The 115,343-nt window shown below is 59.6% G+C and carries 99 protein-coding genes (1 of these 99 running past the window's edge); 27 read left to right on the top strand and 72 right to left on the bottom strand.

Going from position 1 to position 115,343, the window contains the following annotated elements; translation table 11 throughout:
• On the top strand, nucleotides 1-1,164 hold the 3' portion of the coding sequence (locus BLW69_RS07865) for an AsmA family protein (RefSeq protein WP_092661241.1). 720 nt of this gene lie to the left of the window's left edge; 1,164 of the gene's 1,884 nt are visible here — the last part of the coding sequence; its start codon lies off the left edge, out of view; it ends in the stop codon at nucleotides 1,162-1,164.
• Between the two features lie 16 nt (nucleotides 1,165-1,180).
• Here BLW69_RS07865 and BLW69_RS07860 read toward each other — a convergent pair whose 3' ends face one another.
• From BLW69_RS07860 to BLW69_RS07835, 7 genes are all read right to left on the bottom strand, one after another.
• On the bottom strand, nucleotides 1,181-1,999 hold the full coding sequence (locus BLW69_RS07860) for an ABC transporter permease (RefSeq protein ID WP_092661239.1): 819 nt from the start codon (nucleotides 1,997-1,999) through the stop codon (nucleotides 1,181-1,183).
• 1 nt (nucleotide 2,000) lies between these two features.
• The gene (locus tag BLW69_RS07855) at nucleotides 2,001-2,912 is read right to left on the bottom strand and encodes an ABC transporter permease subunit (protein ID WP_092661237.1); all 912 of its coding nucleotides are present in this window, start codon (nucleotides 2,910-2,912) and stop codon (nucleotides 2,001-2,003) included.
• An 11-nt stretch (nucleotides 2,913-2,923) separates the two neighbouring features.
• Nucleotides 2,924-4,081 carry an ABC transporter ATP-binding protein gene (locus BLW69_RS07850; protein ID WP_092661235.1) on the bottom strand — a complete coding sequence of 386 codons (1,158 nt, stop codon included), beginning with the start codon at nucleotides 4,079-4,081 and terminating at the stop codon, nucleotides 2,924-2,926.
• A 76-nt stretch (nucleotides 4,082-4,157) separates the two neighbouring features.
• Complete coding sequence (locus BLW69_RS07845; protein ID WP_092661233.1) at nucleotides 4,158-5,255, bottom strand: polyamine ABC transporter substrate-binding protein; 1,098 nt, start codon at nucleotides 5,253-5,255, stop codon at nucleotides 4,158-4,160.
• Between the two features lie 257 nt (nucleotides 5,256-5,512).
• Complete coding sequence (locus BLW69_RS07840) at nucleotides 5,513-7,234, bottom strand: methyl-accepting chemotaxis protein (protein WP_244508777.1); 1,722 nt, start codon at nucleotides 7,232-7,234, stop codon at nucleotides 5,513-5,515.
• Between the two features lie 296 nt (nucleotides 7,235-7,530).
• Nucleotides 7,531-7,665: a hypothetical protein gene (locus BLW69_RS23115; RefSeq protein WP_256413687.1), complete on the bottom strand. Its 135-nt coding sequence runs from the start codon at nucleotides 7,663-7,665 to the stop codon at nucleotides 7,531-7,533.
• A 144-nt stretch (nucleotides 7,666-7,809) separates the two neighbouring features.
• The gene (locus BLW69_RS07835; protein ID WP_092661229.1) at nucleotides 7,810-8,991 is read right to left on the bottom strand and encodes a BaiN/RdsA family NAD(P)/FAD-dependent oxidoreductase; all 1,182 of its coding nucleotides are present in this window, start codon (nucleotides 8,989-8,991) and stop codon (nucleotides 7,810-7,812) included.
• 184 nt (nucleotides 8,992-9,175) lie between these two features.
• Between BLW69_RS07835 and BLW69_RS07830 the strand changes: the two genes are divergently transcribed.
• The 5 genes from BLW69_RS07830 (at nucleotide 9,176) to edd (ending at nucleotide 16,111) form a co-directional block, all read left to right on the top strand.
• Nucleotides 9,176-10,615: a glutamine synthetase family protein gene (locus BLW69_RS07830; RefSeq protein WP_062453771.1), complete on the top strand. Its 1,440-nt coding sequence runs from the start codon at nucleotides 9,176-9,178 to the stop codon at nucleotides 10,613-10,615.
• Nucleotides 10,616-10,628: 13 nt separating this feature from the next.
• Complete coding sequence (locus BLW69_RS07825) at nucleotides 10,629-11,918, top strand: NAD(P)/FAD-dependent oxidoreductase (protein WP_092661227.1); 1,290 nt, start codon at nucleotides 10,629-10,631, stop codon at nucleotides 11,916-11,918.
• A gap of 96 nt (nucleotides 11,919-12,014) precedes the next feature.
• A complete protein-coding gene (gene zwf, locus BLW69_RS07820) occupies nucleotides 12,015-13,487 on the top strand; it encodes a glucose-6-phosphate dehydrogenase (RefSeq protein WP_062453773.1) in 1,473 nt (490 codons plus the stop codon).
• A 7-nt stretch (nucleotides 13,488-13,494) separates the two neighbouring features.
• A complete protein-coding gene (gene pgl / locus BLW69_RS07815; RefSeq protein WP_092661225.1) occupies nucleotides 13,495-14,193 on the top strand; it encodes a 6-phosphogluconolactonase in 699 nt (232 codons plus the stop codon).
• Between the two features lie 100 nt (nucleotides 14,194-14,293).
• On the top strand, nucleotides 14,294-16,111 hold the full coding sequence (edd, locus tag BLW69_RS07810; protein WP_092661223.1) for a phosphogluconate dehydratase: 1,818 nt from the start codon (nucleotides 14,294-14,296) through the stop codon (nucleotides 16,109-16,111).
• 71 nt (nucleotides 16,112-16,182) lie between these two features.
• Here edd and BLW69_RS07805 read toward each other — a convergent pair whose 3' ends face one another.
• From BLW69_RS07805 to BLW69_RS07665, 29 genes are all read right to left on the bottom strand, one after another.
• Complete coding sequence (locus BLW69_RS07805; protein ID WP_092661221.1) at nucleotides 16,183-16,539, bottom strand: hypothetical protein; 357 nt, start codon at nucleotides 16,537-16,539, stop codon at nucleotides 16,183-16,185.
• 183 nt (nucleotides 16,540-16,722) lie between these two features.
• Nucleotides 16,723-17,811, bottom strand: coding sequence for an ABC transporter ATP-binding protein (gene ugpC / locus BLW69_RS07800; protein ID WP_092661219.1), 1,089 nt, complete (start codon nucleotides 17,809-17,811; stop codon nucleotides 16,723-16,725).
• Between the two features lie 33 nt (nucleotides 17,812-17,844).
• Nucleotides 17,845-19,512, bottom strand: a complete 1,668-nt coding sequence (locus tag BLW69_RS07795; protein WP_092661217.1) for a beta-galactosidase BglA — start codon at nucleotides 19,510-19,512, stop codon at nucleotides 17,845-17,847.
• Between the two features lie 26 nt (nucleotides 19,513-19,538).
• Nucleotides 19,539-20,705 carry a carbohydrate ABC transporter permease gene (locus BLW69_RS07790; protein ID WP_092661216.1) on the bottom strand — a complete coding sequence of 389 codons (1,167 nt, stop codon included), beginning with the start codon at nucleotides 20,703-20,705 and terminating at the stop codon, nucleotides 19,539-19,541.
• 1 nt (nucleotide 20,706) lies between these two features.
• Nucleotides 20,707-21,720, bottom strand: coding sequence for a carbohydrate ABC transporter permease (locus BLW69_RS07785; RefSeq protein ID WP_092661214.1), 1,014 nt, complete (start codon nucleotides 21,718-21,720; stop codon nucleotides 20,707-20,709).
• A gap of 153 nt (nucleotides 21,721-21,873) precedes the next feature.
• The gene (locus BLW69_RS07780) at nucleotides 21,874-23,235 is read right to left on the bottom strand and encodes an ABC transporter substrate-binding protein (RefSeq protein WP_092661213.1); all 1,362 of its coding nucleotides are present in this window, start codon (nucleotides 23,233-23,235) and stop codon (nucleotides 21,874-21,876) included.
• Between the two features lie 112 nt (nucleotides 23,236-23,347).
• Nucleotides 23,348-24,247 carry a bifunctional methylenetetrahydrofolate dehydrogenase/methenyltetrahydrofolate cyclohydrolase FolD gene (gene folD, locus BLW69_RS07775; RefSeq protein ID WP_092661211.1) on the bottom strand — a complete coding sequence of 300 codons (900 nt, stop codon included), beginning with the start codon at nucleotides 24,245-24,247 and terminating at the stop codon, nucleotides 23,348-23,350.
• 129 nt (nucleotides 24,248-24,376) lie between these two features.
• The gene (locus tag BLW69_RS07770; RefSeq protein WP_092661209.1) at nucleotides 24,377-26,209 is read right to left on the bottom strand and encodes a GumC domain-containing protein; all 1,833 of its coding nucleotides are present in this window, start codon (nucleotides 26,207-26,209) and stop codon (nucleotides 24,377-24,379) included.
• An 83-nt stretch (nucleotides 26,210-26,292) separates the two neighbouring features.
• Entirely contained in the window at nucleotides 26,293-26,886 is a 594-nt protein-coding gene (locus BLW69_RS07765; protein WP_092661207.1) for a hypothetical protein, read from the bottom strand.
• Between the two features lie 145 nt (nucleotides 26,887-27,031).
• Complete coding sequence (locus BLW69_RS07760; protein ID WP_092661205.1) at nucleotides 27,032-27,568, bottom strand: hypothetical protein; 537 nt, start codon at nucleotides 27,566-27,568, stop codon at nucleotides 27,032-27,034.
• Nucleotides 27,568-27,933, bottom strand: coding sequence for a hypothetical protein (locus BLW69_RS07755; protein ID WP_062453786.1), 366 nt, complete (start codon nucleotides 27,931-27,933; stop codon nucleotides 27,568-27,570). Before BLW69_RS07755 ends, BLW69_RS07760 begins: the two co-directional genes overlap by 1 nt.
• A gap of 19 nt (nucleotides 27,934-27,952) precedes the next feature.
• The gene (locus BLW69_RS07750; RefSeq protein WP_092661204.1) at nucleotides 27,953-28,525 is read right to left on the bottom strand and encodes a rod-binding protein; all 573 of its coding nucleotides are present in this window, start codon (nucleotides 28,523-28,525) and stop codon (nucleotides 27,953-27,955) included.
• 30 nt (nucleotides 28,526-28,555) lie between these two features.
• Nucleotides 28,556-28,975, bottom strand: a complete 420-nt coding sequence (locus BLW69_RS07745) for a hypothetical protein (RefSeq protein ID WP_062453788.1) — start codon at nucleotides 28,973-28,975, stop codon at nucleotides 28,556-28,558.
• A 24-nt stretch (nucleotides 28,976-28,999) separates the two neighbouring features.
• Complete coding sequence (gene fliR / locus BLW69_RS07740; protein ID WP_062453789.1) at nucleotides 29,000-29,752, bottom strand: flagellar biosynthetic protein FliR; 753 nt, start codon at nucleotides 29,750-29,752, stop codon at nucleotides 29,000-29,002.
• A complete protein-coding gene (gene flhA, locus BLW69_RS07735) occupies nucleotides 29,749-31,833 on the bottom strand; it encodes a flagellar biosynthesis protein FlhA (RefSeq protein WP_062454866.1) in 2,085 nt (694 codons plus the stop codon). Before flhA ends, fliR begins: the two co-directional genes overlap by 4 nt.
• 202 nt (nucleotides 31,834-32,035) lie before the next feature.
• On the bottom strand, nucleotides 32,036-32,302 hold the full coding sequence (gene fliQ, locus BLW69_RS07730; protein ID WP_062454868.1) for a flagellar biosynthesis protein FliQ: 267 nt from the start codon (nucleotides 32,300-32,302) through the stop codon (nucleotides 32,036-32,038).
• 156 nt (nucleotides 32,303-32,458) lie between these two features.
• A complete protein-coding gene (gene flgD / locus BLW69_RS07725; RefSeq protein WP_092661202.1) occupies nucleotides 32,459-32,890 on the bottom strand; it encodes a flagellar hook assembly protein FlgD in 432 nt (143 codons plus the stop codon).
• Nucleotides 32,881-33,330 (bottom strand): flagellar biosynthesis repressor FlbT, encoded by a 450-nt coding sequence (gene flbT / locus BLW69_RS07720; protein WP_062453791.1) that lies wholly within the window; start codon nucleotides 33,328-33,330, stop codon nucleotides 32,881-32,883. The genes flgD and flbT overlap by 10 nt, the downstream gene beginning before the upstream one ends.
• A complete protein-coding gene (flaF, locus tag BLW69_RS07715; RefSeq protein WP_062453792.1) occupies nucleotides 33,327-33,674 on the bottom strand; it encodes a flagellar biosynthesis regulator FlaF in 348 nt (115 codons plus the stop codon). Before flaF ends, flbT begins: the two co-directional genes overlap by 4 nt.
• Nucleotides 33,675-33,722: 48 nt before the next feature.
• The gene (locus BLW69_RS07710; RefSeq protein ID WP_092661200.1) at nucleotides 33,723-34,751 is read right to left on the bottom strand and encodes a flagellar hook-associated family protein; all 1,029 of its coding nucleotides are present in this window, start codon (nucleotides 34,749-34,751) and stop codon (nucleotides 33,723-33,725) included.
• Nucleotides 34,752-34,754: 3 nt separating this feature from the next.
• The gene (gene flgK, locus BLW69_RS07705; protein WP_062453794.1) at nucleotides 34,755-36,194 is read right to left on the bottom strand and encodes a flagellar hook-associated protein FlgK; all 1,440 of its coding nucleotides are present in this window, start codon (nucleotides 36,192-36,194) and stop codon (nucleotides 34,755-34,757) included.
• 16 nt (nucleotides 36,195-36,210) lie between these two features.
• The gene (locus BLW69_RS07700) at nucleotides 36,211-37,479 is read right to left on the bottom strand and encodes a flagellar hook protein FlgE (RefSeq protein WP_092661198.1); all 1,269 of its coding nucleotides are present in this window, start codon (nucleotides 37,477-37,479) and stop codon (nucleotides 36,211-36,213) included.
• Nucleotides 37,480-37,658: 179 nt separating this feature from the next.
• The gene (locus BLW69_RS07695) at nucleotides 37,659-38,330 is read right to left on the bottom strand and encodes a response regulator transcription factor (RefSeq protein WP_062453796.1); all 672 of its coding nucleotides are present in this window, start codon (nucleotides 38,328-38,330) and stop codon (nucleotides 37,659-37,661) included.
• A gap of 271 nt (nucleotides 38,331-38,601) precedes the next feature.
• Nucleotides 38,602-39,117 carry a transglycosylase SLT domain-containing protein gene (locus BLW69_RS07690; protein WP_062454870.1) on the bottom strand — a complete coding sequence of 172 codons (516 nt, stop codon included), beginning with the start codon at nucleotides 39,115-39,117 and terminating at the stop codon, nucleotides 38,602-38,604.
• Between the two features lie 169 nt (nucleotides 39,118-39,286).
• A complete protein-coding gene (locus tag BLW69_RS07685) occupies nucleotides 39,287-40,861 on the bottom strand; it encodes a flagellar hook-length control protein FliK (RefSeq protein ID WP_092661196.1) in 1,575 nt (524 codons plus the stop codon).
• Nucleotides 40,858-42,138, bottom strand: coding sequence for a chemotaxis protein (locus BLW69_RS07680; protein ID WP_092661194.1), 1,281 nt, complete (start codon nucleotides 42,136-42,138; stop codon nucleotides 40,858-40,860). The genes BLW69_RS07685 and BLW69_RS07680 overlap by 4 nt, the downstream gene beginning before the upstream one ends.
• Before the next feature lie 6 nt (nucleotides 42,139-42,144).
• Complete coding sequence (locus BLW69_RS07675) at nucleotides 42,145-43,353, bottom strand: MotB family protein (protein ID WP_092661192.1); 1,209 nt, start codon at nucleotides 43,351-43,353, stop codon at nucleotides 42,145-42,147.
• Nucleotides 43,350-43,997: a hypothetical protein gene (locus BLW69_RS07670; RefSeq protein ID WP_092661190.1), complete on the bottom strand. Its 648-nt coding sequence runs from the start codon at nucleotides 43,995-43,997 to the stop codon at nucleotides 43,350-43,352. The genes BLW69_RS07675 and BLW69_RS07670 overlap by 4 nt, the downstream gene beginning before the upstream one ends.
• 303 nt (nucleotides 43,998-44,300) lie before the next feature.
• Nucleotides 44,301-45,185, bottom strand: a complete 885-nt coding sequence (locus tag BLW69_RS07665; RefSeq protein WP_092661188.1) for a flagellin N-terminal helical domain-containing protein — start codon at nucleotides 45,183-45,185, stop codon at nucleotides 44,301-44,303.
• A gap of 585 nt (nucleotides 45,186-45,770) precedes the next feature.
• Between BLW69_RS07665 and BLW69_RS07660 the strand changes: the two genes are divergently transcribed.
• Nucleotides 45,771-46,649, top strand: a complete 879-nt coding sequence (locus BLW69_RS07660; RefSeq protein WP_092661186.1) for a flagellin N-terminal helical domain-containing protein — start codon at nucleotides 45,771-45,773, stop codon at nucleotides 46,647-46,649.
• Between the two features lie 279 nt (nucleotides 46,650-46,928).
• Nucleotides 46,929-47,807: a flagellin N-terminal helical domain-containing protein gene (locus BLW69_RS07655; protein ID WP_092661184.1), complete on the top strand. Its 879-nt coding sequence runs from the start codon at nucleotides 46,929-46,931 to the stop codon at nucleotides 47,805-47,807.
• 105 nt (nucleotides 47,808-47,912) lie between these two features.
• Here the strand turns inward: BLW69_RS07655 and fliP are convergent, their stop codons facing one another.
• The 10 genes from fliP to flgB form a co-directional block, all read right to left on the bottom strand.
• Nucleotides 47,913-48,650, bottom strand: a complete 738-nt coding sequence (fliP, locus tag BLW69_RS07650; RefSeq protein WP_062453804.1) for a flagellar type III secretion system pore protein FliP — start codon at nucleotides 48,648-48,650, stop codon at nucleotides 47,913-47,915.
• Nucleotides 48,647-49,153 (bottom strand): flagellar basal body-associated FliL family protein, encoded by a 507-nt coding sequence (locus BLW69_RS07645; RefSeq protein WP_092661182.1) that lies wholly within the window; start codon nucleotides 49,151-49,153, stop codon nucleotides 48,647-48,649. Before BLW69_RS07645 ends, fliP begins: the two co-directional genes overlap by 4 nt.
• Before the next feature lie 46 nt (nucleotides 49,154-49,199).
• Complete coding sequence (gene flgH / locus BLW69_RS07640) at nucleotides 49,200-49,922, bottom strand: flagellar basal body L-ring protein FlgH (RefSeq protein WP_062453806.1); 723 nt, start codon at nucleotides 49,920-49,922, stop codon at nucleotides 49,200-49,202.
• A complete protein-coding gene (locus tag BLW69_RS07635; protein ID WP_062453807.1) occupies nucleotides 49,919-50,476 on the bottom strand; it encodes a MotE family protein in 558 nt (185 codons plus the stop codon). The genes flgH and BLW69_RS07635 overlap by 4 nt, the downstream gene beginning before the upstream one ends.
• The gene (locus tag BLW69_RS07630) at nucleotides 50,473-51,591 is read right to left on the bottom strand and encodes a flagellar basal body P-ring protein FlgI (RefSeq protein ID WP_062453808.1); all 1,119 of its coding nucleotides are present in this window, start codon (nucleotides 51,589-51,591) and stop codon (nucleotides 50,473-50,475) included. The genes BLW69_RS07635 and BLW69_RS07630 overlap by 4 nt, the downstream gene beginning before the upstream one ends.
• Nucleotides 51,588-52,040 carry a flagellar basal body P-ring formation chaperone FlgA gene (gene flgA, locus BLW69_RS07625; protein WP_244473995.1) on the bottom strand — a complete coding sequence of 151 codons (453 nt, stop codon included), beginning with the start codon at nucleotides 52,038-52,040 and terminating at the stop codon, nucleotides 51,588-51,590. The genes BLW69_RS07630 and flgA overlap by 4 nt, the downstream gene beginning before the upstream one ends.
• A gap of 84 nt (nucleotides 52,041-52,124) precedes the next feature.
• Nucleotides 52,125-52,913 carry a flagellar basal-body rod protein FlgG gene (flgG, locus tag BLW69_RS07620; RefSeq protein ID WP_062453809.1) on the bottom strand — a complete coding sequence of 263 codons (789 nt, stop codon included), beginning with the start codon at nucleotides 52,911-52,913 and terminating at the stop codon, nucleotides 52,125-52,127.
• 17 nt (nucleotides 52,914-52,930) lie between these two features.
• Entirely contained in the window at nucleotides 52,931-53,269 is a 339-nt protein-coding gene (locus BLW69_RS23110; RefSeq protein WP_062453810.1) for a flagellar hook-basal body complex protein FliE, read from the bottom strand.
• A gap of 2 nt (nucleotides 53,270-53,271) precedes the next feature.
• On the bottom strand, nucleotides 53,272-53,685 hold the full coding sequence (gene flgC / locus BLW69_RS07610) for a flagellar basal body rod protein FlgC (RefSeq protein ID WP_062453811.1): 414 nt from the start codon (nucleotides 53,683-53,685) through the stop codon (nucleotides 53,272-53,274).
• 5 nt (nucleotides 53,686-53,690) lie between these two features.
• A complete protein-coding gene (gene flgB / locus BLW69_RS07605) occupies nucleotides 53,691-54,080 on the bottom strand; it encodes a flagellar basal body rod protein FlgB (protein ID WP_062453812.1) in 390 nt (129 codons plus the stop codon).
• A gap of 297 nt (nucleotides 54,081-54,377) precedes the next feature.
• On the opposite strand from flgB, the gene BLW69_RS07600 reads away from it, so the two are divergent.
• Complete coding sequence (locus tag BLW69_RS07600) at nucleotides 54,378-55,343, top strand: flagellin N-terminal helical domain-containing protein (protein ID WP_162759501.1); 966 nt, start codon at nucleotides 54,378-54,380, stop codon at nucleotides 55,341-55,343.
• A 143-nt stretch (nucleotides 55,344-55,486) separates the two neighbouring features.
• Here the strand turns inward: BLW69_RS07600 and BLW69_RS07595 are convergent, their stop codons facing one another.
• Genes BLW69_RS07595 through flgF form a run of 3 tightly spaced genes read right to left on the bottom strand, consistent with a single transcriptional unit; the run spans nucleotide 55,487 to nucleotide 58,189 of the window.
• Entirely contained in the window at nucleotides 55,487-56,032 is a 546-nt protein-coding gene (locus tag BLW69_RS07595; protein ID WP_092661178.1) for a hypothetical protein, read from the bottom strand.
• A gap of 12 nt (nucleotides 56,033-56,044) precedes the next feature.
• On the bottom strand, nucleotides 56,045-57,436 hold the full coding sequence (gene fliI / locus BLW69_RS07590) for a flagellar protein export ATPase FliI (RefSeq protein WP_062453815.1): 1,392 nt from the start codon (nucleotides 57,434-57,436) through the stop codon (nucleotides 56,045-56,047).
• 18 nt (nucleotides 57,437-57,454) lie between these two features.
• A complete protein-coding gene (flgF, locus tag BLW69_RS07585) occupies nucleotides 57,455-58,189 on the bottom strand; it encodes a flagellar basal-body rod protein FlgF (protein WP_062453816.1) in 735 nt (244 codons plus the stop codon).
• A gap of 205 nt (nucleotides 58,190-58,394) precedes the next feature.
• On the opposite strand from flgF, the gene motA reads away from it, so the two are divergent.
• The 5 genes from motA (at nucleotide 58,395) to glf (ending at nucleotide 63,303) form a co-directional block, all read left to right on the top strand.
• Nucleotides 58,395-59,267: a flagellar motor stator protein MotA gene (motA, locus tag BLW69_RS07580; RefSeq protein ID WP_062453817.1), complete on the top strand. Its 873-nt coding sequence runs from the start codon at nucleotides 58,395-58,397 to the stop codon at nucleotides 59,265-59,267.
• A gap of 2 nt (nucleotides 59,268-59,269) precedes the next feature.
• Nucleotides 59,270-60,208, top strand: coding sequence for a FliM/FliN family flagellar motor switch protein (locus BLW69_RS07575; RefSeq protein ID WP_092661176.1), 939 nt, complete (start codon nucleotides 59,270-59,272; stop codon nucleotides 60,206-60,208).
• Between the two features lie 55 nt (nucleotides 60,209-60,263).
• A complete protein-coding gene (fliN, locus tag BLW69_RS07570) occupies nucleotides 60,264-60,860 on the top strand; it encodes a flagellar motor switch protein FliN (protein ID WP_062453819.1) in 597 nt (198 codons plus the stop codon).
• Between the two features lie 28 nt (nucleotides 60,861-60,888).
• On the top strand, nucleotides 60,889-61,926 hold the full coding sequence (gene fliG / locus BLW69_RS07565; protein ID WP_062453820.1) for a flagellar motor switch protein FliG: 1,038 nt from the start codon (nucleotides 60,889-60,891) through the stop codon (nucleotides 61,924-61,926).
• A 225-nt stretch (nucleotides 61,927-62,151) separates the two neighbouring features.
• Complete coding sequence (glf, locus tag BLW69_RS07560; protein ID WP_092661174.1) at nucleotides 62,152-63,303, top strand: UDP-galactopyranose mutase; 1,152 nt, start codon at nucleotides 62,152-62,154, stop codon at nucleotides 63,301-63,303.
• A gap of 120 nt (nucleotides 63,304-63,423) precedes the next feature.
• Here the strand turns inward: glf and BLW69_RS07555 are convergent, their stop codons facing one another.
• On the bottom strand, nucleotides 63,424-66,153 hold the full coding sequence (locus BLW69_RS07555; protein WP_092661172.1) for a beta strand repeat-containing protein: 2,730 nt from the start codon (nucleotides 66,151-66,153) through the stop codon (nucleotides 63,424-63,426).
• An 830-nt stretch (nucleotides 66,154-66,983) separates the two neighbouring features.
• Here BLW69_RS07555 and BLW69_RS07550 point away from each other — a divergent pair.
• The 5 genes from BLW69_RS07550 to BLW69_RS07530 all read left to right on the top strand — a co-directional run bounded on the left by BLW69_RS07550 (nucleotide 66,984) and on the right by BLW69_RS07530 (nucleotide 80,005).
• Nucleotides 66,984-69,035, top strand: a complete 2,052-nt coding sequence (locus BLW69_RS07550) for an O-linked N-acetylglucosamine transferase, SPINDLY family protein (protein WP_092662402.1) — start codon at nucleotides 66,984-66,986, stop codon at nucleotides 69,033-69,035.
• Between the two features lie 107 nt (nucleotides 69,036-69,142).
• Nucleotides 69,143-75,979: a beta strand repeat-containing protein gene (locus BLW69_RS07545; protein WP_092661170.1), complete on the top strand. Its 6,837-nt coding sequence runs from the start codon at nucleotides 69,143-69,145 to the stop codon at nucleotides 75,977-75,979.
• Between the two features lie 154 nt (nucleotides 75,980-76,133).
• Nucleotides 76,134-77,216, top strand: a complete 1,083-nt coding sequence (gene flhB, locus BLW69_RS07540; RefSeq protein ID WP_062453826.1) for a flagellar biosynthesis protein FlhB — start codon at nucleotides 76,134-76,136, stop codon at nucleotides 77,214-77,216.
• Between the two features lie 4 nt (nucleotides 77,217-77,220).
• Nucleotides 77,221-77,676, top strand: coding sequence for a hypothetical protein (locus BLW69_RS07535; RefSeq protein ID WP_062453827.1), 456 nt, complete (start codon nucleotides 77,221-77,223; stop codon nucleotides 77,674-77,676).
• A 130-nt stretch (nucleotides 77,677-77,806) separates the two neighbouring features.
• Nucleotides 77,807-80,005, top strand: coding sequence for a DUF1217 domain-containing protein (locus BLW69_RS07530; protein WP_092661168.1), 2,199 nt, complete (start codon nucleotides 77,807-77,809; stop codon nucleotides 80,003-80,005).
• A 5-nt stretch (nucleotides 80,006-80,010) separates the two neighbouring features.
• Here the strand turns inward: BLW69_RS07530 and BLW69_RS07525 are convergent, their stop codons facing one another.
• The 14 genes from BLW69_RS07525 to BLW69_RS07460 form a co-directional block, all read right to left on the bottom strand.
• Nucleotides 80,011-80,757: a transcriptional regulator VisR gene (locus tag BLW69_RS07525; protein WP_062453829.1), complete on the bottom strand. Its 747-nt coding sequence runs from the start codon at nucleotides 80,755-80,757 to the stop codon at nucleotides 80,011-80,013.
• A gap of 17 nt (nucleotides 80,758-80,774) precedes the next feature.
• Nucleotides 80,775-81,491, bottom strand: a complete 717-nt coding sequence (locus BLW69_RS07520; RefSeq protein ID WP_082471832.1) for a transcriptional regulator VisN — start codon at nucleotides 81,489-81,491, stop codon at nucleotides 80,775-80,777.
• 370 nt (nucleotides 81,492-81,861) lie between these two features.
• Entirely contained in the window at nucleotides 81,862-83,544 is a 1,683-nt protein-coding gene (gene fliF / locus BLW69_RS07515) for a flagellar basal-body MS-ring/collar protein FliF (RefSeq protein WP_062579079.1), read from the bottom strand.
• A gap of 151 nt (nucleotides 83,545-83,695) precedes the next feature.
• Nucleotides 83,696-84,085: a chemotaxis protein CheT gene (locus BLW69_RS07510; protein WP_062453832.1), complete on the bottom strand. Its 390-nt coding sequence runs from the start codon at nucleotides 84,083-84,085 to the stop codon at nucleotides 83,696-83,698.
• 31 nt (nucleotides 84,086-84,116) lie between these two features.
• Nucleotides 84,117-84,674, bottom strand: a complete 558-nt coding sequence (gene cheD / locus BLW69_RS07505; protein ID WP_062453833.1) for a chemoreceptor glutamine deamidase CheD — start codon at nucleotides 84,672-84,674, stop codon at nucleotides 84,117-84,119.
• Nucleotides 84,671-85,060, bottom strand: a complete 390-nt coding sequence (locus tag BLW69_RS07500; protein ID WP_062453834.1) for a response regulator — start codon at nucleotides 85,058-85,060, stop codon at nucleotides 84,671-84,673. The genes cheD and BLW69_RS07500 overlap by 4 nt, the downstream gene beginning before the upstream one ends.
• Entirely contained in the window at nucleotides 85,060-86,100 is a 1,041-nt protein-coding gene (cheB, locus tag BLW69_RS07495) for a protein-glutamate O-methylesterase CheB (RefSeq protein WP_062453835.1), read from the bottom strand. Before cheB ends, BLW69_RS07500 begins: the two co-directional genes overlap by 1 nt.
• On the bottom strand, nucleotides 86,097-87,005 hold the full coding sequence (cheR, locus tag BLW69_RS07490; RefSeq protein WP_092661166.1) for a protein-glutamate O-methyltransferase CheR: 909 nt from the start codon (nucleotides 87,003-87,005) through the stop codon (nucleotides 86,097-86,099). The genes cheB and cheR overlap by 4 nt, the downstream gene beginning before the upstream one ends.
• Nucleotides 87,002-87,481, bottom strand: a complete 480-nt coding sequence (locus BLW69_RS07485) for a chemotaxis protein CheW (RefSeq protein WP_092661164.1) — start codon at nucleotides 87,479-87,481, stop codon at nucleotides 87,002-87,004. Before BLW69_RS07485 ends, cheR begins: the two co-directional genes overlap by 4 nt.
• A 5-nt stretch (nucleotides 87,482-87,486) precedes the next feature.
• Nucleotides 87,487-89,706: a chemotaxis protein CheA gene (locus BLW69_RS07480; RefSeq protein WP_062453838.1), complete on the bottom strand. Its 2,220-nt coding sequence runs from the start codon at nucleotides 89,704-89,706 to the stop codon at nucleotides 87,487-87,489.
• A gap of 16 nt (nucleotides 89,707-89,722) precedes the next feature.
• Nucleotides 89,723-90,088 carry a chemotaxis response regulator CheY1 gene (gene cheY1 / locus BLW69_RS07475; RefSeq protein WP_062453839.1) on the bottom strand — a complete coding sequence of 122 codons (366 nt, stop codon included), beginning with the start codon at nucleotides 90,086-90,088 and terminating at the stop codon, nucleotides 89,723-89,725.
• Between the two features lie 2 nt (nucleotides 90,089-90,090).
• Complete coding sequence (locus tag BLW69_RS07470) at nucleotides 90,091-90,384, bottom strand: STAS domain-containing protein (RefSeq protein WP_062453840.1); 294 nt, start codon at nucleotides 90,382-90,384, stop codon at nucleotides 90,091-90,093.
• The gene (locus BLW69_RS07465) at nucleotides 90,384-92,006 is read right to left on the bottom strand and encodes a globin-coupled sensor protein (protein WP_092661163.1); all 1,623 of its coding nucleotides are present in this window, start codon (nucleotides 92,004-92,006) and stop codon (nucleotides 90,384-90,386) included. The genes BLW69_RS07470 and BLW69_RS07465 overlap by 1 nt, the downstream gene beginning before the upstream one ends.
• Before the next feature lie 440 nt (nucleotides 92,007-92,446).
• On the bottom strand, nucleotides 92,447-94,840 hold the full coding sequence (locus BLW69_RS07460; RefSeq protein ID WP_092661161.1) for a tetratricopeptide repeat protein: 2,394 nt from the start codon (nucleotides 94,838-94,840) through the stop codon (nucleotides 92,447-92,449).
• A 242-nt stretch (nucleotides 94,841-95,082) separates the two neighbouring features.
• Between BLW69_RS07460 and bcsN the strand changes: the two genes are divergently transcribed.
• The 3 genes from bcsN to BLW69_RS07445 all read left to right on the top strand — a co-directional run bounded on the left by bcsN (nucleotide 95,083) and on the right by BLW69_RS07445 (nucleotide 100,855).
• Entirely contained in the window at nucleotides 95,083-96,129 is a 1,047-nt protein-coding gene (gene bcsN, locus BLW69_RS07455; RefSeq protein WP_175487253.1) for a cellulose biosynthesis protein BcsN, read from the top strand.
• A gap of 74 nt (nucleotides 96,130-96,203) precedes the next feature.
• Nucleotides 96,204-98,375: a UDP-forming cellulose synthase catalytic subunit gene (gene bcsA / locus BLW69_RS07450; protein ID WP_062453845.1), complete on the top strand. Its 2,172-nt coding sequence runs from the start codon at nucleotides 96,204-96,206 to the stop codon at nucleotides 98,373-98,375.
• Between the two features lie 5 nt (nucleotides 98,376-98,380).
• On the top strand, nucleotides 98,381-100,855 hold the full coding sequence (locus tag BLW69_RS07445; protein WP_092661158.1) for a cellulose biosynthesis cyclic di-GMP-binding regulatory protein BcsB: 2,475 nt from the start codon (nucleotides 98,381-98,383) through the stop codon (nucleotides 100,853-100,855).
• 10 nt (nucleotides 100,856-100,865) lie between these two features.
• Here BLW69_RS07445 and BLW69_RS07440 read toward each other — a convergent pair whose 3' ends face one another.
• Nucleotides 100,866-101,459, bottom strand: a complete 594-nt coding sequence (locus tag BLW69_RS07440; RefSeq protein ID WP_244508776.1) for a DNA-3-methyladenine glycosylase — start codon at nucleotides 101,457-101,459, stop codon at nucleotides 100,866-100,868.
• A 123-nt stretch (nucleotides 101,460-101,582) separates the two neighbouring features.
• On the opposite strand from BLW69_RS07440, the gene BLW69_RS07435 reads away from it, so the two are divergent.
• Nucleotides 101,583-102,023: a DUF2231 domain-containing protein gene (locus BLW69_RS07435; protein ID WP_092661155.1), complete on the top strand. Its 441-nt coding sequence runs from the start codon at nucleotides 101,583-101,585 to the stop codon at nucleotides 102,021-102,023.
• A gap of 3 nt (nucleotides 102,024-102,026) precedes the next feature.
• Nucleotides 102,027-103,613 (top strand): PQQ-dependent sugar dehydrogenase, encoded by a 1,587-nt coding sequence (locus tag BLW69_RS07430; protein ID WP_092661153.1) that lies wholly within the window; start codon nucleotides 102,027-102,029, stop codon nucleotides 103,611-103,613.
• 95 nt (nucleotides 103,614-103,708) lie between these two features.
• On the opposite strand, the gene BLW69_RS07425 is transcribed toward BLW69_RS07430, so the two are convergent.
• The gene (locus BLW69_RS07425) at nucleotides 103,709-105,043 is read right to left on the bottom strand and encodes an omega-aminotransferase AptA (protein ID WP_092661151.1); all 1,335 of its coding nucleotides are present in this window, start codon (nucleotides 105,041-105,043) and stop codon (nucleotides 103,709-103,711) included.
• 212 nt (nucleotides 105,044-105,255) lie between these two features.
• Between BLW69_RS07425 and BLW69_RS22720 the strand changes: the two genes are divergently transcribed.
• Together BLW69_RS22720 and BLW69_RS07420 are read left to right on the top strand one after the other, a co-directional pair.
• Nucleotides 105,256-105,429: a hypothetical protein gene (locus BLW69_RS22720; RefSeq protein WP_162759503.1), complete on the top strand. Its 174-nt coding sequence runs from the start codon at nucleotides 105,256-105,258 to the stop codon at nucleotides 105,427-105,429.
• Entirely contained in the window at nucleotides 105,422-106,597 is a 1,176-nt protein-coding gene (locus tag BLW69_RS07420; RefSeq protein ID WP_348271841.1) for a capsular polysaccharide export protein, LipB/KpsS family, read from the top strand. The genes BLW69_RS22720 and BLW69_RS07420 overlap by 8 nt, the downstream gene beginning before the upstream one ends.
• A gap of 151 nt (nucleotides 106,598-106,748) precedes the next feature.
• Here BLW69_RS07420 and BLW69_RS22715 read toward each other — a convergent pair whose 3' ends face one another.
• From BLW69_RS22715 to BLW69_RS07395, 6 genes are all read right to left on the bottom strand, one after another.
• Nucleotides 106,749-106,922: a hypothetical protein gene (locus BLW69_RS22715; protein WP_162759504.1), complete on the bottom strand. Its 174-nt coding sequence runs from the start codon at nucleotides 106,920-106,922 to the stop codon at nucleotides 106,749-106,751.
• A 95-nt stretch (nucleotides 106,923-107,017) separates the two neighbouring features.
• A complete protein-coding gene (locus BLW69_RS07415) occupies nucleotides 107,018-109,087 on the bottom strand; it encodes an endosialidase catalytic beta-propeller domain-containing protein (RefSeq protein ID WP_139283816.1) in 2,070 nt (689 codons plus the stop codon).
• Between the two features lie 319 nt (nucleotides 109,088-109,406).
• Nucleotides 109,407-110,612 carry a DUF6716 putative glycosyltransferase gene (locus BLW69_RS07410; protein WP_092661145.1) on the bottom strand — a complete coding sequence of 402 codons (1,206 nt, stop codon included), beginning with the start codon at nucleotides 110,610-110,612 and terminating at the stop codon, nucleotides 109,407-109,409.
• 166 nt (nucleotides 110,613-110,778) lie between these two features.
• Nucleotides 110,779-111,909: a UDP-N-acetylglucosamine 2-epimerase gene (gene neuC / locus BLW69_RS07405; RefSeq protein WP_210184908.1), complete on the bottom strand. Its 1,131-nt coding sequence runs from the start codon at nucleotides 111,907-111,909 to the stop codon at nucleotides 110,779-110,781.
• A complete protein-coding gene (locus BLW69_RS07400) occupies nucleotides 111,906-112,934 on the bottom strand; it encodes an N-acetylneuraminate synthase family protein (protein ID WP_092661143.1) in 1,029 nt (342 codons plus the stop codon). Before BLW69_RS07400 ends, neuC begins: the two co-directional genes overlap by 4 nt.
• Nucleotides 112,935-112,936: 2 nt before the next feature.
• The gene (locus BLW69_RS07395) at nucleotides 112,937-113,614 is read right to left on the bottom strand and encodes an acylneuraminate cytidylyltransferase family protein (RefSeq protein ID WP_092661141.1); all 678 of its coding nucleotides are present in this window, start codon (nucleotides 113,612-113,614) and stop codon (nucleotides 112,937-112,939) included.
• Between the two features lie 237 nt (nucleotides 113,615-113,851).
• Here BLW69_RS07395 and glmS point away from each other — a divergent pair.
• Nucleotides 113,852-115,343: glutamine--fructose-6-phosphate transaminase (isomerizing) (gene glmS, locus BLW69_RS07390; protein WP_092660897.1), on the top strand; the 1,492-nt coding region annotated here is incomplete at its 3' end.

Here is a 115,343-nt window from a genome sequence, read left to right as displayed (position 1 = left end):
TCGGGCCGCAGCAGTAGCACTTCGGGCTCAATCCAGTCGGACCTGTTCAGCGCCAAGTTCAGCGGCGTCGTCAACCTCGCGAGTCACGGCTTTTTGTCCGGAGATGCCGAATTTGCAACGGCGGACGGCGCCAAAGCCATGCAGTGGATGGGGTTCGACCTGCCAGGCACGGAAAAGCTGAAGCAGCTCTCCGTGAAGGCGCGGCTGATCACTAACGACACGGCGATGCGGTTCGAAAGCCTGTCGCTCGGTATCGACGACATCACGGCAAGCGGCATTCTGGACCTGACCATGCCGGCGGATGCGCCCCCGCGGCTGACGGGGACGCTCGCCCTCAACACCCGCGACGTGTTGCCGATGCTGGCCGAGATCGCGCCGCGACTTCTCGACAAAAGCGATCCCGCCGCAAGACTGCGCGACCGGCTCGAGCTGGATTTGAGGCTTTCCGCACAAAGCGTCGAAATCGGCCCCTTCCAGCTCAGCGAAGTCGCCGTCGGCATCATGAATATCGGTGACCAGTCACGGATCGATATTCTCGACAGCGATTTCGAAAACGGACGACTGACCGGCCGCATCGCGACGATCAAGGACGGGGAAACCGGCGGCGTTGCCATAAGGCTCTCCGTGCAGGACGCCGACTTCGCCAGCGTGATCAGCCGGCTTGGCCTGACGGCCCCGCTACCCGGCGCCTCGGGCTCGCTCGAACTGGCGCTGGACGTGGCGCGACCGGTGACGGCGGAAACGCTGCGCAACGCCAAAGGATCTCTGCGCTTTCGTGCCGGCAGCGGAACTCTGCCCGGTGTGGACATGGCAGGCATAAGACGGCTGGCGACCCAAAAACCCTATTTCACGCTGAGCGAAGCAGGGACAGGAGCTTACGAATTCCAGAGTGTCGATATTAACGTCACCGTCGCTGATGGTTTAGCCGATATCCGCAACGGGCTGATCGTTGGAACCAACGAGCGTATTACGCTCAACGGCATCGTGCCCTATGCCAATAACAGCCTCGCGCTTTCTGCCGGCGTACTCACAGATTCCAGCGGGACAACCAGCGGGGACGCTGCCGCTCGCCGCCCGGATGCCACCCACTTTTTCATCGGGGGATCCTGGCAGAACCCGGTGATCTGGCCGGTCGCAAAGCCCACGCCGAAGATCACCGAATGACGCACGCCCTGAAAGTTCAGCTGCCGGTCCGCAGCGCCATATACTCGTCGCGGATGCGCCGGACCTCGGCCCGCTTGGTGCCGATCGAGGTGGCGATGACGCCGAGTGTCACCAGCGCGATCAGGATCGTGCAGATTGCGTTGATCTCCGGCGTCACACCGAGCCTCACCTGCGAATAGATCTTGATTGGCAGCGTGGTGGCACCTGGCCCAGTGTTGAAGCTTGCGATCACAAGATCGTCCAGCGACAGGGTGAAGGCGAGCATCCAGCCGGAGATGACGGCGGGCAGGATCAGCGGCAGGGTGATCTGGAAGAACGTCTTGACCGGCGGGCAGCCAAGATCGAGCGCTGCCTCTTCCAGACTGCGGTCGAAGGTGAGAAGCCGCGACTGAACGACGATCGCCACGTAGCACATGGTGAAGGTGGTATGGGCGATGATGACGGTCCAGAACCCGCGATCGACGCCGATCGCCACGAACAGAAGCAGCAGCGACAGGCCGGTGATGACCTCCGGCATGACCAGCGGCGCATAGATCATGCCTGAGAACAGCATCTTTCCCGGAAACTTCTGGTAGCGGACCAGCGTCAGCGCGGCCAGCGTGCCGAGGATGGTACCGAACGTGGCGCTCAACAGACCGACGCGGGCCGTGACCCAGGCGGCATCCATAAGACCCTGGTTCGACCACATCGAGACGTACCAGTTGAGCGAGAAGCCGCCCCAGACCGTGACGAGCCGCGAGGCGTTGAACGAGTAGACGACCAGAATGATGATGGGGATGTAGAGGAAGGCGAAGCCAAGCGTCAGGACGGTGGCATCAAGGCGGTTCTTTGTCATCTCACGCCACCTTCTTCTGCTGGTTCTGGAATATGGCGATCGGCACGACCAGCATCAGGAGCAAGACCACTGCTACGGCCGACGCAAGCGGCCAGTCGCGGTTGCTGAAGAACTCCGTCCACAGCGTCTTGCCGATCATCAGCGTATCGGCGCCGCCGAGCAGATCCGGGATGACGAATTCGCCTGTTATCGGGATGAAGCAGATCATCGAGCCTGCGATCACACCCGGCATCGAGAGCGGAAAGGTGATTTTCCAGAACGCCTTCCACGGCGGGCAGCCCAGATCGTTGGCGGCTTCGAGAAGGGTATTGTCCATCTTTTCGAGCGCTGCGTAGAGCGGCAGGACCATGAAGGGCAGATAGGAATAGACGATGCCGATGAAGACGGCCGTGTCGGTTCTGAAGATCTCCACCTGTTGGTCCGGTCCCATCAGCCCGATCGTCTGCAAGGCCAGCGTCAGCAACCCGTCCGGCTTCAGGATGCCGATCCAGGCATAGACGCGGATGAGGAACGAGGTCCAGAACGGCAGGATGACCAGCATCAGAAGGATCGGCCGGATGGAATTGGGTGCCCGCGCCATGGCAAGCGCCATCGGATAGCCGATCAGCAGAAGCAGAATCGTCGAGATCGCGGCAATCCGCAGCGACGACGTATAGGCCTGGAAGTAAAGCGGGTCCTCGGTCAGGAACAGGTAGTTCTCGATGTCGAGCTCGGAGACGAAATCGCTGAGGGCGCTCCAGCCACCGAACACCGGCGTGTAGGGCGGCATGGCAATGGCCGTATCCGACAGCGAGATCTTGAAGATGATCAGGAACGGTGCGACGAAGAACAGCAGCAGCCAGAGATAGGGCACTGCGACGACCAGCCAGCGGGCCGGGTTGGCATGCGGATTGTCGGCTGTCGTATCGGCCATGATCGCGCTCCCTATCGTGTCAGCACAAGGCCGGCATCGCGTGACCAGGTCAGCCACACCATGTCGCCGAAGGTGATCGGTCGATCGACCAGGCGCGAGACGTTGGCCTGCGCGGCGCGAACGATGCGGCCATCCTCCATCTTCACAAGAAACACCGAGAAGTCGCCGAGATAGCCGATGTCCCAGACTTCGCCATAGGCCGCATTGAGGGAGGTGTCCGTGGGCTGTTCCTGGGAAATGCGCACCTTTTCCGGGCGGACCGCGTAGGCGACCTGATCGCCCTTGACCGCTTGGCATTCCTGTTCCGCGGCAACGCTCAGACCGTCGCTGTCGATCCGCACCAGGCCGGGGGCGCCGAGCGCGCTATCGGTCTGCGTCACCGTGCCTTCGAGGATGTTGATATCGCCGATGAAGTCCGCCACGTAGCGGCTGTTCGGGGCCTCGTAGATTTCGGCCGGCGTTGCCACCTGCATTATGATGCCCTTGTCCATGACCGCGATACGGTCGGACACGGTCATCGCCTCTTCCTGGTCGTGGGTGACGATGAGGAAGGTGAGTCCCAGCGTCTGCTGGATATCCATCAGTTCGAACTGGGTTTCCTCGCGCAGCTTCTTGTCCAGCGCGCCGAGCGGTTCGTCGAGCAGCAGGACCTTCGGGCGCTTTGCGAGCGACCTTGCCAGCGCCACGCGCTGGCGCTGGCCGCCGGAAAGCTGTGCCGGCTTGCGCTTGGCGAACTGCTCCAGCTTGACGAGCTTCAGCATTTCCTCGACGCGGGTATCGATCTCGCCCTTTGGCAGATTGTCCTGCTTGAGACCGAAGGCGATGTTCTTTTCAACCGACATATGCGGGAAGAGCGCGTAGGACTGAAACATCATGTTGGTCGGGCGCTTGTAGGGCGGAACACCGGAAATGTCCTTGCCCTGCAAAAGGATGCGGCCTTCCGTCGGCTCCTCGAAGCCTGCCAGCATCCGCATCAGCGTCGTCTTTCCGCAGCCGGACGGCCCGAGCAGCGAGAAGAATTCCCTCTCGTAGATATCGAGCGTCAGATTGTCGACGGCGGTAAAATTGCCGAAGCGCTTGGTGATGTTTTCAAAGCGGATGAAGGGCACCGACGCCGGATCGGTCCACGGAGAGAATTTTCGTTTTACCGGTCCGAGTGTCTTTGCCATCGCCTGCCCCGCCTGCCCTCAAGAAATATTGCCAGAAACAGATCGGGGCAGGTTTTGCCTGCCCCGAAGCCGATGGTTACTTGCCGGTCTTGATCTGGGTCCAGAGCCGGTTCAGCACGCGCTGTTCCTTGGGTCCGTAAGGCGAGATCGTGAAGAGCTTCTTGGTGACCTCTTCGGTCGGGTAGACCGCCGGGTTTTCCAGGACTTCCTTGTCGATGAACTTCTGCGAGGCCAGGTTGCCGTTGGCATACTGAACGTAGTTCGATGCCTTGGCGATCACTTCGGGCTTCATCAAGTAATTGATGAATTCATGCGCTTCGGCCACGTTCTTTGCATCGGCCGGGATCGCAAGGTTGTCGAACCACATATAGGTTCCTTCCTTGGGGATCGAGAACTCGATGTTGACGCCGTTCTTGGCTTCCTCGGCGCGGGTCTTTGCCTGCAGAATGTCGCCCGACCAGCCGATGGTGATGCAGATGTCGCCGTTGGCGAGATCATCGATATAGGACGAGGAGTTGAACGTCTTTGCCGAGGAGCGGATGTCGGAATAGACCTTGCCGCCCGCTTCGAGATCCTTCGTTTCCTTGCTGTCGGGATCCATGCCGACATAGTTCATGCCGATCGCGAAGGTCTCGTCGGATGCATCGAGGATGTTGACGCCGCAGGACTTGAGCTTTGCAGCATTTTCAGGCTTGAACAGCACGTCCCAGCTGTCGAGGGGCGTATCGCCGAGTGCCTTCTTGACCTTATCGACATTGTAGCCGATGCCGGTCGTGCCCCACATGTAGTTGACGGCGTATTCGTTGCCGGGATCGTATTTGGCAAGACGCGCCGAGATTTCCGGCCACAGGTTGGAAAGGTTGGGGATCTTGGACTTGTCGAGCTTCTGGAAGACGCCGGCCTGGATCTGGCGGGCGAGGAACGGGGCGGTCGGCACCACGACGTCGTAACCGGAGCCGCCGGCAAGCAGCTTGGTTTCCAGGATATCGTTGCTGTCAAAGACGTCGTAGACAACCTTGATGCCGGTTTCCTTGGTGAAGTCCTGCAGGATCGATTCATCGATGTAGTCGGACCAGTTGTAGACATGCACAGTGCGTTCCTGGGCGGAAACACCAGACACGCCGAAAGCGGTCGCAGCCAAAGCGGCGGCTATGCTGAGCAAATGGGCTTTCATCAATTCTCTCCTGTTGCAGCACCTGCAGCCACCGACCCTGCGCGGCAGGACGGTTCGCGCGAATTTCCCTATAATTTTGAGGAGAGTAGAAAGGAATTCCCCAGGCCACAAGGGGGAATGTGCAATGCAGCAGCGGTTACCGGAAATCGACGCCGCCTGAATCCGTGCCCTTGTGCCAAGCCGAAATCGCAACCGGCTCATCGTTCACAAAAAAGGGCGGCCCGAAATCCGCCCCTTGTCATTTCATCTTCCCGCGCTCAGGCTGCCCGGCTATCCTGACGGGCCATTGATCTCTGGCTGTCGATCTTGAACTGCTGGACGAGGCCGAGCAGCATATCCGCCTCTTCAGCAAGACGACGGCTCGCCTCGCTGGTTTCGCCCACCATGGCACCGTTCTGCTGGGTCATCTGATCCATCTTGTTGACGGAGCTATTGATGTCCTGAAGCGCTGCGGCCTGGTCGCGGCTGGCAGTGGCGATCGTATCGACATGCTTGCTGATGATGGTGATGTCGCTGCTGATCGTGGCCAGCACTTCGCCCGCTTCCTGCACCAGCGTCGATCCGGAATGGACCTCGTGGCTGGACTGGTCGATCAGGCCCTTAATTTCCTTGGCCGCATCGGCGGAGCGCTGGGCCAGTTCACGGACTTCCTGGGCGACGACCGCAAAGCCCTTGCCGGCATCCCCTGCCCGCGCGGCTTCGATGCCGGCGTTCAAGGCGAGAAGGTTGGTCTGGAAGGCGATGTCGTCGATGACGTCGATGATCAGTTCGATTTTCTTGGACGCTTCCTCGATCTTGCCCATCGCTTCGACGGCATTGCGGACCACGGTGCCGGAACTGTCGGCGCTCTTCTTGGTCTGCGTCACGGCGTCATTGGCTTCGCGAGCGCGTTCGGCGGAGGAGCGTACGGTAACGGTGATCTCGTCCACGGCGGCTGCCGTCTCTTCGAGCGAAGCGGCCTGGCTTTCGGTGCGGCGTGACAGGTCCGTCGACGAGTGGCTGAGATCGGAGCTGCTCTTCTGGATCGAGAGCGTGCTGGCCCGGATATGCGTCATCGTTTCACGCAGCCGCAGGATCGAATTGTTGAAATCGGTCCGCAGGCCTTCAAGACGACCGGAGAACGGCGTGTCGATCGATGCGGACAGATCGCCCTGGGACAGACGCGACAAGGCCGATCCAAGCTGCGTGACGGCGTGCTCGATCTGGGCGTCGACATGCTGCTTTTCGGTATCGTTGCGATGGCGATCCGCTTCCGCCTCGGCACGCTCTGCGGCGCTGCGGCTTTCGATCAGCTGCTTTTCGCGGTCCTTATCGCGGAAAACCTCAAGGGCTCTGGCAATGTTGCCGAATTCGTTCGGCAGCTGGAGATAGGGGATCGCACTCTTGTTATCGCCCTGCGCAATGGCGCGGACGCTGCCGGTCAGCACGCCGAGCGGGCGCACGAGAGCCCGGATGGCGAAAAAGCTGAAGAAGCCGAGCACCAGAAGCGCGATCGCCGACGTGCCGATGAGGATATAAGCAGACGACGCGATATGGGCGAAATAGACTTCCATCGGAACACCGATGAAGAGGACGCCGGTGACTGCACCTGCGGCATTGGTGATCGGGAAATACCCGGTCATGTAGTCCTTGCCGAACAGAACCGCGTTTCCGAAATAGGATTCGCTCTTGTTGAGCTTCGGCTGCGCCGGATGTTCGGGAGCAAGCTTCGTGCCGATGGCGCGCTCACCCTTCTCCGTCTTCACGTTGGTGGAGATGCGGACGTAGTCTGCGCCCTGCTTTTCAAAGATCGTTGCAACGCCGCCGATGGCAGCAGCGGCACGGTCGACCACGTCATGGCCTTTCAGAGCGCCTTCGCCCTGGAGAACCTTGTTGACGACTTCGTCGCGGATCTCGGTCTTCGCACCGGGCAGTTCCAGCTCATAAAGAAGCCCCAGCGTGCGCATCGCCTTATAGGCATCGGCACGTGCACTCGACATGACGTCGTTCCGAAGATTGACATAGGCAAGCCCGGAAAGAGTAGCCGCTGCCACGGAAACGAGAAAAAGGCAGAGGAGAACAATCCGGGATACAACGGATGAGGGGAGAAGCTTCTTGGTCAAAACAGGGCTCTTTCCAAAATGTGAGAGACACTGTTGTTTTTGACGGAGATATCTGAAGATTAGATAAATAGGAAATTGACGTAACTCAAGCGACCGACGTAGATCCAGAGCTACACCGACGCCGTTACTCGTTCACACATTCCTTGCCGCAGCAAGGCTGCGGGGAGACTACGTCAGAAGTAGAAAGGAACCGAAAGAAGAGCAACAGTTGCTCCAATCGCCATCGCCAGAAATCTTACGCGGATCAACTTTGCGTTATCCTGGGTCTTGGCAATAGCAATTGCACGGGCGCTGCGGGTCTTCTGCATAGGTATCCGACTCCACGATCTTGGTGATGGCCGCCGGAAGCCGGCGGGTACGCAGCCTATAGACCAAACAAATGGGCTGGCATTAAGGCAGCATCCTCCAGGCATATTAACAACACCTGAATCGAGCACAACTGGCATTTCTACCTAGAGGCTGTCTCCGCAAGCATAGCCGGAAGACCAGGCCCACTGGAAGTTATAGCCTCCAAGCCAGCCTGTAACGTCGACGCACTCGCCGATGAAATACAAGCCTGGCACGGCCTTGGCCTGCATCGTTTTGGAATCCAGTGCGGAAGTATCGATACCACCCAGCGTGACCTCGGCCGTGCGATATCCTTCCGAACCGGCGGGGCGGATCTTCCAGTCCTGGATCGATGCTGCAAGCCCTGTCAGCATCTTGTCGGAGAGATCGGCGAGATTGCCGGTGACGCCCCGGTTTTCGACGAAGTATTGGGCAAGACGCTTGGGCAGTATTTCGCCAAGCGCCGTCTGCGCCGCCTGTCTGCCGTTCGTCTTGCGGGCCGCCTTCAGTGCATCGCTGATTGAGGCATCCGGTTCGATCGACAGCGTGATGTCGTCACCCTCCCGCCAATAGGAGGAAATCTGCAGGATGGACGGGCCACTGAGGCCGCGATGGGTAAACAGCATGGCCTCGCGAAATCCCGTCCGGCCGTGGCGCACTTCTGCAGGAACCGCGATCCCAGACAGCGGCGACAGTTTTTCGAGTGTGTTCTGATCGAAGGTCAGCGGCACGAGGCCGGGGCGCGTCTCGACCAGCTTGAGCCCGAACTGCGCCGCAATCTCGTAGGCAAAGCCCGTGGCGCCCATTTTCGGGATGGACTTGCCGCCCGTCGCCACCACCAGCGATCCGGCTTCGAACTGGCCGGCAGAGGTGGCCAGCCGATATCCGTCGGGCGATTTTTCGATGCCGTCGATCGGCGTCTGAAGCTTCAGGGACACGTTCGCGGCCGACATTTCCGACAGCAGCATCGCGATGATGTCCTTGGCGCTGTTGTCGCAGAACAGTTGACCGAGCGTCTTTTCGTGCCAGGGAATCCGATGCCGTTCCACCAAGTCGAGGAAATCGCGGGCGGTGTAGCGGGCGAGTGCCGATTTGACGAAATGCGCGTTGCCGGAGAGGTAATGCTGGGGGGCCGCACCGATATTGGTAAAGTTGCAGCGGCCGCCTCCCGAGATGCGGATCTTTTCGCCAGGCGCCTTGGCATGATCGAGCACCAGCACTGAGCGACCACGCTGGCCGGCGCGGATGGCGCACATCATGCCGGCGGCACCGGCGCCCAACACGATCACATCGAATTTCTGTGCCAATGGTCATCCTCTCGTCATCGACTTGCTGTTTTCGATTGGAGCCTCGAAGTCAAGATGGCGGGGCCACGATAGCGGATTTAGCCTGCTCCTCGCCAAGAAGTCAGCGCGCTCTCAGCCAAAGAGTGTTCCCAAACATCATTCCATGGCTATGATGGGGCTCCGATCAACATGACCCCGGTGTGTTATGCCGCGCAAGAAATCATCCCCTGTCCTGGCAACCGGAACCGTGGCGAAAGCCGCGACAGCCCAGCCGACACTGACTTCGCTTCGCGGCGTTGCAGACTGGCGCGAGGCAGCCGCTTGGCTTCGGGCACGCGGGATCGAAGACATCGAATGCATCACGCCCGATCTAGCCGGCGTGCCGCGCGGCAAGATGATGCCCTCGTCGAAGTTTACGTCCAACACCTCGCTGGCGCTGCCTTCGGCGCTCTATCGCCATACCATCTCCGGCGAGTATCCCGACGAGACGGCAAACTTCCGCTATGAGCCGCGCGACAGCGACCTCAAGCTGATGCCGGACCTTTCGACGCTTGCCGTCGTGCCCTGGGAGAGCGACCCGACGGCGCAGGTGATCTGCGACATCGTCGACACAGATGGTCAGGCGGTGTCCTATACGCCGCGCAACGTTTTGAAGAATATCGTCAAGCTCTATAACGACCGCGGGTGGAAGCCCGTCGTGGCGCCGGAGATCGAGTTCTATCTGGTCGCCAAGAACGACGACCCGGATTATCCACTGCATCCGCCGAAGGGCCGCTCCGGTCGGTCGATCCTCGGTGGACAGAGCTATTCGATTGCCGGCATCAACGAGTTCGACGAACTGATCGACGACATCTACCATTTCTCCGAAAAGCAGGGCCTCGAGATCGATACGCTGATCCACGAGGAAGGCCCGGCGCAGCTGGAAATCAATCTTCGCCATGGCGATCCGGTGGAACTGGCCGACCAGGTCTTCATGTTCAAGCGCACCATTCGCGAGGCGGCGCTGAAACACGGCATCTATGCAACCTTCATGGCAAAGCCGATGCAGGGTCAAGCGGGATCTGCGATGCATATCCACCAGTCGGTGGTGGAAATCGAGACCGGCAAGAACGTCTTTTCCAACGCCGACGGTTCGGCATCGGAGGAATTCTTCCACTTCATCGGCGGGATGCAGGCCTTCATCCCGAAGGCGCTGGTGATGATGGCGCCTTACGTGAATTCCTACCGGCGCCTGACGCCGGATATGGCGGCACCCGTCAACTCCGCCTGGGGTTACGACAACCGCACCACGGCCTTTCGCGTACCGGTTTCGGACGCGAACTCGCGGCGTGTCGAGAACCGGTTGCCGAGCTCCGATGCAAATCCGTATCTTGCGCTTGCTGCCTCTCTCGGCTGCGGCCTGCTCGGCATCAAAAACAGGCTCGATCCGACACCGCCGACGGAAGATTCCGCCAACGAAGGCGAGATCGACCTGCCGCGCGATCTCCTGAAGGCCGTCTCGCTGCTCGAGGACGAGCCGGCGCTTGCGGAAGTTTTCAGCAAGGAATTCATCGGCCTTTATGCCGGCGTGAAACGGGGAGAATTCGAGACGTTCATGCAGGTGATCAGCCCTTGGGAACGGGAATTCCTGCTCCTCAACGTGTGAGGGAAAAGGTATCTTGGACAATTGGCAGAGCCCCATCGCCTCGGGCATTTCTTGGTATCAGGCAAGCGTTGGCGACCGGGCGACCTACCCTACCCTCGACGCCTCGAAGAGCGTTGACGTTGCCATCATCGGCGGCGGCTATACCGGGCTCCAGGCCGCCTACACGCTGGCGAAAGCCGGCACGTCGGTGGTGCTGATCGAGGCCGCGCATTTCGGTGACGGCGCATCGGGGCGCAATGGCGGGCAACTGGGCACCGGCCAGCGCTCCTGGCCGGAGGAGATCGAAGAAAAGCTTGGTTTCGAGCGCTCGAAAGCGCTGTTCGACATGGCCGAGGGCGCCAAGCGCTACCTGATGGATTTCGCGTCCGCCCACGGCATCGACATGGAATACGTGCCGGGACAGCTGAACGTTGCCCACAAGCGGGGATACGAGCGATATTACCAGGCCAATGCCGCAATCGCGGCCGAGCGCTACGGCTATCCGCATGTCACGTTCATGGGCGCGAAGGAAACCGCCGAGCGGGTCGGCACGACCGATTACCATTGCGGCGTGCGCGACATGGGAACCGGCCATATCCATCCGCTGAAGCTCCTGATCGGACTGGCACGGGTGGCGCATGACGCAGGCGCTGCGATCCACGAGGAAACGCCGGCAACCAGGATCACGCAGTCCGGCGGCAAGACGCTCATCGAGACGCCGCGCGGCACGATTTCGGCCGCTCGGGTGCTGCTTGCCACCAACGCCTATATCGGCAATCTCGAACCGGTGACCGGCGCGCATATCATGCCGATCGGATCCTTTATCGCGGCAACCGAACCGCTCGACGAGTTTCCGCAGGTCATTCCCGGTGGCGAGGCCGTCTGCGACAGCCGTTTCGTGGTGCGCTACTTCCGCAAGTCGCTGGACAACCGGCTGTTGTTCGGTGGCCGCGAGGTCTACACGTCGAGCAATCCGAAGGACACGGCCGAGGCCATCCGCCGCCAGATCGTCGATACCTATCCGGCGCTGAAGGATGTCCAGATCACCCATGCCTGGGGCGGCAATGTCGGGATTACCCTGCCGCGGCATCCGTTCGTTCGCGAGGTGATGCCGGGCGTCACATCGATCGGTGGCTATTCCGGTCATGGCGTGATGCTGTCGAATTATTGCGGCAAACTCTACGCCGATATGGTCCTGGGAAATCGCACCGAGCTCGATTGTCTGCGGGACCTCGACATACCGTCCTTCCCCGGCGGGCGGCGCATGCGAAGCCCTCTTCTGTTCCTCGCGCTGACTTGGTTTGCGCTCAGAGACAGGATGTGAGACGCCTCCCCTACCGCCCAGTTGCGATTTCGGGCTAGCGTTTTTAAATCGATTAGAATATGTGTTCCACCAACTATGCGAGATGAAAGAATAGCGATGAGCAGCCAGATCATCCCAGTCGAGCCGTTTGATTGCGTCGTTTTCGGCGGCACCGGCGACCTTGCGGAGCGCAAGCTTCTGCCGGCCCTCTACCATCGTCAGATCGAAGGCCATTTCACCGAACCAACCCGAATCATCGGCGCATCGCGCAGCGCGCTTTCGCACGACGACTACCGCAAGTTCGCCCAGGACGCCCTCAAGGAGCATCTCAAGAAGGGTGAATACGACGAGGCGGAAGTCGAGAAGTTCTGCAAGCGTCTCTATTACGTGTCCGTCGATGCGAAATCGGAAGGCGGATGGGCCGAGCTGAAGAAGCTGCTCGACGAGGGCAAGGACCGCGTCCGCGTGTTCTATCTCGCCGTCGCGCCTGGAATTTTCGGTGCCATTTCCGAAAAAATCCGCGATCACAAGATGATCACCAAGCAGACCCGTATCGTCGTCGAAAAGCCGATCGGCCGCGACCTTGCGTCAGCGCTGGCGCTCAACGACCAGATCGGCAAGGTCTTCCCGGAAGAGCAGATCTTCCGCATCGACCACTACCTCGGCAAGGAAACCGTGCAGAACCTGATGGCGCTGCGGTTTGCCAACGCGCTCTATGAGCCGCTGTGGAACGCCAACCATATCGACCACGTGCAAATCACCGTTGCCGAAGCGGTGGGCCTCGAAGGTCGCGCGGGTTACTACGATACGGCGGGTGCTCTGCGCGACATGGTGCAGAACCACATCATGCAGCTCGTGTGCCTTGTGGCGATGGAAGTCCCATCGTCGATGGACCAGGAAGCCGTTCGCGACGAAAAGCTGAAAGTGCTGCGTGCGCTGAAGCCGATCAACGAATCCAACGTTCAGCAGATGACGGTGCGGGGCCAGTACCGCGCCGGCGCTTCGGCAGGCGGCGCCGTCAAAGGCTACCTGGAAGAGCTGGAAGGCGGCGTTTCCAACACCGAGACCTTCGTTGCCATCAAGGCCGAAATCGGCAACTGGCGCTGGGCCGGCGTTCCCTTCTACATCCGCACCGGCAAGCGCCTTGCCAGCCGCATGTCGGAAATCGTCATCACCTTCAAGCCGATCCCGCACAATATCTTCGATGCGAGCGCTGGCCGGATTGCAGCCAACCAGCTGATCATCCGCCTGCAGCCGGACGAAGGCGTCAAGCAGTCCCTGATGATCAAGGACCCGGGTCCGGGCGGCATGCGCCTGCGCGAAGTGTCGCTGGACATGAGCTTTGCTGCTGCCTTCAACGTGCGCAACCCGGATGCTTACGAGCGTCTGCTGATGGACACGATCCGTTCCAACCAGACGCTGTTCATGCGTCGCGACGAAGTGGAAGCCGCATGGCGCTGGGTCGACCCGATCCTCAAGGGTTGGGAAGCCGCCGGCCAGCAGGTTCAGGGCTATACGGCCGGAACCTGGGGACCGAGCCAGGCGATTGCCCTGATCGAGCGCGACGGCCGCACCTGGCACGAGACCTGAGGTAGCCATGTCCTACACGAAACACGAATATTCTGACGGTGCGGCGCTTGCAGCCGCGCTTGCCGACGAGGTGGCAAGCCGCCTCGCCGCTGCCATCTACGCACGCGATTCCGCCTGCATTGCGGTTTCGGGCGGCTCCACGCCGAAGAAGTTCTTCGAGGAGCTTTCCACCCGTGAGCTTGCCTGGGACAAGGTGAAGGTGACGCTGGTCGACGAGCGCTTCGTGCCCGCCGACAACGAGCGCTCCAACCATCTCCTGGTTGCCAAGCATCTTTTGGCGAACAATGCGGCGGCGGCAACCTTCGTGCCGCTCTATTACGAAGCGCCCTCGATCGAGGATGCGGCCGTGATTGCGACAAAGGCAACGGCTGCGCTCGACAAGCCGTTCGACGTCGTGATCCTTGGCATGGGTGGAGACGGGCACACCGCCTCGTTCTTCCCGCATGGCAACAATCTGGAACAGGCGCTCGACCTTACCGGTCTTTGCCGCGTCATGACGATGAAAGCGGAAGGGGCCGGCGAAGAGCGGTTGACCTTCTCCTTCTCCAGCCTTTCGGATGCCCGCTTTCTGGCGCTGCATATAGAGGGACAGGGCAAGAAGGACGTGCTGGAAAAGGCGATCGCCGGATCCGACGAGACCGAAATGCCAGTCCGTGCGGTTCTGAACCGTGCCGCATCGCCACTCGACATTTACTGGGCGCCGTAACACGCGCCTCACCTGGCGGCCGCTTCTTGAGGGGCCGAAGCAGTAACACCAGCGATCCCGGCACTCTCCCAGACCGGGATCGACCCAAGGAGGATGAACCATGGGCGCCCATTCCGGCATCGAGGCGATCACCGCCCGTATCGTTGAACGATCGAAACCGCATCGTGAGGCCTATATCGACCGGGTGCGCCGCGCCGCATCGCGCGGGCCGCATCGCACCACCCTGTCCTGCGGCAACCTTGCACACGGCTTTGCGGTCTGTTCCCCCGCCGAGAAGGACGCGCTCGCAGGCGACGTCGTTCCGAACCTCGGCATCATCACCTCCTATAACGACATGCTCTCGGCTCACCAGCCTTACGAGACCTTCCCCGCGATCATCCGCGAGGCGGCACGCGCAGCCGGCGGCATCGCCCAGGTGGCTGGTGGCGTTCCAGCCATGTGCGACGGCGTCACACAGGGGCAGCCCGGCATGGAGCTTTCACTGTTTTCCCGCGATGCGATCGCCATGTCGGCCGGTATCGGCCTGTCGCACAACATGTTCGACGCCGCCGTCTATCTCGGAATCTGCGACAAGATCGTGCCGGGCCTGGTGATTGCGGCCCTGTCCTTCGGGCATCTGCCGGCAGTGTTCATTCCGGCCGGACCGATGACGACGGGTCTGCCGAACGACGAGAAGTCGCGCATTCGCCAGCTTTATGCGGAAGGCAAGGTCGGCCGCGCCGAACTGCTGGAAGCGGAATCCAAGTCCTATCACGGCCCGGGCACCTGCACGTTCTACGGCACGGCCAACTCGAACCAGATGCTGATGGAGATCATGGGCTTCCATATGCCCGGCGCCTCCTTCGTCAATCCGGGCACGCCGCTTCGCGAAGCACTGACGCGCGAGGCCGTCAAGCGGGCGCTCGCCATCACCGCACTCGGCAACGAGTTCACGCCAGCGGGCGAGATGATCGACGAACGTTCGATCGTCAACGGCGTCGTCGGCCTGCATGCGACCGGCGGCTCCACGAACCACACGATGCATATCGTTGCGATGGCGCGCGCCGCCGGCATCCATCTGACGTGGGAAGATATTTCGGAGCTTTCCGACATCGTTCCACTGCTCGCCCGCGTCTATCCGAACGGACTGGCCGACGTGAACCATTTTCACGCAGCCGGCGGCATGGGTTTCCTCATCCGCGAGCTTTTGAAGACCGGCATGGTGCATGACGACGTGCGCACCGTGTTCGGCCATGGCCTTGAGGCCTATACGGTGGAAGCCAAGCTCGACGAGAAGGGCCTCGTGACCCGCCCGACGGTGCCGCAGATGAGTGGCGACCCGAAGGTTCTGGCGCAGATCGAAACCCCGTTCCAGCCGACCGGCGGCCTGAAGATGCTGACCGGCAATATCGGCAAGGGCGTCATCAAGATTTCCGCCGTCAAGCCGGAGCGCCATATCATCGAGGCGCCGGCCATCGTGTTCCACGACCAGCAGGAACTGCAGGACGCGTTCAAGCGCGGCGACCTGAACCGTGACTTCATCGCCGTCGTGCGCTTCCAGGGACCGCAGGCGAACGGCATGCCGGAGTTGCACCGTCTGACGCCGCCGCTCGGCGTGCTACAGGACCGCGGCTTCAAGGTGGCGCTTCTCACCGACGGGCGCATGTCCGGCGCATCGGGCAAGGTACCGGCCGCCATTCACATGACGCCTGAAGCCTGCGATGGCGGGGCAATCGCCAAGATCCAAAACGGCGACATGATCCGTCTCGACGCTGTTGCCGGAACGCTTGAGGTTCTGGTGGACGCCGCCGAATTCGAGGCGCGCCTGCCTGCCAAGGCGGACCTTTCCGAAAACGAATTCGGCATGGGCCGCGAACTCTTCGCCGCCTTCCGCCGCAACGTCGGCCGCGCCGAGCACGGCGCCAGCGTGTTTTCCTGAAATAACAAAGGGCGGCCTTGAGCCGCCCCTTCAATAACTCCGACAGTGCCCACGGTCCTTGGACAGGTGGCTTACCAGGCCCGGAGATCGATCGTCATGTCGCGGTGGTTCGGATGCGTCGAGAAGACGAAGATGCGGTTCATCTCCTTCTTCGTCAGCATCTTTAGAAAGCGAACCTGAATGGTGTTGTTGGTGTTGACCCGCATCAGGATGCAGCCGACCTTGGAGATGCGGGCGTCCGGGATGTCGAGATAAAATTGCTTGGGCAGGTGGTACTGGGTGATGATGCCGAGAACCGCTTCGGTTTCGGATATCTGCAGAACGTCGCAGCGGCGCTGCGCCATGTTCATCACGCCGTTCTCGGTATACTCGATGCGGGCTGCGTTCATCGTGTCATGCATCTGGAACCGCGCTTCGCGGTCATACATGAACGACTCTTCCTTATTCAGAAAATGGCTTTTTCCAATGGGGGCCGCGGTCACGACAGTGTCTCCTATTCCAATGTCAAAAGAGTAGGGCCTGAAGTTTAACAGAGCGTTGGAATTTCATATGCGGCCCGAATCGGAGCATTAGTCACAAAATTCCGGTAAATGTAAAGTTATCCCGATCCGTCAGCGGCGATAGGTCTGCCCGTCCGCATCGAAGAGATGCAGCTTCTGCCGATCGGCTGAAAAACGCATCGTGTCGCCTCTTTTCACGTCGATGATCCCAGGCAGTTTGGCGATGATCGGCTCCTTGGCCGACAAGCCTTCGATGTAGAGGAGCGTGACCTCCCCGAGCGCCTCGACGATGGAGACCTTGCCTTCGAAGAGATAATCCTCGCCGGTCGCGATGGTCAGATCTTCGGGCCGCACGCCGAAGCTTGCGCTCTTGCCGTTCGCGCCGGTTTCGGTCGCGATCGGTACGATGACCGACTTTCCGTCGACAAGCGAAACGGTGGTCACAGCGCCGGTTTCCTTGACGGTGACGGGCATGATGTTCATCGCCGGCGAGCCGATGAAGCGCGCGACGAACAGGTTTTTCGGGCGCTCATAGAGTTCGAGCGGTGGCCCGACCTGTTCAATGCGGCCGGCCGAGAGGACCACGATCCGGTCGGCGAGCGTCATCGCCTCCACCTGATCGTGGGTGACGTAGATCATCGTCGTGTCCGGCATCTGCTCCTTGAGGCGGGCAATCTCGATGCGGGTCGCGACGCGGAGAGCTGCGTCGAGGTTGGACAGTGGCTCATCGAACAGAAAGACTTTCGGGTCACGGCAGATCGCCCGGCCAATCGCCACGCGCTGGCGCTGGCCGCCCGAGAGCGCTTTCGGCAGGCGGTCGAGATAGGGCGTCAGTTGAAGGATATCGGCGGCCGCGCGGACCCGTCGGTCGATCTCCTCCTTGCTTTCCTTGGCGATCCGCATGCCGAAGGCCATGTTGTCGTAGACGGTCATATGCGGATAAAGCGCATAGGACTGGAACACCATGGCGATGCCGCGGCGCGAAGGCGGAACGTCGTTGACCACCTGACCATCGATGAGCATCTCGCCGCCGGTGATCGTCTCGAGCCCGGAGATCATCCGCAGCAGCGTGGACTTGCCGCAGCCGGACGGGCCGACAAACACCACGAACTCGCCCTGCGCAATGTCCAGGTCGATGCCGTGCAGCACCTTCACCTGGCCATAGGACTTGCGGATATCCTTCAGTACGACACCGGTCATGACGTGGTCCTCCCCGTTACCCTTTGTTGTCTCTTATGTGTGGCGAGCGAAATACGCCCCCCAAGGTGGCAGCTCGACACGATTGCCTTCGACACGGCTGTCAAAACCGTGGCCAACGAGCATGTCCCACTGACTGATCGGCAGGTCGGTCGCGACCTCGCCCGCACTCATGTTGAACAGGCAGAGCAGCGTCTCATTGCCGTATTGGCGTTTGTAGCCCAGCACCGTGTCATCGACCGGAAGAGACATGAACTGCCCCTTGCTTAAGGCCGGATGCAGTTTGCGGAAGGCGAGAAAGCGGCGGTATTGCTCCAGCACCGAAGCCGGATCGCCATACTGGGCGCCGACGGCTTTCAGCTGGTGTTCGACCGGGATCGGCAACCATGTCTTTTCGGCCGTCGAAAAGCCGGCCTGAAGCGCCTGGGCATCCCAGACCATCGGCGTGCGGCAGCCGTCGCGGCCCTTGAATTCCGGCCAGAACTGAATGCCGTAGGGATCGCGCAGGTCGGCATAGGCGATATCGGCCTCGGTCAGGCCCAGCTCCTCGCCCTGATAGATGCAGACCGAGCCGCGCTGGGTCAAAAGAATGGCCGAGAGCATTTTTGCGTAGGCTTCACGGTCGAGCACGTCCATGCCCCAGCGGCTGACATGGCGCACGACGTCGTGGTTGGAAAAGGCCCAGCATGCCCAGCCCTCAGGCGCGGCCTCGGAAAAGGCGGTCTGCACTTCGGCAACGCGGGCGGGCGTCAGAGCGTCGGGCGCCAAGAATTCGAAGGCGTAGCACATCTGCATCTTGTCATCTCCGGACGTGTATTCGCCGACGATTTCCAATCCGCGCTGACTGTCGCCCACTTCGCCGACGGCAGCGATTGCCGGGAATTCGTCGAGAACGGCGCGGAAGCGCTTCAGGAACGCGATATTTTCCGGCCGGTTCTTGTCGTAGATGTGTTCCTGGAAATTGTAGGGGTTCACGGCGGGCGCCGTCGACGCGTTGCGGCGCGAGGGATCGAGCGCCGGATTGTCGCGCAATTGCTTGTCGTGGAAGTAGAAGTTGATCGTATCGAGGCGGAAGCCATCGACGCCGCGGTTCAACCAGAAGCGCGTCATGTCCAGCAGCGCATCCTGAACCTCGGCATTGTGCAGGTTGAGATCCGGCTGCGAGGTGAGGAAGTTGTGCATGTAATATTGCATGCGGGTCGGATCCCAGTGCCAGGCCGAACCGCCAAAGATCGACAGCCAGTTGCAGGGCGGCGTGCCGTCGGGCTTCGCGTCTGCCCAGACATACCAGTCGGCCTTGGGATTGTAGCGCGAGGAACGGCTTTCGATGAACCACGAATGCTGATCCGACGAATGCGACATGACGAGATCGATCATCACCTTGAGGCCAAGGCGATGGGCTTCCGCGATCAGGCCATCGAAATCCGAAAGCGTGCCGAACATCGGATCGACATCGGAATAATTGGCGACGTCATAGCCGAAGTCCTTCATCGGCGACGGAAAGAACGGCGAGATCCAGATGGCGTCGGCACCAAGCGCTGCGATATGCGGCAGGCGCGCGGAAATGCCCTTTAAGTCACCGATGCCGTCGCCGTTGCTGTCCTGGAACGAGCGGGGATAGATCTGGTAAATGACGGCGCCACGCCACCAGTCCCGATCCTTTGCTGCGTCCGTTGCTCCGGGAACTTCCGCCGAACTTGTCATCCACTATCCCTGTTGGTTCACAGACATCATCCGCCCTTGACCGACCCGGCGAGCAGGCCGCGGACGAGGTATCGCTGCAGTGCAAAAAAGACGATAATCGGGACGATGATGGTTATGAAGGCCGAAGCGGTGAGAATTTCCCATTTACCGCCCATCGACCCCAACAGCGCGTTGAGAGAGCCGGTCAGGACCAGTTGATCCTTGCCGGTACCGAGAAATACCATGGCGACGAGAAGGTCGTTCCACGTCCACAGGAGCTGGAAGATCGAGAAGGAGGCGAGTGCCGGAAATGAAAGCGGAAGGACGATCTTGACGAAGATCTCGAAATCGCTGGCGCCATCGACACGGGCGGATTCGATGATCTCCTTGGGCAGACCTGCGATGTAGTTTCGCAGGAGATAGATCGCGAGCGGCATGCCGAAGGCCGCATGCGCAAGCCAGATGCCGACATAGGAGCGCGACGACACGCCTAACAGGTTGCCAATGTCGTTATAGAGCGTCAGCAACGGGATCAACGTCATCTGCAGCGGCACGACGATCAGCCCGACCACGAGCGCGATGATCAGCGACCGGCCGGGAAACTGCATCCAGGACAGGGCATAGGCTGCGAAGGCTGCAATCAGGATCGGGATGATGGTAGCGGGTATTGCGACCGTCAGCGAATTGATAAAGGATTGGCCGATGCCGGCGGACGTCAGTACCGTGCGGTAATTGTTGAGGGTGAAGTTCGGCGGCTGGGTGATCGAGAGATAGATGCGCTTGCCGCGCTTGTCGTCGAATGGGCCGCTCTTCACGTAGGAATAGCTGCCATCCGTGTTGACGGTGAGCTTTTCACCGTCTCCCAGATCGGCTTCCTTGCCGGCCTCGAATTCTGTCGGTGCAGCGACCCTGGTGCCGAAGGCGACCACGCTGCCGCTCTTGACGTCGCCGCCATCGAAGACGGAGCCCGAAATGATGTAGTTGGGTCCGTCCTGCCGGGCGCTTGCGGGATCGCCGAGGCGTGCTGCGCTGGTTTCGGCGGCACCGGTCAGCGCCGTCCACCAGCCCGAGGAGGTGATCTGGCCGGCATCGCGGAACGAGGTGACGAGGATGCCGAGCGTCGGGATCAGCCAGATGATACAGATCACCAGAACCGAGGCATGCAGGATCAGTCTTGGAACGCCGATGCGGCGAAGGCTTGCGACAGCGCTCATCTCAATGGTCTCCCATGTCGCGGTTCGCCTGACGGATGTTCCAGATCATGATCGGCGTCACCGCCGCCATGATGACCAGCGCGATGACGGCACTTCGACCGCTGTCGCCGCCGCCGCGGAACATCCAGTCGAACATCAGGTTGGCAAGCACCATCGTGTTCCACTGGCCATTGGTCATGGTCAGAACGATGTCGAACACCTTGAGAACGAGAATAGTGATCGTGGTCCAGACCACAGCGATCGTGCCCCAGATCTGCGGCACCATGATTTTCCAGAAGATCTGCCAGCCATTGGCGCCATCGATGACGGCTGCCTCGACGGTTTCCTCAGGAATCCCGCGTAGCGCTGCGGACAGGATGACCATCGCAAAACCGGTCTGGATCCAGATCAGGATCGCCATCAGAAAGAAGTTGTTCCAGAAGGGCAGCGAGATCCACACCTGCGGATCGCCGCCGATTGCCCGGACGATCGCGTTCAAGAGGCCGATCTGCGTTTCGTTGCCGCCACGGAATTCGTAGATGAATTTCCAGATCACCGAAGCGCCGACGAACGAGATCGCCATCGGCATGAAGATCAGGCTCTTGGCGAGATTTCCCCACCAGATACGGTCTGTGAGCACCGCGATGACCAGGCCGAGGAAGGTGCAGGCTGCCGGCACGACGGCGAGCCAGAGGATGTTGTTGAAGATCGACTGGCGGAACTGCGCGTCGAAGAAGGCCCAGCGGTAATTGGCAAAGCCGACGAAATTGCCGCCGGAACGATCGTAGAAGGACAGGATGAAGGTCGCGATGACGGGATAGACGAGATAGACCGCGAGCAGCAGGAGTGCGGGTCCGAGAAACAGCCAGGGGCGGATCGTGGCTCTACGGTTGAGATTGGCCGAAGCCTTGCGGGCATCGCCTTCCGGCACCGGAAGTGCCACTGATAGCAGCTTGTCGGAAAGCCAGTAGTAGAGCGCGCAGGCAAAAACGCCGGCAACGACGACACCCATGGCAGATGCAATCTGAGCTAACATAGGCCCTCCCCCTTTTCTGCAGTGCTAAGCAGGTCTTCCGTCGTCATATCCGGGAAATGCCAACCCTGGAAATGCCCCTCGCCCCCGCATCCACCCTTCTCCCTGTGGTCGAGGGAGAAGAGCAGTCGCGAGCACAGCCTTCGACGCGAATGACTATTTCAGGCCGTCCCAGGCCTTCTGGATATCGCCGCCCACAGCCTTTGCATCCTTGCCGCCGACATAATCGATCATGCCGGTCCAGAAGGCGCCCGCGCCGATCTTACCGGGCATCATGTCGGATGCATCGAAGCGGAAGGTGGTGTCGGTGGTCAGCAGTTCGCCCTGCTTGCGCAGTGTGTCGTTGGCATAGGCTTCCGTCTTGGCGCCCTTGAACGGCGTGAGGAAGGAGGCCTGCGCCATCCAGACTTCATGGGCGATCGGCGTCTTCAGGAATTCGATGAATGCCTTTGCCGCAGGAGAATCCTTGGTGATGGCAAACATCGTGCCGGCACCGAGGACCGGGGTGCCGAGTTCAGGCTTGGAGGCATAGGTCGGCAGGTAGAAGAAGTCCGCATCGACGCCCAGTTCCTTGTCCGCAGGGAAGAAGGATGGCACGAAGGAGGCCTGGTGATGCATGTAGCACTTCGGCGGGATGTCGAAGAGGCCCTTCGGGCTGTCGCGGAAGTCGGTCGAGGCGACCGCTGCAACGCCGCCCGCGACGTATTTGTCATTGCGGGCGAACTTGCCGAATTCCTCGATGGCACCAACCACTGCCGGATCGTCGAACTTGATCTCGTTCGACACCCACTTGTCGTAGGTTTCAGCCGACGACGTCCGCAGCATCATGTCCTCGACCCAGTCAGTCGCAGGCCAGCCAGTCGCGCCGCCCGATCCGAGACCGATGCACCACGGCACGCCGCCATCCTCGACGATCTGGTCGGAGAGCTTGATCAGGTCTTCCATCGTCTTTGGGACTTCGTAACCGGCTTCCTCGAAATTCTCCGGCACGAACCACACGAGCGATTTCAGGTCGGCCTTGAACGGGAAACCGAAATAGGCCTCTTTGCCGTCCTTGCCCTTGTAGGTCCCGTAGCGGATCCAGTCCTCGCCGGAGCCGTAGTTGGTCTTGATCCAGTCGGCATTTTCCTGGCCGAGCGGCGTCAGAAAGCCCTTGGTCGCGAGATCGGCCAGAAGACCCGGCTGCGGGATGATGGCAATGTTGGGCGGCGAGCCTGCCTGGGTATCGATGACGATCTGCTGCTCGTAGTTCTCGGACGACGAGTATTTACCGTTCGCACCCGTCGCGGCATTGAAATAGGCGAGCACGCTGTTGAACAGCACCTCGTCCTCACCACGCCAAGGACCGAACAGGGTCAGGCTCTGGCCCTTCAGGTCACCATGCGCGGATTTGAAATCCTCGTAGCTTTTCCAGTTGAACTTGGCATCTTCGCCGGGCGCGAACTTCAGTTCCTGCGCACCTGCGGCACCAGCCAGCAGTGCGACGAAAGCCGTGCCGATCCAAAACGATTTCTTCATCAAAATATCCTCCCCTTTGAAGCGTAATCTACAGGGGGATTTAAGGCAGAGCCAGAGGTTTCAAGGGCGCCAGTGCAAGCAAAGCGCCTTGAATGTGATGAATGGTCCGAAATCAGAACTTTGGCGCAGGCAGCCCGGCGGCGCGATGGGCGGCGATTACGGTGTTGGCCATCAGCATGGCGATGGTCATCGGACCGACGCCGCCTGGAACCGGTGTGATGGCTGCGGCGACCTCTGAGGCCTCGTCAAAAGCAACGTCGCCGACGAGACGGGTCTTGCCCTCGCCCTTTTCCGGTGCCGGCACCCGGTTGATGCCGACATCGATCACGGTCGCGCCGGGCTTGACCCAATCCGCCTTGACCATTTCGGGCCGACCGACGGCGGCAACCAGGATATCGGCGTTGCGGCAGACGGCGGCGAGATCCTTCGTCTTCGAATGCGCCATGGTGACGGTGGCGTTTGCGGCCAGAAGCAACAGGCCCATCGGCTTGCCGAACAGGTTGGACCGGCCAATCACCACGGCGTTCAACCCGGACAGGTCTTCGCCATGGATGCGCTTGACCAGCAGCATGGAGCCGGCCGGCGTGCAGGAGATCATGCCCGTCGTCAGGTCACCGGTGGCGATCTTGCCGGCATTGGCGATGTTGAGGCCGTCGACATCCTTTTCCGGCAGGATGGACTGGATCACCGGCTCCTGATCGAGATGTCTCGGAAGCGGCAGCTGGACGAGAATGCCATGGATCGCCGGATCGGCGTTGAGCGTATCGACGAGAGACTGAAGCGCCTCCTGCGTCGTCTCTTCCGGCAACGTGTGCTGGATCGAGTTGAAGCCGCACTGCTTCGCCATCCGGCTCTTGGAGCTGACATAGGCGTGGCTGGCCGGATCGTTGCCGACGATGACGACTGCGAGGCCGGGCTTTGCGCCGCCGGCCCGTTCGAGACCTTCCGCTGCCTCCGTGACTGCCGAAATGACCGATGCTGCCGCCTGCTTGCCGTCGATTACCGTGACCACGTGCCATCTCCCGTTGACCGAACAGATCTAAGCCGGAGGCTACTGCCCGAACTGGCTCACCTGCGCCTAATGCTGTCGGGAGCAAACAAAAGCAAGGTCAAATCTTGATCCGGGTGACCCGTGCCTGCCCTATCGTCCCGACGCGGTGCGCAGTTCGGAGTAGGTCTGCACCCGGTCGCGCAGTTCTATCATTTCCTGTCGCAGGAGCTGCAATTCCTCGATCGCCCGGCGATCCTCATGCGAGAGTTCGGAATAGGCAAGCTCTTCCTCCCGCATCGCATGCCGGTGCGGATCCGAAATTGCGACCGCGAGAAGCGGTGGAACGGCGGCCTGATCGTAAGGCTGTCTGTTTGCCATCAGCAGTTCGCGAAGCTGAGCGGACAGCGGCAGGCCATTGGCGGCCTCGCGCTCCTCCATTTCGTGTCTGTAATCCTCGGACACGGCATCGGTCTCGACGTCCTGCGCCCAGGCGTCGGAGCCTGGACCGTGGTCATATTCGTAGGCGGCTGCGATCTCTTCGGACTCATCGGTAAGATCCAGATCGGCGGCCCAACGCGCATCCATCGGCAGCGCGGCGATGTCCTCGACACCGTCCATCTCAATCGGCGCATGCTCTGCCTCGAGATGGTCGATCGCGGGCTCCGGCGACGAACGGCGTCCCATCAGCATTGCGCCGGCAGCGCCGAGAAGCAGGCCAGCCATGGCGCCAAGACCGCTCAGCGCGTACCAGGGCAAGCCGAGCCAGACGGTCGCTGGTGCTTCGTTGGGGGTGACGGTCAGAGGCTTTGATATCTGCACCCGTGGGGCGGCGACCAGCTTGGAAGAACCGGGGCTGTTGAACCGGCCGCTTGAGTAATTGTCGCGCGCTTCCGCAACGGCCGTTTCCAGCCCCGAGAGCGCTGCGATCTCGTCAGACACCGTCTTGTCTGCGGAAAGCTGTTCCAGCTTGGCGCGAAGTTCCGCGAGCTGCGCGGCGGCATGCACCTGCTGGCTGTTCAGCGACTTCACCAGTTGCTTCAACGCGTCCTGGATCGAGAGGCGCGCCTGCGCAAGCACTGCTTCGGCTGCCTGGAAACGCGGATGAAGCGGGCCGAGATCGCTGGAAAGCTGATCGACGGCAAGCTGTGCTTCCACATGCCGCTGGCGCTGATATTCGAGGCCGGTATAGTCCAGACTGTCCGGCAAAGGCTTGTTCAGAACGTCGGCGACCTTCATGGCGGAGGCCTGGCTCAGCCTGTCTTTCAGATCGACGAGATCGCTCTCGGCCAGCTCGACATCGCGGCTCAGGTCGCGCATTTCGGAGGCCCGGCTTTTCAGTTCGGCAACCTTGTCCTTGCCGGTTCGGCTGACAAACCCTGAAAGCGCCGCTTCCGCGCGGCCAAGCGTGTCGCGAAGGGCTTCGACGGCCGGGTCGCGGCCATCGAAGGCGCCGACAGACAACGCTGTCGGCACGGCATTGCCCAGCATGCCGACGATCTGGCGGGCCTCTTCAGGCTTTCCGGCCGTCGCCGCAATGCGCAGATCCGTGCTGCTGCGGTCGTATGAAATGGTGATTGCGCGGGTCAGGCGGTCGCGCAGACCCGCTTCGTCCTGCAGGGTCGTCGTCCCGGTGCCGGACAGGATTTCGTAGAGAAGGCCGGTCACGCTCTGGGGTTCGGTCGCAAAACTGCTGTCCTTGCCAAGGTTCAGGGCATGGATGAGATTGTCGATCGTGGTTCTGGCGAGAAGCTGCCCCGTCGCAGCAGATACGGTCTGATCGCTGACGGCCCCGACCTTCAGCTGCGTCTGGGCGGTAAACGTCGCCTCGCTGCTGCCGAAGAGGACGAGCGGCGCCACGCCTCCGAGGGCCGTCAGGAGACCGATCCCGAGCAGCGCGGACGGGAGTGCGCGCCGCGCCGGGAGGTTGTCCCGGGCGCTATCCTCGAGCAGGCTTTCGGGCTTTTCGATCTCAGAATTATCCATGGAAAGACCGTCTTGTTTCGCGGGCAGCACCGAAGCGCTCCGATTTTCTTAAGACAGTCTAAATTTCCATGGCAAAGAAAGCGTTAACGACGCGAAATCTGACCCGGCAGCCGGAAGAGATCATCGTTTGCGGCAATCGTCAGAGCTGCGGAGGCAATGGCCGGCAGATGGACGAGGCGATCGAGATCCTGTGGACGGCGAAGATCGGCGATCACGAGATCAAAGCCGCCTTCGAGAACCGACGACGGATCGACAGTCTCGAAACGGTGCCAGGGCGCATGGCGGGAGAACGCGGTGCGCAGTGGCTTGAGAATCGCCACGTCGTTGCCAACCAGGCCGATGCGGCGGTTCTTCTCGGAAAATGTCAGGAACGCCGGGACGAAGGCCGAGGCGGTGAAGCGGTCACGCAGGCCGGGGCCGAACAGGCGTGCCGATATGCCGGCCAGACGTACGCTGCCACGAACGGGAAGCCGCGCGCGCGCAACGCTCTCACCCGTTTCTGAAAGGGTCCGATATTCGACGAGACCGCGTGAAAACGTTATGGTCGACGATGGATGTGGATCGTTGAGCATGGCCTCCGCACGCTCGAATGCGGCAGTCCAGCTCAGCTCTTCGATGCCGTTGCCCAGACCCTGCGGGACTGCCTTGAAGGCGTTGATGTGTACCGAGGCGTTCACGTGTGCTCTCCGCTCGAAAATCCAGTCGTCCTGGAGCCTAGCGGAAAGCGCTGAACCGGCTTTGAAGCCAACCGTTAAAATGCGAGTGATGTGTCGAAAAGACATGGCCGTTGAAGCGGGATGCCTGATCTGGAACGACGGATGCTCAGTGCGCCGGAGCTGCCGCCGGTGCCTCGACCTTGACGCCCTCGACGATTTTCTGGGCCGGAATGGGGTTGCTGCCGCGTCTTGCCGTGTTCGTGTCGATCGTCTCCTTCGACATATAGTCGAGCTGTTCGATCAACACGTTGGCGACGACCGTATCGCCGAGCTTGGCGTTGATGCCGTCCTTGATCTTCATGCGAAAGGCCTCCGGATCGAAAGTGCCGACGCTTTTCAGGTCGATCATCTTTTCGCCCATCAGAAGCGAGAACAGTTGGTCCGTCAGAACGACTTCCATCGGAAGCTGAACGTGCTTGGACTTCATGCTGTCGACCGAAAGCGAGATGCGGCCAAGGAAATAACCCTGCACCGCGCCATTGTTGATGACCGGCAGGCTGACCGGGTTGCCTCGCACGATCGTGGTCACGACCGCGGCTTCCGCCTCGGTCGCCACGGGCGCCTTCGACATCTGCGCAGAGACATACACGCCACCGATCGTGGCGATGCAGACCCAGAGCCCGATCAGCAGAACCTTGATCATCAGGACGTGCCGAACCGGAACTGATGTTCCGAATAGGTGCCGTCGGCGTCCATGTCCTTGACGGCGTTCTTGAGGATGTCGGCAACGGCGCGGACGGCTTCGAGATGCGCTTCGACGCGCTGGGCGTTGAGCTTCAGCTTCTTCTTCAGGCCCTGCAACTGACCAAGATAAGGTGCCGACGTTTCCTTGACGTCCGGTCCGCGGAACAGGGTCGTCAGTTCATAGAGGCAGCGGCTCTTGTGGGCGTTCGACACTTTGAGGTCGAAGCCGGAGTCGCGGCCAATCCGATCATTCTCGTTATCGATGATCATCTCAAGACGGGAGAGCACGGTCTTGATGCGGTAGTCAGTGGAAACGACGTCCATATCAACCTTCTAATGTTAATTAATTTGATTTCTTGGCTGCGCCGGCGTTTTCCGACGGAGACAGGATCTGCCGCTGGAAATCAGTGATCATGCCCACCGCCATCTGGCGATCGCCTTCATCGGTCTTGGCATTCGGTGCCGTGCCACGTGCTTGCTGAACCGACTGCGAGAATAGTTTTTCGGCAATACCGAAACCGCCCTGCTTGGAGACGGCATCAGCAATCTGTTCCGCCATCATGCCTTTCCAGAAATCGCCGGCGGAACCCTTGCCGAAGACTTCTTCGCTCTCGGATGGAAGCATGTTCTGGATAAACGTGGAGGCAACGCTTGCCTCGAACTTCCGGTAGGTCTCCGGAATATCCTTGTGGCGCGAAACACGGACGTTTTCGACCGTGGCGTCGGACCCGGCGGACCCTGCGGACTTGGCAGTCTGGCTTACGGCCTGGGCGAAACCCACACCGTTGGAGGCCAGCATGACCGATTGCGCCGTTGCTTCGTTTGCCTTCAGCTTTTCACGTGCGGCCTGAAGCAGGCCCGGATCTGCGGCCTGGACAACATCCAGGACAAGATCGCTCGGGGGGGAAATAGCCAATTCCAGTTCCTCATTATTTAGCGAACTGGATCATCCCTTATCAAGCTTGCTGGAAGCTGGTGTGGAGACCATCAGGCCGAGATCGACGAGATCGTACATGCGCTCGTCCTCAGCAAGCCGGCCTTCCAGCTCCTTTGCGTCGCCCATGCGCTCCTCCAGCCGGTCGCCCTTGGTCTTTTCGCGCAGGACCCGCTGTTCCTGCGCCTTCTGCTGGGCAACGATCTGCTGGCTTCGCGAAAACAGGCGTGTCAGCCGGTCGGCGTAATTCTTGGAGAACTGCTGGTGTACGGGATCGGTCGAGGACAGCGCATCGACAGTCGTGTCGATGGATTGATCGATTTCCGCCTTGCGCTGCACCGTGGTGCTGAGCTCGAACTCGGCGAGCTTTTCTAGCTGGCGCTGGACATCGACCAGACGCCGCAGCTTGTCGGATTTCTTGTTGCCTGCCACGCGCGTCCTCCTTGGAAGCCTTGCCTACAGCCCGGTGAATACAAGCGGAAACCCGCGCACGAATTCCTCGATCATGGAGGCGATGCCGAGATAGAGCAGGAAGATACCACCCATCAGCGCATACGGCGTCGAGATGAAGTAGACCGGGATCTGCGGCGCCATCTTGTTGATCATTCCGACAGCGACGTTGAACATGATGCCGTAGACGAGGAAGGGGCTCATCAGCCTCAGGACGATCATGAACGTGGCCGACAACGTATCCGTCAGAGTGATCAGGATGCGCCGCGGATTGAGACCTTCGGCGAGCGGGATTGTCGTGTAGGAATCGACCAGCGACCTGATGACGATGTGATGGAAGTTCAGCATAAACAGGACAAGCAGGCCGGACAGAGTCAGAAGACTGGTCAGCTGGCTTTCCGACGAATCTTCCAGCACGTCGGATCCGGGCGGACCGCTGAAGGAGATCGACATGGCGATGGCGGCGCCGGCAAACTGCAGGCCCGACGCATAAAGGCGGGCGATCAGGCCGAACACGGCCCCGACGAGGGTTTCAGACGCAATCAGCAGGCCGAGACCCGCAGCGTCACCGGAAACCCTGGGGTAGATCGTGTCCCAGACCATCGGCAGCACCGCCATGGACAGCGCCACCGATAGAAACAGCCGGACTTCCATGGGCAATCTGGCGGACGAGAACCCGGGCATGATCATGATGCAGCCGCCGATTCGACAGAATGCAAGAAAGAGAGCGATGACCGTGCCCTGCGGGTCCGTTATCATGAGATCGATCCAAGTACCTTGATCTCGGTGCCCTTTGCCAGCTCGACATGCGACAGGACGGGAAGGGTTGCGAACAGCCGCTCGATGATCATGCGCACATAAGAGCGTGTCTCCGGCGACGTGACAAGTACGAAGGGCATGCCCTTGTCCATGTATTCACGGATGACTTTGCCCGCCTGTTCGCTGAATTCCTCGAGCGAGCGCGGATCGATGTCGAAATCGATAATGTCGCCCTTCGGATCGCGCTTGATTGCCTGGTGGAACAGAAGGTCCCATTTGGAGCCGAGACGCAGGACGCGCAGGATGCCGTTGTCGGCAAGATCGCCGCAGATCTGCTGGGCCATGCGGACGCGCACGTGCTCGACGAGCTGCTCGGTCTTGCGGACATGCGGCGCGAGTTCGGCGAGCGCTTCGAGGATGAGGTGCAGGTTGCGGATCGAGACGCGTTCGGCAAGCAGAAGCTTGAGAACCGCCTGAAGGCCGGAATAGGACATGTGCGACGAGCACATCTCGTCGGCAAGCTTCTTGTATTCCGGATCGAGACGCTCGATGAGGATCTTGACGTCCTTGTAGGACAAAAGCTGCGGCAGGTTGTTGCGGATGACTTCGCTGACATGGGTCAGAAGCACCGAGACGTTGTCGATCGGGTGGAAACCCTCCCGCTTCAGATCCTCGACGAAATGCTCCAGCACCGAGACGGCCGGCATGCCGAACGTGGGTTCGCGAACCTCGTCGCCGGGAACCGACGGCTTGCGATCCTTTCCGACGATGACGAGGACTTCGCCCAGTCGCAGCGTGCTGCTGGCGACCGTCGTTCCGTGGATGCGGATCTGGTAGGACTTTTCCGGGATCTGGATATCGTCGACGACCTTGATTTCCGGCACGACGAACCCGTATTGCGTGGCAAACCGCTTGCGCATCTTGCCGACGCGGAACCCGAGTTCCTGGTGTGCGCCGAGAAGACGCGGCGAGACCTGCTTGCCGAGCGCCAGTTCGATTTCTGCCGTCTTGAGGACGTTCTTGACCGAATCCTTTTCCGATTCGCGGTTCTCGACGACCTTCTTTTCCTCGCTTTCGCGCACCCTCTGGTTCTCGGCTTCGATCTGCCTCGGAATGACCCAGCCGGCACCGGCGAGAAGGAATGCAAGCGTCATGAACGGCATGAACGGCAGGCCGGGCACCAGTGCCAAGGTCGCCATCATGCCGGCTGCGACCCACAGCGCGCGAGGATAGCCGCTCAGCTGGCCGATAACAGCTACGTCGGTGGAACCCTGGGTACCGCCGCGGGTGACGATCAGGCCGGCTGCGAGCGAAACGATCAGCGCCGGAACCTGCGACACGATACCATCGCCGACCGACAGCTTGACGAAGACGTCGGCGGCTTCGCCGATTTCCATGCCGTGACGGAAGTAACCGATGATGATGCCGCCGAACACGTTGATCGTGGTGATCAGCAGGCCGGCGACAGCATCACCGCGTACGAATTTGGAGGCACCGTCCATGGCGCCGAAGAACGAGCTTTCCTCTTCCAGCTCGCGGCGGCGCAGCTGCGCCTCCTTCTCGTCGATGATGCCGGCTGAGAGATCGGCATCGATCGACATCTGCTTGCCGGGAATGGCGTCGAGGGTAAAGCGCGCGCCGACTTCGGCGATACGCGTCGCACCCTTGGTGATGACGATGAAGTTGACGACGATCAGGATCAGGAAGACGATCAGACCGATCACGAAATCGCCGGACATGACGAGGTTCGCAAAACCGGCGATCACGCCGCCGGCGGCGGTATGGCCTTCGTGGCCGTGCGAAAGAATGACGCGCGTGGTGGCGATATTGAGCGCCAGCCGGATCATCGTCGCGATCAGCAGGATCGTCGGGAAGGACGAGAAGTCCAGCGGCCGCTGGATCCACAGCGCCACCATCAGGATCAGAACGGAAAAGGCGATCGAAAAAGCCAACCCAATATCGATCATGAAGACCGGCACCGGCAGGAACAGGATGCACAGGATGGCCATGATACCGACGGCAAAGCCGATATCGCGGCCATTCGGCGCGGCCTTCACGGGGGTAATGGACGTCTTCGTCATTGCCATATGCGGTATCTCTTCATGAGATTAGAAAGGCGCATGCTGCGCCCATGGATCGCGCAAAAAGCAAGACATGATAATGCCCGGACCTGTTGCGACAGATCCCTTCTAGGCAGCGAAGCTTGTGTGAGGGTGTCCGCCATCATCGCAGGCGAAGCGTGCGAGCAAGCCTCGCAGCCTTGGCAGTCTTGGCAGCCGTGCGCTAGAAACCGGACTGGACGCGCGAAAAGACGAGATCGGTGAAAAGCGAGATCTGGCCTCCGATGAAGGGAGCGGCAATCCCGAGCGCCAGCATGACGGCGACGATCTTGGGCACGAATGTCAGTGTCATTTCCTGGATCTGCGTCAGCGCCTGAATGAGCGCCACGACCATGCCGACAATCATCGCGGTCAGCACTGCCGGGCTTGAGGCGATGAGAATCGTCCATATCGCCGAGTGCATCATGTCGAGAGCATCGGCTTCATTCATTGCAGGATCATCCGGGGCATTGGTGTCGTAGCCATCATCATCTGGCGCGAATCGCATGCGGATGATGACAGCCACCGACCGCCAATGCAATTGAGCGACCGGTACTGCCCCCGGCAAAACCGCAGGCTCGCCTGCAATTTCAGGAATTCAGTCGGATCAGGACTCCGAGGACTTCGTCGCAGATATCGTGATGCCGTCGCCGATCGTGATCTCCTTGCCAGCCTCGGTCGTTGCAACCAGACCGTCAGAGGTGACTTCGATCGATTCGACCACACCGCTGGTCTTGCCATCACTGCTGGTGATCGTCTTGCCGATATAGGACGAGGCGTTCGATAGCGACGACTGTGCGATCAGGCTTTCCAGGTTGGTGTTCGTCTGGATCGACTGTTCGACCTGCGAGAAGGTTGCCAGCTGCGAGATCTGTTCGCTGGCATCCAGCGGATCGGTCGGATCCTGGTTCTGCATCTGGGCGATCAGAAGCTGCAGGAAAGCGTCGTAATCGAGCGAAGCGCTTGCCGCAGCGGATGAAGCCTTCGACGAACTCGTTGCAGTCGTCGAGGTTGCGGACGATACCGTATCTACTGCCATAGCCCCATCTCCTTGCGCAGACCGGCGATAGCAGCCGGCGCGACTTCCTTGCTGTTCAGGATGCGCTCTTCGACAGGATAGAGCGCGCGGATTGCCTTCAGTGCTTCAAAAGCGCGATCGGAGGCGACAAGCGCATCGATCTGCTTGAGCTCGTCGATGATTTCCGGATTGCGGAAGCATGCGAGCAGCATCATGACCGACCGGCGGAACATGGTCACGGCCTGGTCCTTGCCTTCCGGATTGATCAGCATCATCTGTGCGATGAAGTACAGCTGACGAAGCGGGGTCGTCGTATCCTCGGGCTGGAGAACGTGGTTTTCCAGCAGGAACGTGACGTTGTTGAGGAATTCGAGAGAAACCTTGCGATCAACACGCAGGACTGCGCCGTTGATGAAGATCTTTTCGCCGGACTTCAGCGAGATACGCAGTGTGCTTTTCATCTTAGGCCATCCCTGATGATGGTAGTCACGTCGATAATGCCCTGGTAATTGTCGGACTGCTTTTTACGAATGCGTTCGCATTCCTTCAGTATCCAAAGGGCGATGGAGATCAGCTTTGCGCGCAGCTCGATGCCGAGCTCGTTGTCGGGCTGGTTGAGGTCTTCGATAAACCGGGTCCAGACCCTGCGCGTATAATGGATGGCCTCGACGGCCTCGCGTCCATAATGCGATTTGTTCGGGACTGCAGAGAGGAGCTCAATGGAGCGGGCCAGAACCTGGCGTTCTCTCTCTCTAGCGCTTGCGAGGTCATCCTTGATTACCTCGGCATACGCAAACTGGAACATGCTTGCTTCCTTCATGTTGCAAACCAAATGCCGCGGGGCAACTACCCATTATAGATAGTTGACGAGGCTCAGTCCCTGGATCTTGGAGGTGATGGTGTATGAGGTCTCTACTTGCGTCAACAACGTGTTGAGACGCACCGAAGCATCATAAGTATCCACGCCGACGAGATCTGTCAGTTGGGTGTTGATGATATCCATTTGCGCCGACATGGCGGTATTGGCCTTTTCGACGCGCTCCTGGGAAAGCCCCATGGAAGAGCGCTCAGCATCGATGCCGGACACCGATAGGCCGGCAAGATTGGTAACGGTCGCGTTGACCTTGTTCAGTGCATCGGCGGACAGGCCCGCCGTTGCCAACTGGGACGTGATCAGGCTGCCGAGAACGAGGTTCTTGAAGCCATCGGCATTCAGGCTCGTCGAAGTGGTGACGGTCTCAGACGTGCTGACACGACCGGTCATTTTGGTGTCGGACGCGTTTGTCCAGCCGGACCAGTCGAAGGACGACGTATAGTCGTCGAGGAAGGTCGCCATCTGGCTGGACGATATATCCGATGCGCTGGAGATACCGTTGGCCGACATGAAGCTCGAAAACTGCGTGTTGAAGTCGTCCGTCAGGTCGGTGATGAAGCTGTCGTCCAGAGGCGCGGCATCGGTGTTGATGCCGGAAAACAGATACTCGCCATTGACCGAGACGTTTGCGTAGCTGACGAAATTCTCGAGCACGGACGTCGCCGTATCGGCAGAAACCTGCAAGCTCGTCTTGTCGCTGCTGCCGGAGAGCGCGACCAGCGAATCCAGCAGCGTCTGGCCGGAGTCGGACATCTGCTCCATCGCAAGCTGCGAGGAATCCATTCGCTGATTGGTCAGCGAATTGGAATCGATGATTGCCTGCAGCCGTGATGACTCGCGGCCGTAATCGAGGCTTGCAGACGTCCGCGTACCGAGTTCCAGACCCGTATCCGCATAGGTACCGTTGACCGATTCCTTCTGCAGTTTGGCGATCTCGGTCTGCGAGTTCTGTACGGTCAGCTGCATTGTCTGGCTGACGGACAGGGTTGAGATGGATGTCGTCTTCATGACTTAGTTCGCAGCCTCCATCAGCGCCGCCAGCATCTCGTCGATGGTCGACAAGAGCTTTGAGGCCGCCTTGTAGGATTGTTCGACATCGAGGAGGAGGATCAGTTCCTCATCGAGATTGACGCCCGTTGCGTTGGAATAGGCCTCGGTTGAACGCGACAGCATGGCCGTCGTGGTTTCCGCAGCATTCGTGGCTCCGCTCCGGTATTCCTCGACCCAGCCGACTGAATCCGTTGAGTAATCCAGCAATGTGGCCTTGTCGCCGATCTTGGCGGCAGGATCAAATTCCATGGAAGTCTCGAAGCCCGAGACATATTCGCTGAGCAACGTGGAAAAGCCGCTCGCGCTTTCGGTGTTGACGCTGGCACCCGAAATCGAGCCGTCCCTGAGCTTGGTGGGGTCGGCGACCGCCTCGGCATTGACCGTGATGATCCCAGCCAGGCCGGTGATGATCTCAGCCGTTTCGAAATCGACTTCGTCGCCCGTGGTCGTCGTGAAAAGACCGGCGATCTGGCTTGCGCCATCTGTTTCGGAAAACAGGGAAATCAGGCCGCGGGCGATTTCGTCCAGCTGGTCCTGGTACGTTGGATAGACCTCGTCACGCAGCTGGACGAGTGCCTGAAGCGACCCTTGCGCCGTCGTGTCGCTGCTCTGGCCGGCCTTCAGCTCCACGCCGTCGATATAGACTGCGCCGCCGACTGTCGTTGCATCGTAACCCGCAGTCGAATCGAACGTTACAGGCCGTGCCGTGCTTTCGAACAGCGTGATGCCGCCATTCGTATAGATCGACATGTCGTTGTTGTCGCGCGTCGCGGTGCTGATGCCGACGATGCCGGAAATCTGCTTGAGCAGGCTTTCGCGGGTATCGAGAGCATTGTTGCCGTCGGTGCCGGCCGCAGCCGCCGTCACAACTGCCTTGTTGGCCTGCTCGAACTGCGCAAGCAGCTTATTGAGCTTGTCAACCTGGCCGGAAATCTGGGCGTCGGTGCCAGCGCGAAGCTGCTGCACTTCGGTGGTGCTGGTATTGAGAGCCGTCGCAACATCGACCGCCGAGTTGACCGCAGCCGAAGCGAGCGTCACGTCTCCGGGGGTCGCCGCGTAGGTCTGCAGCGCGTCCCGCAGTTCGGACAGTGCCGTGGACGGAGCAAGCGAATACCCGTCCCCGCCCATGATTGTGTAGACGGATTCCAGTCCGGCCAGCAATGTCTGCTGTCCCGCATCGTCGGCCGTAGACGAGAGTGTCTGCTTCAGCAGCGCGGCGTCTTCCGTCCGCGCTGTCTGAACGGTCGTGGCACCGGTATAGGCGTTCGTGACAGTCGCGGCGGAACGGCGGTTGTAATCGCTGTTCCCGACGTTTTGAACGTTTGTCGACAACACCCCCGTCTGCGTGGCGGTGTTGTTCAAGATATTCTTTGTCGTACTCAGTGCCGATGCGAGTGACATCGCTTAACTCCTGAAACTACCGGACCAGATTAATCAGTACGTCCATCAGATCGGAACCGGTCTGGAACACTTTGGAATTGGCGCTATAGCTGCGCTGCGCTTCGATCATCTCGGTCAGTTCGTTGGCCAGATCGACGTTGGAGGTTTCGAGCGCGCCCGAAACGATCTCGCCAAATCCACTGGAGCCGGCAAAGCCGAGGGTGACCACGCCGGAGCTACTCGTCGTGCGGTAGACGTTGCCGGAGGAGACTTCGAGGTTGTCGGGGCTTTCGACCGTCGCCATGGCGATCTGGTACAGCGACTTCGACGAACCGTCCGCATAGACCGCGTTGATCGTGCCGTCAGATTCGATCTTGACGCTGGAGATGGAGCTCGGCGCGCTGCCGTTGACGCTGCCGCTCGAGATGTTCGACTTGGCCGACAGCTGCGTCATGCCGGCGAGATCGAACTTGATCCCGTTGACCGTGACAGAAAGCTCCTCGGCACCGTCAACTGTTTCAAGCTTGCCGGACGAATTGAACGCGAGCGACAGGTTGGCGAGTTCGCCATCACCGCCATAAGGGAAGCTGCCGGTGCCGGTCGTGCTTGCGTCAGCTGCGTTATAGACGCTGAGCTGCCATTCGCCTGCAGCCGTCTTCGAGAAATAGAAGTCGTAGACGATCGGGTTGCCGAGGCTGTCGTAGCTGGTCAGCGACGTCTTCAGCGTGCTGTCCATGTCGACGTCGACATCTTCGGTGTTGTCGGCCGGCAGGTCGGCGGCGACGACATCGGACGCGCTGTTGAGGTTGCCGGAGAGCGACCCGGAGGTCGACGCGACCGCACTCAGTTCCGAGCCGCCGACATTGATCGGGACCAGGCCGTCATAGCTGTTGACGACGGTCGTCGGGGTTCCGGAATCGTAGGAGTAACCGAGGAGCGTATAGCCGGCAGAGTTGACCAGGTTGCCCTGCTCGTTCGGCGTAAAATCGCCGGAACGGGTCAGAAAGGTCTCGCCCGCTGAATTCTGTACGACGAAAAATCCGTCGCCCTGGATGGCAAGATCGGATCCTGACGTGGTGTATTCGAGAGCACCCTGCTCAGAAATCGAATACTTCACGCTGGTTTCGACACCACCGGAATTGTATGAGCCGGCCGTCGATGGCAGCACTAGCGACGAAAACTGCGTGGACGACTTTTTGTAGGCAGTCGTTGACGAGTTAGCAATGTTATCGCCAACGGTGCCCAAGCGGTTTGCCTGCGCATTCATGCCCGATACGGCGGTTTTCATAGTTCCGAAAAGGCTCATAGCAATCCTCGTTGCACTTAGGCTTATGACTTTAGGGGATGGGCCTTGCGTGAAGCTGTCTGCGTGCTTGCATCGAGCGCTGATCTGCGTCGAAGTCGAGGGCCCTATCTGTCTGACAAAAATGACAAATCGAGCACGCAAAAAAAATGGCACCTCATATTTGGGTGCCATTTTCAGTGTTATTTCCAGTCGATGCAGTATCCTAGGAACCGCTTCGAATCGATGGGATCGAAGCCCAGTTTCTTGCGAAGCTTCTTGCGAAGCTTGCTGATGTGGCTTTCGACCACGTTCTCTTCGACGTCCTCGTCGAACACGCCGTAGATGGCGTTGAAGATCTGCGACTTGGAAACACGACGGCCGCGATTGGCAATCAAGTATTCCAGGATGCGGCGTTCGCGCCGTGGAAGTGCAAACGCTTCGCCTTCGACTTCGGGATCGCGGCCATCGGAGAAAACCCGGATCGCGCCGATGTCGGTGTGATTGGCAACCGCGTTCAGTCGGCGGCGGATAGCCGCTGCCCGTGCCAGAATTTCCCTCGGATGAACCGGCTTGCGCACAACATCGTCGACACCGCAGTCGAAAAGCGCAAGCGTGGATTCCAGGGACGGCTGATCGCTGACAGCGATTACCGGTGCACTGCTGCGTCCACGGATTGCCCGTGGCAAATCATGGATCAGGTCGCCCTGACCAATCAAAAACGCCTCGATTGCAGCAATATCGGCTTCCGCTGCCGAATTCACCCAATCTGTAAATTCTTCCGGATCAAACCCGGTAGAAGGAACGCCTTCGCGCCCAAACAAAGACGTGTAACCGTCTTTCACTATTTCTCGTTCATCAACCACTACGATCATTCGTCCGCCTCCGAATCAATATCGCATCTCTGTGAGAGAGTGATACGAATCGTCAGGAATCTGGGCAACTAGAGGAAGTAACAGGGGCTTGCTAATAATTGATTAACCATGTTGCGCCGATTTGGTACTAGATCTAGTGGATAAAGTGTGGCCTCCGCATAATGCGCGGTGGAAAATTAATTTTTGAGAAAATGCTCACTTGAAAACGCAGTTTGAACGCATTCTCTCATCGGCAGCCGTAAACAGATATTAGATTTCACTAATTTCTATTTCAGGTTGCGCTCGGACCACAAAAATTCGTCGCGTTCCGCGTCCATTTTCCGAAGTCGGTGGCAACAAGATTGGCGATCACCCGGCACACATAGCGCTGCTGCGCCGGATTGTTGTTGGGACCGGCATGATATCTGGCGACTGCCATCGTCCATGTCTCGTGCTTGTCGTGCAGCCGTTTCAGAAATAGCGCCGCATATTCGACGTTCTTTCTCGGGTCGAGCATGTCCGGAACCGAGGCAAACTCCTCGCCATGGAAGTGGTGATTGATCTGCATGCAGCCGAGATCGATCAGCTTGGCGCCCGTGCTCTTCGCCTGGGTAAAGAGCTGCATTGCCTCCTGCACAGACGACGCGAAATAGGCCTTGCCTTCGATATTCAGCGCATAGGGACTGAGCGATCCCTTGCGTCCGGTCTCTGTCAGTCCCACCGAGTAGAGGATGCCTTCAGGGACGCCGTATTTGCGCGCTGCGGCCTGGATCTGGGCCTCGCAGATGCTGACCTGTTCCGAGGTGATCTTGCCGTTTCCAGCCTGGCCAGTCCCTGGCTGGGCGGTTCGGGCCTGATCGCGCCGCTGCGGCGCGCCGGCGCGCTTCTGCGTCCCCGGCTGCGCGGCGTTGGGCACGTCTGCCTGCTGAGGAGGCTGCTGGGTGGCGTAGAGCTGCCAGGCGCGGGTTTCGACCGCGCTACAGGTAAATGTCGCCAGTGCCAGCGCTGCCGATGTCAGTTTCAACGACAGTCTCATTGCGCTTCTCCATGTCGTTGCGATTGCCGTCGTTGGAGCGGCCACCCTGAGCCTGTCCCTGCTGGCGAGCTGCCTCGCCGTCGCGGGCGAGCTGCTGCTGTGTCTGGGCGCCGCTGCCGCCCTGCTGCTGGTCTGCAGACGAGTTCGAGCTGTCGGTCGACGGTGCCATGCTGACGGTCACCTGGTCGACGTTGAAGCCTTGGGCCCGCAAGGCATCGAGCATCGGCTTGCTGTCATCGCTGAGCTCGCGATAAGCCATGCTGCTGTGGACGGTAAGATGGATGCTCAGCTGATCTCCCACCAGCCGCATATGCGCGGTCACGGTGCCGAGATTGTCGGGCGTCAGCTGGAGCTTGAGCGTATTGACCACGCTGCCCGTGCCGGATGTGCGGGTCGGATCGGTCAGAGCGGAAGACGGCTGCATGGCCGCGGTCCATTCCCTGTTGCTGGAGGCGGCACTCAAAAGATTGCTGGCATTTTCGCCGACGCCAAAGCCGAGATAGCGTCGCGAGTCGAGAACCGTGACGGTTTCGGTGTTGGCTGTGCCTGGAAGGCTGTCCTGCAGGTCGGATCCACCGTCCGCGCCTGTGACGATCGACAGGCTGACAGCCGCAATCGCATCTCCGGCTTTCTGGAAGCGGTAGGATTTAACGTCTGTCTGGGGTTCTGCCTCGCCCGTATCGAGGAAATCGAAGGACGTGGCAGCATCCGTGTCGTCGGACGGCATGCTGGCGTCCGTCTTATCGTTCGGGATCCCCGTCTCGGTCACGGAGATCATGGCCGACAGTGCGGCTATATCCGCGGACTGGGCCGGGTTACCGGTCTCGACGCTGGCCGTCAGATTGAGCAGTGCCGCTGTTGAGAGCGCAGCCGTTGAATCTGGCACAGCGGTCGCGAGGGCCGCTCCCTCGCCTTGATCATCCGTCACGTCCCTCGACGTTGGGTCTGCGGCCTTCGCCTTGCCATTCTCGACAGTGGCCGTCGCGACGCGCTTGGTCGCAGCGGCGACAAGTTGCGTGACGTCTATCTGCCCACTAGCAGGGTCCTGGCTGCCAGTCTGGTCCTGACCGGATGGGACTTCGGGCGAGGTCTTTCCGCCAAGGTTGTCTTTGACAGCGACATCTGTGGTCGGTGCCGGAACGGGTTGGGCGGCCGGCTGCTGCAATTGCAGCTGCGGGTCCGCGATCGGCACCTCGGCTGTAGCCGGGGTCGGCGTTGCATTAGATGGTGGGGCGGTCTCCGCCGGGTCCGTCGCCTTGAAGTTTGCAGCGAGCGACGTCAGGTCGGTGAGCGACTTGAAGCGGGAGCTGCCGAGCGAGACCGTTCCGCTCTCGGATCCGTCCTCGGCGACGGGCTTGCCGTCCTCGGTCGTTTTTCCGGTATCGGCATCCGCATCGGTGAGCACCTGGGCGAACTGCCCGGCTTCACCGTTCTGCGACGATGCCTTTCCAAAGAGATTTCCGACCGGACCGTCTGATACTGTCTTAACCGAAGCATTCGCTACGTTCGTCATCATTGTGCCTCTTCGCTCAAAAGGTCGTCGATCTGCTTCAGCTTCATTCGGTTCTGGTCGACATAGGTCTGGAGGCTCGCCTCCATCTCCGGATTGGGAGTGGCTGCCGCGGGCTGTGCGGCCGACGCAGACGTGGTCGGCGCCAGCGCTTTAGGCATTGCGGCGGGCGCCGTCGGCGCCTGGCCTGCCGCTTGCGTCTGGGCGGCCACAGGCTCTGCCGATACGCTCGAGGTTTCGGGCGCCATCAAAATCTGTTCGACGACCTTTTGTGCTGCCGCGCGCAGGTTCCTGTCGCGTTCCGAGAGCGCGCCATCCGGGATCTGCGACAGACTCTTTGCCGCTTCCACAACGTTACTGGACGAAATGCTGGCAAGATCGCCATACAGCTGCCCGATCGCATTGTTCTCCGAACCGGGACTGGGGGAGAGACGTTCCGCGTTCAATGCCGCAAAGCGAGCCAGATCCTTGTTGCCCGCGAGCAAGGCGCGCCTGGATACCCGGAGGTAGAACTCGTGCGCGCGCGGATCGTCCATCAATGAGACGACGTCGGTCCAGCGGCTCCGGTCACCCTTGCCGTCATCGTCAGTGGCAAGTTGCACGAACATGTCGATAAACTGGCTGGCATAGGGAGAATAGAGAAAACGACGGACGTATTTCGCCGCCAGATCGAAGCCCCTGCCCGGCTCCGTCGGTAGGATCACGGCGAGCGACCGTCTGAGCGCTGCCTCTTCCAGATTGGTCCCGGGTGCGAGCAGCCGAACCTGATCGAAATAGCCGATCGCCTTGGCGGGGTCGGCATTCGCCGTGATGTTGCCGGCGACGAGCGCCAGATAGGGGCCAACCGGGCTTGTGCCATACTCCTTGACCAACCCCTCGAATGCAGCGACCGCCGTCAGGCCCCGCCCCTGGAAATAGCGACGGAGAACGCGCGCCAACCGGCCATCGAATTCACCGTCGACATCCCGTGCCGCAAGAAAATCCAGCGTCTGCGGATTGCCGCCACTCATGGCGAATACGAAAACCGCATCGACGTTGCGGGGATCCTTGAACACATCAGGTGATGCCGTGCGTAGCCGCTGGTCGAGTGTCTTGAGAAGGAAGCGCTGCATTTCGTTGGCGGAATGATCGCCCGCGACGATCGCGTCCTGCAGATATTGCAGGGAGCGGATCATCTTGTATGGCTCAAGATCCTCACTGGCCACGGCGTTGCCCGCAGCGGCGAGAAAAACCCCGGCGACCAGTGAGCGCAGCAAGCTATGGCAATCGCGCGAACGCATCATCTCGATTTATCCGTTGCCCAGCAGGATTTCGATACGGCGGTTGGCGCCGCTCATCGGATCTTCGACGTTTTGAAGTCGCCGGTCGGCAAATCCAGAGACCTGCTTTACCCTCTCCTCGTTCAAGCCGCCCCGCACGAGCATGTAATAGGCCGCATGCGCGCGGGACATAGACAGGCTCCAATTGTCTCCGGTGCGTCCCTTGAAAGGCCGTCCGTCCGTGTGGCCACGAATGATCACCGACCCTGGACGCGCGGCCAGGAGTTTGCCGATCTTTTCCATGGCGAGCACGAGCTCCTTGCCGGGCAATGCGGATCCAACATTGAACATCGCGGTATTTGCTTCGTCCGAGATCGTGATCAGCGTGCCGCCTTCGGCCGGCTGCACCACAATGCCCTCGGCCAGCTTGCCGGCAATCCCGGCGACCTGCGCCTGAATTTCCTTCTGAAGCTCTTCGGCCTTGTCCTGCCCGGCGGCGTCGAGTTCAGCCTTTGCCGTCTTGACCGATGCATCGGAAGCATCGGGCGCTGAGACGGCATCCGGCTTTACCGATACTGGGACAGTTTCCACGGCGGGCGGCTGGGAAAAGGCGCTCGCCTGCTCGCCCGGCAGACTCGTGTCCGAAGCGAGCTTGGCTTGCGCCGGTGTGTCGAGCTGCTTGCTCCAGAAATCCGGATCGAAAGGATCACGATAGGCTTCTCCGCCATCCGCACCGGTGGACGGACCGGAATCGCTCGCGCCGCCCTCGCCCTTCGTGCTGACATTGGCCTGTTGGCCCACTTCCTGAGCGATGCTGGCAAGCACGGAATAGGGATTCTGGAACAGAGCTGCTTCGGAAAAGGTCATGTCGTCGCCAGAGGCGGAAATGGACTCGCCATCCATGCCCGCCTTGCCGCCGCCCGTCTTGTCGTTCTCCACGGTGGACTTCTTGTCGGAATCTTCGCCCTTGGCCTGATCCGACGGCTTCTTGATGCCCTTGGATGCGGGCGTGTCGTCAGACAGCGGCACGGGATTGAAATAGCTCGCGAGCGATGCCTTCGTTTCCTCATTGGCGGCGTTGACCAGCCACATGACGAGAAAGAAGGCCATCATGGCGGTCATGAAGTCGGCGAACGCAATCTTCCACGCACCGCCGTGATGGCTGTCGTGATCGCCGCGGTGACGCTTGATGATGATGATTTCGTTTTTGCCGTGATGATGGTTCTCAGCTTCGCTCATGCCAGCACCCTCTCAAGGTCGGCGGCAAAGGCAGAAAGGCGCGTCACGAGAAGCGAATCACCGATCTCGACGCGGATGTCGGTGTCGTCTGTGTGGACGAAAGACACCGCATCGCCTTTCTCCTCTAGCTGGACTTTGAGAAGATCGCAGAGATGCACCGGTCCGAAGACCGTAATCTGCTCCAGAATTTCCTTGGCGAGCGTCGGTTTCAGCTCCTCGACAAGCTCGTTGATAGCGCCGCGCATCACCTGTTCTTTGAGCAAGGGAGACAGAACTCGGGCCGTCGCCTCGGACAGTTCGGCAGAGAGCCGCGACGCGAGATCCGGAAGAGCCTTCGAGAGATAATCGGCCAACCCGTCCTCGAACTGGAGACGCTGCTGTTCGATCTCCCGCGCATGCTGTTCCTTCAGCGCCTCGAGGTCTTCGGCATGCTTCGCCGTCAAGGATTGGGTCGCCGCAAGATGACCTTCATCATAGGCTTCGCGACGCTCGGCGTCGAGATCGACTTCTACCGTCTGCGCAAAGCTTTCCAGCGCCGGCATCTCGGCGGGCGACGCAAAGTGAGAGGGCGTTTCTATCGGGGCCGCAAGCAGCGCAGCCTCGGCGCCGAAATCTCTGAGATACCGCGCAAGTGGGGAATTCATCAACGCACTCCATCAACGTCGTTTGCGGAACAAGGCCGCAACGTCTCACGCATCGCCCGTTCTGTGATGCTCCACACCGGCCTCCGGCCCGCGCCCGATCGCCGGGGCGGCGGAGTTCGCCATGGGAATAGATCAGAAATTAGGAAGTTAAACTTGTGCGAGGATGATGCAGTCCTCGTGAACCTGAACGACAAGGTGCGACGACACCAGATACCTGACACCTACGCCGCAAGAGCCGTACCGCAAATGCAATCGGCCGCGCTCGAAAGCGCGGCCGGCATAATTTCGCTGGTATGTTCAATCTTACTGCTGGAAGAGCGTAAGAATGTTCTCGGAGCTGGAGTTTGCAATCGACAGCGACTGGACGGCCAGCTGCTGCTGCGTCTGCAGAGCAGACAGTCTGGCAGACTCTTCTTCCATGTCGGCGTCGACGAGGCGGCTGATGCCTTCCTCGATCGCATCCGTCAGAGTTCCGGCATAGCTGGTCTGAAGGTCGATACGGGTGGTCAGCGCGCCGAGGGCAGCACCAGCATCCGTGAGGCTGGAGAGAGCCAGTTCGACATTGTCGAGATATTCTGCGAGTTCTGTGTCCGTGGTGGCGGCCGTCAGGGTGATGTCCATGACATCGCCAAGGAGACCGCCCGAACCGACGCCGTCGGCATCGATGGAGCCGAACATGGCGTTGGTTGCAACGTCATAGGATGCCGTCGTGACTTCGACTGTACCGTCGTCGTTGCGGATGAAGCCGTCGACGACCGATTCCGGGTCGGCGCCGGTAGCGGCGACCATCCAGTTTTCACCGCTGAACGAAGCGCCTTGGGCGATCGAGGACAGCTGTTCCTGCAGCTTGGTGATTTCAAGCTGGATCTGTGCCTTGTCGGTCGAGTTTTCGTTCGCGGTGACGATCTTCGACTTGATTTCGTTGACGACGTCGATAGCGCTTTCCATGGCGGCGTAGGCCGTATCGACCTTTGCAGCACCAACTCCCAGAGCGTCGGTCGCAGCCACCAAAGCGTCCTTGTCGGAACCCATCGTGGTCGAGATCGACCAGTAGGCAACGTTGTCGGAGGCCTCGGATACGCGATAGCCCGAGGATACACGGCTCTGCGCCTGCTCCAGGCTATCGTTGATACCCCTCAACGTCTGAAGTGCAGAGTTTGCGGCGTTGTTGGTCAAGATGCTGGTCATTAAAACTGCCCCTTATGGCATTGGATGGGAGGGCATCCCGGGTGTTCCGGTAACGACGATCAGCTTCATGCCTGCCGCGCCCTTGCATTCGGCTCGCCGTTGCGATGGATACAGAAAATCATCTTATGGTTAATGGAGGGTTAAAGCGGGAACAAAAGTTAACGCGGGCTGGAACATTTTCAGCTTTCGCGAACGAAGATTAATGGGCGGTAGGTTTTGCGGGAGCGTGAACGAATGCCTCCACGGTCTGCTCGCAGGATAGAGGTGGAAAGGATCCCATCGTTCCACCGCAGCTGAAACGCGGCTCCAACGCCGCTGCGCGTTACACCTCCGGACAGCTTGGCGAACATACCTGCAACGGCGTGATTTTGCTGTTGTTTTGAAGTCATTAACCACGCTGGAAGCTGTTTTAGCAATGCCGCCAGATTTAAGACCTTGGCAAGGAATGGCTGCGAAATTGCAGCCTAGATGACGGGCTTGGATCCGGTAAGGAACAAGAGGCATGAAGCCGGACCGTCATTTGCCGGTGACACTACCGAACCCGGTATGTCCTCCTTTTTTGTATAGAGTCCAAGGGGACAATCCATGACTAGCATCAACTTTAATTCTTCTGCTTCGTCCGCTCTTCAGACACTGAGCACCATCAACAAGAGCCTGGAGCAGACGCAGAACAGCGTTTCGACCGGCTACAAGGTGAGCAAGGCTTCGGACAACGTTGCCTACTGGTCGATCTCGACCACGATGAATTCCGACAAGGGCGCCCTCAACGCTGCTTCCGACGCTCTGGGCGTTGGCGCTGCCAAGGTTGATACCGCCTATGCCGCCATGGAAAGCGCCATCGACGTCGTCAACGAAATCAAGGCGAAGCTTGTTACCGCTTCGGAAAGCTCGACCGACAAGGCTCAGATCCAGCTCGAAGTCGGCAAGCTGAAAGAACAGCTGTCCTCGATCGCCGAAGGCGCTTCGTTCAGCGGTGAAAACTGGATCGTCAAGGGCGACCAGGACTCTGCCAGCGTTGTCGACGGCTTCGTTCGCGACGCAGACGGCGCTGTCAAGGTCACGACGGCAACCTACGACATCGAAACCAACGCACTGTTTGACTCGGTCACAGCCGGCGTCGGCAGCGGCGGTATCCTCGGCGATCTGATGGCGACTGCCGATCTCACGGACTCGACGAGCGACACGGACATCGCAACCTACCTCACAACCGTTGAAACGGCTCTTTCGAGCATGACGATCGCTGGCGGCGCACTTGGTGCTCTGACCACCCGTATCGACCTGCAGTCGGACTATTCCGGCCAGCTGTCGGACGCGATCGAAGAAGGCGTAAGCCGCCTGGTCGACGCCGACATGGAAGAAGAATCTGCCAAGCTGTCTGCCCTCCAGACCCAGCAGCAGCTCGCCATCCAGTCGCTGTCGATTGCGAACTCCTCTTCGCAGAACGTGCTCTCGCTGTTCCAGTAAGAAGACCAGCCTTCACCTTCTGGTTTATTCAAGGAAAGCCCCGGGTCATCCCCGGGGCTTTTTTCGTCCCTTCGATCGGGTCATGGTAAAGAAAGATATTTTTTCTCGTCAAAGATCGTCAGCCTTCGGACTTCATTAACGTTAATGCTGTTATCTAAGCTCATCTAAGCGGCGGGCCGGAATGAGTGAGTATTTTCCGACTGGCATGATGCACTCAGGCCGCTTTCCGGTGCTTCCGGAATGTCCCCTCCTTTTTGTTTTGCCTAGGGGTTTAGTAACATGACGAGTATCCTTACCAACACTGCAGCGAATTCTGCACTTCAGACGCTCAGCAACATCAACAAGGGCCTGGAAGACACTCAGGACCGCGTTTCTTCCGGCTACAAGGTCAGCAAAGCATCGGACAACGTTGCTTACTGGTCGATCTCCACCACAATGAATTCCGACCAGAAGGCCCTCAACTCCGCTACCGACGCGCTTGGCGTTGGCGCTGCGAAGGTCGACACGGCCTATGCCGCGATGGAAAGCGCCATCGACGTCGTTAACGAGATCAAGGCCAAGCTGGTTACGGCAACGGAAACCTCGACCGACAAGGAACAGATCCAGCTCGAAATCGACAAGCTGCAGGAACAGCTGTCGTCGATCGCGCAGGGCGCTTCCTTCAGCGGCGAGAACTGGATGGTCACTGGCGACCAGACAGACGGCGGTACGGTCGTAGACGGCTTCATCCGCAGCGATGACGGTACAGTCAAGGTCACGTCCGCCTCCTACGACATCCCGACCTATGCTCTGTTCGATGACGTGTCCGGCGGCGTCGGCACCGGCGGCGTCCTCAACGACACCATGGACATCGATCTCGCCACGATCACTGACGAAACCGACATCGCAGCGATGCTCGACACTGTGGAAACTGCTCTTGCGAGCATGACCATCGGCGGCGCCGCTCTCGGTGCTCTGACTACACGTATCGATCTCCAGACAGACTATTCCAACCAGCTTTCGGACGCCATCGATGAGGGCATCAGCCGTCTCGTAGACGCCGACATGGAAGAAGAGTCTGCCAAGCTGTCTGCCCTGCAGACGCAGCAGCAGCTCGCTGTCCAGTCGCTGTCGATCGCGAATTCCAGCTCGGAAAACATCCTCACGCTCTTCCAGTAAGACGCGTTTGGTTCAACATACGAAAGAAAGGCCGCGCTCAATGCGCGGCCTTTTTTCGTCTCGTTGTCCGGGAATAAAACTTCGCCTTGGAGAAGGCGCCGTGCCTTACGAGAACGATCTCACCAGCGAGCCGACGAGAAGGTTCCAGCCGTCGATAAGGACGAAGAAAAGGATCTTGAACGGCAGCGAGATCGAGGTTGGCGGCAGCATCATCATGCCCATCGCCATCGTGATGCTGGCAACGATCATGTCGATGACGAGGAATGGCAGGACGATGAGAAAGCCGATTTCGAAGCCGCGGCGGATTTCCGACAGCATGAATGCCGGGATCAGCACGCGGTAATCCGTCTGCGCGCCGAGCGTGACCGTCTGGCCGCGTTCCCGGGCGATGTCGACGAACAGCGCCACATCCTTGTCGCGGACATTGGCGATCATGAATTCGCGAAACGGCTGGGCGATCCGCTGTATCGCTTCGGCCTCGTTGATCTGGTTCTGCAAAAGCGGCTGTGCGCCATCCTGCCAGGCACGGTCCATCGTCGGCGCCATGACGTAGAAGGTCATGAACAACGCCATGCTGGTCAGGATCATGTTGGACGGTGTGGTCGACAGGCCCATGCCGGACCGCAAGATCGAGAAGGCGATGATGAAGCGCGGGAAGCTCGTCACCATGATCAGGATGCCGGGCGCGATGGATAGAACCGTCAGCAGGCCGAAGGTGCGGATGATCCAGGCGGAAACCGAGCCGTCGACCGGCAGGTTCAGCATGTCCAGGGCAGACTGTTGCGCATTCGCCGCGTCGGGTAACGCAGCGAAGAGAGCAAGAACGGCTAGAAAACGAATCATTCGATGATGAAAGTCCTGAACACCAGATCAGCAACCTTGCCCTGAGACCTCAGCTTGGCGCGTTCCTTCAGGTCATCTCGGAGATAACCGAAGCCGCGTGGCCCCTGAATTTGCTGCAGCGACAAGGTCCGCATATAGGCGAGTATATCTTCCTGAATGGAAGCCGCCACCGCTTCATCGATGTTTTCACCGAATATTAACGAAACCTCGAGGCGGACCATGCTGTCCGAAGGATAGGCGAGGTTGGCAATGATCGGTTCCAGCGGCCGGACGTGGCTCGCACCGGCAGCGGCGCCGTGTTCCCCTCCCCCGGCAGGAGCCGCGGCTGCGCCATGACCGGCGGCAGGTGCCTCCTCCACGACCGGCGACGGGACGATCATCTTGCCGACAACCCAGCCTCCGCCCACGCCGACGACCGTCAGTCCCAGTACGGCCGCCGCAGTCATCACCAGGGAAGACTTTTTCTTCGCTGGTTGATCCGCCGTGAGGCTGGCGTCGGTCATGGTGGCTAAACTCCGCTAGTAGTGAGGGACATCAAATTGCGCCCGGTCAGATCGGCGAGAAGATGTCGCTGATCTGCTGGCCGACCGGCGGCTGCTGGACTTCCATCAGGCGACCGCGGCCGCCGTAGGAGATGCGTGCTTCGGCAATCTTCTCATAGGATATCGTGTTCTCGGCATTCACGTCCTGAGGGCGCACGATGCCGGCAACGTTGAGGATGCGGATCTCATGGTTGACGCGCACTTCCTGCGAGCCGCTGATGATGAGATTTCCGTTTTCGAGAACGCCGGTGACGACCGCGGCCACGAGAAGCGTCAGCTTCTCGGCGCGGCTGATGGAGCCCTTGCCGTTCGACTGGCTGTCGGAATCAAAGCCCGCCGTCGAATCTGCCTCCGGCTTCCAGCCAAGGATTTCCGCGGCGGCCTGCCAGTTGGTGGTCTTGGAATTCTTGCGGCTGCGATCCGTCTCGTTGTCAAAGCTCGCCTTGTCGTTCATCGAGATATTGACCGTCAGGATGTCGCCCACGTTCAGCGCGCGGGCATCCTTGAACAGGGCGCCCTGGCTGTCGCTCCACAGCGAGAAGCCGCTCGCCATGTGGCGCGGCTGCTTCGGATACATCGACATCTGCTGCGTCTGGCCATATTGCAGGCCGCTGCCGATCGGGCTCATGGCCGGCGCATTGCCGATTTCCTTGATGGTCGTCATCTGCCCGTTCTGACATCCGGCGATCAGCGATGTCATCGCAAGAAGAGCCGTGAGTTGCTTTTTCATGACGGGTCCTTGGAAGTATTGGGGTCTGCGGCGCTCGCCATGATCATTGCGACCATGGCAGCCTTCTGGGCGTCCATTTCGGCAAGGATCAGGCCCGATTGCCGCGGTGGCAGCTGCATGATGATGGCGGCCGCAATGTTGATGTTCATCTGGTCGAACTGCGGCGCGACTTCGTCAGCCTTTGCCGTCTTGTAGATTTCGACCAGACTGGCCTTGGCACTGGCCAGGAACGCGTTGCGTTTCTTCAGCCAGTCCTGATATTCGGCGCGCCGATTTTCGAGCTCGGTGATGCGCGTGTTGATGTCGCCCTGCAGCTTTTCCAGTTCCTGCTTCTGCAGGAGATAACGCTGGTCGCGGGCCGAATCGACGATGTTGCCGCAGAACTGCTGGACTTCCTGCTGGCTGCCACCGGCTTCCTGTGCGGCGCCGAGAAGCTGCGGCTGCTGCTGCGCGCGGGCGCCCGGTAGGAGGCAGAGCGAGAGAGCGGCGGCGATCAGATAGACCGAGCTGCGAGTGGCGAGAACCGGGAACCTGCTTGAAACTGTGTTGGTCATTGCAGAACGAGCTCCGCTTGCAGGGCTCCGGCAGACTTTATCGCCTGGAGGATCGAGATGATGCCGTCCGGCTTGACGCCGATATTGTTCAGGCCGGCGACCAGCGTCTTCAGATCAGGTCCGTCGATGACGGCAATCGGTCCGCCGGTTTTTTCGGCCATGATATCGGTCTGCGGCTGCACCGCCGTTTCGCCCCTTGAGAACGGTTCGGGCTGGATGACCTGCGGCGTCTCGGTGACCTGAACAGTCAACGTTCCGTAGCTGACCGCAACCCGGGCGACCCGGACATCGGCGCCGATGACGATCGTACCGGTGCGCTCGTTGATCACCACGCGTGCGGGGGCGTCGGTCTGGACCACGAGATTTTCGATGTCGCCCATCAGGCGGGTCAGGTCGGCTGAGCGCGGTTTCTGGACAACCACTTCCTGGCTGTCGCGCGCTTCGGCGATCGGATCGCCAAAGGTGCGGCGGGCATAGGCGTTGACGACATCGGCGATACGAACCGATGTCGAGAAATCCGGGTTGCGAAGCTGCAGCACCAGATTGACCGAATCCTTGAACTTGGACGGAAGCTCGCGCTCGATGATCGCTCCCGACGGCACACGACCGGCTGTGGTGACGCCTTCGGTCAGTGTCGCAGCCGCACCCTGTGCATTGAAGCCGGAGACGATCACCGACCCTTGCGCGACGGCATAGATCTGTCCGTCGGCGCCGGTGAGCGATGTCATGATCAGCGTGCCGCCGCGCAACGAGGTGGCGTCGCCGAGCGAGCTGACATTGACGTCGATGCGGCTGCCGGGGCTTGCAAACGAGGGAAGGTTGGCGGTGACCATGACTGCGGCGATGTTCTTGGCGCTGGACTGACCGCCCTGCGTCGAGATGCCGAGGTTCTGCAGCATGGCGCGCAGCGACTGATCGGTGAACGGAGACGAACGCAGGCTGTCGCCGGTTCCCTGCAGACCCACGACCAGGCCATAGCCGATCAACTGGTTCTCGCGACCGGACTGCAGCGAAGCGATATCCTTGATGCGGGACGACGTGGCCGTGGCATCGGTGACGGGCAGCATCGTGATGACCGCGATCGCCGCAATCATCAGTTTCCGGACCATACTCATTTCTGAACCACCTCGACGCTGCCGTCCGCCATCACCGTGCCGTTGACCATGACGCCCGTATCGAGGTTCCTGACCTTGATGACCTCGCCTGTCATCGCATCGTCCATGGGCGCGCCGCGGGCGGCGATGACCATGCGCTGCGACGAGAAGGTAAGCCTAACACTTGTGCCGCGCTTGACCGTGAAAGGATCGCGGAGAACGTTCAAAGGAATGGTGCGGCCGGCAAGCAGCGTCTTGCGCGTGACCTTGCCGACCACCTGATCCAGCGAACTGGCATAGCCCGGCGCGATATTCGGATTGGTGACGGCTACCTCGCTGACGAACGCTTCGCCGATCGTATCGCCCGGATAGATCGTGGTGCTGGGCACGACGGCATTGCGCGGCTCCGCGAATGCCGCCCCCGGCAGGATGAGCGCGCTCAAAAGCGCCCCGGCCAGCCAGGTCTTCATTCCGGTTTTCCAGCTGCTTGCCCGACCGGTTTTCCGGACGTTCTCTTGCCAAAGCATCATGCTCGGTCCGCCTTCTATCTTCCGCTACTTGAGGTTCTGGCTGACGATCTGCGCCATCTCGTCGGCGGTGGTGATCACCTTCGAGTTCATTTCATACGCACGCTGAGCGGAGATCAGATCGGTGATCTCCTTGACTGAATCGACGTTGGAGTTCTCGAGATAGCCCTGCTTGAGGTAGCCGAAGCCAGTCTCCTGCGGGTTGGCGACGACCGGCTGCCCGGATGCCGCCGTTTCAGAAAACAGGTTGTCGCCCAAAGGCTTCAGACCGGCATCGTTGACGAAGTTGGTCAGAGTGATCTGGCCGAGTTCCGTCGGGGTCGTCGATGTCCCGATCGTCGCATTGACGATCCCGTCTTCGCTGACGCTGACCGACGTCGCGTCAGTCGGAATGGTGATTTGCGGGATGACACCGTAACCGTCGGCAGTCACCAGTCTTCCGTTGGCATCCTTGTTGAAGGACCCGGCGCGGGTGTATAGGGTCTCACCGTTGGTGCCTTCGACCATGAACCAACCACGCCCGACGATCGCCATGTCGAGATCGTTGCTCGTCTGGGTGATTTCGCCCTGGATGTGGAGCTTGCGGACGGACTGAGTCTGAACACCGAGACCGATATTGGCACCTTCCGGCACAGCGGACTGATCGGCGCGGTTGGCGACGCCCGAAGCGCGCTCGGTCTGATAGAGAAGGTCGGTAAACTCGGCACGCGACCGCTTGAAGCCGGTCGTGTTGATGTTGGCGATGTTGTTTGCGATGACTTCGAGATTGGTCTGCTGCGCATCCATGCCGGTGGCGGCAATTGCTAGTGCTCTCATGGTCTCTGCTCCAGTCTCTAGATCTGCATCTTGGTGATGTCGAGGTAGGCGGACACGATCTTGTCGCGGAACGCCGTTGCCGTCTTCAGCGCCTGTTCGGCCTGGAGAACGGCATCGACCACTTCACGCGTGTTCGCCTTGCCCTGGATGCCGGCAAACGATGCAGTTTCACCGCCCTTGACGGCGTTGATCGCGTCTGTTGCCATGCTGCCCAGGACATCACCGAAGCCCGGTCCTGCAACGGCCGTCGTTGCCGCGTTGACCGCGGTGCCGAGAACATTTGCTGCCGTATTGTCGCCGGAGACGCCGTCGGTCTGCTTCGTGAACAGGCCGAGGCCCTCAATGGGATTGATCATCTTTAACCTTTCAAGAGATCGATGGTCGCCGAGATCAGATCGCGGGACTGGCGAATGCTCTGGAGATTTGCCTCGTAGCTGCGGTTTGCTTCACGCAGGTCTGCCATTTCGATCAGCATGTTGACGTTCGGCATCTTGACGACGCCGTTTGCGTCCGCTGCCGGATTGCTGGGGTCGAGTTCTTCAACGAAGTCACCCTTGTCGACACCGATCTTCTGGACGCCGACGGTCCTGACCCCTGTTGCCCGGTCGAGTTCGGCGCCGAACGTCACCGTCTTGCGGCGATAGGGATCGGCACCCGGCGTATCGCCGGTGGTGCGGGCGTTGGCGATGTTTTCCGACACGATGCGGAGCCTGGTCGCTTCCGCTTCCATGCCGCTGCCAGAAATCTTGAGGGCTGCTGATAAAGGATCCATTGGGCTCACTTGCCGACTGCGGTCAACATCATGTTGTGGAACGCCTTCACCAGCTGCGTATTCAGCTCGTACTGGCGCTTGATCTCCCCGCTCTTGGAGAGTTCGCTGGCAACAGCAACCGTGTTGCCCGACTCCTGATTGCCGATCTCGTTGTTGAGATCTTCGTCCCTGACGTCGACATTGTCCGAGCCAAGGCCGACGCTGGCGAAATGGGCCGAATTGGTGCGCGCCATCGGGATGTTCGAGGCGTCGAGTACCGATTGGAACGGCGTCACGTCCTGTGCCCGGTATTGCGGTGTATTCGCGTTGGCGATGTTGGTGCTGACGACTTGTTGCCGGATCGACAGCCACTCCGCCTGCCTGGAGGCAAGCTCAAACAATTGGATCTGTTGCATCACGTCTTCTCCGTCTTCTCGACAAAGGAGTAAGATTAGAAACTTGCGTGGGACTTGTGCTGATGCCCGCAGACCCGCGGCGAGCCCGGCAACAAAGATGAATGCTGCGAGGGTGCGGACCCGTTGCACGAGGTTTTGCGGGTCGACCGTTGAGGCCTAATTAACTTTCTGTTAAACATAAGCTTACAAATTGCTGCAAAAGCGATGGGCCTGCGTCTTCGACCAGGCGGGCATGAAGCCATTCGATCGCAGCCAGATGTTTTGGCAAAATCCCTTATTTTTCAAGGATCATGCCTGATGTCCGACGCTATCTCCGTCAGCTATATCCAGAGTGCTTTGCAGACTCTGCTGTTTACCAGTGATTCGCTGGAAGAGGCACAGAAGCGTACCTCCAGCGGCTACAAGATCAATTCCCCGGCGGATAATGCGAGCTACTGGTCGGTCGCAAATTCGATGACGTCGGACACGAAAATTCTGAGCAGCGTGAACGATGCGCTCGGTCTTGGCGCCGCAAAGGTCGATGCCGCCTATTCCGCGGTCGAATCGTCGATCGATATTGCCGACCAGATCGTGGCCAACCTGACCACCGCCAAGGAAGACGGTGTCGACCAGAGCGCCGTCAACGCCACAATCAGCGATCTCAAGGCCAGCCTCTCGTCACTGATCAAATCCGCATCGTTCGGGAGTGACAACTGGCTTTACAACTCGTCGGAGGCCGACGCTGGCGCGAAGACCGTTCCGGCCTATTTCCAGCGCAGTGTGTCGGGTTCAGTATCGCTGTCCTACGCGACATTCGATGCAAGCAATTCCACGCTGATCGATACCGGCGATGCCAATCGCGGGCTTCTTACGAGCTCGATCGATCCAAGCACTCTTGCCTCGAACGGAAGCGGCTCGGGCAAACAGTATTATCTGTTGGACGCAGGGTCGGAGATCGCCACGGATGGTTCGCCGATCGAACTGACCGACGAGACGACGTCCGAAGACATCGACGACATGATCAACGTCATGAACTACATTCAGCAGAAGCTGACGACGCTCGGTTCAACGCTTGGGACGATGTCGAACCGGATCGATACCCAGTCGAGCTTCGTTTCGAGCCTGGCGGACGTGTTTGACAAGAGCATCTCGCACCTCATCGATGCGGACATGGAGGCGGAGTCGACCAAGGTCAGCGCCTATCAGGCCCAGCAGGAGCTTTCGTCCCAGATCCTCGGCATGGCCAATACCCATCTGCAGAGCCTCGCGACCCTCTTTAGGTAGGGCGGCCCTCTTCAGCGCCACGGCTCTGAAATTATCGCAATAAAAAGCCTCGGACGCCGGTGAACTGATCCCATCAAAGCTGGATACAGCGTTGATGGGCAGCGTACGGACGTGCCGAAGCTTTTTGCTGTGCTGCCAGTTGCTTACTGGGCGCTCTCGTACATTTCTCCGGTGGAGGTGACGATCACCCATTTGCCGTTCTTCTGGGTAAGCGCGGCCAGACGGCTGTTGTCCGGCAGGACCGAACCCGTCTGAACAATGTACATTCCCCGATCGTCCTCAATCATCGCGCGTCCGTTGGCGACGTGAAGAAGACGGAAGCTGGAGCGTCCCGGGAACGGCTGCTGAGTGCCCGTGTCCTCGCCCTTCGCATCGGCCGCGCCCGCCTTGGGAACTGTTGCCGTTACAAGCAGGTCGGCCGGGTCCTCGGGCGGTTTGCGGGCCACCGACATCGGCGGCACTTCGACCACGTCGCGCTGACGGAAGCTGCGCAGGTCGCGCAGTTGCTCCCAACCCGAAACGTTGACGCCGAACTTATCTTCGTTGAGGAAGACGTACCACGGGAACATGGCGGCGGCGACGGCGAGCAACAACGTGCCGCCCTTCAGCGTGATGTCTGCCGCCGTGGTCTTTTCGTCCGACTTCTTCTTGAAGCGTTTTGCCAGTTTCTGCCGTTGCGTGAATTTCATCCCCAATCCTCATCAACCCCTCTTGAGAGCCGGCATCTGGCCTTGGGCCGCGACATTGCGCAGCGCGATGGCCAGCTCCGCGTAGGCGTCGGCAACGCGCTTGTCGCCGGGCGTCTGCTTCAGCACTTCATAGATCGCGGGCACCTGCCTCACCGCCATGTCGAGATCGGCATCGGTCCCTTGCCGGTAGCCGCCGATCAGGCGCAGATCGCGGGTTTCCTCGAAGCGATGCATCAGTGTTTTCAACCGCATGACCAGTTTCTCCTGGTCGGGCGTCCAGGCCTTTCGGGCGAGACGCGAGATCGACGACAGGGGATTGATCGGCGGGTAGCGACCTTCGTCGGCGAGACCGCGCTCCAGCACAATGTGCCCGTCGAGAATGCCGCGGGCGGAGTCGGAGACCGGATCGTTGTGGTTATCGCCGTCGACGAGGACGGAAATGATGGCGGTGATCGTGCCGCTGTCTTCGAGGCCCGGCCCTGCCCGTTCCAGCAGTTTGGGCAGTTCGGTAAACACCGAAGCCGGATAGCCGCGCGAAATCGGCAACTCGCCGCCGGCGATCGCGACTTCACGCACCGCATGCGCAAAGCGCGTCACGCTGTCTGCGATGAACAGCACGTTTTCGCCCTTGTCGCGAAAGTGCTCGGCAATGGTCATGGCGATCAGCGGCGCCATTTTGCGCAGCATCGGGCTTTCATCGCTCGTGGCCACCACGGCGATCGATTTCTTCATGTTCTCGCCCATCGTGTCTTCGATGAATTCGCGCACCTCGCGGCCGCGTTCCCCGACGAGGGCAATCACAACGCGGTCGAACGCATCGGCGCCGGCCATCATGGACAGGAGCGTCGACTTGCCGACGCCCGAGCCTGCGAAAATGCCAAGGCGCTGGCCGAAGCAGAGCGGCGTGAAGATATCGATCGCCTTGACGCCGGTACGGAAACCTTCCTCGACACGGCGGCGGGACATGGATGGCGGCGCGGTACTCATGATCGACCGCGCCACGTCGCCCTGCACGAGCGGGCCGCGGTCGTCGATCGGCCGGCACAGCGCATCGATGGCGCGACCACACCAGCTGTCATGCGGGGATACCTTGAACTCACCGATGCGCAGAACACTGTCACGGATGCCGATCGGCTCGCCCGGTTCGATCGGGCAGATATGAACCTGGTCGGACTCGACCTTGATCACCTGGCCGAGATGCGTACCAACACTGCTGCAATGCTCGACGAAGTCGCCCAGCCTGACATGTTTCGAAAGGCCGCTGACGGTGTAATAGGTCGCGGAAATTGCGGTGACCACGCCGCCCGGTGCAAACGCAAAGGCCGGCCCGGTGTGGCGCCCAACAAGGGCTGCCAAGAGATCGAGCTTGTTTGCCGGGCCGTGAACTGTCTGACTTGCGGTCATGAGGGATCGTTTTCCGGCTTACTGGCTACCGCCCAAGGTCTTGATGGCCTCGGTGAAGCTGCTGTCTGTGGAGCTGAGAAGCGAGGAAATGCTTTCAAAATTGCGGCTGATCGAAATCAGCTCGGTCATCTGGCCGATGCCGTTGACGTTCGACTGCTCGATAAAGCCCTGCATGACGCCGACGTCGCTGTTGTCGACGACCGGCTGTGCCGGTGACGACGGCAGGACGCCGCTGTTTTCATAGCGCAGATAGCCCTTGGAAAGATCGGCCTGGAAGAGGCCGAGCGAAGCGACAATCCTGCCGTCCTGCATGATGCGACCATCGGTGCCGACCGAGGGCGGGCCGCCGTTGCGGTCGAGCTGGATGGCGCCACCGCCGGCATCGAGAACCGGATAGCCCCGGATCGACTGGAGTTCGCCCGTGTCTGCCATGGTGAAGCGTCCGTCACGGGTCAAGACCTGGCCCGCCGGCGTATCGATCGCCATCCATGCGTCACCCTTGACCGCAAAGTCGAGAGGGTTGCCGGTCTGCTGCAGTTCTCCCGATCTCGTGGAGAGGTAGTCGTTGCCCTGCGACACGAAGGAAACCGACGCGGAGATGTTGTTATCGATCTTGGCGAGCATCTGGTCGAACTTTACTTCGGTCGCCCGGAAGCCGACGGTGTTCATGTTGGCCATGTTGTCCGCGACGGTCGTCAACCGCCGCTCAAGCGCCATTTGGGCCGACAGGCCAACATAAATACCAGATTGCATCGATGGATCTCCTGAGATGAAGCGGCTCCTACCATCGAGGAATCGCCGAGCGGCCTGAACCGGCCTTCGTGCGCATTCAAACAGGGGTTGCTTGTGTGAAGCTGATCGAAAGTGCGAAACGGCGGAGAGGCCGCGATAGCCAGCTTCACGCAAGGCTACCCGCCTAGATGTTCCGCTGCATTAATGACGGCGGATACACATCAAAATGATGATCATTGTGGGTTTCATAATCACTATTGGCTGCGTGCTTGGTGGCTTCATGGCCATGGGCGGCCATCTCAATGTTCTGTTCCAGCCTTTCGAGCTGGTGATCATCGGCGGCGCAGGCCTGGGCGGCTTTATCATGGCCAACCCGATCAAGGTCGTGAAAGACAGCGGCAAGGCACTGGGTGAAGCCTTCAAGTTCGCGGTTCCCAAGGAGCGCGAATATCTCGACATCCTCGGCGTTCTCTACGCACTGATGCGCGACCTCAGAACCAAGCCGCGCAACGAGATCGAAGCGCATATCGACAATCCGCAGGAATCGTCGATCTTCCAGACGGCTCCGACGGTTCTGAAAAACAAGCAGCTGACCGTGTTCATCTGCGACTATGTTCGCCTGATCATCATCGGCAACGCCCGCAGCCACGAGATCGAAGCGCTGATGGACGAAGAGCTGGAGACGATGCTGTCCGACAAGCTCAAGCCCTATCATGCGATTACCGCAATGGGTGACTCGTTCCCGGCCATCGGTATCGTCGCCGCCGTTCTCGGTGTCATCAAGGCCATGGGCAAGATCAACGAGTCGCCTGAGGTCCTGGGCGGACTGATCGGCGCCGCACTGGTCGGCACCATGCTCGGTATCATTCTCTCCTACTGCGTTTGCAATCCGCTGACCTCGCAGATCAAGGTCGTCCGCACAAAGCAGCATCGCCTCTACACGATCGTCAAGCAGACGCTCATCGCCTACATGAACGGCTCCGTACCGCAGGTCGCTCTCGAATACGGTCGCAAGACCATCGGCAACGGCGATCGTCCTTCGATCGACGCCGTCGAGCAGGAGATGATGAACCCCGGTGGTGAGAGCAAGGCGGCCTAACGATGAACAATCCGTCGAGCGAAGTCACTAAGCCGATCGACCCGATCGTCCTTGCGCGGCTGACAGGCAGCCTGGGTGACGTGAAGACGATTGCCCATTGCTGCAGCGATGTTGCGGCCCTGCAATGCCAGCTTCTCGGCGATGTCGTCCAAGAGGAAATGCAGCTCGACATCGGCGTCGAGTATGCCGGCCACGTCTCCGGTCTGCGCTCTCAGGTCATCGCGGGGCTTGGCTCGGGTTACACGCTTGTCAGCGCCAGTCAGCGCAACTGGTGTACCCATTTCGTGATCGCCACCCGGAACAGCCTGCCGATCGCCATGATCGCACAGCTGCTCGGCGATACTGACCAGCCTTCTGATGACACGCGCACGTTGACGTCTATCGAGGGCGATATCGCATCGCTGCTCGTTTCGCGGATCGCGGGCGTGCTTCGCCTCGGCCTCGGCCCCAAGGGAGAGTTCGAGCCGGTGCTGTCGCCATGCTATCCGATCACCGACTACGCCCGGCAGTCGCTGGAGATCCCCGACTGTTTCGCAGCCGCGGTCCGGCTTCAGGTCAAGCTTGGATCGCTGACGGGTGAGGTCGTGATCGTCATTCCGCAAAGCGTGTTGCTGAAGACGACGATCACCCGTCCTTCCGGACAACTGGCAAACAGTCTTCCGGGGCCGGCCGAGGCCGTTGCCGATCACGTGCTGCGCTCGCAGATCGATCTTTGCGCGCGCATCAAGCTCACGCCGCTCAAGCTTGGCTCAATTGCCAGATTGAAGCCTGGTGATACCATACCGTTCGAAGACATCGGCGACATTGGGGTCGATATGGATGCGAACGGGAAACTGATCTACCGCTGCGAGTTCGGCCGGTCCGGCGACAGCTATTCCGTAAAGATAAAATCCAACGTCTCTCCAGACGGCAATATACTCAAAAAAATTCTCGATAATTGACGTGGCGCTTCCGCGCCCGGCAGCTTCAGACAAGTTTCGATGTGGATAATAGATCATGGCTAGAAAAACGACCGTCAAAAACGAACTGACCGAAGATCCGATCGCCTCGAGCAGCCTGGATCTGGAACACGCGATCGACGACCTGCGTGGCGCATTGAAGGCGGACGAGGACGGCACGCTGCTGTCGGCCGATCCGTTCGCGTCACCGGCCTCCGATTTCGGCAGCGACAGCTTCGGTTCGACGGATTTCGGAACGAGCGACTTTGGCTCGACCGATTTCGGCGGCAGCGACTTTGGTGGTGGCGACCTTGGCAAGTCCGACTTCGGAGCCAGCAGCTTTGGTGGTGGCGCAAGTGCGATGCCGAGCTTCGGATCCGACACGCACGGCGAAAGCCTCGAGGCCAATCATGACCTCATCTTGGACATTCCGATCGATGTCCAGATCGTGCTCGGTTCAAGCCGCATGCCGGTCAAGGGTCTGATGAGCCTCAAGGAAGGCACGACGATCACGCTCGACAAGAAAATCGGCGAGCCGGTCGATATCACCGTGAACGGTCGCCTGATCGCCCGCGGCGAAATCACGCTTCTCGAAGACGACGATACACGCTTCGGCGTAAAGCTCACTGAATTGTCAGGAGCTCCCAAGAGCTAAAATGAATTTAGCGTTTTAGGACAAGCCCATGATGGACTTCGATACCTTTAGTGACAACCTGCCCGGCCAGCCGCTTTCTCAGGCAGAGAAAGCGGCTGCGGTTCTGCTCGCAATGGGAACGGGCGTTGCAGGTAAGCTGCTGAAGTATTTTACCCAAGCCGAACTGCAGACAATCATTGCTTCTGCGCAGAGCCTGCGCGCCATTCCGCCAGACGAACTGACCACTCTCGTCAACGAGTTCGAAGACCTGTTCACCGAGGGAACAGGTTTGATGGACAACGCCATGGCGATGGAAAAGATTCTCGACGAAGGCCTGACGCCGGAAGAGGTCGACGGCCTGCTCGGCAGACGCACCGCGTTCCAGACCTACGAGGACAGTCTCTGGGACCGTCTTCAGGACGCCGATCCGGTGTTCATCTGCAAGTATCTCGGCCGCGAACATCCGCAGACGATCGCCTACATCCTTTCGATGCTGCCTTCCGCCTTTGGTGCGAAGATCCTGGTCGAACTGCCGGAAAGCCTGCGTGCCGACATCATGAAGCGTGCGGTGAACCTGAAGAACGTCAATCCGCAGGCGGTGCAGATCATCGAAAAGCGGATCGCCGATCTCGTCAACGAAATCGATGCCGAGCGGAACTCGACCGGCCCGGTCAAGGTTGCAGACCTGATGAACCAGCTCGAAAAGCCGCAGGTCGATTCCCTGCTCGAATCACTGGAACAGGTCAGCCAGGAAGCAGCCCAGAAGGTTCGCCCGAAGATCTTCCTGTTCGAAGATCTCATGGTCATGCCGCAGCGCAGCCGTGTCATCCTGCTCAACGATATCGCGGGCGACATCCTGACGATGGCGCTGAAAGGTTCGTCGGCACCGATGCGCGAATCCGTGCTCGTCTGCCTCAGCCCACGCCAGCGCCGCATGGTCGAATCGGATCTTGCCGCCGGCGGTACGATCAACCCGCGCGAAGTGGCGCTTGCCCGCCGCGCGATCTCGCAGGAAGCGATCCGGCTTGCCAATTCCGGCCAGATCGAACTCAAGGAAAAAGAAGCACCGGCAAGCGAAGCGGCCTGATTGCCTCCGCTGCCGGACGCATCCAACACCGAAATGCCCGCCTCGTGCGGGCATTTTGTTATCCTTCGCCATCTCGGATGCGGTCAAGCATAGCCGGGACACGATGGAAACTATGCTCGCAGCGCCGCGAATCGGTTAAGGCTTTCGCGCTCGCCGCGCTGGACGAGTATGGGGAGATGTCGCGCTTTCGTGGGCCGACATGCTGAATGCCACTGGGAGAGATCGATGTCGAATAAGCGCATATTGCTGGTCGGAGCCGGATTGTCGGGCGCCGTCATCGCCAGGAAACTTGCGGAGGCCGGTCATTCCGCTGTCGTTCTCGACGAGCGCGCCCACATCGCCGGCAACTGTTTTACCGAGCGTGACAGCGATACGGGCGTGATGGTGCATGTCTACGGACCGCACATCTTTCATACCGACGATGAGCCGGTCTGGGACTATGTGAACCGCTTCCAGACCTTCATGCCCTATGTCAACCGCGTGAAGACGACCAGCGGCGGGCGGGTGTTCCTGCTGCCGATCAACCTGCACACGATCAACCAGTTCTTTGGCAAGACGCTGCGGCCGGAGGAGGCAAGACAGTTTATCGCTTCGCTTGCAGATAAAACGATCGGCGAGCCGAAGACGTTCGAGGAGCAGGCCCTGAAATTCGTCGGTCGTGATCTCTATGAGGCGTTCCTGAAGGGCTACACGGTCAAGCAATGGGGCTGCGAGCCGAGCCAACTGCCGGCCAGCATTCTCAAGCGCCTGCCCGTTCGCTTCAATTATGACGACAACTATTTCTTCCATCGCTTTCAGGGCATGCCGGAGAACGGTTACACGGAGATGGTCGAACGCATCCTCAACCATGAGCGCATTGACGTCAGGCTCGGGACCCGTTTCACCCGTCCGGATGCCGCATCCTTCGACCATGTTTTCTATTCGGGACCGCTCGACGGCTACTTCGATTTCGAGCTTGGCCGGCTGGGCTACCGGACGCTGGATTTCGACCGCTTCAGCCACGACGGCGACTATCAGGGCTGCGCGGTGATGAACTACGGCGATCTCGACATGCCCTATACCCGGATTACCGAGCACAAGCATTTCTCGCCTTGGGAAACCCATGAGAAGAGCATCTGCTACCGGGAATATTCGCGCGCCTGCGGACCAAGCGACATCCCCTACTATCCGATCCGCATGGCCGACGAAAAGGCCTTGCTCGAGCGCTATGTCGAGCTGGCCCGGACGCAGCAGAACGTGACATTCGTCGGCAGGCTCGGCACCTATCGCTACCTCGACATGGACGTGACGATCCGCGAGGCCCTGGACACGGGGGACGCCTATATCAACGCCCTGCAGGGGAAAGGCGCGCTCGGAGCGTTTTTCGTTAATCCGTAGAGAGATCGTCAGAGACAACCATGTGTCTAACAGTTGGGGCGCGGTTATAAACCGCGCCCCAACTTCGTTTAGAGAGTGCCGGGAAGACCAGAGAGTCTGTGGTCTCCCCGTTAGTCGCAATCAGTAGGTTTTGTACGCTGCAATAACGGCCTCAACCTGTGCAGTGTTCAGTGCCTGAAGCTGCGATGACGACAATGCAGCCATGTGGGTGCTGTCGAGACCGGCGAGTGCGTCCGTGGAGAAGCCGGCGACCGCCTTCAGGCCAATAGCAGAGATCTCGTCGGTGGAGAACAATCCGAGCTCTGTGGCGTCCAGCGTACCTACCTGGGCGGAGCTCAGACCAGCGATCTGCGTGCTGGTCAGCGCTGTCACCTGATCGGAAGACATAGCGCTGAACTGGGTGGATGTCAGTGCTGCAACCTGTGTCGAGCTCAGAGCCGCAATATTGTCCGTGCTCAGCTTGGTAACATCCAAGCCACCGATCGCCTTTTTGCTGATCGCAGCAATATCGGTGGTCGAGAAGGTCGCGAGCTGGCCCGAGGACAAGGCGGCAAGCTGGGTCGACGAAAGTCCCGCAACCTGTGTCGAGGTCAGAGCTTCCGCATTGGCTGTCGTGAGACCGGCGATTGCGTCAGAGGAAAGGCCGGCAAGAGCCTTGGCGCTGATGGCCGCAATTTCGTCGGTGGAGAACAGCGCAATTTCTGTCGAGTCCAGAGTTCCTACCTGGGCGGAGCTCAGACCAGCGATCTGCGTGCTGGTCAGCGCTGTCACCTGATCGGAAGACATAGCGCTGAACTGCGTGGCTGTCAGAGCTGCAACCTGCGTCGAGCTCAGAGCCGCGACATTTGCCGTGCTGAGCTTGGTAAGATCCAAGCCACCGATCGCCTTCTTGCTGATCGCAGCCATATCGTCGGACGAGAAGGTCGCGAGCTGGCTCGAGGACAAGGCGGCAAGCTGGGTCGACGAAAGTCCTGCGACCTGTGTCGTGGTGAGGGCTTCCGCGCCGCCTGTGCCAAGACCGGCGATTGCGTCAGCGGAGAGGCCAGCAAGAGCCTTGGCGCTGATGGCAGCAATTTCGTCAGTCGAGAACAGTGCAATCTCAGTCGAATCCAGAGTTCCAATCTGAGCGGAGCTCAGACCGGCGATCTGCGTGCTGGTCAGCGCTGTCACCTGATCGGAAGACATAGCGCCGAACTGGGTGGATGTCAGTGCTGCAATCTGCGTCGAGCTCAGAGCCGCAATATTGTCCGTGCTGAGCTTGGTAACATCCAAGCCACCGATCGCCTTTTTGCTGATCGCAGCCATATCGTCGGACGAGAAGGTCGCGAGCTGGCCCGAAGACAGGGCGGCAAGCTGGGTCGAAGAAAGTCCTGCAACCTGCGTCGTGGTCAGGGCTTCCGCGCTGCCTGTGCCGAGACCGGCGACTGCGTCAGCGGCGAGGCCAGCAAGAGCCTTCGCGCTGATGGCAGCAATTTCGTCGGTGGAGAACAATGCAATTTCTGCAGAGTCCAAGGTCCCTACCTGAGCGGAGCTCAGACCGGCGATCTGCGTGCTGGTCAGCGCTGTCACCTGATCGGAAGACATAGTGCCGAACTGCGTGGCTGACAGAGCTGCAACCTGCGTCGAGCTCAGAGCCGCGACATTTGCCGTGCTGAGCTTAGTAAGATCCAAGCCACCGATTGCCTTCTTGCTGATCGCAGCCATATCGTCGGACGAGAAGGTCGCGAGCTGGCTCGAGGACAAGGCGGCAAGCTGGGTCGAAGAAAGTCCTGCAACCTGTGTCGTGGTCAGGGCTTCCGCACCGCCTGTGCCGAGACCGGCGATTGCGTCAGCGGAGAGGCCACCGAGAGCTTTGGCACTGATGGCAGCAATTTCGTCGGTCGAGAACAATGCAATTTCTGTGGAGTCCAAGGTCCCTACCTGGGCGGAGCTCAGACCAGCGATCTGCGTGGTGCTCAGCACCGTCAACTGATCGGAAGACAGACTGCCGAATTGCGTGGCCGACAGCGCAGCAATCTGAGTCGAGCTGAGAGCTGCGATATTGTCCGTGCTGAGCTTGGTAACATCCAGCCCGGCAAGAGCCTTTTTGCTGATCGCAGCCATATCGTCAGACGAGAAGGTCGCGAGCTGGCCCGAAGACAGGGCGGCAAGCTGGGTCGAAGAAAGTCCTGCGACCTGTGTCGTGGTCAGGGCTTCGGTGCTGCCGGTGGTGAGGCCGGCGATTGCGTCAGCGGAGAGGCCACCGAGAGCCTTGATACTGATGGCCGCAATTTCGTCGGTGGAGAACAATGCTATTTCTGCAGAGTCCAGGGTCCCTACCTGAGCGGAGCTCAGACCGGCGACTTGCGTGCTGGTCAGCGCCGTCACCTGATCGGAAGACAAACCGCCGAATTGCGTCGCTGAAAGCGCTGCAACCTGCGTGGAGCTAAGAACTGCGACATTGTCGGTGCTGAGCTTGGCAACATCCAGGCCAGCGATCGCACTCTTGCTGATTGCGACGATCTGCGTGCTATCAAGAGACCCGATTTGCGCAGTTGAGAGCTCAGCAACCTGGCTGCTGTACAGACCTGCCACCTGAGCGGTGGAGAATCCATCGAGCTGTGCAGAGCTGAGAATTTGGATCTGATCGAGGCTCAAGCCCGCAAGTGACTTTACCGAAATGGCGCTCATATCCGCTGAATCGAAGCGAGCTAGGCCGTCGGTCGTTAGGGCGGCAATCTGCGATGAGGTGAGGGATTTGATTTGAGCACTGCTCAAAGCATCGACATCTTCCGAGGTCAATCCCGCGATCGTGGTCGTCGATAGTTTGGAAATCTGCGTATTGGATAGGGAAGAGATGATCGTGGTCATGGACGTGTCCTTGATGTCGTTAACGAGAGGTCACGCCTATCTGCCGTCAGACACCCACACACCTGGCGGCAATCCGACCTTGCGCAAATACAGCGAAACAAAAGGGGACATGGCTCACGTGAACCTCGGCGTCGGAAAGGCATCATGCAATTCGAGCCAGAACATAGCTCGGATTTCCCACGCTCACTTGTGCGAAAACTTGAACGCTGTTTTCGCGCCCTAAAATATTTAGCCGAGAATTCTTAAATGAGGCTTAACAAGGGCACAGGCATAAAGTGTTGGCGCTCCGTCCGACACATTGTTGGGTTAATCCAGCGATGCCTGGAGCTTTCCGCTGCTGCGAACAAGAACAGTTGGTAGGCATGATAGATTCGAAATTCATGAATTACCAAAGTCACTTGGCCACGGCTTATTTTGATTAAAAATGCATCCACTACAAATACGGTTACCCGTATGAACCGAGAGATCGCAGCTCTTAAGGTTGAAGAACAGATATCAGGCGCTGCTGCGAAAAAACTCAGGCGCTTTCTCCAATACTAACGGCTACTGCATCAACCACGTTTATTCTTCAGCTATTTCGTCGGAGAATTGAGCGATGTGACATACATGGACATGCTGCATAAGACGACCGTCCTCTGGAGCAAAGGTCCTAGATAATCTTATCGCGTAGTACGCGACATCGTCGCGCGCGCCACTGCAAGTCTGGATTGCCCTCACCCTGCTTCGCGACCGCAATAACAAGCCCGACGCAAGCTAACCCCGATAATCACGAGGATAAGACGCGTGGAGTGCGTCAATCGTCAGCACCGCTGCCTTGGAACGGGATGGTCATGAACGCCAATATCGCACCTGCAACTGCTCAGGCTTCGCCCTTCGACAACATTCTGGAGAAGGCGCAGAACCAGCAACTCTCGCTTGGCGATCTGTTTCAGGTTGCCGAAGCGCTCAATTCCAGCGGCCAGCAGGCGCGCGCCGTCGAAGTCTACAAGGTGTGGACCGCCTTCAACGAAACCCACCCGCTTTTGCATGTCGCCTATTTCAACTATTCCGTGACGCTGCGGCAGCAGGGCGACAATGCCGGCGCCATTCTCGCCTTGCAGGCGGCCAACAGGCTCGATCCGCTTTTCGGCCCGGCCCATATCAATCTGGGACGTACGCTCGAAGATTCCGGCCTCATCAATCAGGCACTCCAGAAATGGCGTACCTATATCGATCTGACCGACGAAGTCATTCCTGACCGCATCAACAACCGCCTGATGGCCATGCAGCATACCGGCCGCGTGCTCGAAAACGCAGGTCGGCTGGATGATGCGGAATCCATCCTGTGGCAGGCGATCGAACTGCAGCCAAACAAGACGGAGGCCGGCCAGCACTGGAGTTCGATTCGCCAGCGCCAGTGCAAATGGCCGGTTCTGACCACGACATCGCCGCATGTGACGCCGCGCCAGCTTCTCGACGCCATGTCGCCGCTGACGCTGTCGTGCTATTCCGACGATCCGATGTTCCAGCTGGCCAAGGCCTATCGCTACAGCAAGCAGCTCATCGGCGGGCCGTTCGACCTCAGCGCCTTCCCGCGCAAGGCGGCCAAGAAAAAGACCGGAACCGGACAGCGCCTGCGCATCGGTTACCTGTCATCAGACCTTCGCGACCATGCCGTCGGTTTTGCATTGCGCGAAGTGCTCGAGTTGCACGACAAGGACAACGTCGAGATCTACGCCTACTATTGCGGCGAGGCCCGCACCAACGATGCCACGCAGGACCGCATCAAGGCGGTCGCCGACCAGTGGCGCGATATTGCGGCACTTGGCGATGCGGAAGCAGCGAAGACGATCCGCGCCGACGAGATCGATATCCTGATCGACGTCAACGGCTATACGAAAATGGCCCGTGCGAAAATCTTCGCCTACCGTCCGGCACCGGTCATCGTCAATTTCTGCGGCTATCCGGGATCGATCGGCAGCCCGTTCCACCAGTACATGATTGCCGACGGTCACATCGTGCCGCCGGAAAACGAGATCTTCTACACCGAGAAAGTGCTGCGGATCGCCTGCAACCAGCCGATCGACCGCAAGCGCGTAATCGCCCCGACGCCGAGCCGCATCGATGCCGGACTGCCGGACGGCGCCTTCGTCTATGCCTGCTTCAATGGCATGCAGAAGATCACGTCGAACTGCTTCAATCGCTGGATGAAGATCCTGTCGGCAACGCCCGGCAGCGTCCTCTGGCTGCTCGCGGGTGACGAGGATGCCAATGTGCGGCTGCGCCAGTTGGCAGAAAAGCAAGGCATCGCGGCAGAACGGCTGATCTTCGCGCCGAAAGCGCCGAACGCCAATCACCTTGCCCGCATCGCCTGTGCCGATCTCTTCCTCGATACATTCCCCTACGGCGCGCATTCGACGGCATCGGACGCCATCACCATGGGTCTTCCGATCCTCACTGTGTCCGGCAACGGCTTTGCCTCGCGGTTCTGCGGCAGCATTGTTGCCGCCGCCGGCATTCCGGAGATGATCTGCGCCACACCGGAGGAGTATGTCGCGCGCGCCATCGGCTTTGCGCATGACCGCGAGAGCCTGCGCGCGATCAGAACGTCGCTCTGGGACAAGCGCGATACGAGCGCGCTTCGGGACATGCCCGGCCTCGCGCGTCGGCTGGAAGAACTCTACTGGCAGATGCAGGGCGAGGCCGAGCGTGGCGAGACGCCGGTGCCTGATCTTCGCAATCTCGACATCTATTACGAAGTCGGCGCGGAGCTCGTTCTCGAGGGGATCGAGTTCGAAACTGCCGATGCCTACCGGAAGCGCTACACATCCAAGCTGGCATATCAGAACGAATATGCGCCGATTCCCTACGACGACCGTTTCTGGAAACAAAACAAGGGCTGAACTGTCCTGACCCGGCTGTTCTCGATCGAGAGCGTCCGGGTTTTCGGCAGTATCAAACGCTCAAAATCCATTTTTAAAATCAAGTGCCGCATCAAGGATCATAGCGTATGACCTCGACCATTTCCTCCCTGAGTGCCTCTCAGGTCAGGTCCCTCTCAACGGCAAGCGTTGCTGCGTGGACCACGGAAGATGTCGCATCGCTTTCGACCAAGCAGATCGCTGCGATGTCGTCCTCGCAGATTGCGGCCCTTGATGTCGAAGACGTCGACGTGATGAACACGGTGCAGCTCAATGCCATTTCGCAAAATGCGATCATCGGCCTGACGCTGGACCAGTTGTCCATTCTCAACGGGAACGAAATCGCCAGCCTGAGCACGAGACAGGTTTCCTCACTGTCGACCGCACAGATCAGCAGCCTTTCGGACGATCAGGCCGAGGCTCTGACCTCCGTCCAGGTCGGTGCCCTCACCTCGGAACAAATCGCGGCCCTTACACCGGACGAGATCGCAACATTTTCGACCGCCGACATGGCTGCGATCAGCGCGAAAGGTGTGCGCGGCCTAACATCGACGCTGATCGCCGCACTGTCGGAAGAACAGGTCGCAGCGCTCAACACAGCGGCGATTTCCAATCTGGCCACGAGCCAGATCGATGCCTTTTCCGCCGATCAACTTGCCGCGCTGAAGACAATCCAGATCGCCGCTCTCGGCGGGTCGCAAATGGGCGCATTGACCAGCAACGATATCGCGGCGCTATCGACGGATCAGGTTGCGGCGCTCAACACGAGGGCGATCGTCGGTCTCAACACCGATCAGATTGCTGCTCTGTCCATCGACCAGGCCGAAGCGCTATCCTCGGTCCAGGTAAAAGCGCTGACCTCGATCCAGCTCGCGGTTCTGAGCGCAGAAGCGATCGAAACGTTTTCGACGGCGGACATTGCATCGATCAGCAGCAAGGCGGTCTCCGGTCTGACAACCGACGTGATCTCAGCCCTGTCCGAACAGCAGATCGCCGCCCTGACCGTGGGGACGGTTGCGAAGCTTTCGGCAACGCAGGTGGCAGCGCTCTCGGTCGATCAGTTCACTGCCATGGCGACAGCGCAGATCGCAGCGCTCAGCGCAACGCAGATCACCGCCATCAGCACGGGCACCATAGCCGAATTTTCCACGCAGCAGATTGCAGCACTCGGAACCGCGACCGTTGCCAAGCTTTCGACGGTGCAGATTGCAGCACTTTCCGAAGATCAAGCGGAAGCGCTCTCCTCGGTCCAGGTAAAGGCCCTGACCTCGTCGCAGATCGCAGCCTTCAGCGATTCGGCAATCGCCACCTTCTCGACCGACGATATCGCTGCCATCAGCAATCGTGGCATTGCGGGGCTGACCGTCGAGAACATTGCCGCGCTGACAACCGGACAGATCGCTTCGCTCAGCACGTCCGCCATTTCCAACCTCGGCACGGACCAGATTGCCGCCCTTTCGGTCGAACAGGCCGAGGCCTTGTCTTCGGTCCAGATCAAGGCGCTGAGCTCGAAGCAGCTTGCCGCACTGTCGCCGGAGGCAGTCGCGACCTTTACCACCGCCGAAATCGCCGCGATCAGCAGCAAGGGTATCGGCGGCCTCAGTTCGGATGCGATCGCAGGACTTTCCATCAGCCAGGTCGCGGCTCTCGGCACGGGTGCGATCGCCAAGCTTTCGACAACCCAGATCGCCAGCCTTTCGGCCGAGCAGGCGGATATCCTATCCACCCTGCAGATCGCGGCACTGACCTCGAAACAGCTTTCAGCGCTTTCCCCCGAGGCAATCGCGACGTTTACGGCCGCAGAAATCGCGACGCTCACCAACAAGAGCATCGGCGGCCTCAGCACCGATATCATTGCGGCACTCACGACAGCGCAGATCGCCGCTCTCGGGACGAGCGCGATTGCCAACCTCGGCACGCAGCAGATTGCGGCACTGTCGACGGATCAGGTGGCTACGCTTTCGGCGGCTCAGGTGAAGGTCCTGTCTTCCAAGCAGGTTTCTGCGCTGACGGAAGACGGTATCGCGACACTGTCGACGAACCAGGTGGCAGCACTGTCAACAGGTGCCATCAAGGGCTTGGTCGCGGACCAGATCGGTGCAATGTCGACCCGGCAGGCCGAAAGCCTGACGTCGGCACAGGTCGGCGCCCTGTCGTCGAAACAGCTCTCGGCGTTCGACGATGATCACATCGCCACCTTCTCAACGCTCGATATTGCAGCAATCGGATCGAGCGCGGTTGGCGGGCTGTCGGAGGATGCGATCTCGTCGCTCTCCGCAAGCCAGATCGCAGCGCTTGGGACAGGTGCCCTGGCGGCACTTGGTACAGGCCAGATCGCAGCTTTTGCAACATCACAGATCGGAGCATTGAGCACTCAGCAGATCGCCGCCCTGAAACCGACACAGATCGCAGCGCTCGGCGCGAGCGACATTGCGGTTCTCTCCACGGCGCAGGTCGCCGCACTGAGCGCCTCCGCAGTGGCAGCGCTTGGCGTCGATCAGGTCGAGGCTCTCACATCCGCACAGATCACGGTGCTCGGCTCCAAGCAGATGGCGGCCCTGACATCGACGCAGGTCGCAGCGCTTGATACCGCCGACATCGCACGGCTATCTTCCATGCAGGTCGCAGCCCTAAGCGCCTCCGGCGTTGGGGGTCTCAGCACCAGACAGCTCGCCGTTCTGTCGGTCGATCAGGCCGAAGCGCTGAATTCCAATCAGATCGGTGCACTCACATCCTCGCAGCTTGCTGCACTCGGGACCGACGACATCGCGACATTCTCGACCAAGGAGATTTCGGCGATCGGTTCGGGCGCAATTTCGGGTCTGTCCACGTCAACGATCGCCAGCCTGTCGAGCGAGAAGATCGTGGCGATCAGCACAGCCGGTATCTCCGGCATGACGACACGGCAGGTCGATGCCCTGAGCGCTGGTCAGATCGCGATCCTTTCCACGAAGCAGGTGTCGGCGCTGACCTCGCTGCAGGTCTCTGTTCTTGAGACTACAGATATTGCCGCTCTTTCCTCGAGCCAGGTGAACGCACTCAGTTCCACCGGTGTTGTCGGCCTGACCACGAGCCAGATTGCCGCGCTCTCCTCGGATCAGATCGCAGCGCTGTCCACCCGCCAGGCTGCGGTTCTGAGCTCGTCGCAGATCGTGGCGATCATCTCCAACAATATCGAGGCGTTTTCCGCCAAGAACCTCGGCGTGATCAGCTCCAGCGCGGTTGCCGGGCTTTCAACATCGGTGATCGCTGCTCTTTCGACCGCAGCCATCGCGGCGCTCAGCACGAACGGCATTTCCGGACTGACGACGAAACAGGTGGATGCGCTGACATCCGACCAGGTTTCGGTCCTCACCACGAAGCAGCTCGCGACACTGACCTCGGCGCAGGTCGGTGCTCTCGGCGCCAGCGACGTGACCGTGCTGACGACCTCCCAGATCGCGGCGCTTAGCGCGGCGGGTGTCGCCGGGCTTTCGACCGGCCAGCTGAGTGCGTTGAGCACGGCGCAGGTCGAAGCCATGACGGCCTCGCAGGTCGGCGCGCTCAGCTCCAAGCAGCTTGGGGCGCTCGGCACCGACGATATCGCCACATTCTCCACCGCAGATATCGCCGCGATCGGCTCGGACGCCATTGCCGGCCTCTCCACCGACATGATCGCGGCACTGTCGGTCGACCAGGTCGATTCGCTCAGCACAGCCGGCATAGCCGGTCTCAGCACCAGGCAGATCGACGCCATGGACTCGGCGCAGATCGAGGCGCTGACAAGCAAGCAGGTCGCGGCCCTCAATTCCCGGCAGGCGACGGCGCTCGACACTGCCGATATCGGCAAATTCTCGACGCAGGATATTGCAGCGATCGGCTCCGACCTCATCGTCGGGCTTTCGACCGCCGTGATCGCAGCACTGACCACCGATCAGGTCGCAGCGCTGAGTGCAGCCGGACTGTCCGGGCTGTCGACGAAGCAGATCCAGTCTCTGACAAGCGACCAGATCGGATCGCTCTCATCGTCCCAGATTGCGGTTCTCAACTCCAAGCAGATCGCAGCGCTGGATACGGAAGATGTCGCGGCCCTTTCGGCCGGCCAGATCGCCGCTCTGAGTTCGAGCGGCGTTACGGGGCTTTCGAGCGCACAGATCAGCGTCCTTAGCACCGCTCAGGTCGAGGCCTTCACTGCGACCCAGGTTGGCGCCTTCAGTTCATCGCAGATTGCAGCGCTTGGCGCCGACGATCTTTCGACCTTCTCGGAAGCTGATATTGCCGCGATCAGCTCGGCTGCGATGCAGGGTCTGTCGACCGCGACCATCGCGGGCTTTTCGGCAGACCAGATCGAAGCGCTAGGCACCGCCAATATCGCCGGCCTGACGACGGCTCAGGTCGGGGCGATGAGCACGGATCAGCTGTCTGCGCTGACCACGAGCCAGATCAAGAACCTGACCTCGCGGCAGATTTCGGCGCTCGGCACATCCGGGATCGCTGCCTTCTCCCACGATCAGATCGAATCGCTCAACACGGCCGCCATCGCGGGGCTGACAACGGCCCAGATGAGCAGCATGAGCAGCGATCAGGTCGAAGCTCTAACGTCCGTTCAGGTTGCCATGCTGAGTTCGACGCAGATCGCATCGCTTGGCACGGACGATCTGGCGACATTCAGCACCGGCGATCTTTCGGCGATCAGTTCGTCGGCCATGCAGGGGATCTCGACAGCGACGATTGCCAGCTTCTCCGCCGATCAGATCTCTGCACTCGGCACCGGCGGCATTGCCGGGCTGACGACGGCCCAGATCAATGCCCTGAGCACCGATCAAGTCGGCGCACTCACCACCGGCCAGCTTTCGGCCCTGACATCGAGGCAGGTGGCAGCGCTCGGCACCGACGACATTCTTGCCATCTCGGCCGATCACATTTCGGCGCTCAACCCGTCGGTGATCGCCGCTTTCTCGACGGTCCAGATCGCAGCGCTCAGCACGAGCCAGTCGGAGGCACTGACATCCAGCCAGATCGCCACCTTGAGCTCAGGCCAGATCGCAGCCTTCGGACTTGACGACATCGAGACATTCTCGACTGCAGACATCGCCGCCATCACGTTCAAGGCCGTTCCCGGCCTGTCGACGTCGATGATTGCGGCACTTTCGACCGACCGTATCGCGGCCTTGAGCGCCGACGGCATTGCAGGCCTGTCGACCGCCCAGATCAATGCCCTGAGCGTGTTGCAGGTGGAAGCCCTGACGACTGCACAGTTCTCGGTGATGACGTCCCGCCAGCTTGCGGTGCTCGGCACGGACGATCTGGCGATGCTGTCGCCGAACGACATCGCGGCGCTTAACACAGGCGCGATATCAGGCCTCTCGGCGACCCAGATTGCCGCCTTGACGGTCGATCAGGTGGAGGCATTCACCTCCGATCAGGTGGGCATGCTCACATCCACACAGCTTGCCGCGCTTGGCCAGGACGATATCGAAGCGTTCTCGACCAGTGACATTGCCGCGATCAGTTCGAAGGCGATGCCTGGCCTTTCCACAGCAATGCTGTCGGCGTTTTCGGTCGAGCAGATCTCCGTGCTCGGTACCGGCGGCATTGCAGGACTTTCGACGGCGCAGATCGCCGTCCTGAGTTCGATGCAGATCGAAGCTTTGACGACCACGCAGATCGCGGTCTTCACGTCCAAGCAGATTGCAGCGCTCGACACCGGCGATCTCGCCGTTCTCTCGAGCCAGCAGCTTGCGGCCATCAGCTCGGCCAGCGTCGGCGGACTTTCGACGGCAACGATCGGCGCCTTCACGACGGAGCAGATCGCGGCCTTGAGCCCGGCTGCGATCTCGGGTCTCTCCACCAGCCAGATCAACGCCATCAGCGTCGATCACCTGGAAGCGCTGACGACCGACCAGGTCGGCGCCCTGACCTCCAAGCAGATGGCCTCGCTCGGCACAGACTATATCGCAGCACTTTCGGTCGAACAGATCGCAGCGATCGGTGCCGGCGGCATTTCTGGTCTCGGCAGTTTTCAGATCGCGGCTCTCAATACCGAGCAGATCGACGCGTTTACGACAAGCCAGATTGCGGCGCTGAGTTCCGGCGCGCTGATGGGGCTCTCGTCGGAAGATTTTGAAACCTTCTCGACGGCGGATCTGGCAGCGATCAGCTCATCCGCAATCAAGGGCCTTTCGACCGGCTTTATTGCCGCGCTTTCTAACGATCAGATTGCATCCTTGAGTGCCGGCAGCGTCGGCGGCCTGACAAGCCTGCAGATCGACGCCATGAGTTCGCAGCAGATCGACGCGCTTTCGACCGAACAGCTTGCGGGCCTCAGCGCCAACGGACTTGGGGGGATTTCGGCAGACGATTTCGGCACGTTCACACTCGAAGAGCTGGCCGTTCTCAACCCGACTTCGATCAAGGGACTGCCGGTCAGCATCATCGCAGGTCTTTCCACGATCCAGATCGGCGCGCTGACGACCAGCCAGGTGGCCGGCCTCGGCTACAACCAGATTGTCGCCATGAACACCGATCAGCTCGCCGCATTGTCGGTCGATCAGGTCGGGGCGCTGGGCGCGCTTCAGGCATCGGGCATCGGCGCCGACGACATTCTCGGCTTCACCACCGAGGAGATTGCCGCCTTCAGCACCGGTGCGATCTCAAGCTTGAGCACGCTGGTCATCGCGTCGCTCACCACGGCACAGGCAGAGGCCCTCACACCGCTGCAGGTCAACGCGATGACGTCGGCACAGATTTCCGCACTGACGGATGCGGGCCTTGCGACATTCTCGGCCGAAGACATCTCGCTCATCAGTGCCTCGGGGATCTCCGGCATATCGACGGCAGACATCTCGCATCTGACGAGCGACCAGCTTGCGGCGTTGATCGATACGCAGATGGGATCGTTGAGCCCGGACCAGATCTCCGCCGTGATTGCCCGCTATGTCGCATAAGTAAGGTTCACCGCGTCGCGGTGAACCGCTCGACGGCCGTTGGGTTCAAAGCATCTGTGAGAAACCGGTAAACCTTGCGGCGCGGCACGGGCGGACAGATGCCACCGCGCCGTGCTTCTGCTAAGCTTGCTGCCGATGAAGCAGGAGTTGGCTCTTGTCCGACGATCAGGATAAAGACAGCAAAACCGAAGACCCGACTGGTAAAAAAATCCAGGACGCGATGGACAAGGGCAACATCGCGATCTCGTCCGAGGTGGCGATCTTCGCCTCGACGCTTGCCTTCTACATCTACCTGATCTTCTTCCTGCCGCAAAATACCGCTCATCTGGCTGAGGTTCTTAAAGATCTGGTCGAACGCCCCGAACAGTGGCGCATCGATTCGAGCGCGGACCTGGTGTCGCTCTGCGCCTATGTGCTGCTTCAGAGCGCCTATTTCATGCTTCCGGCAGCCGTCCTTTTCATGGGCTTCGGGTTACTGGCGTCGGCCGGCCAGCACATGCCGTCGTTCATTCTCGAACGAATCAGGCCGCAGTGGAACCGGATCTCGCCGATGTCCGGGTTCAAGCGGCTTTTCTCGATGCAGGGCATGGTCCATTTCGGCAAATCGCTGATCAAGATCGTCGCCGCCGGCATCATCATGTACCTGTCGCTGCGCAACGAGTATTTCAAACTGCTCGATTCGATCTTTTCCGACCCGCAGACGCTTTTTCCGATTCTGGCGCGAATCATCAAGAAGATGATCATCGTCGTTCTGGCCTGCACGTTTCTGGTTGCTGCACTGGATATCGCCTGGACGCGGTTCCACTGGTTTACCGAGCTTCGGATGACCAAGCAGGAAATCAAGGACGAGATGAAGCAGTCGCAGGGCGACCCTTTCGTCAAGGCCCGGCAGCGTTCGATTGCCCGTGATCGCGCCCGGCGGCGCATGATCAACAGCGTTCCGCGCGCCACACTGATCATCACCAACCCGACCCATTATGCGATCGCATTGCGGTATGTCGCGCAGGAATCGGAAGCTCCGGTCGTGGTTGCCAAGGGCCAGGACCTGATTGCGATGCGAATCCGCGAAATTGCTCAGGAGCACGGAATACCGATTTTTGAAGACCCACCGCTCGCCCGTTCCATGTTTGCGCAAGTCTCGGTTGATAGCGTCATCCCATCGGTTTTTTATAAGGCGGTCGCTGAACTGATCCATCGGATCTATGCGGGACGTCGTCAGAACAAACGGATGCGCTGACAGAATGAAAAAATGCTCCTATTCCGCCGTACGTGAAGAAATTCTCGCAAAGGCCATCGGCCCGCTTGCATCCGAATTACGGCTCATCGATGCGGCCGATCTCATTTCGCTTTTGCGGCTTGAGTATCATGCCAATATCTCGGACCTCGTCTCTTCGGCGGCCGAGCTGTATTTCCATCCCGGCACCGTGAATTTCGGCGTCGGTGGCGACTATCATCTCGACTGGGATACGCACCCATCGGTCACGCTGGACCTGGAGATCAAGCCGCGTGGCGTGACGATCCATGCTCAGCTGACGCTTCAGGCCGAAAAGGCGAGCGTCGAAATCAACTACATCAGCTTCCTTTCGCCCTCGGCCAATCCTGACGAGAACACCCGGTTTCTCGAGCGCAGTCTTCAGGACGCAGCCTTCGTACCGTCCATGCGCGGTTTGGCCGGCATGGCCGCCACGGCGAACTAAAAGGCGTCGTACCGCGGATCGTAAAGCTCCGCTTAACCGGGTCTCTGGTACATATGCTTGATTCGGCATTTGACTGCCGAATCAAGCGGCGATGCCCGGGAATGAAGCCCGATCTTTAAGGGTGAAGACCATGACTTCGACGACGCTGTCGACCTATACGAGCTATCTGATCGTCAACCGCGACATGAAGTCGTCGCTTGACCGCGTCGCCAACCAGGGCACGGTCGCTCGCGATACCGAATATTACGAAGCCAATATCGACAAGGTGACGACAGCCGACGAATTCGTCGATGACTATCGACTGTATTCCTATGCGATGAAGGCCTATGGCCTTGAGGAAATGACGTACGGAAAGGCCTTCATGAAGAAGGTCCTGGAGAGCGATCTCAGCGATACTGCAAGCTTTGCCAATTCGCTGACCGACAAGCGCTATGCGACCATGGCGGCAGCTTTCAACTTCGGCACGAAGACCGCCGAGGCGCAGACTTCGGTTCAGGAAGATAATCTCGTCAAGGCGTATCAGGATTCCTTCGATCAGGAAGAAAAGGATATCCAGTCCGAGGTCGACTATTACAGCAAGGCCATCGCTAATATCACCGATGTCGACGACCTCCTGTCGAACAGCCGGCTGAAGACATATGTGCTCGACTCATTCGGGCTCGATGCCAAGTACACGTCCACCAGCTATCTGAAGCAGGTGTTGACCAGCGATCTCGAAGACCCGAACAGCTTTGCCAACCAGACCGGCAGCGACAAGTTCGTGGCGCTAGCCGAAGCGTTCAACTTCCAGGCTGACGGCACGGTCGCAGACGGCGACAGCGCCCAGACGAGCGGCCAGATCGAATCGCTGAGGCTCGATTACGTCTACAACAAATCGACGTTCCCATCCGATACGCTCGCGGCCGCCAACCAGACCTATTGGGAAACCAATATTGCCTCGATGACCAGTGTCGACGAGTTGGTCGACGACCCCCGGATGGTCGAGTATCTGACCACGGCCTTCAGCGTCAAAGTGCAGTTCACCTCCACGATCCGGTCGCTGCTGACCAGCGATTCGGCTGCAGCGACGCTCGGCTATACGGGCGTCAAGGCGATGTTCAATTTCCAGAGCGACGGTTCGATCGCCGCTGGCGAGACCGCTCAGAACCAGACCCAGCTGGCGTCTACCAGCACCTCCTACCAGACGGCCTTCAAGGCCAACCAGGAAGATGCGGTCACCAATGCGGTCACCAACTATCAGACGCGCATCGCCGAGGTGAAAAGCGTCGATGACTTTCTAAGTTCGAATAAAGACGACGACGACGATACCAATGACGATGTGACGGAGATCTGGGACGTCGCGCTGCGCGCCTACGGGATCGATCCGGCCGATGTCAGCAAGAGCCGGCTCAAGGATATTCTGGCAAGTGATCCGAACGACCCGAAGAGCTATGTCAACCAGCTGAAAGACGACCGGTACGTCAATCTGGTCAAGGCGTTCAACTTCGACGCGGAAGGCGATATCGACACGCCTCTCCTCGTCCAGTCAGCCAGCGTCATCAGCAATTTCGCGACAGACTACAAGACGGAACAGCTCAAACTTCTCAAGGGCAGCGCTCGCGAGAAGGCGGAGGAAGCTGCCGACAAGGAGATCGACTACTACAATACCCAGATGCAGACGATCACCACGGCCGCCGAGCTTATTGCCGACGACCGCCTGGTGTCCTTCGTGCTCGAATCGAAGGGGATCGATCCCAAATCGGTCACCAAGGACGAGCTGAAGAACATGTTCTCGTCCGATCTCGACAATCCCAAAAGCTATGTGAACAGTCTTGCCAACGGCGTGTTTGCTGAGATCGTCGCATCGTTCAACTTCGATAGCGAAGGCAACCTTTCTGCGCAGCCCGTGGGCACGATCCAGCAGCGCGGCGACGTGCTGGCGACCGTCAATAACTACAAGCAACAGACGCTTGAAGAGCAGGAGGGGGAATCCAACGAGGGCGTGCGGCTGGCGCTGTATTTCGAGCGCAAGGCGGCGGACGTTACGAGCGCCTATACGATCCTTGGCGACACGGCGTTGTTCGAGTTCTTCAAGACGACGTTCAGCATGTCCGACTACATATCCAACATGGATACGGATCAGCAGGCGAGCATGATCGAGAAATACGTCGACATCTCGAAGCTTCAGGATCCGGACTACGTGACCAAGTTGATCAAGCAATACACGGCGCTCTACGATTCCGAGAACAGTTCGACGACATCGCCGGCGCTGACGCTGCTCACAACCACCGGCACGACACGCATCAGCTCCGATACGCTGCTTGCCGTCGCCCAGCTTTCATCGAAATAGAGACTTCAGTGGATGTAGCCGAGGCGGATCGCCTTGGCGATCGCCTGGATGCGGTTCACGGAATTGAGCTTGATCGTCGCGGAGCCGAGATAGGCGTTGACAGTGTGAACGGAGAGGCCAAGCTTCTCGGCGATCTCTTCGCTGATACGACCGTCGCCGGCCAGTTGAAGACACGCCACTTCCCGTTCGCTCAAGGATTCGGCCGGCACGCTTCGACGCTCATCGAGTGCTAGAAGGTCCATCATGACCTGACAACTTCTAACGTGCTGGTCGATGATCAGATTGCTGCCCAGCTCCAGCGAGCCCGACAAAAACGTGACGTAGCCATTCCCGAGAGCACCCAACCGCACCGGGAATGCAATTCCTGACGATGGCATGATCCGGTCGTCGATCTTGCGCACGAGCGAGGAAAAATCGCCGGCCTCGCTATAGGCCCCTTTTTCCGTGCCGGTCCACACGATCGGCAGGATCGACATTTCGATATGATCGAGAAACATATCGCCGTAGGAGCTCACGAGTACGCCCTGATGCTCCCCGCTTCCGGCGCCCCAGTTGTCCAGCTCGCAGACCAGCTTGCGCTTGTTGGGAAGCCCGGCGCCGGTAACACGAAACACAGCGAAATGCCGCGCCTTGAGGTTCCTCTGCATGGCGACGAGTTTGGGAAATATGTCCGAACGACTGGAGGCACGCTGAAGACGCAGATACTGGATGCTGCCCGGTCCATCTGACGTTCCACCGCGGGAAAAGCCCATTGTTGCCCCAAGCCTTCCTAAACCAGATTGTTGCGTACGGCATAAGCGATCGCTTCCGACCGCGTTTTGGTTGCCGTCTTACGCATCACGCTGGTGATGTAGTTGTTGATCGTATTGCGGGAGATCCCGAGGATCACTGCTATCTCATCGCTGGTCTTGCCCTCGGCGATCCAGAACAGGCATTCCAGCTCGCGTTCCGTCAGTTCGAAGTCGCGCTCGGCCTTGGCATCGCGCGCCTCGGCAAAGCTTGCGCCATAGGATGCAAACAGTCCGACTTCGCGAAGTCTTTCCTGTGACAGGATGATGCCTTCCAGGAAAAGCAGCATCAGAGAGAAACGGGTTTTGCCGACGCAGAATGTCAGCGAACAGTATTGGCGGCTGATGTCGTCCGGCGGCGTGATGTCATCGGGCAGGAGCGCGAAGCTCGGGGTCAGCAGCGACAGACACTTTTCGAGTTCCGTCGAACGCGCATAACCACTCGCCAGATCCGCCCCGAGCCGTCGGACGAGATCGAATGGCCAGTTGGAGGTTACGATGAAATCGAGACCGTGTTCCTGGACGAGGTCGTAGCGGGCGAGAAGAAAATGCGAAGCGCCAACGTAGTCTGCGAGCAGCCGCATGATAGCCTGAACGTTGTTCGATCTCGACAAGATCGAAAGCCGTCTTACCAGTTGTTCACGGGAGATAATTTTCGACCCAGGTCCATCGTGATACGCGCGCTGGTCGATCGTCATCTCTGCTTCAGGCAACTCCACCGTTATCTGCTCCCCACCGGCTCCTCTCCCCGAAGGGCGACACCGGTATGTTCAAACGACGTATGGCATCCGCTTCCAGAATTAAGGCAGTTCCGGTTGCCGATACCCTGGCGTGACCGGTCCATTCCGAATCAGACTTCACATGTGCAAAGCCTAGACGTTGCCGTACGAATCAGGGCCATTGTAGGAATCGATTTTGGAAATGCTATGCCGCGAGCGCCGATTTTGCCCACTTCCATCCATAAAGGCTTCATCAATGAGGCTAAAATGCGCCAACTGTATGGCAATGCGCACGCAGCAAGGCCGGGACGAGCCCGGCCTGTTGTGATCATATGTTTGTGAAGGCAGTTTAGGCTGCTTTGTCGATCGCCCACTTGCGCAGGATTTTCGCGGCCCGCTCTTCGGAGATCTCGACCATGCGGGAGAGACGTTTTTCCGGACCTTCCTTGACCCGGCGGTTGAAGCCGCCGTCGTCGGCACCGCCCATAAGATCGTCCGAGCTGTCGAAACCGAAGTCGGCGCCGAAGCCATCCATGAGCGCCGGGCTTGCGCCACCCGGTGAGAAGTCGGGAAGTTCGAGGCCGGCCGCATCGGCGGTAAGCTCTCCGGCCGGGACGCTGGTGTTGCCACCGACTGTGCGCACCAGAGGACGAAGGCCAAGCCAGACCACGAGGAAGGCGACAAGAACGAACGCAAGCGAGTTGATGATGCCGCCGATATTACGGTTGAGCACTTCCATCATACCCGGACCAGACGAAGCGGCCTCGTCGAGAAGCTGGGTTTCGACGAAATCCATGGCCGTGAGTGTGACGACATCGCCGCGGTCGCTGCTGATGCCGGCAGCCGAAGACACGATCTTCTGCATTTCGGCAAGATAGGCGTCGACCTTTGCCTGATCCGCGGGCTCGCCCACCATCTTGGCAATACGGCCCTTGTTGACGACGACGGCGATCGAAATCTTTTCAATCTGATAGCCGTTGCGAACTGTCGCCGTGGTCTTCTGATTGATTTCGTAGTTGGTCTGCTCTTCCTTCTTGTCCGACTGGTCGGAGGATTTAGGAGCGCCGTCGCCGCCGGCCTGAGGAGCGGCCTGGGGAACGTTCTGCTCGACCGTTGTCGCGCTGTCGTTCTGGGCCTGCTGCGACTTGGAAGCTTCCTTGGTGGAGCGCACCGACCGTTCAACGCGGGAGTTCGGGTCGAAAACGGTTTCCTGGATCTGCTGGCTGTCGGTGTTGAGGGCGGCAGTCACGCTGGAGCGGAAGTTATCCATTCCGAGAAAGGGTGCCAACGCCTTGTCGATGTTGTTTTCGATTTCCTGCTGGACCGACTGAACCACACCGAGCGAACGGCTGATCTGGCTGTTGCTGCCATCGTCGCCCGAGGCGAGAAGCTGGCCGGTGGAATCGAGGATCGTGACATCGTCGACTTCGAGGCCCGGGACGGCCGAGGCGACGAGATGGCGGATAGACGCAGCGGCTTTGCGACCGGCGGATGCGTTCGCACGGATCATCACGGACGCCGTCGGCTTCTGCTCGCCGCGACGGAAGTTGCCGGCATCAGGCATGACGATGTGGACGCGTGCGGCCGACACGCCGGAGATCTGCTGGATCGAACGGCCGATTTCGCCTTCGAGCGCCCTCACCCGCGTGACTTCCTGCATGAAGGAGGTCAGACCGAGCGAACCGACATTGTCAAACAGCTCGTAGCCGGCATTGGCGCTGTTGGGCAGGCCGCGTTCTGCAAGCATCAGACGCGCCTTGCCGGTCATACCGACAGGCACCTGGATGCTCGCGCCATCAGAGCCAACCTCAAAGGGCATGTTGGCTTCCGCGAGGGCGATGCTGATCTGATTGAGATCGGCTGTCTCCAGACCGACATACAGTCCCTCATAGGAGGGCTTGTTCACATAAAGGGCAGCGGCCAGAACGATCGCTATCGAAACGACGCCGACGGCGCCCAGCGCGATCAATCGTGTCTGGCCAAGACTGGCCAGATTTTTGAATATTGTTGGAAATTGAGATAACAGATTCATTCTGTCCCACGCCGCCAGATAACATCTCGAGCCTATGCCCAGCATCACCCTAGGGAGCGAAGCTTGCGCGAGCGTTTCGAAACGTCGTGTCTGGTTGCCGCATGATGATTGCAACGCGGCCTGGCAACAGGGTCAGAGACAGTCTGTGACGTCAGAAGAAATCGAAGTCTCCGGCGGCCTTGTTAAGCGGCTGGGAGTGGCCGTGGCGCATCCCGTTGGCCAGCGCCTTCTGCATGTCGGCAAGTTTGACGAGGCTGAGAGCCGTCGACAGATCCACCATCCAGTCGCTCGGAATGCTCGCGGTGACGGTATCGATGAACTCTGCGAGACCCCGCGTTTTCTGCACGGCGAGATCGATGCCCTGCAGCACTTTTACGCTGTCGGGCGAATGAAGCAGGCCCGGGCCGCCCAGTTCCAACACCTGCGGTTCGATACGCTCGATCAGATAGGCGACATCGTGCAGCTCCGAGACGAGGCGCATCAGTACCTCGGGCAGAGATTCCTCAAGGGAATCGCGTATCGGGGCGGTGATTTCAGTCATGAATTTCCTCGTCTTTACCCAGGCGTAAGAATTAAAAGAATTCGATCGAGCTTTCGACGGGCTTTGGTGGCGTACGGACAGGACGCTGCTCCAGCGCAACCGTCTTTTGCGTTTCGGCGCCTGTGAGAGGATATTGCCGGGCACGGCCGCTGACCGGCCAGAATTCCAGCTTGCGGCCGTGATCGCCTCCGGTCGAGGACCCCACCACCGGAATGCCTTCGTCACGCAGGAACTCCACGGCGAAGGCCGCATTCTGTTCGCCGACATTGGAGAAACTGGCAATCGTCTTTGCGCCGCCGAAGATCTTTGCCTCGAGCCGGTCACGACGGGCACCCTTTTTCAGGAGACCGTTGATCAGCAACTCCATCAGGTGCACGCCGTAGCGGGTCGCGTCGCCCCCCGACGACGCTGCCCCGCCCGAGCCCGGAAGCAGGAAGTGGTTCATGCCGCCGACACCGGCGACAGGATCACGAAGGCAGGCAGCCACGCACGAGCCAAGAATCGTCGACAAAACCACATTGGGATCGCTTTCGACCTTGAATTCGCCCTGGATAATATGGACGCGTTTGGCACCTGCCGGGTCGTTCATTTAAGGGCTCCGAACACCGCCTCGATAGCAGCTTTCATCTTTTCGATTGTGAATGGCTTGGCGAGCACGTTGTTGGCGCCGAGCTGAGCAGCCTTCTGAACCAGAGCGCGATCGCCCTGCGCCGTCAGGATGATAAACGCTGCCTTCTTGGTGTTCGGGTTGGTGCGCACTGCCTGCAGCAGGCCCAGACCGTCCATGTTCGGCATGTTGAAGTCCGAGATCACCAGGTGATGCGGCTGCTCGGCCATGATCTTCATGCCCTGCACACCATCGCCGGCGGCAGTGATCTGCTTGAAACCGAGCTGTGTCAGAGCGTCGCTGAGCAGCAGTCGGCTGGTGACCTGATCGTCGACGATCAGAACTTTGATTTTTTCAGCGAGGGACATTATTCGGTACCTTCTTTTCGGGCGGCAGTTAGTTTCAGTATTTCGTCTCCGATGGAGCCGAGCGGCAGCTGCTGCTCGACTGCACCAATTTCGTAGGCGACCCTCGGCATGCCGTAGACCACACATGTCTTTTCGTTCTGGCCGATCGTGCGAGCGCCTGCGCTGCGCATCCTCAACAGTCCCGAAGCCCCGTCGCGACCCATGCCCGTCAGGATAGCCCCGACCGCATTGCGACCCGCCAACTCCGCGACCGAATCAAACAGGACATCGACGGAGGGCCTGTGGCCGTTCACCGGATCGCGTTCGACCAGCCGGCAGCATGGCGCCGACGGATTGACCACCTGAAGGTGCCGGTCGCCACCAGGTGCGAGATAGATCTTGCCGATCTCGAGACGCGCACCATCGGTCGCTTCCTGCACTACAGGAGCGCAGATACGATTAAGCCGTTCAGCAAAACTTTTCGTAAACGTGGACGGCATATGTTGAGTGATTACAGTCGGTGGGCAGTTCAGCGGAAACTTTTGAAGCACTGCGATCAACGCTTCAACACCACCGGTAGAAGATCCGATCGCCACAACCTTGCGACCATTGCGGTAATCTGATGCCGGCGTCGGGACCATTGAGACCGGAGCACTGACCTGTCGGCGTGCAGAGCGTGCCGCGGCCTTTACCTTTTCAGCCAGATCCATGAACGGGCGAACGTCTCCCGGCACCGGCTTTCCGACGCAGTCGAACGCACCGATTTCGAGCGCGGCAAGCGTTGCGTCGGCGCCGCGCTGGGTCATGGTCGAGACCATGATGACCGGCATCGGACGCAGACGCATGATCTTTTCGAGGAAGTCGAGGCCGTTCATGTTCGGCATCTCGATGTCCAGCGTCACGACATCAGGATTGAGCTGCTTGATGGCGCTACGCGCTTCCATCGCATCGCTGGCCTGCCCGACGACGCTGACATCGGGATCGGAATTGAGGACGGCCGTGATCAGGCCTCGCATGGTCGGGCTATCGTCGACGACGAGAACTCTGGCCGGTGCGATCATGCCTTCCTCCCGCCATTCTTGCCCATATATTTGTAGGTCGTGATGCCGATATTATCGAACGTGTTCTTCGCTTCGCCCGATACCCGCTCCGAATGCCCGATATAGAGATGGCCGCCTTCCGGAAGAAGCTGGGAGAAGCGCGACCAGATTTTCACCTGGGTCGGTTCGTCGAAATAGATCACGACGTTGCGGCAGAAGATGATGTCGAAACCGCCCTTGAAGGGCCATTGCGCCATCAGGTTCAGTTCGTTGAAGGTGATGAGCTTCTTGACGCGATCATCGACCTGGAACTTGCGGCGGCCACCGACGTCGACCTCGCGGAACCACTGCTTGCGCATGGCCGGGGAGACGGTTTCGAGGGCACCTTCGTCATAGGCTCCTGCCCGCGCGGCAGCCAGGATCTTAGGGTCGATATCGGTTGCCAGGATGCGGAAATCATAGTCGGCAGCGTTGGGAAGAAGGCCCAGCACCGTCAGCGCGATCGAATAGGGCTCCTGCCCGTCGGAACAGGCCGCCGACCATATGCGCACACGTCCGCCATTGCGGGCACGCTGGATCAGCCCGGGCAGGACTTCGTCCCGAAGGTGCTCGAAGTGGTGGTTCTCTCGAAAGAAACGGGTGAAGTTCGTCGTCAGATGCGACAGCATCTCCCGGCGTGCCGGAGCGCCCTCGACAGAGGCGACCAGGGTACAGTATTCCCGAAAGCCCCGCAGTCCGAGGTTGCGGATATGCTTGGACAAGCGGGAATAGACGAGCGACGCCTTGGAATCGTTGAGGTAGATCCCGGCATCGGCGTAGATCATCGCCGCAATCTCCGACAGGTCGCGACGAGTCAACGGGTATTCCCCGCTGGCGAGGACTTCGTCCGGCGACTGTCTGGCTTCTATGGCGCCCAGGGGCATCATGCGGCTTCGCTTTCCTTTTCGAGGTACGTCTCGGGGAAGAGATGATCCAGCTCGATCATGCAGATCATCCGCTTATCGAACGCCAGAATGCCCTTCGCGTATTGTTTCGCCAGGTCGGAGGAAATCTCCGGCACAGGCTGGATATTCTCTTCTGTAATCGTAAGGATATCGGAAACGGCCACGACCAGCAGGCCGACAATCCGTTTCCCGACCTGCGCAACGATGATGACGTGACGCGCCGTCGGTTCGGCATCCTTCATTCCAAGCCGCGCCGACAGATCGACGATCGGCAGCACGGCGCCGCGCAGATTGATCACGCCGCGCACATCGGCGGGAGCGTGCGGCAGCTGCATTGCCGGCGTCCATCCGCGGATTTCGCGGACAGACATGATGTTGACGCTGAATTCCTGATCGCCGATCCGGAAAGCGATCAGCTCCCGGCTTGCCTGCGTCAGATTTTTCACAGCGTAGGACATTGTGTTCAACCTGTCGCAGCGAGCGACATCTCCGGACTGAGCGACTGCCCGCGGGACGCGGCGACCACTGCGTCAACATCCAGGATGAGAGCGACACGGCCATCACCGAGAATGGTGGCGGCGGCAATGCCCGGAACATGGGTGTAGTTGGCTTCCAGCGACTTGATGACGACCTGACGCTGACCCTGGATGGCATCGACCATCAGCGCGCGCTGACCGCCGCCTTCGGATTCGACCAGAAGTGCCACGCCCTCGACCGGATTTGCCTGTGTGGCGCGGAAGTTGAGGATGCGGCCGACATCGACCAGCGGGCAGAACGAGTTGCGGATCGAGATGAGCCGCTGCGTTGCGCCAAACGAGTGGATGGCAGACGCTTCCGGCTGCAATGTCTCCACGATCGCCGTCAACGGCACGACAAGCGTCTGGCCGGCAACCGTTACCACCATGCCGTCAAGGACGGCGAGCGTGAGCGGCAGGCTCATGGTGAAGGTCGAGCCCAGACCCGGGCGCGAGGAGATCGAGATACGGCCGCCAAGTGCCTGGATCGAACGCTTGACCACATCCATGCCGACGCCGCGGCCGGAAATGTCGGAGATCGTGTCGGCCGTCGAGAAGCCAGGCGCGAAGATGAGGTTGTCGATTTCCTCGTCCGACAGATTGGCATCCGGCGAAATCAGGTCGTTGTCGATTGCCTTCTGCTTGACGCGCTCACGGTTGATGCCGCCACCGTCGTCGATCAGTTCGATCAGGATGCGGCCCGAACGATGCTTGGCCGAAAGCTTGATCGTGCCTTCCGGATCCTTGCCGGCGGCTTCGCGCTTTTCGGGGCTTTCGATGCCGTGGTCGACAGCGTTTCGGATCATGTGGGTCAACGGCTCGGCGATCTTGTCGATAACCGTCTTGTCGACTTCGGTGTTCTCGCCTTCGGTGACCAGACGGATCTGCTTGCCGACCATGTCTGCGACTTCGCGGACGATACGCGACATGCGCTGGAAGACCGGCTTGACCGGCTGCGCGCGGATCGCCATGACCGAGTCCTGGATCTCGCGCGTCAGCTGCTGCAGCTCTTCGAGACCCATATTGACGGCGGAGGTGCCGCTGGCATCGTTTTCGATGACGCTCTGCGAGAGCATCGCCTGGTTGATGACAAGCTCGCCGACCAGGTTGATCAGGCGATCGACGCGATCGAGATCGACGCGGATCGTCTGGCCGGCGGCCGCTGTGGCAGCGGCCTGGGCCGGAGCCGGCGCGGGTGCTGCGGCTTCCTTCTTTTCGACGCGTGCCGCGGCGGCAGCCATCTTGCTGACGTTGGCGGCAGCTTCAGTCGCCACGACGGCGGCTGCTTCGTCGGCAGCCTTCGTGTCGGAGCCGAGCTCATCGTCGAGCGACGAGAGATCGAATGGTACCGGAACCATCGGCAGTTCTTCGTCGCTTGGCTTTGCGGCGGCCAGCTTGACGTCGAGATCACAGTCCCACTCGGCGAATTCGAACACCGAGCGAATATCGGCTTCGGTCTTTTCGGTCGTCAGGGAGATTTTCCAGCTGAAATAGGAGGCTTCCGGATCCAGCTTGTCGAGGGTCGGCAGCTGCTCCATGTCGCAGCCGACGCTCATCTCGCCGAGCTTGGACAGGTCGCGCAGCAGGAGGGCTGCTTCGTTGCCCTTGGCATAGAGATCGTGGCGCGGCTTGAAGCCGATCTCGTAGACCGACCCTTTTGCTGCCGGGACGTCGTCGTCGAAACCATCGAAGGTGAAAGGGATCGGCTGGAAACCGCTATCATCGCTCGGCTTCGGTGCCTCGGCCTTTGCAGGCTTTGCGACTTCGGCATGGGCCGAAGGCATTTCGCCATGGGCAAGGGCTTCCAGTTCCTTGACGAGGCCGCGTGATCGCGCCTCGTCCACACCACCGCCGTCACGGGACGCGGTGACGAGATCGGCGAGCACGTCGGCCGATTTCAGCATCACCTTCAGAACGTCCTGGTTCGGCTCGAGCTTGTTGGACCGGACGCAGTCGAGCGTTGTCTCGAAGACGTGGGCAAAGCCCACGAGGTCATCGAGGCCGAAGGCGCCTGCTCCACCCTTGATGGAATGAACGGCGCGGAAGACGGCGTTGACCGTTTCGGGGTCGCGGTCCCCGTCGTTCAGCTTCAGCAGACCAGATTCCAGTTCAGCGAGCTGTTCTTCGCATTCCTGAAAGAAGATCTCTTTGATTTCGTTCATATCCATGGGAGGATTTCCTGGCTCAGGCGGTTACACGCTCGATGGCATCGATCAGTTTGGCGGGATCGAACGGCTTGACGATCCAACCCGTGGCACCGGCCTGGCGGGCGCGGTTCTTCTTCTCCGCGTCGCTTTCCGTGGTCAGGACCAGGATCGGGATGGCGCGGTACTTGTCGTTGCGGCGAACGCCTTCGATGAAACCGAAGCCGTCGAGGCGCGGCATGTTGATGTCGGTGACGATCACATCGGGGTTGCAGCCTTCGAGGACTTCGAGACCTTCGATGCCGTCTTCAGCCTGGATGGTTTCGAAACCGGCGTTGTTGAGAGTGACCAGAAGCATGTTCCGGATCGTCCGTGAATCGTCCACGGTCAGGACTTTTTTCTTCATCGCTAAATCTCCTTAGCAACCAAATTCTGTGTATCGAGGCCGATGAGCTGCATCGTCTTGACGAAGGCATCGGAAGGCTTTTGGACGGCAAAGGACTTCTTGTCGTCATCCCAGGCGTTTGCGCCGGCGACGAGGACCTGGACGCACTGGACGCCGAGACGCTCGACACCGGACGCATCGATGACGATGTCGCTACCGCGCATGGACAGCAGTTTGGCGTGCAGCGCGGACGCCTCGTTGAGGTCCAGCACGGAAGACAGTTTCAAACTTCCCGGACCGGCTTTCTTGGCCGCCATCAGCTTATTCCTTGTCGTTTGGAGTAAAATGTCTCTGAGGAACCGATGCGTTCCGCCGCGGCCCGCGGGGAGATGTCGGTGGCAATTTCCGGCCGGCGTGCAGCCGGTCTTGAGCGGTCGTCATCGTAACGGCCCTGTCGCGCAATCCGGAATTCGCGAACCGTGCGTCCAAGCTCCAGGATCACCGTCTGCAATTCGTCCGCGCCTTCGCCCGAGCGACGAGCCAGAACGGCATTGGATGCGACTTCCTGGCTGAGATCACTGACATGTGCCGTAACGACGTCGAGACCTTCCGCCTGGACCCCGGTATCGCGAGCTATGCCCGCAATTGTGTCGTTGATGGCGGACACCTGCTGGACGATGCCATCGATGGCGCCCTGCGTGCGGTGAACCATTTCGACACCCGCATCGACCTGCGTCTTGGTGCCGTTGACGAGCGTCTTGATCTCGCGGGCGGCCTCGGCGGAACGCTGGGCAAGCGCCCTCACTTCCTGGGCGACGACCGCAAAGCCGCGGCCACTGTCGCCGGCGCGGGCGGCTTCGATGCCGGCATTGAGGGCGAGGAGATTGGTCTGGAATGCGATCTCGTCGATCGTGCCGATGATCTGGCCGATCTTTTCGGCTGACGCTTCGATATCCGCCATCGCGCTGATCGCCTGACCTACGACCTTGCCGCTGTCTTCCGCTGACCGGCGTGTGGCGGCCGTTGCCTTTTCGGCGGCAGCCGTGCCGGCGGCACTCTGGCGGACACCGGCAGCGATCGACGAAAGCGTTTCGCCGGACTTTTGCAAGCGGGCGGACTGGTTCTCGGAAGTTCTGGCGAACGTGCGTGCGCTCTCGGAAAGAGCGTCGGTCAGCATGTCCGCCTGGATTCCGGTCTCGCCAACGGTCTCGAATGTCGTGCGGATGTCGCCGATGGCGCTGTTGAGGAAGTCGCCGAGTTCGCGATAGGCGTCCGGCATGTCGTCCGGAACCTTTGCGGTCAGATCGCGATCGGCCAGCGCTGAAACCACGGAGAGGAACGTCTCAACGGCCTGCGCCTGATCGGCCTGGCGCTGCTCGGTCAGGGCACGCTGGTGCTTGAGGCGCAATTCGTTGAAGCGCAACGACACCGCGATCTCCGCGTCGACCATGACGAGACGCACGATTGCGCTGACGAGATCGTTGAGTTCCTGTTCGCGCTTGCGACTTGCCGGAAGAATGGAGCGGGATGACATGCCGGCGACCGCACCGGTGATCAGATGCTCGAGCATCACCGAATGACCGGCGAGGTGCCAGCGCGGATCAAGACCCATGCGGCTTTCGGTATCGGAGAGGAGTTTGACCCGTTCGGCGTACAATGCATCGAAGCGCGCGTCGCTGAGCACGCTCCAGTGAGACGCCTGGAGATCATGCAGGCGTTCGATCTGCTGTTCGCTTTCGAAGATACCGGCAGCTTCGGGAACGGACTGCAGCCGGTGAAAATAGTCGCGCAATCCGGCTTTGAGATGAGGTTCGAGTTGCGGCCTGCACCGGCGCAGCAAGTCGCGCAGGTCCCCGTCGAGGCCAGCAAAGGCCAAGCGTTCGCTCAGGCTGCCCGCCTGGCTCCGTCGCCCCTGTTCTGTCGGCGTGTCCTGCACCAAAACCGTCCCCGCATGAAAGTCAGACCAACCCGACGAGTTGGTGTATTGCCGCCCAGCGAGGCAAATCCGAAACGGGCGGGAGCGTGCCGGGACAGGCCATGACCTGTCTGCGGTGGCGACGCTTATACCGCGAAGCATTTCGTAATCTGTCGATGAGAAATACCGGATTCAGACCGGTACGGCTTGGCGGCTTCATGCCTGTTGGGAGCCCTCGGGACATCCCATTCGCCGTCTATCTAATATGTATGGTTAATTCCTTGCCCGAAGGTTAACACGGGCGGTGTGAAATGCTCTTTCAAGCAAAGTCAGAAACCGGCCATAGCTCGGACTGTCCGCAAAGGTGACAACAAACAGAGGCGCAGAAAAGCTCAACCAAAAGCTTTAAAACTTTCAGTAAAATCAAATGGATTTAATCTGGAAGTTCAGCTTGTGGCGGTGTTTCAATTGTCCGGCGGCCAGATCAGTTCGGCCAGCGCTCGTTGGCCGTCCTTGCTTCCGGTCGATGCAAGAGCCTGAAAAATTCTTCGCGCATCGGGCTTGCGACCGACATTGAGGTAGGCGTAGCCGCGAAGGATCATCAGATCGGTCTGTTCCGGCGTGATCTGGGCGCGCTGATCGAGCGCGATGAGCGCCTCCCGGTAGCGACCGAGGTTGAAGGAGCTTTGGGCGCGATTGGCAAGAATGGCGCTCTGAAGCTCCACGGCGCGGGAGTTGGTCTGCTTGGCGGCGGCGGCGGCAACAGATGCCTGATCCGTCAGGCCTGCCCGCAGATAGGCAAGGCTTCGACCATAGGACGCATCAGAGCGGACCACGTCGGAAGCACTGTTTTGCGCGACCTCGAAGGCCTTGACGGCTTCGAGCGGCCTGTTCAGATCCATCAGGCACCAGCCGCGCGATAGCGCCTGGTCCGGATTGGTCTGTCGGAGTTCCGTCAGAGCACAACCGCGAGACGGCGGCCCGGAGCTTGCCTGAGCGGATCTGGTTGCCTGGCGGACCGACGGCTGCACGGCAACAGGCTGCCGGGTTGCAGCGGCACGCTGCGGGTTGGGTTGCTGGACGCTGCGTTGCGACGGTTGCTGATAGGGTTGTCCGTCCTGCTGCGAATAGGCTTCTGCAGTGCGATCCTCGGGCCTGACGCTCGGCAGCGGCGGTTGGCGACGGTAACCTGTCCGGTCGTCGACGCCCGCTACCGATGGTCTGCCGAGATTTGCTATGCGCTCTGAACGATCGCCCCAGGCACGCTGGAGAGAAGCTACACCGGCCCGGTCGCCCAGGTCGTTGCGGGTCAGCGCCAGACCGTAGGCGGAGGGCTCGTCATCCGGCTTCCAGGCGAGTGCTGCCCCGAACCACTCGGCGGCTGTGCGAAGCTGCCGCATTGCTCTTGCATACCAGCCGAACTGTTGTGCCGCGTCGGCATCGCGGGCGGCGATCACGACAGGCGCCATACGGGCCAGAACCTCTTCCTGCAGCATGGGCGGAGGATCGAGTGCAAGAAGATTGGCGACGGCGGAAAGATAGGCCGCCTTGGTGCCTTCGGAACTTTCCCGGAAACGATAGAGAACGTTTTCCGCTTCGAGCGGCGACTTCTGGCGGACCAGGGTGAGCGCCAGCCCTTCAGCAGCAGAGGCCGTCTCTTCCTTGCCATAGGCGCGCCGGAACCAGCGCTCGGCACCGCCGAGATTGTCTCTGCGATATGCATACCAGCCCAGCAGCAGCGCGTCCGAGGCGAGCCCCTCGCGTTCCGCGAGTTGTTCGAGACGCGTGACATACTGCTGGCCGACGACCAGTTTCGCATCGTCGCCGGCTTCGCTGATAAAGCGGCGCGCGAGATCGTTTCTCAGACCCTCGAATTCCGGCTGACCACCGGCGGGAGTTTTTTCCTTTGCGAGGAGATCTTCCAGCATGGTGGAGGGAAGAAGTTCACTTGCCTTCTGCACCGTGGCGACACGCGCGGCGGTGTCCTCGCAATTGTCCAGGACGTAGAGATAGGCATCCCGGGCGCGACCCTGTCGCTCGGTCTCGGCAAAGGCTTCCGCCACCCGCCACAAGACGTCGATTTCGCTGCAGGTGAGAAGGCTCGGGTTTTCGGCCGCCATGCGGATGACGACGTCGTAATCCTTGCTGTCGGAGGCGCCGGTCAGGCTGACACGTGCCTCGGCAAGCTTTAGCCGGTCGAGGAGATCGTCCGGTGCCTGCCAGCCGCTCTCGGAAGTCTGACGGTCGGCGATTGCCTTACGCACGTCGGCAAAGCGCGACTGTGCATAGAGTTGCCACATGTTTTCGAGCTGCGGATCACTGCTTGCGCGCACAGCCAGCGGATCAGCGGGCGGCGACCAGGTCGGATAGAGCGCGCGCAGGCGCGAGATCTCGGCCTGAAGCCGTGCGGTGTCGCCACGGGCAGCAAAATATCGCAAGGCGCTTTCATCCACGACGACCGGAGGCGGCGTGTTGCCGCGCTGCGCCGTCAAGTTTTCGGGTCGCTGCAAGGGTGGTGGTGACGATGCGGCCGGGGACTGTGCGATCAAGGGCATGCCCGAACGCGCCGGGGAAGGCGTATCGGCCGGTTCGGTGGCGGATCCGTTCGGCAGCGTTTGCGTGATCACAAGCGCTGCTGCACCCGGAGACTGCGCGGAAGGTTCGTCTGAGGAGAGCAGTTGAGCCGTAAGCCGCTCGGTCTTGGGACGCGGCTGCATACCGTCTGCCCATGCGGGCGCGTCGGGACTGATGGCGCCGGTCAGCTGCGTCATGTCGACATTGGAGGATTGTCTATCGAGGCTCCAGAATCCAACAGCGGCGATACCTACCACCGTCAATGAGATCATCATAACCTTCATGGACTTCCGATCCCGATCCTAACCCCGACCTGTTGCCCCGCAACGAGGCGTATCAATGGCATGAACGCCATGATGTGTAAGAATGAGCTGATATGGTTAACGAACAATTTAGATTTGTTTAGCAAATTGTAAGCAAGACTCGCGATTCGCTTCGTTGCGTAGACTTTTGTGGAAGCGGAAATCGAGACGGAAGCGATCGGACGATGACTGTCCAGTAGATGCGCCATTATATGCGAGTGCCCATGACGAAAAGATCATTTGCCGAAGTTCGCCGGTTCGTACGCAGCGACCGCCGAAGCTTCGCAATTGCCATCGCAGGATTGCTGCCTCTCGTCCTGGCAAGTTGCGGCGGAGCTCCGATCCAGCCGGGCGCCCTGGTGAAGACCGTGCAGGCGGAAGAAGCCATGGTCATGCCCCCGCCATCCGGCCCCGGTATCGTCGGCGTCATCGAGCGGCGCTACGACAACGCCATCGAGCAGGAAATTCCGCTCTTCACATCCGCACTCACGCCCGGCCAGAACTTCATCAAGGCGCAGTTCTTCGGCACGAAGAGCGCGTTCAGCTATAGCTCGAACCGGCTGACGTCGAAAATGGTCTCGCAAAGCGGCACGGCCCGCGAAATGGCATCCGGGTTTCCCGGTGTACGGATGGTGCGGTCGCAATTTTACGTCCAGAACAGCTATGGCCCGTTCGGCTATGCGTTCGGGCGCGGCAGGGGCAGCGATCTTTGCCTCTACGGATGGCAGCAGATCCGCTCACAGGCGCAGAAGATGTCGCCGGTCGATAATTACGGCTCGATCCAGATCCGCGTGCGGATCTGCGAGGCCGGCGCGACGGAGCAGGCGCTTCTCGCCTTCATGTACAATTTCACTATCAACGCCTCCGTCGACTCGCTCGGCTGGAATCCCTATGGCGATGCGAGCCCGCTTTCGCCGGAAATCGGACGAACCGGCGCTCCCACCTACCCGCGTCCTGCCTCGACGGAAGCTATCGTTCCGGTCCTGCCGCAGCGACAAGCTGCGCCGATGATCCGCCGCGCAGCCCCTCCCGCGCCGATCCGGCCAGCCGTAGCACCGGTCGCCAGCAGCATGATGGAGCCTGTCATGCAGCCGGTGGGGCCAAGGATCCCCAGCGTTTCCGCCCTTTCTCCCGCAGGCCTCAGTCCGTCAGCGCCCTCGGACGCTGCTGCGTCCCAGAGGTCACCAACACCCGCAGCCGCTCCGCGCGTCACGGTTCCTTCGCCTTCCTGCTCGACACAGGCGGAGGGTGCCAATGTCGTATGTCGCTGAGCGTCAGGCCGGCAATCCCGTCGTGATCCTGCCAACCGTAATCCGGTCGATCGAACCGCAAAGGTAATCCGGCGATGCGTACTTTTATTTCTGCCATCGTGTGGGTTCTCGCCACGATCATGATCGTGACCCTGGTCACCCTGCCGATCAACACGCGCACCCAGTTGATCGCGAGCGTCCTGATCGTCACGGTGATGATCATCATCAAGATGCTCAACGCCGACGGCAAATGGCGTCTCGTGGCTCTCGCCTTCGGCACCGCGATGGTGATGCGCTACGTCTACTGGCGCACGACGAGCACGCTGCCGCCGGTGAACCAGCTGGAGAATTTCATTCCCGGCATGCTCGTCTATCTTGCGGAAATGTACAGCGTGATGATGCTGGCGCTCAGCCTCTTCGTCGTTGCCATGCCGCTGCCGGCGCGAAAGCCGCACGGCCGCACGGAAGGACCGCTTCCGAGCGTCGACGTCTTTGTGCCGTCCTACAACGAGGACGAGACGCTGCTTGCCAACACGCTTGCAGCCTGCCGCAACATGGATTACCCGGCCGACAAGTTGACCGTCTGGCTGCTCGATGACGGCAGCACGCTGCAGAAGCGCCGCGCCGACAACGTGGCGGATGCAAGGGCTGCGGATGCGCGCTACAAGGCCCTCAACCAGCTTTGCGAAGACCTCGGCGTCAAATACCTGACCCGCGAGCGCAACGAACACGCCAAGGCCGGCAACCTCAACAACGGGCTTGCCCATTCGAGCGGCGATCTGATTGCCGTGTTCGACGCCGACCACGCCCCGACGCGCGACTTCCTCTTGGAAACCGTCCACTATTTCGAGAAGGAGCCGAAACTCTTCCTCGTGCAGACACCGCACTTCTTCCTCAATCCCGATCCCGTCGAACGCAACCTGCGCACATTCGAGAAGATGCCGAGCGAGAACGAGATGTTCTACGGCATCATCCAGCGTGGTCTCGACAAGTGGAATGCCGCCTTTTTCTGCGGCTCCGCGGCCGTTCTCAATCGCAAGGCGCTCGAAGTCTCCAACGGTTTCAGCGGCGTCAGCATCACGGAAGACTGTGAAACCGCGCTCGATCTGCACGGTCTCGGCTGGCACAGCATCTATGTCGACCGCCCACTGATTGCCGGCCTGCAGCCGGCGACCTTCGCCAGCTTCATCGGCCAGCGCTCGCGCTGGGCGCAAGGGATGATGCAGATCCTGCGGTTCCGCTTCCCGCCGCTCAAGCGCGGGCTCTCCTTCCCGCAGCGCCTCTGCTACATGTCCTCGACGCTATTCTGGCTGTTTCCCTTCCCGCGGACGATCTTCCTGTTTGCGCCGCTGTTTTATCTGTTCTTCGATCTGCAGATCTTCACCTCGTCCGGCGGCGAGTTCCTCGTCTACTCGCTGACCTACATGATCGTAAACATGCTGATGCAGAACTACCTCTATGGGTCGTTCCGCTGGCCGTGGATTTCGGAGCTCTACGAATACGTCCAGACCGTGCACCTGCTGCCGGCTGTCGTTTCGGTCATGCTCAATCCGCGCAAGCCGACCTTCAAGGTGACGGCGAAGGACGAGTCCGTGTCCGTCAGCCGACTTTCGGAGATCAGCCGGCCGTTCTTCGTGATCTTCTGCGTTCTCGTCATTGCCTTCTTCATCAGCATCTACCGGGTCTATACCGAGCCGTTCAAGGCGGACGTGACGCTGGTCGTGGGCGGCTGGAATCTTCTCAACATCATCATTGCGGGCTGCGCGCTCGGCGTCGTTTCCGAACGTGGGGAGAAGCAGTCGTCCCGCCGTATCCGCGTCAGCCGGCGTTGCGAATTCGGGATCGGCGACCGCTGGTTCACGGCGACGATCGAGGATGTTTCGGTCAATGGTGCAGCACTGCAGATCTATACGGAAGGCGCCAGGGACATCGCGAACGGTGCCATGGGTGTGCTCCGGTTCCAGCCGTTCAGCGACCTGCCGATCAGCGATTTGCCGATCGAAATCCGCAACTTCGATACGGTCGGCGACGTGACAACGGCGGGGTGCCGCTACATGCCCCAGAAATCCACCGATCACCGTTTGATCGCCGATCTCATATTCGCCAATTCCAGCCAGTGGACACAATTCCAGACCTCGCGACGTTACAACCCCGGTCTCTTGCGCGGCACGATCTGGTTCCTGGGTCTTGCCGCCTATCAGACGACCCGCGGCCTCGGCTACCTGTTGAAGGATCTGGGCAAGAGCCAGACGACGAAGGAAGGTTGAGCGACATGATCACCAATACACGCTTCCCCCGCCTTCTCTTCGTCGCGGCCATGCTGGCATCGACCGGCGCCCTGTCGGTCTCGTCGCTTGCGCAGCAACCCGGTCAATCGCCGGCCACCGCATCATCGCCATTCGACATGGGTCCGGAGCGGTCCCGCCAAGGTGTAACCCCGACCGCGCCGCCTTCACCGCAAACCCCGGCTCCGGCACCTGTGCCACAGGTTCAACGGCCCATTCCAGCCGCTCCGAAAACGCCCGCGGCACCGGCACCGGCGGCCACCGCTTCTCCCTCTCCGGTAACGGCCCCTGCTCCTCAGTCGGCAGCCAAGGCTTCGACCGAAACGGCGCGGCGCTACCTCATCCCTGCCCCGTCGCTGCGCCTGAACGGCGAGGTCCAGCAGCGTTCCTGGTCCGTCTACCTGACCGAGGAGCAGGCGGCGACGGGTGCAAAGCTGCACCTCACATACCAGAACTCGATCGTCGTTGCGCCGGAGGCCTCGCGACTTTCCGTGACGATCAACGACGTCGAGATCTATGGCGACAAGATTGCATCGCCCGACCAGCCGTTCGAAAGGGTGCTCGACATACCGCCGGGCGTTCTGAAGGCGGGCGGCAATATGGTACGGTTCGCGGCCAATCAGCGTCACCGCACCGACTGCACGGTCGAATCCACGTTCGAACTCTGGACCGACATCGACCCGAAGCGGACGTTCCTGGCGTTCGACGACGAGCGTAGCGACCGGTTCAACCGACTGGACGATGTCAGGGCAGTCGGCGTCGACGGCAGCGGAAAGACGCGGTTCCGCTTGATTGTGCCGGCGCTCGACCAGCTGGGCGCGACGGATGTTCTGATGCGGCTTGCGCAGGGACTATCGCTGGTGGGCGGCATGCCGAACCAGTCGTTTTCCTTCCAGAAAACCATCACGCCCGATCTGAGGCCCGGCGAACTTGCGGTCTTCGTGGGGACACCGGACGAGCTTCGACCGATCCTTCCGAACCTGGCGGCAGCCGCTTCCAGTGCAGCCGTTGCAAGCTTTACCGATTACCCCGGGCACGGATCCTCCGCTCTGGTCCTGTCGGGACCCAGCTGGCCGGCGCTTCAGGGCCTTATCGACAGTTTCGTTGCCTCCACCGATGGCGGCAGCATCCAGCGCCGCGATACACTGGCGACCTCGAGCTGGCGCGGCATCGATACGCCATTCCTGTTTGCCGAGAAATCGATTGATTTCAATTCTCTTGGGGTCAGCAGCGAGGAGTTTTCCGGGCGGCTTTACCGTACCGAGTTCACAATCGGCGTCCCGGCGGATTTCTACGCGAACGCCTATGGCGAAGCGCGCATCCTGCTGGATGCGGCCTATGTGTCGGAGGTTCTGCCTGGCAGTCACATCGACGTCTTCGTCAATGGGAATATTGCCTCAACCGTTCCGATCACCTCGGACGGAGGCGCCATTCTGCGCCACCTGCCGATCAAGCTGACGCTGCGTCACTTCAAGCCTGGGGTCAACACGATCACGCTCGAAGCTGCGCTGCTGACGGCGTCGGACAAGGCCTGCGCGCCGGGTGCCACTGCGAATGAAGGCACGCGGTTTGCTCTCTTCGGTACTTCACAGTTCGAGATGCCGGATTTCGCCCGCATCGCCCGCGTCCCCAATCTCGGCGCTACGTCCGGCACCGGCTTTCCCTATTCGACCGGCACCGAGTCCGTTCCTTTGTTCCTAGGGCGGATCGATGAAAAGACCCTCGGATCTGCGGCGACTTTCCTTGGCAAGATCGCGACCGCGTCACATCGGGCAATACCGGTCTCGGTGACGATTTCAACGGCGCGTATCGCCGGGCGCAATGCGCTGTTTGTCGGCGCGATCTCCGAATTTCCAGCCAATATCCTGACGGATCTCGGCATCGAGCAGAAAAGCCGCGGTAGCTGGGGTGAGAACAGCGATCACGTCCCGGCCGACCGGGCGTCATTGACGCTCCAGGACTGGCAGGATCGCAACGGCAACAACTTCTTCGGCCGACAGCTTTCTTCCGTGGCGGATTGGGCCAAGCGGAACTTTGACCTCTCCGCACCGATGCTGCGGTTTGCGCCGGCCGGTGACGCGATCTATGTGCCCCCGAAAACCGCCGGAATGATCATCGCACAGGAAAACGATCCGACCCAGACCGGCACCTGGACGGCGGTGATCGGCGCGACGGGCGATGAGCTTTCCGCCGGGATGGAGGCCTTTTCGGCACGCGAGGCGTGGAACCAACTCGACGGACGCGTGTCCGTGCACGATGTTTCCGAAGCAGATCCGGTGATTGTTCCGGTCAACTGGTTCCACTTCACGCCGACTGCAAACTTTTCACTCTCGAATGCACGATTGATCGCAACGAACTGGCTGTCGGACAACATCATGTCCTACGGACTGCTTCTCGTCGCGAGTGCAATTCTCGTGGGGCTGGCAACCGGTGGACTGCTGACCCGGCTCGGTCGGAAATAGGCACGGCAGGTCAATCCCGTGCGGCTGTCGGGTCCTCCGGCAACCCTCCCTTACCGGTAAAGCGTCGGCTGACATGCAGCGATCCCTGAAGGCCGAACCGCCAGGGCTGGTCGATACCACGCGAGATGCCGATCCGCCGTCCCGCGACCACCAAGGGCGGTGTTATCGGCGGAGCAAGCCGGAAAGGCGCTTCCATGAGCGACAGGCCGTCATGCTCGATACCGATTCCCAGCGCCTGGCAGACGCGTCCGGGGCCCGAGCATAACAGCAGGGGCTCCGCCCTGCCCCGCCGGTGTTCCATCTCGGCAATGCCGTTCACGGGCTGCAAGGCCCGGATCAGCACCGCGCTGCCCGGCGTGCAGACGAAATTCACGCACCAGTGGATGCCATAGGAACGGTAGACATAGGCATGACCAGCCGGCCCGAACATGGCAAGGTTGCGGGGCGTCGGCCCGCGAAAGCTGTGGGATGCCGGATCATCCGGCTGGTAGGCCTCGGTCTCGACGATGACGCCGCCGACGCCCGAAAGCTCGAATTCAGCGCCGATCAGGTCGCGCGCCACATCCACCGCGGACCGCGTGAAAAATCCGGCTGCCAGTGCCATGTCGTGCCTCACCATTTCTGCGGTTCATGATCCAACCTAACCACTCGATAGCGCCAAGGGAACAAAGGGCCTCGTCACGGGTTGGCGTCCATTCCCTGGCTCTTTGCCTCCCGGAGCGTTTTCATGACTGTTTTTTCTTCCGATAACAGAGACTCTGCGGCCTATCCGCTGCAGTCCCTCTTCGTCCCCTTTCCTTTCGTCTGCTTCACCCTGACACTCGGGACCGACCTGGCCTTCTGGCTAAGCGATGGTCACCTGATGTGGCAGAACTTTTCCTCCTGGCTTCTGTTTGCCGGCCTTGTCTTCGGTGGCGTTGCAATCGTCGCTGGCCTGCTGGATATGCTTCGTCCAAGGACGCGGCCGCTGCGCCCGGCATTTCTCACCATCGTCATCTATATCGTCATTCTGGCGCTGGCCTTCCTCAACAGCCTTGTTCACGCCGGCGACGGCTGGACGGCCGTTGTGCCTTACGGACTGGCGATTTCTGTCGTCACATTCATTCTCTCGGTTTTCGCCGCTGCGATTTCCGCCCGCAAGTATTCCCGCCTGGCCTGGAGGATCTGATCCATGAAGCCGTCCCGCATTCTCTTTGCCTCCGCGCTATCGCTGTCGCTCGGCACCGCCTTGCCGGCCTTTTCCCAAAGCAGTGACTTCGATGTCAACTCGCAGATTGGCCCCGATCCTGTCCTGCCGGAACCATCGCACCCGCTCATCCCCGACCTGAAAGTCGCGGAAGTGATCGGCTGGAAGGATGGCGAAACGCCGAAGGTTCCTGAAGGCCTGAAGGTTACCGTTTACGCCAAGGATCTTTCGAGCCCGCGCACCGTCCACACGCTGCCGAACGGCGACGTGCTTGTCGTGCAATCCAAGGCACCGGCAGGCGAGCCGACCTCGAGGCCGAAGGATTTCATCCGCGGCTGGATCATGTCGATCGCCCACGGCGATATTGGCGCTGAGAAGGAAACCAATATCATCACTCTGCTGCGCGATACCAATCGCGATGGCACGGTCGACGAACGACACGACCTTCTGACCAAGCTGGATTCCCCGTTTGGCCTGGCTTGGGTGGACAATACGCTCTACGTGGCCTCGGCCAGCGCCGTGATCGCCTACCCATATGAACTCGGCCAGAACGAGATTACCGCGCCGCCGAAGGTGCTGACCCCGCTTCCTGGTGGGCCAATCAACCACCACTGGACCAAGGATCTGGCGCTCAGCCCCGATGGCAAGATGCTCTACGTCTCGGTCGGCTCGAACTCCAATATCGTGGAGAACGGGCTCGAGGCTGAAAAGGGCCGCGCCGCGATCTGGCAGGTCGATCGTCAGACGGGGGCGGCACGCGTCTTTGCATCCGGTTTACGCAACCCGAATGGTCTTGCCTTCAACCCTGATACGGGCGTTCTCTACACCGTCGTCAACGAGCGCGACGAACTCGGTCCGAACCTGGTGCCGGACTACATGACGTCGGTGAAGGAAGATGGCTTCTACGGCTGGCCGTGGAGCTACTACGGCAACCATGTCGATGTTCGCGTTCACCCGCCACGGCCGGACATGGTCGAACGGGCGATCGCGCCGGACTACGCGCTGTCCAGCCATGTCGCAGCACTCGGCCTGACGTTTTCGGCCAATTCCGCCATGCCGTCCGCCTTCGCAAGCGGTGCCTTCATCGGCGAACATGGCAGCTGGAACCGGGATCACTTCAACGGCTACAAGGTCGTCTATGTGCCCTTCGAAAACGGCAAGCCTGTCGGCAAGGCACAGGACGTCGTGACAGGCTTTATCGAGAACGATCAGGCGCGCGGCAGACCTGTCGGTGTCGGGATCGATGGAACGGGGGCGCTTCTGGTTGCCGACGATTCCGGCAACACGGTCTGGCGGGTCGCCAATGCCGACGGCACGGTCATTCCGCAGCCGATCGGCACCGACCAGACCGCGGCAACCGCACAGCAGGCCGCGACCACCGACAAGACGGATCGGGCACCGGTTGCAGCAGTGAGTCCTCCGGCCAACGGGACGACCGGCTCCACGGAACCGGCACTCGCCGCACCAACCGCCCCTGCAGAAGAGCGGCTGACCGGTCAGGCCCCAGTGTCCGGTAAAAGTGATACGCTGCAGCCGTCGCAAACCGACATTGCGCCAGCAGCAAGGCCCTGATCCGGAAACGGTCTCGCGCTTATCGACGCTAGACAGACGAACTCATGTGCAGCCGGTACCACCTACCGGCTGCACTTTCTTTTTAAGGTCGCCCGTCATGCCGCGCGCTTGAGTGCATCACCGAGCATCGAGACGATGGTGCCGATCTGCTCCTTTTCGATGATCAGCGGCGGCGACAGCGCGATCGTGTCGCCCGTGACTCGGACCAGCAGCCCCTTCTGGAAGCAATCGACGAAGACATCATAGGCACGTGCGCCCACAGCGCCTTCGCGCGATGCCAGCTCGACGGCGCCGACGAGGCCAAGGTTTCTGATGTCGATGACGTGCGGCAGGCCTTTCAGCGAGTGCAGCGCCTCTTCCCATTCGCCGGCAAGACCGGCGGCGCGGGTCAACAGGCCCTCTTCCTCGTAGATTTCCATAGTCGCGAGACCGGCGGCGCAGGCGACCGGGTGGCCGGAATAGGTATAGCCGTGGAACAGCTCGATCGCGTTTTCAGGCCCAGCCATCATGCCATCATAGATGGTGCGGCTGGCAAAGACGGCGCCCATCGGGATCGTGCCGTTGGTAATGCCCTTGGCGGTGGTGACGAGATCCGGCACGACACCGAAGTAATCCGTGCCAAACGGCATGCCGAGACGGCCAAAGCCGGTGATGACTTCGTCGAAAATCAGAAGAATGCCGTGTTTCGTGGCCGTTGCGCGCAGCTTTTCGAGATAGCCCTTGGGCGGCAGGATGACGCCGGCGGAGCCTGACATCGGCTCCACTATAACGGCGGCGATGGTTTCTGCGCCATGCAGGCCGACCAGACGCTCAAGATCATCAGCAAGCTCGATGCCATGCGCCGGCAAGCCCTTCGAAAAGGCGTTGCGCTCGATATCCAGCGTGTGACGCATATGGTCTGCCGGGATCTGCGGAAAGACGCGGCGATTGTTGACGAGACCGCCGACCGAAATGCCGCCGAAGCCGACGCCGTGATAGCCCTTCTCGCGACCGATGAAACGGGTGCGGGTCCCCTGCCCGATCGACCGCTGATAGGCGATGGCGATCTTCAGCGCCGTATCTACGGATTCGGAACCGGACCCGGTAAAGAACGCCCGATCCAGCTTGGCGTCGGCACCGCCCGGCGCATGCTCTGCCAGTTTTGTCGCGAAATCAAACGCGATGGGATGCCCCATCTGGAAGGTCGGGGCAAAGTCCATCGTGGAGAGCTGGCGCTCGACGGCCTGCGCGATCTTCTTGCGGCCATGACCGGCATTGCAGCACCATAGCCCCGCCGTGCCATCGAGGATCTTGTTGCCGTCGACATCGGTGTAATACATGCCCTCCGCCTGCGCGAGCAGCCGCGGCGTCGCCTTGAACTGTCGGTTTGCCGTGAACGGCATCCAGAAATTGTCAAGATTGAGCGCGTTCGTCTTGCTGGCGTGGTCCATGAAATGACTCCTGTTCGATAAGATAGATGTCACGGATTTTTCGGTGGCGAACAAGTGTTTTTGTGATGGGTGTGCGGGAGAGGTGGCGCGGTGTGGCGACAAACGGTGTTGATGGAGGACCAGACGACATGACCAATGAAGTATCGGATATCCCATCCTAAGGGTGAAGTTCTGCTACACTCCACTCGCGATAGGCGAAGGGGTTAGAAAATATGGAAGACGATTTCTCAGCGGCTGGTATCAGCATCGATGTCATCGACCGGATCACGGATACGATCGAGAATTACGATTCTCTACCGTCCGACGACGTCATCGTGGTTTTAAACGAAGCGCTCAATGTGATCCGGGAGCTTCTGCGGATGCTGGACGCCCAGAGAGATGGTTGAAGATGCCGCTCGGCATGCTAAAGCACTGCGCTTCCACGTCAGGATCATTCCTGGACAAACTCTTGCGGTGACACGCGGAATGTACGAGCGATATCTGAGTTGGGTAATTTCGTGCTTCGCTTGGGCCGGTCTAAAGCCGCGTGCCTATGTGTTCGGCATGAGCCCGTGGAAAAACCATTTGCGCCACTGGCTGCGCGGCGAAACCGTCTCGCAAAAAAGCAGGCATGTCGGCAAGGCGTGGTTTCGGGCATTTATCGCTCCTGCAATTGCGGCTCGCAAAGGATCGAAGGTCTATGTCTGGGGCTACAAGGTCCAACCGTTCGTAGAACAGTTCTGTCGATCACACAGCATTCCCATCATCCGTGTCGAAGACGGGTTCATCCGGTCCATATCTCTCGGCGCATCCAAGGCGCCGCCGCTATCGCTGTGCTTCGATCGCTCGGGGATGTATTTCGATGCGACCCAGCGTTCTGACCTAGAACAGCTGATCGATACTTACGACTTTGACGCCGACGCGGATATGATGGCGCGGGCCCGGGCCGGGATCGAAAAGCTCATTGCCTCACGGCTTTCCAAATACAATACGTCGACGGATACCGATATCGCCGCAGTTTATGGAACAAAGACCCATGGCAAGCGCATCCTCGTCGTCGGTCAGGTTGAGGACGATGCCTCGATCCGATTGGGTTGCGACCGGATCATCGATAATAACGAGCTGGTGCGGATCGCCGCGGGCGAGAACCCGCAGGCACAGATCATTTACAAGCCGCACCCGGAAGTGCTTCACGGAACGCGCGCCAACCAGTCCGATCCGAATGACTTGAGCGATCTGGCGATGATCCTGAGACAGGACATCACGCTCGCAGATGCCTTTCAAACCATCGATCATGTCTACACGATCACATCGCTGTCAGGTTTCGAGGCGCTTATTCGCGGCATCCCAGTTACATGCGTCGGGATGCCGTTCTACGCGGGCTGGGGCGCAACGGACGACCGGCAGCAATGCGAACGGCGGACTGCAAAACGAACACCTGAAGAGATATTCGCAGCGGCATATATTCTCTACCCCCGATATTTCCACCCGACGCTGAACAAGCCGCTCAGCTTCGAAGAAGCGGTCGACCTGCTGGCGGAGATGAGGGGGCAGACAGAGGTCCCAATTACCTGACGTGAAAGCGCGCATATCATCAGCGCGGGTACTTTGTTCATCAGCGCCAAACGGCAAAGTCTAGATGAAATGAACCGCGCCGGGTTTTGAAATATTGCTCGCTGCATCGTCTGCTGCCGGGCGAACCGCAAAGCACATGTAAGCTTCGTCCTCAATGCGCTGTAGCAGGCACTTCATGATCGGCGTCCCCCTCACGGCGGCGGCCGATGCAGCCCTTGGATAGCGGCGTGTCGATGTAATTTGGCTTATCTTTGCTAAATTCAAAGTTCATGCGGAGCCGCTTGCTGTTGATGCCGACGTTCTTCTGGAGTTCACCGAACGACATTTGTAGGTATCGAGCCTAGATAAGAAGGCGAGACAAGTGGTGGCCTAAATCGCCCGCCGCGATCAGATGGATACGCTCTTGCTGCGACTCACAGTCTAGTCTCCGTTATCGGCGAACGAGACCATGTGCCAGTTTCCACCGAAATACATCAGAGTGATCTTGTCTGCGGCACCGTCCAGCACCTTATCCGACCCGCAAAGGATATTTCCAATACTATGCTTCACGGTCACGTCTCGTGCGCCGGTGCTAGTAGCCATGGTGATGATGTCTCCGTCGACTGCATCGGGATCCACAATCGACGACAGATTGTCGCCCGCGGCAGATCCTTCAGTGTCAATGATGTACAAGCCCGATCTAGTGCCGCTTAAGGTCAGGGTACCTGATAGCAGCGTCATCGTCTGAAGGTTCCGGAAGTGGTTCGTCCGTCCTGACAGGATGATCGGACCCCAATTACGGGCGTCCGTATTCGGAATTGCCCATGCGTCTATCCCGCTCACCTTACGCAACGGGGAAAAGCTGCCGCGGTTAGCCGCAAGTTCCGTGCGTTCATCAAAGAGCGACCCTTTGTCATCCAAGAAGACAACGGTCTGAAAGATATCGGTGACACGGTTTCCGGCGCCTAATCCGCCACGGACGCCCGTCCTGCCTTCCATGCCGTAAAAGAGATGCACCTTGCCCGAGGTGGCTATAACCGAACCCTGCCCTAGCGCCGATGCACCATCATGTTCTCTCCGCTGCATTTGCCCCAAGGCAAAGAGCTTCGTAGGCGGGTTCGTCCATATGCTTCCCGGAACTACGGGACCCGTCAAATAGAACGTTGTTGTGCGATCGTCGGTCCTCACACCTTCCACGACGCCGTTTCGGTATGCTGTAACGGCATGAAAATTTCCGTTGGGGTCGACATCGAATGACACCGTGGAGGATGCGAGTGGAGCAGGTCCGAAGAACCCGGGCGGCGCTGTCCACCATTGAGCCGGAGTAGCGAAGTTGTCCTCGGAAATCCACCAGCGGGGGTTTCCCGATCCACCAAACCGCATAAAACCGCAGTAGATCCCTAAACTTGGCACATACCGAACCGTTGGCTCTTCAAAAGTGTTGCCCGCGGCGAGGATGTGCGCCGTCCATGTGACGCCACCGTCAGCAGATCTCAGAACTGCAGCGCCCTCTTGGTACGAAGCACCGACGACGATGGAATCATCATGCCCTTTTGAGAAAGAGTGGACCATCACTGGCTGCGTTCCCTGTCCAGTCCAGCCGGGGATGGTGGGAAACGTGACGTTGATCTTTGTCCATGGAGCGTTGTAGTCCTGTGCGGCTCCGACGCCGAGGATCCTCTTCCATAGCTGGTAGTTATATGGAGGGACGTCGTTTCCTTTTGGGTTCTCTGTCGTGTAGACCGGAACTCGCACGAACAGATATTCGGCAACACCATCAAATCCTGCGGACCATAGCGTATCGCCGCTCGCCTTCATCGCCAAATACTCGCCAAATGACCAACTCGATCCTCCATCGTCGGAAAAGTAAAGGGCAATGCGGCTAGTGCCATCGCCGTGGCTCTGCTTCTCGTTCACCCAAACCCGAAGCTGATCGCCGATTTTATATGCCTTGTCTTGCGCCCAAGCACCGTACTGAAGGCCGTTGGTGATCTTCGCGGTATCAGTGCGCAAGAAGTCACGCGACGGGTGCAGAACGGAGCCCACCTTGAACGCAGCGTTCCGAATGTTCTTGAAACTCGGAGGCCTCGCGGAGACTTTGTATGTCAGGCCACGACCGTCAAGCACCTTCCCCGTTGCGAGTGCCGCCCTGACAGCCGCATCGTCAAGCGTTTTACCATCACCGGACGCGCCGAAAGAAACAATTGAGCGGTCTAAATTCAGTAAATTCGCGACCTCACCGACCGACTGCCGCTCTCTGTTGGTGCCGGCGCTGTCGTTGACGAGCATGCGGTTCGGCGCTCCCGCCGGAAGATGAATGCCCGCCGCGGCCGCTTCTGCAGCTTCCTGCGCGGTCTCCGCTCGCGCGGCTGCCGCCTCAGCGTTGGCGAGGATCGCAGCACTCGAATAATCACTCACGAGGCTGAATGTGGCCCCCGCGACAATTCCCGTGACGATCATACCGCCTACAAGGCAACCGACGAGGATTTTATTTCCGGTATTCGTTTTCATAGTCAGTGTCGTGTCGCCGTTGAATGGAAACGATCACCGGAGTTGTGGTGTTCGTTTCGAAGATACACACCCAAACTAACGCAGACGATCCGACTGCGATAGAGATCGTTGCCAAGGATAGCATCTACTGTACTGTCACCGACATCAGACGCAATAATGAAGCAGTAGGGTAAACGCGCGACACGGATCCAAATCCGCCGCCATTTGGACAGGCCTTATGGTTGGCCCCAAAACGTTGGATGAACGATCAACGCTGCAAACTCCAAGGCATTGTCGGAAGCTGACAGAACCAGTTTGCCCTCCACTTTGAAGTGAGCCGCTAGCGGATTTTAGAGAGCATCCAATCACCCAATTTAGAAAGGCGGAAAAGCAGGTTTCTCACGACGATCGGCGCTTCGGGAAGGCGCTCCATCTCTGCCGGAGCAAACCACAAGGGAAGAGAGGCACCATTGAAAGGCGCCATGTGCTTGTTGGCAGCAGATGTGGACACACCTGGACTCGGCTCCGCTATTTCCCGCGCAAGTTCTGCCTGCGTCCGCTGAAGGCCCAAATTGCGAAAGAACGCTTGTGCGCTAAAGCGAGTATCTACGTCGCCCTCGACGAGAATACTATAGGAAGGAATACCCAAGGCTGCAGCCTCCAAAATAGCCGTGGAGGAAACACTGAAGCATAGGTGAATATCGGCGTAGATGTCTGTCCAGTTGCCTGAGAATGAGGAAACATTTTCGCGCGTCCGGCCAGCCAAAAGAGCCTCTATGGACACGTCGCCCTCCAGAGAATGATATGACAGCTCCCCGGAGATTGTCCTTCCAACAATCAAAAACGTCTTGTTGGGGAACTCGTCTGCCAAAGCTAGAATACTCCCGGCTAGGCTAAGGCGTGCATCATATCCTTGCGGGACCACGTTTTGGTCGAAAAACACCACATAGGGCCGATCGCGCCCCATCTCATAAACACGTGTAACTCTAAGCCGTGGCGATCCAAACAAGATGCACTTAGCCGTCCTAAAGGGCACGAAGGACAGCAAATTCTTCGACTTTCTCAGCAGTGTTGGATCGGTGAACAATAGCCGGTCCACAAAGCAACGCAGAATTACACCCTCCATCATCAGGCGGAATTGCAATCCTGGAAAGCCTGTTGAGATAAGAGGTATCTTGCGTATTTTTTTCTGTTGATGCAGCGCCTTGCAGATCCGGAAGACCGCTCGACCACTTACGCCAAGAAAAAGATAATCAGCAGACAAAGCGGATATGGTTTCGACAAGTTTGTCAGACCTTAGAGGGGTGATGGCGCCTGGGGGAATGGTAATCCCCCACTTTTCGCGCTGACGATCTGTGAGACCCGTCGAGCTTTGTCCGTCCGAAACCTCCAAGATGGAGACAGTAGCTCCGGAGAGAATGAGATACTCATAGAGTATCTGACAAAAGCCGACGTAGGAGTCAGCCGCATACACCAAAACAGCCTTTTTAGGGCTGGCTTTGATCGCAACTCCACTTGGTTCGAAAGGGTGGTGCTCGGTGTTCAACTTGTGACCAACTCAACAAAGGCATCATCTCGATCAGAACCAGCCTATAAATGATAACATGTCATAGATCACGTCAATTCCGATTGGAGGAGAGATCTATGCTAACCTCCAATCGGAATATCTGTCTAGTCTCACGCCGAAGCGGCCCCGCCAGAACCATGATCAATCAATCATTGAAGTGTTTTTGAAGAGGCGCATTCCAGAAATCTGAGGTATTTAGAACTTCTACAAACGATGTTGCAGCGGTGCCTCGGCCGAAACCCTCGTCGCGGGGCAGCCTTGTTCCCCATACTCTATCGATGGACTCCACGATCGACGCGGTATCGAACGCATCTACATTGTAAATCGATTTCGCGTCCGAACGGTTTGTTTGACGTGTTCCTATGTTCAAGCTCGGAACGCCAAGGAACGGGGCCTCGCGCACGCCGGCACTGCTATTGCCAATCATGACGTTCGCATTTTTCATAAGCTCAGAAAAATACGAAAACCGCATGCTGGGAAGATGGCGGAATCTTTCTTGATCCAACTTACCTATTTCAGCAAATATCTCTTCGCTTCCCGGATCATTGTTCGGAGAAATTACAACAAAATTCCGCCCACTCTGCGACAATGCAGCAAACAGGCTGCGCGCTTGGTCGCCAATCGTTTGACGTTCAGAGGTGACAGGATGGAAAGCCGCTATGCCGTAGTCGGTAAACGGAATTTCATAGTGCTGACGAACGTCCTCAATCGAAACACCAGAGGGTGCCGCGTGAAAATCCAGCTCTGGTGAGCCTATGTTGAAGATGTACTCAGAGTCCTCACCTAGTGCTTTGACCCGTAGTCCTGCTGCGTCTGAACTGACAAAATGGTAGGTTGAGAGTTTAGAATTGCAATGACGATACACCTCGTCAATTGTGCCCGAGACTTCACCGCCTTCGATATGAGCGCAACGTACGTAGTTGGTAGCGCATACAAGAGAAACCGCCAACGCTTCTATTCGATCACCATGAACCACAACCAAGTCTGGTTTATGCTCGTAGATCCAGTCCGAGAATCCCAACACGGTTTTGGAGAGAACCATGTCTTGGGCATCTCCGATGCGTTGATTGATGAACTCATGCACATCGACGCCTGAAAGCCTTTTGACCTCATTCTTCGTTGCACCGTACTTTTCAAGCATGTGCATCCCGGTCACAAAAAACGAAATCTTATAGCCGGCATCGCGCGTTGCTTTTGCGAGTGGTTCCAGCTTTCCGAAATCTGCCCGAGTTCCGGTTACAAAGAGAATTTTCCGCATAACGTTTGTGACGCTCATTCAAAATCGTCCCACCGGAGCTGTTCATTGCGGGTGCGCGCTTTTGTAATTCGCTTCCCGATCAGCTCATCTAGCTGATATCCAGGTATTTCCCCGTTCCCGGGTCTACGAGCCCATACATCATACTCGCTGATGACGTCGCCAGGCTTCAGATCTCTCTCCGCAACGACAGAGCTGCGGGCGAACCGATACACTGCCTCTTCTGCAGCTGAGCGAGTTTTCTCGTTGTTCAGAGCAATGTGAATTTCGCGAGATCTATCGATCAGGTAACGCAACTCGGCAGGGTCCATGGAGCAAGATATGTCTGGCCCCTTGCGGTAACGTGTATCTGTGAAGTGCCGCTCCAAAATGCAGGCTCCAAGCGCAACCGATGCCAGTGCCATGTCCGGACCGATGCTGTGATCGGAGAACCCCACTATTGCGTTGGGAAACGCTTCCTGAAGATCTCGGACGCCTCGAAGCGAAACAATTTCAGGTGGCGATGGATAAAGATTCGTGCACTCAAGAAGAGCATACTCAATTCCCGCAGCATCGAGAACGTCCACTGACTTCTTGATCGACGCTATCGTCTGCATACCGGTGCTCATGATCACTGGTTTGCCGAAGGAAGCAATGTGCCGGATGAGGGGAATATTATCGCACTCTCCGCTTCCAATTTTGAAAGCTGGAACGTCTATACTCGCCAGGAAATCAGCAGCTTTTCGCGAGAATGGCGTGGAGATATAAATGAGACCAAGGCTCTCCGCATACGCTTTTAGCTGAGTTTCATCTTCGAGAGAGAGTGCGCACCGCTCCATGACATGCCAGATCGACACATCGGCGTTCGGAGGAAAGATTGTTTTCGCCTCTTCTGTCATCTCATCATCAACGATATGCGTCTGATGTTTGACAATTTCACAGCCGCTTTTCGCCGCCGCAAGCACCATATCTTTGGCGACGGAGAGGTCTCCACCATGATTGATGCCAATTTCGGCAATAACCAGTGGCGGTGAATTTGGGCCGATTTCCCGATTTCCGATTCTCATTTTTAGTCGTCTCCCTGCATAGCCTTCTGGCACCGCTCGAAATCTTCGAGTGTATCGATATCCAACGATTGGGCCTGTGTCATCAGTACGAGCCCGATCGCATCTGAATTAAAATCGCCGTCAGATAGGAATTGGTTCGAATGGAATACATAGATTGCTCCGTTCGGTCGAACCACCGTCGGCAATGATTGTCGATTGGCAAAGCAGAAACGTGCATCTGAGATCGGGATGAATTTGTCTCCTTCGACTGTGCCCCACTTCAGCACTGACGATGGGCCTTCGCAAACTCCCATGACGAGCGTCCATTCGGACGATTCGAATTTTTCAATGGCCGCAGAGATATGCTCGGCTTGCCTAAGGGGCGACGTGGGCTGCAATAGAACTACAATGCTACTGGCGACTTGTTGGCGCTTCAGGATATCGAGTATCACGTCTCTCATGGGGACATCATCGCCGGCCAACGAAGCAGGGCGTCGCAGCACTGAGACTTGCTCAGGCAAGCTGTCGTCGATTATCTCGTCGATATCCGTCGAAACGAACACTCTAGATATGCCCGCGGCCAGCGCCGCATCGACGCTGTGGCGATAAAGGGGTTTGCCCGCAAGATTCATTATATTCTTACCGGGAAGTCCCTTTGAGCCTCCGCGCGCAGGTACTATCGCGATGACATCTGAATGCATATGGTGTTTTCCCATCACAATTTGAAAGCGATGTAGCTGAGGCTTGTCCAAATGGAAACACTGAATTTGATTCCGAGGGCTCTTCGCCGCGTGCTTCTACCGCTTCATGAGCACAAACAGATCTTTCATGACATATCAGTTGCCAGAAGTCGCGGAGCTCTCAGCAACATTTCTAATTGATTATGTCTGTCCTTCGTCTAGGAGGTCCATCCAGTTGCATTCTCGAAAGGTGTATAGATGTGCGGAATTGTTGGGATCGTGGGACTTGAGCCGGTGGCGACGCGTCTGGTCGAGGCGTTGCGGAGGCTGGAATACCGCGGTTATGATTCCGCCGGTGTCGCGACGATCCACGAGGGCAAGCTCGATCGCCGCCGCGCCCAAGGCAAGCTCTTCAACCTCGAAAAGAAGCTGGCGGGAGACCCGCTGCCGGGCGCGATCGGGATCGCCCATACCCGCTGGGCAACGCATGGCGTGCCGAACGAGACGAACGCCCACCCGCATTTCGTCGACGGAGTCGCTGTCGTCCATAACGGAATCATCGAGAATTTCTCCGAGCTCAAGGACGCATTGATTGCCGACGGGGCTGTCTTCACCAGCCAGACGGATACGGAAGTCGTGGCGCATCTGCTGGCGCATTACACGCGCGAAGGTATGGGCCACCGCGAGGCGATGCTTGCCATGCTCAATCGCGTTTCCGGCGCCTATGCGCTGGTCGTGATGTTCGAAGACGAGCCCGGCACGATCTTTTCGGCGCGATTCGGACCGCCGCTTGCCGTCGGTCATGGCCGGGGAGAGATGTTCTTAGGATCGGACGCGATCGCGCTTTCGCCCTTTACCAACGAGATCACCTATCTCGTCGATGGCGACTGCGCCATCATCACCCATGATCGTCTCGAGGTCATCGACTACGAAGGCCGGCCGGTTACCCGCAAGAGCCAGATTTCGCAGGCCGCGACCTTCATGGTCGACAAGGGCAACCATCGCCACTTCATGGAGAAGGAGATCTACGAGCAGCCGGAGATCATTTCTCACGCGCTTGCCCATTACATCGACTTTGCCACCAACACGGTGAAGCCGACGGATACGGCGATCGATTTCTCGACAGTGTCGGGTCTGGCGATTTCCGCCTGCGGGACCGCCTATCTGTCCGGACTTATCGGCAAATACTGGTTCGAGCGCTATGCTCGCCTGCCGGTTGAGATCGACGTTGCCTCGGAATTCCGCTACCGCGAACTGCCGCTTTCGCCCAGCCAGGCCGCGCTGTTCATCTCGCAGTCCGGCGAAACGGCCGATACGCTTGCATCCCTGCGCTACTGCAAGGAACAGGGCCTGAAGATCGGCGCCATCGTCAACGTCCGCGAATCCACGATCGCGCGCGAATCGGATGCGGTCTTTCCAATTCTGGCGGGACCTGAAATTGGTGTCGCCTCGACCAAGGCGTTTACCTGCCAGCTCGCAGTTCTGGCCGCCCTTTCGATCGGTGCCGGTCGCGTTCGGGGGACGGTGACGGAGAGCGACGAGAAGGCGATGGTCAAGCATCTCGCCGAGATGCCGCGGATCATGAGCCGGGTATTGAACGACATCCAGCCGCAGATCGAAGCGCTGTCGCGCGAGCTTTCGCGCTTCAAGGATGTGCTCTATCTCGGGCGTGGCACGAGCTATCCGCTTGCATTGGAAGGTGCCCTGAAACTGAAGGAAATCTCCTACATCCATGCGGAAGGCTACGCAG

The organism is Rhizobium sp. NFR12 (genome assembly GCF_900108545.1).
Taxonomy (GTDB): Bacteria; Pseudomonadota; Alphaproteobacteria; order Rhizobiales; family Rhizobiaceae; genus Neorhizobium; species Neorhizobium soli.
This window is presented reverse-complemented; position numbering and strand designations above follow the sequence as displayed.

What these genes read in the sequence shown, in the direction of transcription:
- BLW69_RS07860 (WP_092661239.1), bottom strand. Translation starts at nt 1,999, where the DNA reads ATGACAAAGAACCGCCTTGATGCCACCGTCCTGACGCTTGGCTTCGCC.
- BLW69_RS07855 (WP_092661237.1), bottom strand. Translation starts at nt 2,912, where the DNA reads ATGGCCGATACGACAGCCGACAATCCGCATGCCAACCCGGCCCGCTGG.
- BLW69_RS07850 (WP_092661235.1), bottom strand. Translation starts at nt 4,081, where the DNA reads ATGGCAAAGACACTCGGACCGGTAAAACGAAAATTCTCTCCGTGGACC.
- BLW69_RS07845 (WP_092661233.1), bottom strand. Translation starts at nt 5,255, where the DNA reads ATGAAAGCCCATTTGCTCAGCATAGCCGCCGCTTTGGCTGCGACCGCT.
- BLW69_RS07840 (WP_244508777.1), bottom strand. Translation starts at nt 7,234, where the DNA reads ATGTCGAGTGCACGTGCCGATGCCTATAAGGCGATGCGCACGCTGGGG.
- BLW69_RS23115 (WP_256413687.1), bottom strand. Translation starts at nt 7,665, where the DNA reads ATGCAGAAGACCCGCAGCGCCCGTGCAATTGCTATTGCCAAGACCCAG.
- BLW69_RS07830 (WP_062453771.1), top strand. Translation starts at nt 9,176, where the DNA reads ATGCCGCGCAAGAAATCATCCCCTGTCCTGGCAACCGGAACCGTGGCG.
- zwf (WP_062453773.1), top strand. Translation starts at nt 12,015, where the DNA reads ATGAGCAGCCAGATCATCCCAGTCGAGCCGTTTGATTGCGTCGTTTTC.
- pgl (WP_092661225.1), top strand. Translation starts at nt 13,495, where the DNA reads ATGTCCTACACGAAACACGAATATTCTGACGGTGCGGCGCTTGCAGCC.
- edd (WP_092661223.1), top strand. Translation starts at nt 14,294, where the DNA reads ATGGGCGCCCATTCCGGCATCGAGGCGATCACCGCCCGTATCGTTGAA.
- BLW69_RS07805 (WP_092661221.1), bottom strand. Translation starts at nt 16,539, where the DNA reads ATGTATGACCGCGAAGCGCGGTTCCAGATGCATGACACGATGAACGCA.
- ugpC (WP_092661219.1), bottom strand. Translation starts at nt 17,811, where the DNA reads ATGACCGGTGTCGTACTGAAGGATATCCGCAAGTCCTATGGCCAGGTG.
- BLW69_RS07795 (WP_092661217.1), bottom strand. Translation starts at nt 19,512, where the DNA reads ATGACAAGTTCGGCGGAAGTTCCCGGAGCAACGGACGCAGCAAAGGAT.
- BLW69_RS07790 (WP_092661216.1), bottom strand. Translation starts at nt 20,705, where the DNA reads ATGAGCGCTGTCGCAAGCCTTCGCCGCATCGGCGTTCCAAGACTGATC.
- BLW69_RS07785 (WP_092661214.1), bottom strand. Translation starts at nt 21,720, where the DNA reads ATGTTAGCTCAGATTGCATCTGCCATGGGTGTCGTCGTTGCCGGCGTT.
- BLW69_RS07780 (WP_092661213.1), bottom strand. Translation starts at nt 23,235, where the DNA reads ATGAAGAAATCGTTTTGGATCGGCACGGCTTTCGTCGCACTGCTGGCT.
- BLW69_RS07770 (WP_092661209.1), bottom strand. Translation starts at nt 26,209, where the DNA reads ATGGATAATTCTGAGATCGAAAAGCCCGAAAGCCTGCTCGAGGATAGC.
- BLW69_RS07760 (WP_092661205.1), bottom strand. Translation starts at nt 27,568, where the DNA reads ATGATCAAGGTTCTGCTGATCGGGCTCTGGGTCTGCATCGCCACGATC.
- BLW69_RS07755 (WP_062453786.1), bottom strand. Translation starts at nt 27,933, where the DNA reads ATGGACGTCGTTTCCACTGACTACCGCATCAAGACCGTGCTCTCCCGT.
- fliR (WP_062453789.1), bottom strand. Translation starts at nt 29,752, where the DNA reads ATGATAACGGACCCGCAGGGCACGGTCATCGCTCTCTTTCTTGCATTC.
- flhA (WP_062454866.1), bottom strand. Translation starts at nt 31,833, where the DNA reads ATGACGAAGACGTCCATTACCCCCGTGAAGGCCGCGCCGAATGGCCGC.
- fliQ (WP_062454868.1), bottom strand. Translation starts at nt 32,302, where the DNA reads ATGAATGAAGCCGATGCTCTCGACATGATGCACTCGGCGATATGGACG.
- flgD (WP_092661202.1), bottom strand. Translation starts at nt 32,890, where the DNA reads ATGGCAGTAGATACGGTATCGTCCGCAACCTCGACGACTGCAACGAGT.
- flbT (WP_062453791.1), bottom strand. Translation starts at nt 33,330, where the DNA reads ATGAAAAGCACACTGCGTATCTCGCTGAAGTCCGGCGAAAAGATCTTC.
- flaF (WP_062453792.1), bottom strand. Translation starts at nt 33,674, where the DNA reads ATGTTCCAGTTTGCGTATGCCGAGGTAATCAAGGATGACCTCGCAAGC.
- BLW69_RS07710 (WP_092661200.1), bottom strand. Translation starts at nt 34,751, where the DNA reads ATGAAGACGACATCCATCTCAACCCTGTCCGTCAGCCAGACAATGCAG.
- flgK (WP_062453794.1), bottom strand. Translation starts at nt 36,194, where the DNA reads ATGTCACTCGCATCGGCACTGAGTACGACAAAGAATATCTTGAACAAC.
- BLW69_RS07700 (WP_092661198.1), bottom strand. Translation starts at nt 37,479, where the DNA reads ATGAGCCTTTTCGGAACTATGAAAACCGCCGTATCGGGCATGAATGCG.
- BLW69_RS07695 (WP_062453796.1), bottom strand. Translation starts at nt 38,330, where the DNA reads ATGATCGTAGTGGTTGATGAACGAGAAATAGTGAAAGACGGTTACACG.
- BLW69_RS07685 (WP_092661196.1), bottom strand. Translation starts at nt 40,861, where the DNA reads ATGATGACGAACGTAGCGAATGCTTCGGTTAAGACAGTATCAGACGGT.
- BLW69_RS07680 (WP_092661194.1), bottom strand. Translation starts at nt 42,138, where the DNA reads ATGATGCGTTCGCGCGATTGCCATAGCTTGCTGCGCTCACTGGTCGCC.
- BLW69_RS07675 (WP_092661192.1), bottom strand. Translation starts at nt 43,353, where the DNA reads ATGAGCGAAGCTGAGAACCATCATCACGGCAAAAACGAAATCATCATC.
- BLW69_RS07670 (WP_092661190.1), bottom strand. Translation starts at nt 43,997, where the DNA reads ATGAATTCCCCACTTGCGCGGTATCTCAGAGATTTCGGCGCCGAGGCT.
- BLW69_RS07665 (WP_092661188.1), bottom strand. Translation starts at nt 45,185, where the DNA reads ATGACCAGCATCTTGACCAACAACGCCGCAAACTCTGCACTTCAGACG.
- BLW69_RS07660 (WP_092661186.1), top strand. Translation starts at nt 45,771, where the DNA reads ATGACTAGCATCAACTTTAATTCTTCTGCTTCGTCCGCTCTTCAGACA.
- BLW69_RS07655 (WP_092661184.1), top strand. Translation starts at nt 46,929, where the DNA reads ATGACGAGTATCCTTACCAACACTGCAGCGAATTCTGCACTTCAGACG.
- fliP (WP_062453804.1), bottom strand. Translation starts at nt 48,650, where the DNA reads ATGATTCGTTTTCTAGCCGTTCTTGCTCTCTTCGCTGCGTTACCCGAC.
- BLW69_RS07645 (WP_092661182.1), bottom strand. Translation starts at nt 49,153, where the DNA reads ATGACCGACGCCAGCCTCACGGCGGATCAACCAGCGAAGAAAAAGTCT.
- flgH (WP_062453806.1), bottom strand. Translation starts at nt 49,922, where the DNA reads ATGAAAAAGCAACTCACGGCTCTTCTTGCGATGACATCGCTGATCGCC.
- BLW69_RS07635 (WP_062453807.1), bottom strand. Translation starts at nt 50,476, where the DNA reads ATGACCAACACAGTTTCAAGCAGGTTCCCGGTTCTCGCCACTCGCAGC.
- BLW69_RS07630 (WP_062453808.1), bottom strand. Translation starts at nt 51,591, where the DNA reads ATGAGTATGGTCCGGAAACTGATGATTGCGGCGATCGCGGTCATCACG.
- flgA (WP_244473995.1), bottom strand. Translation starts at nt 52,040, where the DNA reads ATGAAGACCTGGCTGGCCGGGGCGCTTTTGAGCGCGCTCATCCTGCCG.
- flgG (WP_062453809.1), bottom strand. Translation starts at nt 52,913, where the DNA reads ATGAGAGCACTAGCAATTGCCGCCACCGGCATGGATGCGCAGCAGACC.
- BLW69_RS23110 (WP_062453810.1), bottom strand. Translation starts at nt 53,269, where the DNA reads ATGATCAATCCCATTGAGGGCCTCGGCCTGTTCACGAAGCAGACCGAC.
- flgC (WP_062453811.1), bottom strand. Translation starts at nt 53,685, where the DNA reads ATGGATCCTTTATCAGCAGCCCTCAAGATTTCTGGCAGCGGCATGGAA.
- flgB (WP_062453812.1), bottom strand. Translation starts at nt 54,080, where the DNA reads ATGCAACAGATCCAATTGTTTGAGCTTGCCTCCAGGCAGGCGGAGTGG.
- BLW69_RS07600 (WP_162759501.1), top strand. Translation starts at nt 54,378, where the DNA reads ATGTCCGACGCTATCTCCGTCAGCTATATCCAGAGTGCTTTGCAGACT.
- BLW69_RS07595 (WP_092661178.1), bottom strand. Translation starts at nt 56,032, where the DNA reads ATGAAATTCACGCAACGGCAGAAACTGGCAAAACGCTTCAAGAAGAAG.
- fliI (WP_062453815.1), bottom strand. Translation starts at nt 57,436, where the DNA reads ATGACCGCAAGTCAGACAGTTCACGGCCCGGCAAACAAGCTCGATCTC.
- flgF (WP_062453816.1), bottom strand. Translation starts at nt 58,189, where the DNA reads ATGCAATCTGGTATTTATGTTGGCCTGTCGGCCCAAATGGCGCTTGAG.
- motA (WP_062453817.1), top strand. Translation starts at nt 58,395, where the DNA reads ATGATGATCATTGTGGGTTTCATAATCACTATTGGCTGCGTGCTTGGT.
- BLW69_RS07575 (WP_092661176.1), top strand. Translation starts at nt 59,270, where the DNA reads ATGAACAATCCGTCGAGCGAAGTCACTAAGCCGATCGACCCGATCGTC.
- fliN (WP_062453819.1), top strand. Translation starts at nt 60,264, where the DNA reads ATGGCTAGAAAAACGACCGTCAAAAACGAACTGACCGAAGATCCGATC.
- fliG (WP_062453820.1), top strand. Translation starts at nt 60,889, where the DNA reads ATGATGGACTTCGATACCTTTAGTGACAACCTGCCCGGCCAGCCGCTT.
- glf (WP_092661174.1), top strand. Translation starts at nt 62,152, where the DNA reads ATGTCGAATAAGCGCATATTGCTGGTCGGAGCCGGATTGTCGGGCGCC.
- BLW69_RS07555 (WP_092661172.1), bottom strand. Translation starts at nt 66,153, where the DNA reads ATGACCACGATCATCTCTTCCCTATCCAATACGCAGATTTCCAAACTA.
- BLW69_RS07550 (WP_092662402.1), top strand. Translation starts at nt 66,984, where the DNA reads ATGAACGCCAATATCGCACCTGCAACTGCTCAGGCTTCGCCCTTCGAC.
- BLW69_RS07545 (WP_092661170.1), top strand. Translation starts at nt 69,143, where the DNA reads ATGACCTCGACCATTTCCTCCCTGAGTGCCTCTCAGGTCAGGTCCCTC.
- BLW69_RS07535 (WP_062453827.1), top strand. Translation starts at nt 77,221, where the DNA reads ATGAAAAAATGCTCCTATTCCGCCGTACGTGAAGAAATTCTCGCAAAG.
- BLW69_RS07530 (WP_092661168.1), top strand. Translation starts at nt 77,807, where the DNA reads ATGACTTCGACGACGCTGTCGACCTATACGAGCTATCTGATCGTCAAC.
- BLW69_RS07525 (WP_062453829.1), bottom strand. Translation starts at nt 80,757, where the DNA reads ATGGGCTTTTCCCGCGGTGGAACGTCAGATGGACCGGGCAGCATCCAG.
- BLW69_RS07520 (WP_082471832.1), bottom strand. Translation starts at nt 81,491, where the DNA reads ATGACGATCGACCAGCGCGCGTATCACGATGGACCTGGGTCGAAAATT.
- fliF (WP_062579079.1), bottom strand. Translation starts at nt 83,544, where the DNA reads ATGAATCTGTTATCTCAATTTCCAACAATATTCAAAAATCTGGCCAGT.
- BLW69_RS07510 (WP_062453832.1), bottom strand. Translation starts at nt 84,085, where the DNA reads ATGACTGAAATCACCGCCCCGATACGCGATTCCCTTGAGGAATCTCTG.
- cheD (WP_062453833.1), bottom strand. Translation starts at nt 84,674, where the DNA reads ATGAACGACCCGGCAGGTGCCAAACGCGTCCATATTATCCAGGGCGAA.
- BLW69_RS07500 (WP_062453834.1), bottom strand. Translation starts at nt 85,060, where the DNA reads ATGTCCCTCGCTGAAAAAATCAAAGTTCTGATCGTCGACGATCAGGTC.
- cheB (WP_062453835.1), bottom strand. Translation starts at nt 86,100, where the DNA reads ATGATCGCACCGGCCAGAGTTCTCGTCGTCGACGATAGCCCGACCATG.
- cheR (WP_092661166.1), bottom strand. Translation starts at nt 87,005, where the DNA reads ATGATGCCCCTGGGCGCCATAGAAGCCAGACAGTCGCCGGACGAAGTC.
- BLW69_RS07485 (WP_092661164.1), bottom strand. Translation starts at nt 87,481, where the DNA reads ATGTCCTACGCTGTGAAAAATCTGACGCAGGCAAGCCGGGAGCTGATC.
- BLW69_RS07480 (WP_062453838.1), bottom strand. Translation starts at nt 89,706, where the DNA reads ATGGATATGAACGAAATCAAAGAGATCTTCTTTCAGGAATGCGAAGAA.
- cheY1 (WP_062453839.1), bottom strand. Translation starts at nt 90,088, where the DNA reads ATGAAGAAAAAAGTCCTGACCGTGGACGATTCACGGACGATCCGGAAC.
- BLW69_RS07470 (WP_062453840.1), bottom strand. Translation starts at nt 90,384, where the DNA reads ATGGCGGCCAAGAAAGCCGGTCCGGGAAGTTTGAAACTGTCTTCCGTG.
- BLW69_RS07460 (WP_092661161.1), bottom strand. Translation starts at nt 94,840, where the DNA reads ATGAAGGTTATGATGATCTCATTGACGGTGGTAGGTATCGCCGCTGTT.
- bcsN (WP_175487253.1), top strand. Translation starts at nt 95,083, where the DNA reads ATGACGAAAAGATCATTTGCCGAAGTTCGCCGGTTCGTACGCAGCGAC.
- bcsA (WP_062453845.1), top strand. Translation starts at nt 96,204, where the DNA reads ATGCGTACTTTTATTTCTGCCATCGTGTGGGTTCTCGCCACGATCATG.
- BLW69_RS07445 (WP_092661158.1), top strand. Translation starts at nt 98,381, where the DNA reads ATGATCACCAATACACGCTTCCCCCGCCTTCTCTTCGTCGCGGCCATG.
- BLW69_RS07440 (WP_244508776.1), bottom strand. Translation starts at nt 101,459, where the DNA reads ATGGCACTGGCAGCCGGATTTTTCACGCGGTCCGCGGTGGATGTGGCG.
- BLW69_RS07435 (WP_092661155.1), top strand. Translation starts at nt 101,583, where the DNA reads ATGACTGTTTTTTCTTCCGATAACAGAGACTCTGCGGCCTATCCGCTG.
- BLW69_RS07430 (WP_092661153.1), top strand. Translation starts at nt 102,027, where the DNA reads ATGAAGCCGTCCCGCATTCTCTTTGCCTCCGCGCTATCGCTGTCGCTC.
- BLW69_RS07425 (WP_092661151.1), bottom strand. Translation starts at nt 105,043, where the DNA reads ATGGACCACGCCAGCAAGACGAACGCGCTCAATCTTGACAATTTCTGG.
- BLW69_RS22720 (WP_162759503.1), top strand. Translation starts at nt 105,256, where the DNA reads ATGGAAGACGATTTCTCAGCGGCTGGTATCAGCATCGATGTCATCGAC.
- BLW69_RS07420 (WP_348271841.1), top strand. Translation starts at nt 105,422, where the DNA reads ATGGTTGAAGATGCCGCTCGGCATGCTAAAGCACTGCGCTTCCACGTC.
- BLW69_RS22715 (WP_162759504.1), bottom strand. Translation starts at nt 106,922, where the DNA reads ATGTCGTTCGGTGAACTCCAGAAGAACGTCGGCATCAACAGCAAGCGG.
- BLW69_RS07415 (WP_139283816.1), bottom strand. Translation starts at nt 109,087, where the DNA reads ATGAAAACGAATACCGGAAATAAAATCCTCGTCGGTTGCCTTGTAGGC.
- neuC (WP_210184908.1), bottom strand. Translation starts at nt 111,909, where the DNA reads ATGAGCGTCACAAACGTTATGCGGAAAATTCTCTTTGTAACCGGAACT.
- BLW69_RS07400 (WP_092661143.1), bottom strand. Translation starts at nt 112,934, where the DNA reads ATGAGAATCGGAAATCGGGAAATCGGCCCAAATTCACCGCCACTGGTT.
- BLW69_RS07395 (WP_092661141.1), bottom strand. Translation starts at nt 113,614, where the DNA reads ATGCATTCAGATGTCATCGCGATAGTACCTGCGCGCGGAGGCTCAAAG.